Here is a 115,343-nt window from a genome sequence, read left to right on the forward strand (position 1 = left end):
CAGACACCCCTCTGCCAGGACGACTAGAAGGGAGCGGTCGGCTATAAAGACTGCAAAGCCTTCAGACATCTATGGCTAGGGCAAAAGTACCAAATGCTTGTCCTATCTTTTAATTGACTGTAATTAATGCTATAATATAGATGATTTTTAAATATAATTGATATTGAGGTTTTTACAATGGCAAAATTATACGGCAGTGTTGAAGCAGGCGGCACAAAATTTGTCTGCGCAGTAGGCGATGCTGATTTTCAGATTGTTGAAAAGGTGCAGTTTCCGACCACAACTCCCTATGAAACAATTGAAAAAACAGTCGCTTTCTTTAAAAAGTTTGAAGCCGATCTGGCAGGGATTGCTATCGGTTCTTTCGGCCCTATTGATATTGATGAAAATTCACAGACCTACGGTTTTATTACCACAACCCCTAAACCGAATTGGGCTGATGTGGATTTAGTGGGATTGATTTCCAAGGATTTCAAGGTTCCTTTCTATTTTACAACTGATGTGAACAGTTCTGCTTATGGCGAAGCCCTTGTGCGTAAAGGGGTTAACAGTCTGGTTTATTATACGATTGGAACCGGCATCGGGGCAGGTGCAATTCAAAATGGTGAATTTATCGGCGGTCTAGGCCATACTGAGGCTGGCCATGTTTATATGGCACTGCATCCTAAAGATGTTGCTGATGAATTTTCAGGGACCTGTCCTTTCCACAAGGGCTGCCTAGAGGGCTTAGCCGCAGGTCCCAGCTTAGAAGCACGGACGGGAATTCGCGGTGAGGAGATTGCTCAAAATGCTGATGTCTGGGAAATTCAGGCCTACTATATTGCTCAGGCGGCTATACAAGCTACGGTTCTCTACCGCCCGCAGGTTATTGTCTTTGGCGGCGGTGTTATGGCGCAAGAGCACATGATTAAACGAGTGCGCAGCAAATTTACAGCTCTTTTAAATGATTACCTGCCAGTGCCGGATGTTGAGAGCTATATTGTCACACCTGCTGTTGCTGAGAATGGCTCTGCAACACTTGGAAATTTTGCGCTTGCAAAGAAAGTTGCTGAACGCTAAATTTGCCAGCCGATCGGATTGGGAGAATGTGAGCCTGTCTGATTTTATCTGATAGACCTAATAAGGAGCAGAAAAGATTTGACAGTCATTTTCTCTGCTCTTTTTATAGTAAAAAGAGTTACTGCTGTTTTAAGAGAGGAGTTTATGAACTTTAAAGAACGTATTTCCATTCAGTTTACTAATTTGACTAAAACAGATAAAAAAATTACAAATATCCTCTTAAAACATCCGGAGTATTTAATTGAACACAGTGCCCAAGAGGCAGCTGAACTGATGGAAACCTCGCCGGCTGCACTGGTCAGATTAGCTAAGAAAATCGGGCATAAGGGGCTGGCAGATTTTAAGATATCGTTGGAAGACTATGCCAAACATGAACCAAGAGAAGATGTCTATTTAGAAAAACCGCTGCTAACCAAGGTTATTGATAATTATCGGAAAAACCTCCATTTATTAGAAATGCAGCTGGATGAGGAGCAGCTGGAGCGGATTGCAGAGATATTAGCTAAAGCACCGCAAATCAAAATTTTAGGAATCGGAAGTTCCGGCTTAGTTGCTGAGCACATGGTCTATTTTTTGCTTTATCAAGATAAGTATACGGAGAGTGTGACCAGTAAAACGAAAATGTACTACCTTTCCCGGAGTCTGACAGCAGAAGATGTCCTGCTGATTTATTCTGTTTCCGGCAATAAAGACTATGAAGAATTGTTTGCAGCGGTGAAAGAGGCAGGGGCGCAGCTTATTGTTGTAACAATGAATGACCATGCCGATATTAAAAAAATCGCAGCAGAATTTGTTTTACTGCCATCAAATTTGACTAATTTAGGGAGTTCGTCCGGGGAAATCTACCAGCTGGATAATCGGTCACTGTTTTTGGTTTTTTCGGAAATTTTAGCAGCCTATATCCACAAAAAATTAAAGTAAATATCATTTTACTAACAAAGAAGAACAGATCTTATTTGACCTGTTCTTCTTTTTTTATTTTGTGCCTACTTGCTGTTTGCAGGCTGGAGCGGATGTTTGTAAAATAAATTTTATTTATAAAAAATATATTGAAATTTATTTCAATAATGTTATAATAGGTTTGCGAGCAGTTTTCTGCTGCTTAAAATAACTATAAAACTAAAAGCTGGGAAGCGCCAATGGCAGACCGCACTTGAGAATGGGGAGTGAGGGGGCCTTGTAAACTGTGTCGTTGCTTAGTTACCATCAGCCGTAGCCGTCTGAAGGACGATTTTAAAAATAGGCCTTAATATTTGTTAAAGTGCTATGTGCAAGACGCTAGTCGTCTAGTGGCACTTTATTCGCTTTTTCAAAGCTTTAAAATGCCTACTAGGCTTTGCGGGGGCGGGACAACGAACTTTATGGTCTGGGGTACTGTCCCACTCCCTAGTCGTCTTGGCAGAGGTGCGTCTGCGAAATCAAAGATTTCGGACTTACCGCCAGCCGTAAACGTCTGAAAGCTTTGTCGCCTTAACAGTCGACCGCACCTTTCTAGTCGTTCTGGCAGAGGTGCGTCTGCGAAATCAAAGATTTCGGACTTACCGCCAGCCGTAAACGTCTGAAAGCTTTGTCGCCTTAACAGTCGACCGCACCTTTCTAGTCGTTCTGGCAGGGGTGCGCCTACAAAATCACAGATTTCTGGCTTACCGCCAGCCGTAAACGTCTGAAAGCTTTGTCGCCTTAACAGTCGACCGCACCTTTCTAGTCGTTCTGGCAGAGGTGCGTCTGCGAAATCAAAGATTTCGGACTTACCGTCTTTTGGCTTTGCTCTTTTAACGGGCTTTGTATCTTGTTAATTGAACACGGCCTAAGAGCTGTGCAAAAAAGACAGCCCTCCCTTGAGTCTTTAGTGACTCGGCGGTCAGGCTCCTATTTTTGCTTTGCTCTTTTAACGGCCTTTGTATCTTGTTAATTGAACACGGCCTAAGAGTTGTGCAAAAAAGACAGCCCTCCCTTGAGTCTTTAGTGACTCGGCGGTCAGGCTCCTATTTTTGCTTTGCTCTTTTAACGGCCTTTGTATCTTTATTAAAGGAGAATGTCATGAATAAATTTATGGACATGCTGAGTCAGAAAATTTTGCCGTTGGCTACAGCTCTGGGAAACAATAAGTATCTTTTGGTTTTGCGTGATGCCTTCATGCTGTCTTTTCCCCTGACGATGTTTGGCTCACTAATTGTGGTTTTTAATAATCTGCCATTTTGGCCTGATAGTTTAAAAACTCAGTTTGCTGATCTTTTTGGCAATGGGCAAAGTGCTACTATGTCAATTATGACTGTATTTGTATCGCTTGGAATCGGTTATTATATGGCTAAAGCGGAAGAGCTTGAAGAAGGGCTTTTCAGCGCTGTGGTTTCCCTAGCTGCATTCCTTATTCTAACGCCCTTTTTCTTTGACGTGTTAAATGATGACGGAGAAATGCTAGCTACAGCAACAGGTGCATTGAGTTTGGACCGGCTGGGTGCTAAGGGGATGTTTTTAGGTATCCTGACTTCTTTTTTTGCGGCTAAACTGTTTGTTTATTTAACTAAAAAAGGTTTTACCATAAAAATGCCTGACAGTGTTCCTCCGGCAGTTTCTAAATCTTTTTCTGCTTTGATTCCTGCTATTGGGACACTGATGCTTTTTCTACTTCTTAATGCCGGAATGGCGGCTGTTTTTAAGACGAATTTGCATGATGTCATTTACGATATTATCCAAAAACCGCTTACCGGCTTAGGTACCAGCTTACCGGCAACGCTATTGGCTGTTTTTCTGGTGCAGTTTCTCTGGTTTTTCGGCCTGCATGGGCAGGTTATCATCAACTCTGTATTTGAGCCTTTTTGGCAAGCTAATATGCTGGATAATGCCCGCCTGACTCAGCAGGGAGCAGAACTGTTGGCTCAGCAGGGGCATATTGTGACCAAATCATTTATGGATACCTTTACTGTCGGTTTAGGCGGATCCGGTTCAACATTAATTGTTGTCGTGATGATGGCCTTTATGATGAAACAAAAGCAATATCGAGAGGTCGGCCGCTTTGCTTTGGGACCAGGGATTTTCAATGTTAATGAACCGGTCATCTTTGGTCTGCCTATGGTGATGAATGCCAGTATCTTTATCCCTTGGCTCTTAGCGCCGATTGTGTCAGCAGCCATTGCTTATCTTGGTTTTGCAAGTGGTTTGGTGCCTTTGACAACAGGGGCTCAGGTTCCGTGGACCATGCCGATTTTTATTTCCGGATTTTTGGCAACCAATTCCATTATGGGATCCTTGCTACAGCTGGTTCAGGTTCTTGTCATTGCGCTGATTTGGTTCCCATTTTTGAAATTAATTGACCGCGCACAGATTGCGGAATAATGGGAAAACCAAAAGTCAGAGCCGGAAAAAACCATTCCGGCTTTTTCTTGGTAGGGAGAAATAATCAAAGAACGATTATTCATTGTGTTTAATTTTAAGAAAGGTGCTAGTATTTAAGTTTTTACTCAATGGACATCCCTATTGCTGTTAAACTGCGATACATTCTTAAGTTTGCAGTTTGAAATGAGAGGAGAAAATAATATGAAAAAGTTGGTATTTCCAGAGCATTTTTGGTGGGGGGCAGCGACCAGCGGCCCTCAGTCAGAAGGAAATTTTAAAAAAAAGCATCAAAATGTGATGGATTATTGGTATGCAAAAGCGCCTGAGGATTTTTACAATCAGCTGGGACCGGACACAGCCTCAGATTTCTACCACGATTTTCAGGAAGATATTAAACTGATGAAAGCCTGCGGCCTAAATACAGTCAGGACATCTATTCAGTGGTCGCGTTTGATTGATAATCTTGAAAAAAATACCGTTGATACAGAGGCGGCAGCTTTTTATAATGCAGTGATTGATGCCTTTATAGCAAATGAGATTCAGCCTTTTATAACCCTGCATCATTTTGATCTGCCTGCAGAACTCCTCCATAAGTATGGCGGCTGGGAAAGCAAATATGTGGTTGATCTGTTTGCTGGCTTTGCTGAGCAGTGTTTTGAGCTGTTCGGTGATCGTGTAAAACACTGGTTCACTCATAATGAGCCGCTTGTTGTAGTCGAAGGGGGGTACTTAGAGCAGTTTCATTATCCTAAAAAAGTCGATGGGAAAGCGGCTGTTCAGGTTGCTTATAATCTGCAGCTGGCCAGCAGCAAGGCTATTGCCAAGTACAGGCAGCTTAAGCAAGATGGGCAAATTGGGATTATTTTAAATCTCACACCTGCCTATCCGGCCAGCCAGGATAAAGAAGATTTGGCGGCCAGTCAAAAAGCGGATCTATGGTATAACCGTCTTTTTATGGATGCCAGCAGTAAGGGAGAATTTCCCCCTGCCCTAGTCAGACTTTTAGAAGAAGAAGGAGTCCTTTGGCAGACTGACGAGAACGAGCTGGCTTTAATTGGGGAAAATACAATTGATTTGCTGGGGGTCAATTTTTACCACCCCAATCGTGTTCAAAGACCTAGATATTCCCCCAACAGTTTAGCTGTGGATTTTCTGCCGGATAAGTATTGGCAGAGATATGATCTGCCTATGGCGCGGATGAATATTGACAAAGGCTGGGAAATTTATCCTCAAGCAGTTTATGATATCGCTAAAGATATTCAAGAAAACTATGGCAACCTGCCTTGGTATATCAGCGAAAATGGCATGGGAGTGTCGAGGGAGGAGCGTTATCTGAACGCTGAAGGCATCGTTGAAGATGACTACCGTATTCAATTTATAAAAGAACATTTGTACTGGCTGCATAAAGGCATGAGTGAAGGGAGCAACTGTCTGGGCTATCACCTTTGGACACCGATTGACTGCTGGAGCTGGTCTAATGCTTACCGCAATCGTTACGGACTAATTGCCAACGATATTCACACACAGACAAAAAAATTGAAAAAATCCGCCCACTGGCTGAGGAAAACCGCGGAGAGCGGACAGTTTGAAATAGAAAGTGCTATAATAAAAGAGTAAATAAAATTGCAAAGGAGCTGGTCAAATGGCAGAACCATTGTTTTTAGAGTCTGTGATGCAGGACAAAATCTGGGGAGGCACCAAGCTTAGGGATGAATTCGGCTACAGCATCCCGACAGAAACAACCGGTGAATATTGGGCGGTTTCTGCCCATCCTAATGGCGTATCCACAATCAAAAACGGTTTGTACAGCGGACAGAAATTAGACCTTCTTTACCGTGAGCGGCCTGATTTATTCGGTTATCCTAAAGATAAAGTCTTCCCGCTGCTGACAAAGATTTTAGATGCCAATGACTGGCTCAGCGTTCAGGTGCACCCAGATGACTCCTATGCTTTGGAGCATGAAGGAGAGTTAGGCAAAACGGAATGCTGGTATGTTATCGCCGCAGATCCAGGCGCCGAAATTATTTATGGACACCAGGCAAAATCAAAAGAAGAACTGGCAGAGATGATTAAGGATGAAAAATGGGAAGAACTACTGACCAGAGTTCCAGTCAAATCCGGTGATTTTTTCTATGTTCCCAGCGGCACGATGCATGCTATCGGCAAAGGAATTATGATTCTTGAAACACAGCAGTCAAGTGACACGACTTACCGTGTCTATGATTTTGACCGTAAGGATGCTGGCGGCCATCAGAGAGAACTCCACATTGCTCAGTCACTGGATGTTCTGACAATAGGAAAGCCTGCAAATTCAACCCCCGCCGGCCTGCAGGTCGATGACTTGCTGACAACGGTTTTGGTAGCCAATCCCTTCTTTACAGTTTATCATTGGCAGCTTTCAGGCAGGACTGATATGAAGCGGCCCGGTCCCTATCTGCTTGTCAGTGTCTTGCAAGGACAAGGGAAACTGACTTTAGGTGAACACAAGAGTTATCGTTTACAGAAAGGCGATCACCTGATACTGCCGCACGATATTAACCAATGGACTGTTGAGGGAGACTTGGATATTATTGCCAGCCACCCTCATGCCAACTAGCTTTTCATAATGACTGTTAAGGGCTGCCTTAACAGTTTTTTAGTACGATGGGTATGTCGTACTAAAAAGATAAACCGTCTTAAACTTAAAAATTTTGTCTACGACCTATAACATTTTATAAATATTATTTTATAAATATTTCTAAAACATTGATTAATTTTAAGTGGAATAATACAATTTAAAAATAGTATACATAGTAGATGTGAAGGAAAAAGAAAAAAGTTGATTTTTTCTTTTTGACATAATTGAAATCTGAATTTACTTTACCACAATGTCTCCAGTTCTTACTCGAATAATTAAATGATTTTTTTCAGAAGTATTTTTTATATATGGTTTGATGACAGAATCTCCAAATTTTGAAGAAGTAGTCAACTTAATATCTTTTGCGGCTTCTTCTGATAAAGTAATATTTAAATCACCCAAATTAGCATAGAACTGAACATTTTCTAAAATGTTTAGTGATGTCGCTTCCCAATCTCCAGTATTAATATTGATTTTGAAATTTGAAAGTTTTGTATTTTTTGTTATAAGATCACCAATCTTTGTTCTTATTTCACCATGCATGCAATTTGAATTTAAAATTGTAATATCTCCTGTATCTTGAATAATTTTTATACTTGATAGCTTCTGATCTTTAATTGATATATTACTGATATAACTATCAATGGTAATATCATTTATAATAGATGATTTTGGAATTTGGATAGTTACATAATTAGAGTTGCTTGTATTAGCAAAGAAATTGGAATATTTTTTTGATGATTCTTTAACTAATAGTTGGTTATTTGAAATTTTATAATCAAATTTCTCATTTGTTTTTTTATCAAAAAGCAAGTGAGCGCTATTATCAGGACTAGTTTCTATATTGATATTTTTGAATTGTGTGATGATTTTAATTGAATTAAAATCAGGTAAAACCACACTTTTGTTATTATTAGTTGAAATTTTAGAGTTTGATAAATTATATAATAAGCTTAGAGTATATATAATTACTACTACTATACCGCCAATAATGATAGATAAAATAAACTTTTTTATTTCGTCTCCTCAAAAAAAGTTGATTATTCTAATTATCTGTCAGTTTAATTAAAATTAAATTGACAGATAATAGAAAAAATAGTAAAATACAACTGTGTTTTAGTATAGAGAGGAGAAAAATCAATACAAAAGGAAGTAACACAGCTTCTTGATGAATTAGAATTGGATTTGCAATTCTCAGTTGTTGAACTTGAAGATGTTACAGCATTACCTGAGACAGCCGCTTCTAGTGGTTCAACATCATGTTCAGCATCATCAACATGTGGTTCAAGCTCTTGTTCTACATGTACATAGGATGTATTATTAAGAGCTGGTATTATCCCATTGAGCTTTCCATATTGATTGAGTGGAAAGCTCATTTTGTTGATTTTTTATAAATATGTTTTTAGAAGTATCAAATGTGAGTAAATTTATAGCTGGAAAGAAAATTATTGACAATGTCTCTTTCGAGTTAAAAGAGAATGAAATCTTAGGAATAGTAGGCCGTAATGGTTCAGGAAAAACAACTTTATTTAAAATTCTACTGTCTATGTGGGATTTTGATGAAGGTGATGTAGTATACTATTGTGAACCAAATTTAAATTTTAAACAAGATATTGGCTATTTACCAGAACAAAGGGGGCTGTTTAACAGAGAAAAAGTAATTAATCAATTGAAATTATTTGCTCAACTAAAAGGATTGAATAAACAAACTGCTTCAGAGAAAATCACTTTTTGGTTAGATTTTTTTGAATTAGGAGAATTAGCTGATTATCCTATAAATCAACTTTCAAAGGGAAACCAGCAGAAAGTACAATTTATTTTGAGTGTTTTAAACGAACCACGATTATTAATTCTTGATGAACCTTTTAGTGGTTTAGATCCTTTAAATAGATTATATTTTGAAAATGCGATAAAACTTTTAAAAAAAAGTGGAACGACTATTTTGTTTTCGAGTCATGATTTAAAAAACGTAAACAATCTATCAGACAGAATCTTAATGCTAAAAAATGGTGTTATTGCTGAACAAGGTAGAGTTGAAGATATTTTGAAATATTATACAAAATTTGTGACGATAAATTTAGAATATCAAAAATTAATTCCTGACTTACAGATTCAGCTAGAAGAAAAAAATATAAGGTACTCCATTCTAGCTACGGATATGACGATTAATTTATCAAAAGACATTGATCAGCAAATTTTTGAACAAATTTTTACTACTAAAAATCTAAAAATGAATTTTTTCACCCCAAACTTTGAAGATGTTTTTAAATTTATCAATTTGGAGGAGAGAATATGAGGAGATATTTTTCGTTTCTGAAAACATCTATGCTAACTATTTTGAATATGAAAACTAGTTTATTGGGATTAATCTTTAATTGTTTGTTAGCGACAGCTTTAGTAGTTATATCAAAGATTTTTAATATTAATATTTTTGATTATTTTGTTAGAAATATTTCTCTAGAAATTATTATTAAAGTTGTATTTTTTATTATAGCATTATTACTATTTGCGGGAGTTTCTGCACTAATGCAATCAATCATAGTAGATAGAGATAGCAAAGTATTTGAAGTAATTTCTGTTAATATGTCTGAAAATCACTATATAATAGGGAAAATCATCTCAGCAGTTTTATTGGTGTTTGTATCGTTTGTAAATCAAATTTTATCACTAGTATATATGTGGGGATTAAATGCGATTTTATATGGTAACTCTGTTACATTAAAAATTGACTTCAATGTTTCAGTATGGAGCTTATTGAGTTCAATATTGTTAATTATATTGAGTGTGATACTATCATCGTTCTTGGTGTTATCAATATCAATTAAAGTCAATAACATAAATGAAGCCTCAGGAACTGCGCTTGTTGTTTTAACTCCATACATTGTCTCTTTAATCGTTATTTTATTTTTACCAAATAACATTGAAGAGCTGTCTCGAGTAAGTGAATTGCTTCTATGCATACCGCTAATAACTCCAATATTTTTGTTATTAAATATTTTCGTTAATGGATTCAGTATAATACAAATAGTTGCTATTTTTTACATTATACTACAGATAGTTGCTATGTATTTTATAACACACAAAATATATAGAACTGCCTATTATAACAATAATAGTTATAAACTATTGGAGTTATTTAATTTAATTTTTGTAAAGGAAAAAAAATATGCTAGAAATAAGTAAAGTAAGTAAATCAATACAAGAAGGAAAGTCTAGAGAAATTTTGAAGAATGTTGATTTGAAAATGTACCTTTGTCAATGATGTGAGACTAACAATTCTCATTTGAAGCTATCCCTTTGTTAAGCTTTACTAGGAGCTAGCTCCTAGTAAAGCTTTTCTGATGTCGATAGGAGATTGCCACCCTAATGTTTGCATGGGGAGCCTATTGGAACGGTAGAGGTAGGCGCTCATCTGTTTGATGAGGTCGTCATAGGAGTAGAATTGTAAGTGCTGGTAGAAACGTCTGTTGTCGTTTCGGTGGCTCCTTTCCACCTTTCCATTGTGTCTAGGTGTTCTGGGTCTGATACACTTGTGCTGGATTCCTAATTCTTCACAGAGCAGGTCAAGCGGGTGTCTTCTCTTGGTTTCCCTAAAATGCGTAAACTCAAAGCCATTGTCAGTTTGCAGGATTTGAGGCTTGTAGCCAAAGTACTGGATGGCCATTTTGAGAAACTGGACGGTAGAATGGGACGACTGCTCCTTGAAGGGGTAGATAAAGCGTTCCCTTGAAGCCTCATCGATGACGGTGTACTGGTAGAAACGATCAGGAAGTTTTCCTGTGTAGCAGTGTTTAGGGACGAACTTAACATCCATCTGCCACTTGATGCCCAAGTCAGTCGGTGTGTCATAGGGTTTAGGGGTATAGGTTTTCTTCTTCGTTTTAGGGGATTTGAAGACCCCCAATTTGCGCAAGACACGAAAGAGAGAGCAGGGGTGTCTGTTGTATCCCTTGTTTGTCTTGAGTTTGTAGAAGATTTCGATGAGGGTGGCTCTTGGATTTCTTTTGATACTGTTTTTTATCCAGGAGATTTCTTGTTCGGTATGAGCCAATGGATGTGGAGTCAGAGGCCGATGGGACTTGTCTTTCAGCGATTCTTTAGTGCCATCAAACCTCTTGTTCCAGCGCATGAGCGAGGCTTTTGAGACTTTGTAGCGGCGGCAGATGAAGGCGACAGAGGCGCCCTTTCGATAGGTTTTAACCGCATGGTAGCGAGTGTCAAGTGTGTGTGGTAAATAGCGAAGATTTTGTGGTATACTAGTCATGAGAAGATTCCTTTTTGGTGAGTGTTGTGGTACTCTTATCATATCAAGGAATCTTCTTTTTTGAACCTGATGGTCTCACATCTATTGTAACGTTACAATATGTAAAAAGCATTGCCATTCTTGAATTGGCTTCTGTTTTGTGATAAAATAAAACGATAAGATTTTCGAAAGGAAACAGGATGGCAAATATTCTACGTAAGGTCATTGAAAATGACAAAGGCGAATTAAGAAGATTAGAAAAAATAGCAAAGAAAGTAGAAGCTTATGCAGATGAAATGGCTGCTATGCCGGACGAAGAACTGCAGGCAAAAACACCGGAATTTAAAGAACGGTATCAAAAAGGGGAAAGCCTGGAAAGTCTTTTGCCCGAAGCTTTTGCCGTTGTCCGTGAGGCTGCTAAGCGCGTGCTGGGGCTTTATCCTTATCATGTGCAGATTCTTGGAGGGATAGTCCTGCATAATGGCGATGTGTCTGAAATGCGCACCGGTGAGGGGAAAACGCTGACCGCTACTATGCCGGTCTACCTCAATGCACTGGCCGGCCAAGGGGTTCACGTCATCACCGTCAATGAATACCTGTCAACCCGTGATGCCACTGAAATGGGTGAAATTTACAGCTGGCTGGGGCTGTCTGTCGGTATTAATCTGGCGGCTAAATCAGCTGCTGAAAAGCGTGAAGCCTACAATTGTGATATCACTTACTCAACCAACTCTGAGGTTGGTTTTGACTATCTCCGCGATAATATGGTGGTCCGTCAGGAAGATATGGTGCAGCGTTCTCTGAATTTTGCGCTTGTCGATGAGGTTGACTCTGTGCTGATTGATGAAGCCAGAACGCCTTTAATTGTTTCCGGTGCTGTCAGTTCGGAAACCAACCAGCTCTACATTCGTGCAGACCGCTTTGTCAAAACTTTGGCTGAGACTGACTATGTGATTGATGTTCCGACTAAAACAATCGGCTTAACCGATTCTGGAATAGATAAGGCTGAAAAGTACTTCCATTTAGAGAATCTTTATGATCTTGACAATGTTGCACTGACCCATTTTATTGACAATGCTTTGCGGGCCAATTACATTATGCTTTTGGATATTGACTATGTCGTCAGCGAGGCACAGGAAATTCTCATCGTTGACCAGTTTACCGGACGGACAATGGAAGGCCGCCGTTTTTCTGATGGTCTTCACCAAGCCATTGAGGCCAAGGAAAATGTCAAAATCCAAGAAGAATCGAAGACAAGTGCCTCGATTACCTATCAGAATATGTTCCGCATGTATAAGAAACTGGCTGGGATGACCGGGACTGCTAAGACGGAAGAGGAAGAATTCCGGGAAGTTTACAATATGCGTATTATTCCTATTCCGACCAACCGTCCGATTGCCCGTCTCGATAATGCGGATTTGCTTTACCCTACTCTGACAGCCAAATTTAAGGCTGTGGTTGCTGATGTTAAAGCCCGTTATGAAAAGGGGCAGCCGGTTCTTTTGGGGACAGTAGCTGTTGAAACCTCGGAGCTGATTTCAAAAATGCTGGTTCAGGCTGGGGTGCCTCATGAGGTGCTTAATGCTAAAAACCACTTTAAAGAAGCCCAGATTATTATGAATGCCGGTCAGCGCGGTGCGGTAACAATCGCCACCAATATGGCCGGACGTGGAACAGATATCAAATTGGGTGAGGGTGTCCGGGAACTCGGAGGACTGTGTGTTATCGGGACTGAGCGCCATGAAAGCCGCCGGATTGACAACCAGCTGCGCGGGCGTTCGGGCCGTCAGGGAGATCCGGGCGAGTCACAGTTTTACCTGTCGCTTGAAGATGATTTGATGCGGCGTTTTGGTTCAGACCGTATCAAGGTTTTTCTTGAGCGCTTGAATATGGATGATGAAGAGACGGTTATCAAGTCAGGGATGCTGACCCGTCAAGTTGAATCAGCTCAAAAGCGTGTTGAAGGCAATAACTACGATACCCGTAAACAGGTTCTGCAGTATGATGATGTGATGCGGGAACAGCGGGAAATTATTTATGCTGAACGCCGTGATGTGATTACCGCTTCCAGAGATTTAGGTCCGGAAATTAAAGCTATGGTGAAACGGACCATTGAACGAACAGTAGACTCTCACAGCCGTAACACCAACCGAGATGAAGCGCTGGAAGCTATTTTAAACTTTGCCAAAACCAATCTTCTGCCCGAAGATTCTATTAAATTATCTGAATTAGAAAATCAAAAAGACAGTGAACTGAAAGAAGATCTCTATCAGCGGGCTCTGAAGGTCTATGATCAGCAGATTGCCAAGCTCCGCGATAAGGAAGCTGTTATTGAATTTCAAAAGGTTCTGATTTTAATGGTAGTTGATAATAAGTGGACCGATCATATTGATGCACTTGATCAACTGCGCAATGCTGTCGGCCTTCGCGGCTATGCTCAAAATAATCCTGTTGTTGAATATCAGTCTGAAGGTTTCAGAATGTTCCAAGATATGATTGGGGCTATTGAGTTTGATGTAACACGGACGATGATGAAAGCACAGATTCATGAGCAGGAACGTGAACGGGCAGCCCGTCCGTCCAGTACAACTGCTGCCAGAAATATCAGTGCCCGTCAGGTCACAGGTCAGCAAACTGAAGGTCTTGATTTTTCTAAAGTTAAGCGCAATGATCCTTGTCCGTGCGGTTCCGGCAAGAAATTTAAAAACTGTCATGGCCGCAGGCGGCTGTCATAAGAGCAGTTGAATCTCAGGAGAAAGCATGTCATTCAAATCAACGAGCGAAAAAATTAATATTGAAGAAATAAAAAACAGCACTACCTTAGACGGTGCTGCTCTGTCTAAAAAAAGAGAGCGCGACCAACAGCTGACGGCCATTATCAAGGGTGAAGATGAGCGGCTGTTACTTGTTGTCGGCCCTTGTTCATCTGATGATGAAAAAGCCGTACTAGAATATGCCCGCCGTTTGGCTCAATTGCAAGAGGCTGTTAAAGATCGGCTCTTTCTTGTCATGCGGGTATATACAGCTAAACCGCGGACAAACGGCGATGGCTATAAAGGCTTGGTTCATCAGCCCAATGCCAAGGCGACACCTCATTTAATCAATGGGATAAAGGCTGTACGCAGGCTCCACTACCGCGTTATTGAAGAAACTGGCATGACGACCGCAGATGAAATGCTTTATCCGGAAAATCTCCCCTTGGTCGACGATCTCGTCTCTTATATTGCTGTCGGGGCGCGGTCGGTTGAAAATCAGCAGCACCGTTTTGTGGCTTCTGGCATCGATGTGCCGACAGGAATGAAAAATCCGACTTCCGGCAATCTGACCGTCATGTTTAACGGTATTTATGCGGCTCAGGCTCGGCAAAATTTTCTTTTTAACGGGGAGGAAGTTGAGACATCGGGCAATACATTGGCGCATGTGATTTTGCGAGGGGGGACCAATGAGTATGGCAAAAATATCCCCAATTACTACTACGACAATCTTTTAGAAACTATTGATCAATATGAAAAAATGGCACTTGAGAATCCTTTTATCATCATTGACACCAATCATGACAATTCAGGGAAAAATTATCTTGAGCAGATTCGTATTGTTCGGCAGACACTTATCAATCGCGACTGGAGTGAAAAGATAAAACAGTATGTCCGCGGCTTCATGATTGAGTCTTATCTGGAAGACGGCAGGCAGGACAAGCCCGAAGTTTACGGCAAGTCCATTACGGATCCTTGTCTTGGCTGGGAGAAGACCGAGGAGCTGGTTCGCGAAATCTATCAGACATTAGGAATGTAAAATGGGAATTCATCAGAAAAGTGCGGCTCTTGATATCGCACAAATCAAAGCGCTGTCTAAGCTGGAAGGTCGCTTTCTTGACCGTAAACTGGCCAGAGATCAAGAACTGGCTGCTATCATCCGGGGGGAAGACGAGCGTCTGCTTTTAGTTATTGGCCCGTGTTCTTCAGACGATGAGAGGGCCGTGCTTGATTATGCCCACCGTTTGGCTGAACTTCAGGAAGCGGTTAAGGATAAAATTTTTATGGTCATGCGTGTCTATACGTCCAAACCGCGGACAAACGGCGATGGCTATAAAGGGATGATTCATCAGCCTGATACTAGATCGGCGCCCAGCTTGATTGACGGGATAGCTGCTGTGAGGCGGCTGCACAGCCGTATTATCACTGAGACCGGGCTGACGACCGCTGATGAAATGCTTTACCCTTCTAATCTGTCATTTTTGGACGATTTAGTTTCTTATCATGCGATTGGCGCCCGTTCTGTTGAGGACCAAGAACACCGCTTTGTGGCTTCCGGCCTGGATGTACCGACAGGAATGAAGAATCCGACTTCCGGCAATCTGACTGTCATGTTCAATGCCATCTATGCAGCACAAAATAGGCAGAGTTTCATCTTTCATGATGCAGAAGTTGAGACAGACGGCAATCCTTTGGCGCATGCTATTCTTCGCGGGGGAGCTGCTTCTTCGGGTGAAAATCAGCCTAACTATGCTTATGAAGATTTGCTTAAAGCCATCAGTCAGTATGAAAAAATGGGCTTAAAAAATCCTTTTTTGCTGATTGATGCTAATCATGACAATTCAGGGAAAAACTACCTTGAACAGATTCGAATTGTTCGGCAGACGCTTATCAACCGCGACTGGAATGAGAAAATCAAACGCTGTGTCCGTGGCTTCATGATTGAATCTTATTTGGAAGACGGCAGGCAGGATAAGCCCGAAATTTATGGTAAGTCCATCACGGATCCCTGTCTTGGCTGGGAGAAGACTGAAAAGCTTGTCCGTGAGATTTATACCTTTTTAGGCATTGGTTCTTACGAAGAACTGATTTTCAAATCATAGTGCGGAAAAAGAGAGATTGGCCTCCTCTTTTTTCTGTCTGCTCTTATCTTTTAAAGGAGAATTCATGATAGTAGGACATGGCATTGATTTACAGGCCATAGATGCGATTGCGGCGGCTTATAAGAAAAATAATTCATTTGCCCGGCGAATTTTAACAGATGAAGAATTAGCTGTTTTTCAGTCTTTATCTGCTCCTAAGCGGCAGATGGAATATCTGGCCGGCCGATGGGCCGCCAAAGAAGCTTTTTCTAAAGCTTTGGGGACCGGTATCGGTCCTGTCGGTTTTCGGGATATAGAAGTCCTGACTAACGACAAGGGAGCTCCTGTGATTACCCACTCGCCTTTTTCCGGGAAAAGTTTTATTTCCCTGAGTCACAGCGGAAACTTTGTTCAGGCCAGCGTTATTTTGGAGGCAGAAAAATGATTCCTGGTTTACATCGGCCAACTAAAGCCATTATTAATTTACAGGCTATTGCTGATAATATTAAAACTATCCAAAGCCATATCCCCCAGGGGACGAAAACCTATGCTGTTGTTAAAGCGGATGCTTACGGCCACGGAGCTGTAAAAGTAGCTCATTTTATCCAGGGGATTGTAGATGCTTTTGCCGTTTCTAATCTGGATGAAGCGATTGAATTGCGGCAGTCCGGTATTACCAATGATATCCTAGTTTTGGGACCAATCGTTCCGGCTGATATCAAGCTGGCTAAAGCCTTTGCGCTGACCTTAACGGTAAGCAGTCTAGAATGGCTGGATGTGGCCCGGTCACAGGGATCTGATTTCCGTGATTTGACGGTCCATATCAAAGTGGATTCCGGTATGGGGCGCATTGGTATCAGAACCGCCGAAGAAGCTAATTATTTACTATCAGAATTAAAAGAGGCCGGCAGTACAGTTGAGGGAATTTTTACGCATTTTGCAACGGCTGATGAGGTCGACGATCAAAAACTGCAGGAGCAGCTGGCCTTCTTTAAAAAAATTCTAGCTCAGTTAGACGAACAGCCTGAGCTGGTCCATGCCAGTAATTCGGCAGCCAGTCTGTGGCATAAGGAAACTATTTTTAGTGCCGTACGGCTGGGACTGGCCATCTATGGTTTAAATCCGAGCGGCAGCACGCTAAGCCTACCTTATCCCTTGAAACCAGCTCTGTCTCTGGAGTCTGCCCTGATTCAGATGAAAAAAATAGACGAAGGGGATAATGTGGGCTATGGTGCTACTTACACTGCCTCTTCAGCACAGTATATCGGGACGGTTCCTATCGGCTACGCTGACGGATGGACACGCGATTTGCAAGGTTTTTCGGTACTTGTTGATGGACAGGAATGTGAGATTGTCGGCCGGATTTCAATGGACCAGCTGACAGTCCGCCTGCCGCAGGCTTATCCTTTAGGGACAAAAGTGACTTTAATTGGCACAGAAAAGGGCCAGAGGATTTCGGCAACTGATCTGGCCCGGAAACGCGGGACAATAAACTATGAGATCCTCTGCTTACTCAGCAGCCGTATACCTAGGCAGTACCTGTAAGCCTAACTCCCAAGAGACAAGTGAAAGCATCCTGCTTCTACTGACCGGAACCTTAAAATTTCTGAACAATGCAGCCTTGGCGCATTTGGCAAAAAGAGGGCAGTGCTCGATTCTTCAGTGATATGCTAGCTTTTAGTCCAGTTGCCAAAAGCAATGTTTTTCGGTCAGTCGGAATCTGTCAGAGCCGTTATGGGGGATAAGCTTATTTTCCTTTGTTATAATAAGGGTGCTGTGCACTCTTTACATGAGGCGAAACTTTGTATGAAAATGTTAGAGTCCGGTCTTACTGCAAGGCTGCTATAATGAGTTAAAAAGTTAAATGGTCTTGTCTGTTGATTAGTTGGTGGAGAATATATGGATTTACAATCATCTATTGCAGTTTTGAAAGGTTTAGGGCCCAAATCTGCTGAAAAATTTCAGAAATTAAATATTTACACCATAGAAGATCTCTTGCTTTACTATCCATTTCGTTATGAAGATTTTAAGGATAAGTCGGTTTTTGAGCTGGCTGATGGCGAAAAGGCCGTTATCAGCGGGACAGTAGTGACGCCTGCCAATGTTCAGTATTATGGACATAAGCGCAATCGTCTTTCCTTTAAAATGAAACAAGGAGAAGCTGTCATAAGCGTCAGTTTTTTTAATCAGCCTTACTTACAGGAGAAGGTGACAGTCGGCAGCAGGCTGGCCGTATTTGGGAAGTGGGATGCCCTGAAGTCGGCTGTTACAGGGATGAAAATCCTCGTTCAAGCGAGTGATGATTTGCAGCCTGTTTATCGATTAGGACAGGGTGTGACGCAAAATGCTTTGGTAAAGGCTGTTAAGGCAGCTTTTGCAGTCGGAGCCCATCAGTGGCTCCCCGAAAATCTTCCTCAGGTTTTGTTGGATAAATACCGGCTTTTAGGGCGCAGTCAGGCAACTGCAGCTATGCATTTCCCAAAGGATTTATCCCAGTACAGGCAGGCCCTGCGCCGCATTAAATTTGAAGAACTTTTCTATTTTCAAATGCAGCTGCAGCTCCTCAAAGCAGCCAATAAAACAGAAAAAAGCGGTCTGGCCGTCAACTATAATCAAGAAGCTGTCCGGCAGAAAATTTCTCAACTGCCGTTTTCTTTGACAGCTTCTCAAAAAAACAGCCTCAATGATATTTTAACTGATATGCGATCAGGCAGACATATGAACCGGCTCCTGCAGGGAGATGTCGGCTCCGGCAAGACGATTATTGCCAGTCTGGCCATGTATGCAACCTATACAGCAGGCTTTCAGTCAGCTTTAATGGTTCCGACAGAAATATTAGCAGAACAGCACTATGAAAGCTTATCTGCCCTGTTCCCCGATTTATCTATTGCGATTTTGACTTCAGGTATGAAAGCTCCGGTCAGGCGGACGGTTTTATCGGCTATAGCTTCCGGTTCAGTCAATATGATTGTTGGAACGCATGCCCTGATTCAGGAGGGTGTTGATTATCACCGTTTAGGTTTGGTTATTACAGATGAGCAGCACCGCTTCGGGGTTAGGCAGCGGAGGCTTTTTCGAGAAAAGGGGAGTAATCCGGATGTGCTCATGATGACCGCTACTCCCATTCCTCGGACGCTGGCGATTACGACTTTTGGTGAAATGGATGTTTCAACGATTACTGAACTGCCTGCCGGACGCAGACCTATTCTGACCCGCTGGATAAAGCATGAAGAGCTTGAGAACGTTTTTTCCTGGATGAAATCAGAATTAAAAAAAGGCGCTCAGGCTTATGTCATCTCACCGCTGATCGAGGAGTCTGAAAGTCTGGATTTGAAAAACGCCACAGACTTGTATGAGGAGCTTTCAGCCTATTTTGCAGCGGAAGCCAAGGTGGCTCTTTTGCACGGCCGTCTAAAAAATGAAGAAAAAGAAGCTATTATGCAGGATTTTAAAAGCAAGCGGCTTCAGATATTGGTTGCTACAACAGTCGTTGAAGTCGGGGTTAATGTGCCTGACGCCACTATTATGCTGATTATGGATGCTGATCGATTTGGTCTAAGCCAGCTGCACCAGCTGCGCGGACGTGTAGGCCGCGGCAGCAAACAGTCCTATGCTGTCTTGGTAGCTAATCCAAAGACAGAATCGGGCAAAGAGCGAATGAAAGCAATGACTCAGACAACCGATGGTTTTCTGCTGGCAGAAGCGGATTTAAAACTGCGAGGGTCAGGTGAAATTTTTGGCACGCGCCAGTCAGGCCTGCCTGAGTTTCAAGTAGCAGATGTGATTGAAGATTTTAATATTTTAGAAGAAGCCAGACGGGTCGCTGCCCTGATTGTTTCTGACAGCCACTGGCAGCAGGACGAGCGCTGGCAGGTAATTGTGCCCAACTTGAATCAAAATGACAGCTTTGATTAGACTGCTTTTTGATATGAGGCGTCAAAACAGCCGCAAATCCCAATAAACTTAAAGCCTGAAAAATCAGGCGGTCTCAGCAATGCTTAAGAAATTTGAAGAAAATAAAAGTCTTTGCCTTACCGTCAGCTGGCAAGGGCAGTTCTCGTAGCTGAGAGACCTGTCCAAAAATTTTTACTGATAGGCTAAATTTTATAATAATGCTTGCAAACAGGGCTTTTTACTGAAATGTGTTACAATAAAGCTACGACAAAAACAAAGGAGTTATCTATGTCACAAAAAATCGGCCCTACTCAAGTTCAGACTGCGCCTATCGCTTTAGGCTGTATGCGAATGGGGGCCTTGGAAATCAGCAAAGCAGAGCAGGTCTTGACCGCTGCTTTAGAGCATGGTATCAATTTTTTTGACCATGCTGATATTTATGGTGCCGGTGAATCCGAGCGCCGTTTTGGACAGGCCGTCCGCAATCTGGGGGTAGAGCGTGAAAAGCTGCTGCTTCAGTCAAAATGCGGTATCCGTCAGGGGTATTACGATTTTTCCAAAGACTATATTATTCAGACAGTTGAAGCGAGTCTTGAGAGGCTGGGGACTGATTATCTGGATTTTTTCCTGCTTCATCGTCCTGATGTTCTGATGGAGCCGGAAGAAATAGCTGAGGCCTTCAGTCAGCTTCATAAAGCAGGGAAAGTGAAGTATTTCGGTGTCAGCAACCAGAATCGCTACCAGATGGAGCTGCTTCAGGCTTATCTGGAACAGCCGCTTGTCATCAATCAGCTGCAGCTCTCTCCCGCTCATACTGTCCTGTTTGATGCCGGCCTGAACGTTAATATGACCAATCAGGCTGCAATTGACCGTGAAAATGGGATTGTGGAGTACTGCCGCTTAAACCATGTAACCATTCAGGTTTGGTCTCCATTTCAAATTGATTTAGAGCAGGGGCTCTTTATGACTGATAAACGTTATAAAGCTTTAGCTCAGACTATTGAGAAATACGCTGAGCGTTACCATGTCTCAGCAGAGGCTATCATCATTGCCTGGATTTTACGCCACCCTGCTCGAATGCAGGCTGTTATCGGTTCGATGAACCCAGACCGGATTGACCGGATTATGCAGGCTCAGCATATTTCCTTAACGCGTGCTGAATGGTATGATATTTACCAAAGCGCAGGGAACAAACTGCCATAGCAATTAAGCCTGTTTTTATGAGGGTCTAAAAACAGGTTTTGCTTTTTTAGAAATCTGATGAGCGTGTTTCACATTACTGGCTGACCGCTGCTACCTGTTCTGAATTTGGCAGTCACTCTATTGGATTATTAAAAAGGTACTTGTAAAAATTTAGAGGACTTTCCTGTGAGTGCAGGGCTGTCGGAAAGTCAGAAATTTATGATTTCGCAGGCGTGCCCCTGCCAGGATGACTAGGAGGGTGCGGTCTGCCTGGATATTTAAAAATGTGTTATTGTCTATTTCAGTATAAAGAGGAGAAAATGTGGTAGTTAAGGCAGTATTTTTTGATATTGACGGGACGCTTTTAAATGACCGTAAAAATGTCCAACACTCAACCGAAAAAGCCATTCAGAGTCTAAAGGAACAGGGTGTTTTTGTAGGGCTGGCGACTGGCCGCGGTCCTGCTTTTGTGCAGCCTTATATGGAAAATTTAGGCCTTGATTTTGCGGTTACTTATAATGGTCAGTATATCTATACGCTTGATAAAATCCTGTATCAAAATCAGCTGCCAAAATCCTTGATCTACAAAGTTATCCGCTACGCAGGCGAAAAACGGCGGGAAATATCGCTGGGATTGGCTTCCGGTTTAGTCGGTTCCAATATTATTAATATGGGGACCAGCAGATTTGGCCAGGTTGTCAGCAGCATTGTCCCTAAAAGGATGGCAAAAACCCTTGAGCAAAGTTTTAAACACTTAATCCGCCGGTTTAAACCGCAAAACATGGAAACCTTAGTAACAATCATGCGGGAACCGGTCTACCAAATTGTTATGGTAGCGACTGCCGGAGAAACGGCAAAGATTCGGGAAAAATTCCCCCACATTACGATTACCCGCAGCAGTCCTTACTCAGCAGACCTGATTTCGGAAGGACAGTCTAAGATTGAAGGGATTAAACGTGTCGGCCGTCTATTTGACTTTAGTTTGACTGAAGTAATGGCTTTTGGAGATTCTGAGAATGATATTGAGATGCTTTCAGGTGTAGGGATAGGCGTGGCAATGGGGAATGCTTCTGAGACTGTCAAAGCAGAGTCCCATTATACAACAGCAAGTAATAATAATGACGGAATTTCAAAAGCGCTGGCGCATTATGGTCTGATTCATTTTGACACAGAACAAAGCTTTAAGAGTAAGGATGAGAATTTCAATAAGGTGAAAGATTTTCATCAGCTTATGGATGGAGATACGCTGGAAACGCCAAGGGTTTATAGCCTTAAAGAAGCAGGAAACCGCGCAGATTTTAAGGCTGAAGAAATTGTGGAGTTTTTATATGCTGCCAGCCAGGGAGATCAAGATCAGTTTAAAAATGCGGTACTAGATTTACATTATGCTATTGATAAGGCCAGAGAAAAAGTTCAGTCTAAAGAACACACAGAGACACCTTTGGTTGGTCAGGCTGATGCCTTGACGGATTTATTGTATTTTACTTACGGTTCCTTTGTTTTGATGGGGGTGGATCCCAAACCTTTATTTGACACAGTTCATGAAGCCAATATGGGGAAAATCTTCCCTGACGGTAAAGCGCACTTTGATCCTGTGACACATAAGATATTAAAACCAGACGACTGGGAGGCACGCTTTGCTCCGGAAACCGCTATAAAAGCAGAGCTGGATAGGCAAATCCAAAAATCTTTACATAAAAAATAAAGCCATTTCATTCAAGTCAGAACGAAATGGCTTTTTGAGCTAAGGACTGCTGTAATTAAGAGAGAAATCTATTGTTTGACAGCTAAGGAAAGGAAGGCATTATCAGAAGACTTTTTGACTATCTCGGACAACCAGCAAATCCACTTTGGCATGGCGAAGGATGTATTCAGAAGAGGAGCCGATCAGCAGACGTTCAAAAGTATTGAGACCTGTCGCTCCGACCATAATCAAATCAGCTTTTTCTTTATCAGGAATATCTCTTGCTAAAAGCGATTTAGGATTACCAAATTCGATAATTTGCTTGACTTTAGTCAGTCCGGCATCGCGAGCTTGTTTTTCATAGTCAGAAAGAACATCCTTTGCTTCCTGCTCTAGTTTTTCATATATATAAGTATCAAAGGTTGCAACACTTTGAAGTGCCCGCGTGTCAATGACATGTGTCAGGAGGAGTTCGGCATCATTACGCAGAGCCACATTCACCCCTTTTTGAAAAGCCAGTTCTGACTCATAAGAGCCATCAATAGCAACTAGAATTCGTTCATATTTTTGTGACATATCCTGCGCCTCCTTTAATGAATAATCTCAAAGCAACAAAGGCAATAAGTAGCTTGCACTTAAAGAAAAAATTTGCTATCAGTCAGTTTCCCCTTCTGCCTATACCCCTATTATACTCCTTTAGACACGAAAGTGAAAGCGTTTCAAAAGAATTTTTGGCTATTCTGCCCGAGCAGATTTGCCATCTCAGGGGCTATGACGGCAGTTCCTATGTCATCGCTGCTACAATTTTATACTTAAGGCAGCAGGGATTTTTATGTATTTTACACCCCAAACTAACAGTTATATATGGCAAAATTTGTGATAAGTCGCACTATTTTAGCAGAGGGAGGTCTGCGAAATCAGAGATTTCTGGCTTACCGCCAGCCGTAGACGTCTGAAAGACGATTTTAAAAATAGGCCTTAATATTTGTTATAGTGCTATGTGCAAGACGCTAGTCGTCTAGTGGCACTTTATTCACTTTTTCAAAGCTTTAAATTGCCTACTAGGATTTGCGGGGGTGGGACAAGGAACTTTGTGGTCTGGGGTTCTGTCCCACTCCCTAGTCGTTCTGGCAGGGGTGCGTCTGCGAAATCAGAGATTTCTGGCTTACCGTCATTTTTGCTTTTGCGTTTTTCACGGGTTTTGTATCTTGGTGAATCAAACACGCCCTAAGAGCTGTGCAAAAAAGACAGGGTTAAGTTGAAAATCGATTTTAAGTTAGCTAGCCGTAGACGTCTGAAAGCTTTGTCGCCTTAACAGTCGACCGCACCTTTCTAGTCGTCTTGGCAGAGGTGCGCCTACGAAATCAGAGATTTCTGGCTTACCGTCATTTTTGCTTTGCTCTTTTGACGGGCTTTGTATCTTGTCAATTGAACACGCCCTAAGAGCTGTGCAAAAAAGATAAAATCTCCTAGAGTCTTAGCGACTCTTCGTCAATTTTCCTATTTTTGCTTTGCTCTTTTGACGGGCTTTGTATCTTGTCAATTGAACACGCCCTAAGAGCTGTGCAAAAAAGATAAAATCTCCTAGAGTCTTAGCGACTCTTCGTCAATTTTCCTATTTTTGCTTTGCTCTTTTGACGGGCTTTGTATCTTGGTGAAAAAAGGATTTTCTAATGTTTGGTATTTTGGTAAAATAAAAGGGATAATGATTAAGGAGTTTTTATGTTACAGACAGTCAAAGACGTTTTAAGAGACCTTTATTGGTATAAGTATACTTATATTTTGCGCGCTGCGATTTTACAGTTCCTGCTGACTACAGCTGGAGCTTATCTGCTTTCTTTGCTTTTTAGGGTTATTCTGATTAACAGCGGTCTACCCGGACTGACGGCTGACAATATTTTTACTTTTTTTACTAATCCCCTGACCTTGATTTTAATGCCTGTCTACCTTCTTATGCTGGCTTTTCTCATCTATGTGGAATTTTCTGTGTTAGCTGAGATTATTGCTGTCAAAGGAGGGAAGTTCCGACAGGTTTTTGTCGGGATAAAAGAAAAGGCTCGCTCTTTTTTCCGGATTGTATCAGGCTGGAATTTTCTGGCTTTTGTGCTGTATTTGCTGCTGTCTCTTCCTATTTTGAGTTTTTTCTATTCGTCGTTTCTGCTGGAGAACCTTTATATTCCCAAATTTATTTCCGGAGAGCTGTTTAAGACAAGCGGCGGGACTTACCTGTATTATGCAGTCAATACGCTGTTTATTTATTTGTATTTTCGGTTTATTTATACCTTGCCATTAACGGTTACGCATAACCATCAAAGCTTCATTCAAAATATGAAAACAAGCTGGCAGCTGACTAAAATCAGTCATATAAAGAATCTGGGCGGCTTAGTTTTAGTCAATCTTGCCCTGACCGGAAGCTTGATTTTGTTATCACTTCTGGGGATTGGGATGGCTGCCATGCTTGACCGCAGTCAGGGGAATCTCGTGATTGAAAGCCTGTTTTTGACTTTTGTTTGGGGCTTCTTGTTTACAGGCAGTCTTTTTATGAAAGTAGGCTCACTTGACTATCTTTTAAATAGCCTGAATCCGGGGATGACTAGCAATGCCCGTCCTCCTCTAAAAAGACAGTCGCTCTTCCTTTTTCTTTTAATAATTGCTATCGGCTGCCTTGTTTACGTATACAATGCTGGCCAAATAGCAGATGCTGATCCTAACAAGATTCAAATTCTGGCTCATAGAGGCTATGTAAGCGAAGGTGTAGAAAATTCGCTGGAAGCTTTGAGAGCAGCAGCAAAAGCCGGTGCTGATTATGTTGAAATGGATATCATTATGACCAAGGATAAAGAGTTTATAGTCAGTCATGACGATAATCTTAAACGCCTAACCGGGGAAAACCTCACTATCAGTGAATCTAAGGCAGCTGATCTTGTCGGCCTGCCAATTAAACAAAATGGCTTTAGCAGTCATTTAGTCACTTTTTCGACCTACGTTGAAGAAGCGAAGAAATTAGGCGTCAAACTATTGGTAGAATTAAAGCCTAGCGGAAAAGAACCTGCTGATTATGAAGAAATTTTTCTTGCCCGTATGAAGGAATTGGGAGTCAGTCAAGACTATAAAGTGATGTCAATGAGTTTATCAACCATGGAGCGTATTGAGTCTCTAAATCCTGCTGTTGAAACTGGCTATGTTATTCCACTGCAACTCGGGCAATTTACTACGCACGCTGTTGACTTTTATGCCTTGGAAGAATTTTCTTACCGTGAGGCTTCCGCCAGAGCGGCTAAAAAGCAGGGAAAAGAAATCTATGTCTGGACGATTAACAGTGAAAACGAAATTGATAAATATCTGCAGTCCGGTGTTACTGGGATTATCACAGATTATCCTGAACTCGTCAAGGAAGAAAAAAAGATGATTGCTACTGAAGATTCTTATGTGACTTACTTCTTGCGTCTGCTAAATCTGTCATAGGCCTTTTTAAGCATTCATTGTTATTAGGATAAATTTGTTACTGAGGGAGAAGAAGAATGAAAACTGTTGAGAAATCATCAAAATTAGAACATGTCGCTTACGATATCCGGGGACCGGTTTTAGATGAGGCCAACCGCATGATGGCTAATGGTGAACAGATTCTGCGTCTTAATACCGGCAATCCCGCTGAATTTGGTTTTACAGCACCGGATGAAGTCATTCGTGACCTCATTTTAAATGCCCGCAACAGTGAAGGCTATTCAGACAGCAAAGGGATTTTTTCTGCCCGCAAAGCTATTATGCAGTACTGCCAGATTAAGGGATTTCCAAAAGTCGATGTTGATGATATCTATATCGGCAACGGTGTCTCAGAATTAATTACCATGAGTATGCAGGGGCTGCTTGATGATGGCGATGAGGTACTGATTCCCATGCCTGATTATCCGCTGTGGACTGCTGCGGTCAGTCTGGCAGGCGGACATGCTGTTCACTATCTTTGTGACGAGAAAGCAGAATGGTACCCCGATATTGCTGACATAAAGGCAAAAATAAGCTCTAATACTAAAGCTATCGTTGTTATCAACCCCAATAATCCAACAGGCGCCCTATATCCTAAGGATATTCTAGAAGAAATTGTTGATATTGCCCGACAGAATGATCTGCTGATTTTTGCCGATGAAATCTATGACCGGCTGGTCATGGACGAACTGCAGCACACAGCTATTGCCAGCCTAGCACCAGATGTCTTTTGTGTTTCGATGAATGGCCTATCGAAGTCTCACCGTATTGCAGGTTTCCGCGTCGGCTGGATGGTCTTGTCCGGACCGAAAAAACATGTCAAAGACTATATTGAGGGGCTGAACATGCTGGCTAATATGCGTCTGTGCTCCAATGTTTTATCCCAGCAGGTTGTGCAGACTTCTTTGGGCGGGCATCAGTCAGTAGATGAACTTTTGCTGCCGGGCGGCCGGATTTATGAGCAGCGGAATTTTATCTATCAGGCTATTAACGATATTCCTGGTCTGTCAGCCGTCAAACCAAAAGCAGGCTTGTATATTTTCCCAAAAATTGATCAAACTATGTACCGCATTGATGATGACGAACAGTTTGTTCTGCGCCTGCTGCAAAAAGAAAAAGTCATGCTTGTGCATGGCCGCGGCTTTAATTGGAAAGATCCCGACCATTTCCGCATTGTCTATCTGCCGAGAGTAGAAGAACTGGCATCCGTTCAAGAAAAAATCTCACGGGTCCTGCACCACTTCCGCCGGTAACACCAAGATACAAAGGCCGTTTAAAAATCCGTATGAAAATAGGGAAGGACTAGCGATGACCTGCATCACGACGGACTTCATCTTTTTCACTAGGATTTTAGGCTGTGTTCAATTGACAAGATACAAAGGCCGTTTAAAAATCCGTATGAAAATGGCGGTAAGCCAGAAATCTTTGATTTCGTAGGCGCACCCCTGCCAGAACGACTAGAAAGGTGCGGTCGACTGTTAAGGCGACAAAGCTTTCAGATGTTTACGGCTGGCGGTAAGCCAGAAATCTTTGATTTCGTCTGCGCACCCCTGCTAGAACGACTAGGGAGTGGGACAGTACCCCAGACCATAAAGTTCCTTGTCCCGCCCCCGCAAAGCCTAGTAGGCATTTTAAAGCTTTGAAAAAGCGAATAAAGTGCCACTAGACGACTAGCGTCTTGCACGTAGCACTTTAACAAATATTAAGGCCTATTTTTAAAATAGTCCTTCAGACGACTACGGCTGACAGATAGTCCGAGAGACTTTTTCTTAGAAAAGAAGCTCCGGCTTTATTTTTTTGAATTTAAGTCAGGAGGTAGTACTAATAGAAGATGGCGCTTACAAAATAATTGTCTGAATTGCCCGTAATTTTCAGACAATTATTTGCAATTTATATTGGGCTCTGCTATAATGAAGTTGTAAAATTATAAAAGGAATAGGACAATGGCTAATTTATTACAAAAAACAAGAAAAATCACATCGATTTTACAGCGTTCGGTGGACAGCCTGGAAACTGATTTGCCTTACAACACGATGGCTGCCCAGCTGGCAGACATTATTGATTGCAATGCCTGTATTATGAATGGCGGCGGTACTCTTTTGGGCTATGCAATGAAATATAAAACAAATACTGACCGTGTTGAAGAGTTCTTTGCGGCCAAACAGCTTCCGGAGGATTATGTCAAAGCGGCCAGCCGTGTCTATGATACAGAAGCCAATCTGCCGATAGACAGTGACTTGACAATTTTTCCTGTAGAATCAAAAGATATTTATCCTGACGGACTGACAACAATCGCTCCGATATACGGAGGGGGGATGCGCTTAGGATCCTTGGTTATCTGGCGGAATGACAAAGAATTCTCTGAAGATGACTTAATTTTGGCAGAGATTGCTTCAACAGTAGTGGGAATCCAGCTGCTCAATCTTCAGACTGAAAATCTGGAAGAGACGATCCGCAGGCAGACAGCGGTTAATATGGCAATCAATACCCTTTCTTATTCTGAGATGAAGGCTGTGGCTGCTATTCTCGGTGAATTAGATGGCAGTGAGGGCCGGCTGACAGCTTCTGTTATTGCCGACCGCATCGGTATCACGCGCTCTGTTATCGTCAATGCTCTTCGTAAATTAGAAAGTGCGGGCATTATAGAAAGCCGTTCGCTGGGAATGAAGGGAACCTATCTCAAGGTGATTAATGAAGGTATTTTTGATAAATTAAAGGATTTTTAAGACGATGAAAGCTTTAATCTCAATTGACTATACCTATGACTTTGTTGCTGACGACGGTAAACTGACTGCCGGCAAACCGGCTCAGGCTATTGAAGAAGCTGTCGCTGCTAAAACACAGCAGGCTTATGAAGCAGGAGACTATATCTTCTTTGCTATTGACGGTCATGATGAAGGAGATGCTTTTCACCCTGAAAGCCGCCTCTTTCCGCCGCATAATATCAATGGTACTGCCGGTCGTGCTTTATACGGACGGTTAGGTCAGGTTTATGAGCAGATAAAGCAGGACGCGAAGGTCTTTTGGCTGGATAAAAGACACTATTCAGCCTTTGCCGGAACGGACCTCGACATTCGTTTGCGTGAACGCCATGTGACAAATCTGGTTTTAACGGGTGTGCTGACAGATATCTGCGTTTTACACACAGCTATTGACGCCTATAATCTGGGCTACAGTCTTGAAATACCAAAAGACTGTGTAGCCAGTCTGACACCGGAAAATAATCAATGGGCGCTTAATCATTTGCAAAATGTTTTAGGGGCGGTCATTAAATAAAAATCAGCTGATAAAAAAGCGGAGTAAAATCGGTTTTTTATGTTTACCGATTTTATTCTGCTTTTTTTGATTTATCCGGAAAAATGTATGAAAAACGCCAGCAGATGCAGCAGCCAGAACTGCAGGGGATAAAAAATATAGAAAATCCATTTATGAATCGGTTTTTTACTTCCTTTTTGGCCATTGTATAAAAAGATAAATGGCAAAAAGAGAAAGGTTAGGCTGTCGCTGTTATAGCAAAAATTAGCAAACCAGGCAGCAAAAGACGGTGCCTGACTGATATTAAAATCAGGCCCCATTAAAGCAAGGAGTAAGAGGTTCCACAACAAAAAAACAAACACTTGTTTCTGCCGATTGCCATAAAAGGCCCAAAAAATCAGCATTGTAAAGAGAACTTGAATACCGCCTTCAACACCAAAACTGTAGCTGCCAATTATGACAGGCAGAACCGAAAAAATTAAGCCGATAATAAACAGGAGCAGCCCCGCCAAATAAAATAGAAAACGATAGGCTGATTTGGATTTGCCTGTTTCAAAAAGAAAAATGACACTATAACCTAAAGCCAGTGTTAAGAAGATATTATCAGTAATTTGGTATAGAGGGCCTAATAAAAGATAGGACAGAAAATTTCCCAGCTGCATGAGGCCGGCAGCCAGCCAAAGCCGCTTTAAATGTTTTTTGCGGTTACTGCTGTGAAAAAAACCTTCAACGGTAAAAAAAGCAAACAAAGGAGCGACAAAGCGGGTGATCAGGTGTATCCAAGCAGGAAAGACACCCGGAAAACTAAAGAATAACGAATCCAGAAACATAAAAACAAGCGCCAAATACTTCAGCTGATTAGTATTAAAGCCTTTAAATTTTTTCATCATACCCCTCCACAAGATACAAAGGCCGTCTAAAGCTCACAGCAAAAATGATGGTAAGCCAGAAATCTGTGATTTCGTAGGCGCACCTCTGCCAGAACGACTAGAAAGGTGCGGTCGACTGTTAAGGCGACAAAGCTTTCAGTCGTTTACGGCTGACCAATTTGAAATCAAGTCTAAACTTAACCATATTTTTTGCACAGAGCTTAGGCCGTGTTCAATTAACAAGATACAAAGGCTGTTAAGAACGCAAAGTAAAAATAGGAAAATTGACGAAGAGTCGCTAAAGACTCTAGGAAATTTTATCTTTTTTACGCAGCGTTTAGGCCGTGTTCAATTCAGTAAGATACAAAGCCCGCTAAAAGAGTAAAGCAAAAATGACGGTAAGTCCGAAATCTTTGATTTCGCAGACGCACCTCTGCCAAGACGACTAGAAGGGTGCGGTCGGCCGCAGGACGACAAAGCCTTCAGACGGCTATGGCTGAAGGTAAGCCAAAAATCTATGATTTCGCAGGCGCTCTCTTGCTAGGTTTTATTTTGTTGATGAAATTGGTTTGCTATCATTTCTACCATTTTTGAGGCACTAGGGCTCAAATCGGAAAAATCCGTAGCAACTATTCCGAATTCAATTTCAATCTTAGGGCTAATATCAATTTTATGAATACTTTTTTGAGAGATAGAAGATAGAACAAACTCAGAAATAATTCCTATGCCATAGTTTTCTTCAACAAACTTTACTGCAGTTTCTGGTTGCTTGACAATAAAACTTCTGTCGAAGCTAATATTATATGAATGAAGAATTTCCATGGCAGTCTCTTGACCGGCTTGGCAAAAAATCAAATTTTCAGCAGCCTGATTATAAAGATTAATTTCATTTGATAATTTTTGGCTGCTAATGGCGCACATTTTATCAGTTAGTAGAAACTTTGTTTCTAAATCTTGAAAAGGTGATGTTGAAAGTCCAAAGTCAACATGGTGGTTTAATACAGCCTCTCTAACTTCGAATGCAGTACCTTCGATTAATTCAATGTTGACTAAAGGATATTTTTCTTTAAAAATTTTGAAAATGGGAACCAATATCATAGTTGTGATGATTGGAAGAGCAGCGACCCTTATTTGCCCACTTAATAGATTATTTTCTAAATAGGTTGCCTGATAGATTTTATTTTCAAGATTTTCCATTTGTCGGGCATAGAGCAAAATTTCTTTACCTACATTGGTTAAGTTCAGTCCTTTTCTTTTGTCGCGCTGAAATAACTTAACTTGTAACTCTTCTTCAAGATTTTTTATGGCCTTACTGACGGCGGGCTGAGAGACAAAAAGTTCTTTAGCGGTTTTTGTAAAACTTTTATTTTTAGCGACTGTAATAAAAGTTTTTAAATTATCGTGTATAACCATTTGGTTATCACCTCATTCAAAAATATGTATTTGACTTATGATAAATTATAACATATACTTCTTTTAGTGACAAGAAATAAAAAGAGCAAGGGGGCGATAAAAATGAATGATAATGCTAAGAAAATGGCAGAAAAACCAATTGAAACTAATGCTTTTTTAATTTCTACACAGTTAAAAAATGTAGAAATAAGTCCAGAAATTTTAGAAAAAGAGTATGAAGTATCAAATAGATGGCATGAGGAAGGATTGATTGAAAATCTATTTGCCCGTGTTGAAAATGACGCATTAGGAGGCGGTATATTGGTAATGAGAGTAAAAACACTTGAGGAGGCTGAAGCTAGAATGTCAGAACTACCATTAGCGCCATATTTTGAAAAAATTGATTATGAAGCGATTGATAAAATTTATTGATACTGTCAAATAAATTGATAACTGTGAGGATACGAAGCTTTTGAACGATTTTATCAGATGGTTAATTGTTTTTATCACAGTTCGTTTTACAAAAAAATACAGATAAAGTTAGATAAGGAAAGGGGATAAATATGAAAAAAGTTAGCTTTTTCAACTATAACGGTCAAGGAATTACAATGTCTGCAAACCTGTATTTTCCGCCAGAATTTGATGATGCAAAGACCTATCCGGCTATTATTGTTACCCATCCTGCTGGAGGTGTAAAAGAACAGACTAGCGGTCTTTATGCTCAACATTTAGCGAAAGCTAATTTTATTACGATTGCTTTTGATGCCAGTTATCAAGGTGAGAGTTCTGGACTTCCAAGGCAGTTAGAAAATCCCTATATTCGTGTTGAAGACATCAGTGGAGTTGCCGATTATTTAACAACACTGCGCTATGTTGATTCTAATCGAATTGGTGCACTTGGTATTTGTGCAGGCGGTGGCTATACCGTTAATGCGGCTATAAATGACAGACGACTAAAAGCTGTAGCTACTGTTAGTGCAGCTAATTTTGGTGCCATGATGCGCAACGGATGGACGAATAACCAAAGTGATGCAGAAGCCTTACCATTATTAGAAGCAGCATCAAATGCACGAACAGAGGATTGCTTGAAAAACACTAATCAAACGATTCCTTTGATTCCGTTAAAAGAAGAAGACGCTCCCAGCGAAGAAATGCGCCAATCTTGGGAATACTACTGTACACCTCGCGGGGGCCATCCCAATGCAGTTGGATATGCAACGTTTAGGAGCTTTACTCAAGTATTAACCTATGATGCCTTCTTTAAAGCCGATGTGTTTTTAACTCAACCATTACTCGCTATTGTTGGAAGTGCAGCCGATAGTAAGTGGGTTAGCGATACATTAATCGAAAAAGCGGCTTCAACTGATAAAAAATTAGTTGTTATTGACGGAGCAAATCATATGGAGCTTTACGACATACCGGAATATGTCAGTCAAGCAGTAGAAGCGCTGAGTAAGTTCTTTACTGAAAGACTATGATAGTCAAGCGATAAGAAGGTTTCCTATGAAAAATGAATTGTTTGAATTAACAAGACGAAGACGAGCAGTAAGAAGGTATCAATCCACTAAAATCGATGATGATATTATTGATGAGATTATTAAAGTTGGTCTCACAGCTCCTACAGCATTTAAGAAAAAGACAGTAAAATTTATAGTTGTTAGAGATAAGGCGACAATCTTAAAAATTGGTGCATGTAAGATATATGGCGGTTCTCAGATTAATGGTGCAGATACTGTTATTGTAGTTATGGTTGATAATTCGTCAGAGTTTTGGATCGAAGATGGAGCAATTGCCTCCTCTTATCTTTGGCTAGCGGCAGAGCAGTTTAATATAGGTGCCTGCTGGGTGCATATTCGAAATCGAAATGGTAAAACCAAAACTTCAGACGAAGAAATACGGGCTCTCCTTAATGTTTCTGGTGACTATACCGTCTTAAATGTGATGGCGTTAGGTGAAAAGGCAGAATTGAAAAAATCATACACTGAAAACGATTTAGATTACTCTAAAGTTGAAAAAATCCTATAAGTGAACCATGATAATAAACTGCCCTTAAAAAGCCGAACAAAACAACTGAAGGATCTAGTTCTCTGCTGTACAGAACTAGGTCCTTTTAATTTTATGCCTCGGCTCCTGTTTTTTGCTTAATGACTAAAGCCGTTGAAAATATCAGCTTATCTAAAAGATTATCATATCTATTGTTACAGATGAAAATATGGTATAATTTTTAGGACTAGGTAAACTAAGAAAAGCCAAGCCTTAAAATAAGAAATATCTGCCAGCCCTGCTGCTTTAACGGGCTGCTTTGTATCTTATTGGAACTGAACACGGGCTCAGCTCTGTGCAAAAAATATGGTTAAGTTTAGACTTGATTTCAAATTGGTCAGCCGTAAACGTCTGAAGGCTTTGTCGCCTTAACAGTCGACCGCACCCTTCTAGTCGTTCTGGCAGAGGTGCGTCTGCGAAATCACAGATTTCGGACTTACCGTCTTTTTGCTGAGAGCTTGAACGGGCTTTGTATCTTGTGTAATTGAACACGCCCTAAGAGCTGTGCAAAAAAGATAAAATCTCCTAGAGTCTTAGGGACTCTTCGTCAATTTTCCTATTTTTGCTTTGCTCTTTTAACGGGCTTTGTATCTTGTTAATTGAACACGGGCTAAACGCTGTGGGAAAAAGATAGCCTGACCTCGAATCTTTCTGGATTCATCAGTCAGTCTCCTATTTTCCTTTTGCGTTTTTCACGGGCTTTGTATCTTGTTAATTGAACACGCCCTAAGAGCTGTGCAAAAAAGACAGCCCTCCCTTGAGTCTTTAGTGACTCATCGGTCTGGCTTCTATTTTTGCTTTGCTCTTTTAACGGGCTTTGTATCTTGTTAATTGAACACGCCCTAAGAGCTGTGCAAAAAAGACAGCCCTCCCTTGAGTCTTTAGTGACTCATCGGTCTGGCTTCTATTTTTGCTTTGCTCTTTTAACGGGCTTTGTATCTTGTTGAATTGAACACGGGCTAAACGCTGTGGGAAAAAGATAGCCTGACCTCGAATCTTTCTGGATTCATCGGTCAGTCTCCTATTTTCCTTTTGCGTTCTTAACGCCCTTTGTATCTTACATTAAAGGAGAAATGAATGAAAATTTCTGAAGAAGAAGTACGTCATGTGGCTAAGCTGTCCAAATTGTCCTTTTCTGAAGAAGAGACAGCTGAATTTGCAGATACCCTGACAAAAATTGTTGATATGGTAGAGCTGCTAAACGAAGTAGATACAGACGGTATCCCAGTGACAACAACGATGGCAGAAAGTAAGACAGTGATGCGTGAAGATGTGGCTCAGAAGGGAGATGACCGGGATGCTCTCTTTAAAAATGTACCGCAGTCTGACAATTACTACATTAAAGTGCCGGCTATTCTGGAAGATGGAGGAGATGCTTAATGTCTTTTAATCATAAAACGGCTGATGAGCTGCATCAGCTTCTCGTCAAAAAAGAAATTTCCGCAACAGAATTAACAAAGGCGACACTGGAAGATATTAAGAAGCGCGAGGAGACGGTTGCCTCTTTTATTACGATTTCAGAAGATGCTGCTCTAGCACAGGCTGCTAAGCTTGATAAACAAGGGATTGATGCGGATAAGCCCTTGGCCGGTATTCCTGTAGCCGTTAAGGACAATATTTCAACAAAAGGTATCTTGACAACGGCTGCGTCAAAAATGCTTTACAATTATGAGCCCATCTTTGATGCCACAGCCGTTGAAAAGCTTTATAGAAAAGATATGGTTGTCATTGGCAAAACTAATATGGATGAGTTTGCTATGGGCGGTTCTACCGAAACCTCTTATTTTAAGAAAACAAAGAATGCCTGGAATCAGGCCAAAGTCCCCGGCGGTTCCTCGGGCGGATCTGCTGCAGCTGTTGCTGCCGGGCAGGTGCGTCTGTCACTAGGGTCAGATACCGGCGGTTCTATTCGCCAGCCGGCTTCATTTAACGGTATTGTCGGCCTCAAACCCACTTACGGTACCGTCTCACGGTTTGGTCTGATTGCCTTTGGCAGCTCACTGGATCAAATTGGTCCGCTGTCGCAAACAGTTAAAGAAAATGCACAGCTTCTTAATGTTATCGCAGGATATGATGTTAAAGATTCTACTTCATCTAAGCATCAAGAAGAGGATTTTACTGCTAAGATTGGGCAGGATATCAAGGGAATGCGAATGGCTCTGCCTAAAGAATACCTTGGTGAAGGAATTGCGCCGGAGGTAAAAGAAACCATTCTCAACGCTGCTAAGCACTTTGAAAAACTGGGGGCAGCAGTAGAGGAAGTGACACTGCCGCACAGTCCATACGGCGTGGCGGTCTACTATATCATTGCTTCGTCAGAAGCTTCTTCGAATTTACAGCGTTTTGACGGTATTCGCTATGGCTACCGTACTGAAAAAGCGGGCAGTCTTGATGACATTTATGTCAATACGCGCAGCGAAGGCTTTGGCGATGAAGTCAAGCGCCGTATCATGCTGGGGACCTTCAGCCTGTCATCGGGCTATTATGATGCTTACTTTAAGAAAGCCGGACAGGTTCGGACCCTTATCATTCGCGACTTTGAAAAAGTGTTTGCGGATTATGACTTAATTTTAGGGCCGACAGCGCCGACAGCTGCTTTTGATTTAGAAACACTCAACCATGACCCTGTTGCTATGTATCTGGCTGATATACTGACAATACCTGTGAATTTAGCTGGTCTGCCGGGGATTTCTATCCCTGCCGGCTTTAGCGGCGGCCTTCCGGTCGGTTTGCAGCTGATCGGACCTAAATATTCAGAACCGGTCATTTATCAGGCGGCAGCAGCTTTTGAAGCTACGACTGACTACCACCAACAGCAGCCTTTAATTTTTGGAGGTGAAGCCTAATGAACTTTGAAACAATTATCGGACTTGAAGTTCACGTTGAATTGAATACCAATTCTAAGATTTTCTCACCGACGCCTGCCCATTTTGGACAAGAACAGAATGCCAACACCAATGTTATCGACTGGTCCTTTCCAGGCGTGCTTCCTGTAATGAATAAAGGTGTCATTGACGCCGGAATCAAGGCTGCGCTGGCACTCAATATGGCCATCCATCAAAACATGCACTTTGACCGCAAGAATTATTTTTACCCCGATAATCCAAAAGCCTATCAAATTTCCCAATTTGATGAGCCTATCGGTTATGATGGCTGGATTGCTATTGAACTTGAAGATGGTTCCAGCAAAAAAATCCGCATTGAACGGGCTCACTTGGAGGAAGATGCTGGTAAAAATACTCACGGAAGCGATGGTTATTCTTATGTTGACCTCAACCGTCAGGGTGTTCCCTTGATTGAAATTGTCTCCGAAGCAGATATGCGATCGCCTGAAGAAGCTTACGCTTATCTGACAGCTCTTAAAGAACTTATCCAGTATACCGGCATTTCTGATGTGAAAATGGAAGAAGGTTCTATGCGTGTGGATGCCAATATCTCTCTGCGTCCTTACGGTCAGGAGGCGTTTGGAACCAAGACTGAACTGAAAAACTTGAATTCTTTCAGCAATGTCCGTAAAGGTTTAGAATTTGAGGCGGAGCGTCAGGCCAAAATTCTGCGTTCCGGCGGACAAATCCGGCAGGAAACCCGTCGTTATGATGAAGCCAGTAAGACAACTGTCCTGATGCGTGTCAAGGAGGGATCGGCAGATTACCGCTATTTCCCGGAACCTGATCTGCCGCTTTTTGAAATTTCTGACAGCTGGATTGCAGACATGCGCAGGAGTCTTCCAGAATTTCCTAAGGAACGCCGTGCCCGCTATGTTGCAGAACTTGGCTTGACAAGCTATGATGCCGGCCAGCTGACAGCCAGCAAGACAACTTCTGACTTTTTTGAGAAAGCTGTGGCGCTTGGCGGCGATGCCAAGCAAGTTGCCAACTGGCTGCAAGGGGAAGTTGCCCAGTTCCTAAACAGCGAAAACAAGACACTGGAACAAATTCAGCTGACACCTGACAATTTAGTTGAGATGCTGACGCTTATTCAAGACGCGACTATCTCGTCGAAAATAGCCAAAAAAGTTTTCACACATTTGGCGAAAAAGGGCGGTTCAGCGCGTGAATATGTTGAAAAAGCAGGCTTGGTTCAAATTTCAGACCCTGATGCTTTGCTTCCTATTATACATCAAGTTTTTGCAGATAACCAAGGAGCAGTTGCTGACTTTAAATCGGGCAAACGCAATGCTGATAAGGCTTTCACTGGTTTTCTCATGAAAGCCACCAAAGGCCAGGCCAACCCTCAGGTTGCTCAAAAACTGCTTAAAGAAGAATTAGCCAAACTGCTGGAGTGAGAAGAAAGAGGCAAAAAGTCTCTGCCTGTCGTAAAAAGATAGCTGAGATACTGGAACGGTCCGGCTGTCTCTTTGAATTTCTAAACTGTCAACTTTTGTTGGCGGTTTTTTGTTTTATGAAAGCCGCCAGATATTATTTTCTATAAATGAAGACTTATCTTTTAAGGCTAAAATATGTTACAATGATAAAATGGAGTCTGGGCAGGCAGAGGAGAGAATCAAAGGCAGAGTGCTGTTTCTGAAAGTGATTTCATCATTTGCTCTGCGGAGGCTCATCTGCTGTGGAGAAGCAAGGCGAAAGGCCTCTTTTTTACAGCAGAATCTAATCATAAACAAAAAAGATATGCTTAAGTTTAGAATTGATTTCAAATTAGCTAGCCGTAGCCGTCTGAAGGCAGACAAAAATCCTAGCCTCCTAATTCATTGCTTGTAGTATAAACAAGACGCTAGTCGTCTAGCGGTATTTTAGTCGCTTTTTCAAAGCTTTAAAATGTCTGCTAGGCTTTGCGGGGGCGAGACATCGAACTTTACGGTCTGGGGTTCTGTCTCGCTCCCTAGTCGTCTTGGCAGAGGTGCGTCTGCGAAATCGCAGATTTCGGACTTACCGTCATTTTTGCTTTGCTCTTTTAACGGGCTTTGTATCTTGTTGAATTGAATACGCCTAAACGCTGGGGAAAAAGATGTCCGGACTTAGAATCTGGCGATTCGTCAGTCAGTCCCCTATTTTCCTATTGCTCTTTTAACGGGCTTTGTATCTTGTTGAATTGAACACGGCCTAAAATCCTAGTGAAAAAGATGCCTGCCTCGTGATGCCAGCATCACTTGTCAGTCCCTATTTTCATACGGATTTTTATACGGCCTTTGTATCTTAATATAAGGGGGTTTTTGATGTCACAGAGTGGGTTATCAAAGAAGCTGATTGCTGCTATTTTGGCAACAGGTTTGCTGTCATTTAGCGGTGTTTTGGTTGAGACGGCAATGAATATTACTTTTCCGACTTTGATGAGAGAATTTGGCATCGGGACAGCAACTGTTCAGTGGATGACAACGGTTTATCTTTTGGTTGTTGCTATTATTGTTCCGATTTCGGCCTATCTTAAGCGCTCTTTTAAAATGAAGCCGCTGTTTCTGACAGCCAATCTTCTCTTTTTGGCGGGTCTTTTAATTGATATTTTGGCTCCAACGTTTGGCCTGCTTTTGTTGGGGCGTGTAGTCCAGGGGATAGGTGTCGGAATTGCCCTGCCCTTGATGTTTAATATTATTTTAGAGCAGGTGCCGATGAATAAAATCGGTCTGATGATGGGGGTCGGAACCCTGATTACCGCTGTGGCACCGGCTATCGGCCCCACATTTGGCGGTTTGACCGCTTCTGTGTTGGGCTGGCGTTATATTTTTGTCCTTTTAGTGCCTCTGCTGCTCTTATCGCTTTTTTTAGGAATGACCAGTATTGAGCAAAAGTCAGAAGTAGCAGCGGAGCGGTTTGACTTTCTAAGTTTTCTGGCCATCATGGTTTTATTTATCGGTCTGATTTTGGGGATTGAAGGGCTCAGTTCTCACCCTTTTTTCAGTCTTAATGTTTTAGGGACCTTGATTTTAGGCATTTTAGGGCTTGTTTTCCTGCTCATTCGTTTAGGTCGGCTGGAGCAGCCGATTGTTAATCTTGCTATTTTGAAAAATCCTATCTTTGCTGGTCATGTTGCGGCTTTTTTCCTCTTTCAGATCGTCAACCTAGGCTTGTCTTTTTTGATTCCTAATTATGTTCAGCTGGTTAATGGTGCCGATGCAACAGCGGCAGGTTTGATAGTACTTCCGGGGGCCTTGCTGGGGGCGTGCTTTTCTCCGTTCGGCGGCACTATTTTAGATAGATTTGGAGCTCGAAAACCGATTTGGCTGGGCGCGGGTCTCGTTCTTGCTGCTTTGCTGCTCTATGCAGTGTTTGGTCTGCATCTGTCTAACGGGGCTATCTGCTTAATCTATTTCTTCAACATGGTAGGAACAGGTATGGCTTTTGGCAATATTATGACCAATGGGCAAAAGCAGCTGACCTTTCAAGAGCGCTCAGATGCCAATGCTATTTTTAACACATTGCAGCAGTTTGCCGGAGCTCTTGGAACAACTGTAGCCGCTTTGATTGTCGCTATGAGCCAGACAAGCTCTGAATCGGCATACAGCAGAGCCACTGCTGTTGGTTCCCGGCACGCTTTTATCGTCTTTTTGGTTTTAGCTGTGATTCAGCTCGGCCTTCTTGTTTTAGTTGTCAAAAAAGAAGATTAGCCCTTTTTATGGCCTTTATGTTTTGGTTTTTTCAATTCCTAAATTTTATGCTATAATGAGGGGAAAATATAATTGTGGAGAGAAGCTTGAGTATAGATGATTATCGTCCGACCTTTGCGGTTGGAGCAGTTTATGATCTAAAGGCTGAAGACCTGCTGCGTCAGGGGATTCATGCGATATTGGTTGACTTAGATAATACGCTGATTGCCTGGAATAATCCGGATGGCACTCAAGAAGTGAGAGCCTGGCTGGATGAGATGACGATGGCGGACATTTCAGTTGTTGTGATTTCCAATAACAGCCATTCACGTGTTGAGCGTGCCGTGGCTCATTTTGGTGTGGATTTTGTCAGCAGGGCTATGAAGCCCTTTGCCCGCGGGATTAACGCTGCTATTGAGCGTTACGGTTTTAACCGCGATGAGGTGGTGATGGTCGGCGATCAGCTGATGACAGATATCAGAGCCAGCCATCGGGCTGGTATCCGATCTGTTTTGGTTAAACCTTTAGTCAGGACAGATGCCTGGAATACCCAATTTAACCGCTGGCGGGAACGGCGGGTTTGGGCCAAACTGGAAGAAAAATACGGAAAGATTGAATACCAAAAAGGAATTTAAGTGGAAAAAATATTTTGCATAGGCTGCGGAGCTGAAATTCAAACAGAAGATAAAAACCGAGCGGGCTATACGCCAGCTGCAGCTTTGAAAAAAAGTCTTGAGACAGAGACTGTTTACTGTCAGCGCTGTTTTCGCTTACGCCATTATAATGAGATTGAAGATGTCAGCATATCAGATGATGATTTTCTGAAGCTTTTGCATGAGGTTGGTGACAGTAAAGCTTTAGTTGTTAATGTAGTGGATATTTTTGATTTTAATGGGTCAGTTATTCCGGGCCTGCAGCGCTTTGTCGCAGGCAATGATATTCTGCTGGTGGGCAACAAAAAAGATGTTCTGCCCAAGTCCGTCAAAGAAAGCAAGGTTCGCCACTGGCTGAGAGAACGTGCCTATGAAGAGGGCCTGCGTCCGCTTGATGTTATCCTGACTAGTGCACAGAAACATCAGTCGATTAAAGAGCTGATAGCTGCAATTGAGCGTCTGCGCCAGGGGCGTGATGTTTATGTTGTAGGTGTAACCAATGTTGGCAAGTCAACACTAATCAATGCTATTATCCAAGAGCTGACCGGTGAAAAGTCACTCATTACCACCAGTCGTTTTCCGGGGACAACCTTGGATAAAATTGAAATTCCTTTGGAAGATGGTTCTTATATTTTTGACAGCCCAGGCATTGTTCACCGCCAGCAAATGGCGCACTATTTAACTGCTAAAAGTCTGAAATATGTCAGTCCGAAAAAGGAAATAAAACCTAAAACCTATCAGCTTCTTCCAAAACAGACCCTGTTTTTGGGCGGCTTAGCACGGTTTGATTTTATATCCGGTCCTAAGCAAGGGATGACGGCTTATTTTGACAATAATTTATCGCTCCACAGGACGAAGCTGGCAGGAGCAGATGACTTTTATAAAAAACATTTGGGAGGTCTTCTGCAGCCCCCAGCAGCCCAAGAAGCAGAAAGCTTTCCGGAGCTGGTCCGTCACGAGTGGTCTGTCACGGATCGTCTGGATATTGTCTATTCTGGTTTGGGCTGGATTCGCGTGCAAGGCAGCGAGGGAACCCCTCTTCAGATTGCAGCCTGGGCTCCTAAAGGAGTTGCCGTATTGCTGCGTCAGGCCTTAATTTAAGGTGAATGCTGAGTGATATTGAAAGAAAGGAAGCAAAAATACAAATAAAAACAGCTATGCTCTTGTTTTTAGTCAGGAATTTTTGCGCAGGAAATAATGTTAACAAGCAAACAGCGTGCTTTTCTTAAAGGACAGGCACAGCCAATGAAGGCCATCATTCAGATTGGGAAAAATGGCCTCAATAGTCATATCAAGACCAGTATCCGTCAGGCTTTAGATGCCAGAGAGCTAATCAAGGTCTCTCTTTTGCAGAATACAGATGAAGACCTTCATGAGGTTGCCGAAATTTTAGAAAATGAAATCGGCTGCGAGACTGTTCTGAAAATCGGTCGGACACTGATCTTATATAAGGAATCGGCTAAGAAAGAGAACCGCAAATTATCCCCTAAAGTAAAAATGATTTGATTCTGTAAAGCGACAGCTTTTTAGACCGATATAAACAGTAAAGCTGTCTAAAGAAGCAGGCAGGGGGACTGACAGATAAGCGGGCTTTTGAACTGGGCAGTAGGTCGTCAAGCTGTAGGAATCTTGCTTTTATTGAATAGTCAATAATCGGAGGCTGGGATTTTTATCCCAGCCTTCTCTGCTGCCAAAGTTAAATCGGCAGTTCCGGTCCGATAGCAGCAGGCAGGCAGTTCTCCTATGTGGCAAAAATGAGAAGATTCTATGTTCCCATCAGGCTGGGACCTGCCTTTTTGTCCACTGGCCCAGCTTTTTCTTTCCCAGCTTTTGTGTTATAATGAAGGACGACTACAGACGAGGAGACTGACTATGGCTTTAGAGCTATTAACTCCGTTCACGAAAGTTGAACTTGAAACTGAAGTAAAAGATAAGAACCGTAAACAAATCGGTATTTTAGGCGGAAATTTCAACCCAGTTCACAATGCGCATTTGCTTATTGCTGATCAGGTCCGCCAGCGTCTGGGGCTGGATCAGGTTTTGCTCATGCCGGAGTACCAACCGCCCCATGTTGACCGAAAAACAACGATTTCAGAAAAACACCGGCTGAAAATGCTGGAATTAGCCATTGAAGGTGTTGCAGGCTTAGCGATTGAAACGATTGAATTGGACCGTAAAGGCGTCAGCTACACTTACGATACCATGAAACTTTTAATAGAACAGCATCCTGAAGTGGATTATTATTTTATTATCGGCGCTGACATGGTTGATTACCTGCCCAAGTGGTACAGAATTGCAGAACTGGTTCAAATGGTTCAGTTTGTCGGGATTCAGCGGCCCAAATATAAAGCAGGGACGTCTTATCCTCTCATTTGGGTAGATGTTCCGCTTATGGATATCTCTTCCAGTATGATTCGCGATTTTATTAAAAATGGCTGCCGGCCTAATTATCTTTTACCTCAGTCTGTTCTTGACTATATTGAAGAAAAAGGACTTTACAGATGACTTATGAGCACTATATCGGATTAGAGCGTTCGGAGCTTTTGCCAAAAATACAAGCGAAGATGAGTGCAAAACGTTTCCGCCATGTTCTCGGTGTCGAGCAGGCAGCGAGGTCTTTGGCTGAGCGTTATCATTATGACACAGAAAAAGCCGGACTGGCCGGCCTCCTTCATGATTATGCTAAGGAACTACCTGATGTCGATTTTTTAGCTCTTATTGACAGCTACCAATTAGACCCCGAGCTAAAAAAATGGGGGAATAATGTTTGGCATGGTATGGTTGGTATTTATAAAATTCAAGAAGACTTAGGCCTGAGAGATCAGGAAATCCTGCGCAGTATTGAAATCCATACGGTAGGGGCAGCCCAAATGTCCCTTTTAGATAAAATCATTTATGTTGCCGATTATATTGAGCCTAACCGTACCCTGACCTTAACTGAGGAGGCGCGCAGGATAGCAGAGCAGTCACTGGATAAGGCGGTGGCTTTTGAGACTGTTCACACGGTTGCTCATCTCGCTCAGCGGGCGCAGCCGATTTATCCTCAAACCATTGCAACCTACAATGCTTTTGTAAAGTACTTTTGAAGCGGAAATCCCAAACAGAGGAGAAATAAGAATTTGAACGATAAAGAATTATTAAAACTGATTGTTAAGGCAGCTGATGCCAAACGGGCTGAAGATATTGTTGTTTTGGATGTCAGCGGTCTGACCAGCGTGACCGATTATTTTGTGATTGCCAGTTCAGTCAATACTAGACAGCTGACAGCTGTCACAGACAATATTCGCGAAAAAATAAAAGAAGCCGGAGGAGATGCCAGCCGTGTGGAAGGCACAGGTGAGACAGGCTGGGTCCTCTTGGACTTTGGTGATGTTGTTGTCCATATCTTTTCAGAAGATGAACGGCAGCGCTATAATCTTGAAAAACTGTGGCATGAGGCGCCGCTCGTAGATACAGCAGAACTCTTAGCTTAATATCGGATGGATCTTATGTTCCGGTGTTTTCGTTAATGGAAGGACAAAGTTTTAGCGGGGCGACTGCTGCCTATTTTTACTGCAGGGACTTCCCTATCTCTGGCGGCTCTTCCTGTTCTGGAGCCAGATTTTTTGTTGACTGGCCAGCAAGTTTTTGGGATATCGGTCAAGGCTGAACGAGTTTTTCTTTTATCATGACTGGTTTTTATGTTGCAGAAATTTAAAGTATTTGCGATGGTATTGACCTTTTTGTTTTTATGCTGGCTCTTTATTATATTTTATTAGATTCTGGCGTCAAAGTTGGTTGCTGATAGCTTGCCGGCCTGCTTCTGATTATGACATCAGAAAGATAGATGAGGCTGGAACCAAAGTCCTGCCTCATTTCACTTTTTTAGACATATGCGTTTGACGCAGCCGCTAATGGAAGTTCTTATCCCTTGTTAAAAGGGATAGCGGCCAACTGAACAAAATAAAAAACGTCATTTTATGACGATTTACCAATTTTTATCCCACTCTCTAGGTGACATTAAGGAGAAAAGATGGCAGCTTATGAAATGTTTGCTAAGGTCTATGATAGTATCATGGATCAAACACTGTATGATAAATGGACAGACTTCTCGCTCCGCCATTTGCCCAAAACGGCAGAGCGCAGAAAGTTATTAGAACTGGCCTGCGGGACAGGCATTCAGTCACTGCGTTTTGCAGAAGCCGGTTTTGATGTGACCGGCCTAGATTTGAGCGCCGAAATGCTCAAAGTTGCTGAAAAACGCGCTGCAGCTGCAAAAGCAGATCTTGTCTTCAAACAAGGAGATATGCTGGATTTATCCCAGCTAGGGAAGTATGATTTTGTAACCTGCTATGCCGATTCTATCTGCTATATGCAGGATGAGGCAGAGGTGGGAGATGTTTTCAGTGAGGTTTACAAGGTGCTTTGTGAGGACGGTGTTTTTATATTTGATGTGCATTCGACCTATCAGACTGATAAGCATTATCCGGGTTTTTCCTATCATGAAAATGCAGACGATTTTGCTATGGTCTGGGATACTTATGCCGATCAAGCTCCGCATTCTATTGTCCATGAGCTGACTTTTTTTATGCAGGACAGCGATGGACGCTTTACGCGCTATGACGAAGTTCATGAGGAGCGCACCTACGATATCCTGACCTACGATATTTTATTAGAGCAGGCTGGTTTCCGCTCTTTCCGCCTTTACGCTGATTTCAAAGACCAAAAACCAAAAGCAGACAGTCTGCGCTGGTTTTTTGTAGCAAAGAAATAAGACTGCTTGCTTGAGGAGGCTGTTTGAAGCTGACAGTTTATCCTTGGTTTTGCACTTACTGGTAATCTGCCTTAACCTTTTGTTTAGCTGTAGATTATCAGCAGTCCAAAGGAGTTTGTATGACAGTGACAGGTATTATCGCAGAATTTAATCCTTTTCATAACGGTCACCGCTACCTGCTTTCGCAGGCAGACGGCATCAAAATCATTGCTATGTCAGGGAACTTTGTTCAGCGCGGAGAACCGGCGCTCATTGATAAATGGACAAGAGCGCAGCTGGCACTTGAAAATGGGGCAGACCTTGTGGTTGAGCTCCCTTTTCTTGTTGCAGTTCAGTCTGCTGATTATTTTGCAGAGGGTGCCGTATCCATCCTGAAGCGGCTAGGCGTAGACACCTTGACTTTCGGAACAGAAGAACCGCTTGATTATCAAAAACTCTCGGCACTTTACGGTAAGCATAAGGCGGAGATGGAGACCTTTCTCGCAGAGCTTCCTGAGGAACTCAGCTATCCCCAAAAAACTCAGAAAATGTGGGAGCGTTTTGCGGGCATAGCTTTTTCAGGCAGCACTCCCAACCATATTTTGGGTTTATCCTATGCAAAGGCCAGTGCGGGAAAAGAGTTATGTTTACAGCCTATTAAGCGTTTGGGAGCCGGTTTTCACTCAAAGGATAAGGATCAGACAATTGCTTCTGCAACAGCTATTCGCAGCCACATTGCAGACAGTAATTTTATCACTCAGTCGGTGCCAAATCCAGCCCTCCTTTTGTCAGCTCCACAGGTGACTTGGGACGATTATTTCAGCTTGCTGAAATATCAGATTTTGACCAACTCCAGCCTGCCCTCTGTTTTTCAGCTTAATGAAGAGTTAGCCAGCCGTATCCGCACAGCTGTTCGGACTGCAGAGACAGCAGAAGAGCTGGTTGAAAAAGTTGCGACCAAACGCTATACTAAGGCGCGTGTACGAAGGATTCTCACTTATATTCTTGTCAATGCACGCGACAGTAATCTGCCGCAGGCCGTTCATGTTCTGGGCTTTACTGCAAAAGGCAGGGCTCACCTCAAAGCTGTTAAAAGCTCTGTCCGACTGATTACACGAATCGGAAGCCAGCCTTGGGATCAAATGACCCAGCAGGCTGACACTGTCTACCAACTGGGAAAGGCCAGCATTGCTGAGCAGACTTGGGGACGTGTGCCGCTTAAGATTTGAGATGTTTTAAAAACAGCAGATGACAAAAGGTTCATTAAATTCCTCAGACACCAAAAATCTGCATCAATAAAAAGACCATGTTATAATAAACCTATCAAATAAATGACAATGGGGGGAATGATGACAACAATTGCAATTACAGGAGTAACAGGACAGTTAGGCGGTTTTGTTGCCCGCCGGATTTCTGAGGCCGGTTTGCCGGCCCGTCATCTAGCACGGCGCCCTGAAAGGGCTCCTAAACTGGCTGGAGCCAGTCTTTTTAAAGCTAGCTATGAACATTCACAGGAGGCCGTAGCCGCATTATCCGGAGTTGATGTTCTCTTTATGGTATCTGCTAGAGAACATCCGGAACGTCTACGGCAGCATAAAGAGTTTATAGCAGCTGCTCGAGAGGCGGGAGTCAGACATATCGTCTATACTTCCTTTTATAATGCCAGCCCGGATTCGACCTTTACTTTGGCGCGTGATCATGCTGCGACTGAAAAATATATCAAGCAGCAAGGACTGACCTATACCTTTTTGAGAGATAATTTTTATTTGGATTTCTTTGTAGATTTGGCAAAGGAATACGGAGAAATCAAGGGGCCGGCTGGTCAAGGGACAGTATCCGCTGTTTTACGAAGCGATGTTGCTGAAGTAGCTGCAGCGGTTTTGAAAAATCCGCAAAAATGGGAAAATCAAATCTTAGACATGACCGGACCGGAAGATTTGAGTCTGGCTGCTATTGCCCAACAGTGCAGTCACGTGCTGGGAAAGCAAGTCGTTTACACAGAAGAAACGGTTTCGGATGCTTATGCCTCCCGCAAAGCTTGGCCGGCTCAGCAGTGGGAATATGATTCGTGGGTATCAACCTACACCGCTATCGCAGCAGGGGAGCAGTCCGGCCTTTCTAAAGACATCGAACATGTTCTGGGCAGACGACCAACCAGTTTGAAAGAGTATTTGCAGACACTTGCTGCTGAGAATCAGTGATATGTAAATGACAATTTAAAATCAGCTTGTAATAAGTGTTGAAAAAACGAGGGGAGGGAACATTTATGCCTGACTTTCGCTATCGCTACCGCAAAACAGCTATGATTTGGCAAGCTGTTATCGGTTTCTTCTTTTTAGGCTTTGTTCTATTTTGGCTGAGAGCAGCTCCTTTTATCTTAGACAGTATGACGACTATTCCTGGGCGTTCTGACAGTTCTCTTTTTGCTACCGTCGGGCTTAATATCTTTGTCCTTATGACTATGATTGCCGCCGGTTTATGTCTCGTTATTTCGGCTTTGCTTAAGCTGTTTATTCCCATAAAGGTGATTTCCGGAGACGAACAAGGGCTTACTGTCAGAGGCCCTTGGCTGAGGAGCTATCATCTGTCATGGGGTGAGATTGATTATTTGAGATATGAGCAGCGTCTGATCTATCATCGTCCATCAAAAAAGCTGCGTACGAATTTTGAAACCTCTACGAGTGAGATTCTTCTGATTAAACCTTTGCAGGGGAAAACGGTTCAAGTTAATATCACTCATCTGGATGGCCGTATTGATGACATTGTCGCTGACATTCGATCTTATCTTCCAAATGTCAAAATAATCGGTTTAGAGATTTAATCAGCGGTTTTACTAACCTCTTTCAAAGTGTTATAATACTAGCAGACTAGTATACTTAAATTAAATAAAGGAGAATAACCAGTGGGACGTAAATGGGCTAATATTGTTGCCAAAAAAACAGCTAAAGACGGAGCTAACTCAAAAATTTATGCTAAATTCGGTGTTGAAATTTATGTAGCGGCTAAGCAAGGCGAGCCGGATCCAGAATCGAATTCGGCCCTTAAATTTGTACTGGAACGTGCTAAGCAGGCACAGGTTCCCAAACATGTCATCGATAAAGCAATCGATAAAGCAAAGGGCAATACCGATGAAACCTTTGTTGAAGGGCGTTATGAAGGGTTTGGTCCTAATGGGTCCATGATTATTGTGGACACACTGACTTCAAATGTCAATCGAACTGCTGCCAATGTCCGCAGTGCATATGGCAAAAACGGTGGGAATATGGGTGCTGCCGGTTCAGTATCTTATCTGTTTGACAACAAAGGGGTCATTGTTTTTGCTGGTCAAGATGCAGACAGCATTTTTGAACTGCTTTTGGAAGAAGATGTTGATGTTGATGATGTTGAAGCTGAGGAAGGGACTATTACGGTCTACACAGCTCCTTCAGATTTGCATAAAGCAATCGAAGTCCTGCGAGCTAATGGTGTTGAAGACTTTCAAGTCACTGAGCTGGAAATGATTCCTCAGTCAGAAGTTGAGCTGACAGGTGAAGACCTTGCAACTTTTACAAAATTAATCGATGCGCTTGAAGCGGACGATGATGTCCAAAAGGTTTATCACAATGTCGCCGACTTCGAAGCCTAATACAGGCTCTTATCTGCAAAAAAAGATGCTGCCGTTTCGGCTGTTAACCGAAACGGCAGGTCTTTTTCATTAAGACACAAAGCCCGTTTAAAACACAAAAGGAAAATGACGGTAAGTCCGAAATCTTTGATTTCGCAGACGCGCCCCTGCCAGAACGACTAGAAGGGTGCTGTCGACCGCTAGGACGATAAAGCCTTCAGACGTTTACGGCTGACGGTAAGTCCGAAATCTCTGATTTCGCAGACGCACCCCTGCCAGAACGACTAGAAGGGTGCTGTCGACCGCTAGGACGATAAAGCCTTCAGACGTTTACGGCTGACGGTAAGTCCGAAATCTTTGATTTCGCAGACGCCTCTCTGCCAGAACGACTAGAAGGGTGCGGTCGACCGCTAGGACGACAAAGCCTTCAGACGTTTACGGCTGCCTAACTGTGAAATCAGTTCTATATTTGATCATGCTTTTTCCCGCAGCGTTTAGGGCGTGTTCAATTCATTAGAAAACTGTTTTTAAACAAACAGCGTTTTTTAGCTGAGAGATCTGACTGTGAACAGATTTTGTCCGATTTCTCATTAAGCTTTCATCTGTAGCCAATATCATGCTTTGGCAGAAAAGCATTTTCCGTTCCCCCTGTCAGCTGCGGCTGTCTCGATAGTTTGTTTCTATAGCTGTGATAAAAAATATATATTAGCCATTCCGGCAGATTTAGGATAAACTAATTTTATTAAAAACAGCTAATTTTTTTAGCAAATGAAAAGGAGGGAAGGCTAATGGGAACAGTTATTGTCGGAATTACGGGGAATGAAAAGGAAATGCCGGCAATGTCCGGACTGCGGTTTGATGCGGTATCACGGCATCTGTCAGACGGTGTAAAGGCTGCCGGCGGCCTTCCTGTCATAATTCCAATCGGAACAGCAGCGCTTGCCAAAAGCTATGTCGCTATGATTGATAAATTGGTTTTGTCCGGCGGACAAAATGTTGATCCCCGTTTTTATGGTGAAGAGCGAACAGGTGATAGTGATGATTATTCGCTAGCCCGTGATGAGTTTGAATTTGCCTTGGTTAAAGAAGCTATCCGTCAAAAAAAGCCGATTTTTGCAGTCTGTCGCGGGATGCAGCTGCTAAATGTCGCCTTAGGCGGTACGCTTAATCAAAGTGTTGCTCATCATTGGCAGGAGAGCTATTTTGGGACATCACACGAAGTTGATGTCTTGCCTAACAGCCGTGTGAGCCATTTACTTGAGCCGGGAAGCTGGATTAATTCTATCCACCGCCAAAGTGTCAGAGAACTGGCTCCAGGCTTGATAGCAACAGCGCGGGATCCAAGGGATGGGACCATTGAAGCTTATGAAAGTAAGCATGGTTTCCCGATTTTAGGCCTTCAGTGGCATCCCGAACTTCTTACAGAAGAAAGCCACCGTCAGCTGGTCTTTGACTATTTGGTGCAGACATTATAGGAGCTGTCGACTAGAAGGACCTTGCTGCTGTAGTTTTGACTGCTTTGGGTGATAAAAAATAGTTATCACGGTGATAGTTTTTAAATATTAGTTCAGAACAAATGAAGATGGTAAGATATTATCATGAGGCTTAAAATGAGGATAGCCAAGGCTTCCTTCTTAAATTTTTAGGCCTGAATAGAATAATGGTGAAAAGGCCTGACTTGAAGATTTATCTATTAATTATATAGGGCAGGTTTTTTTAGTTCAAAATAAGGAGAGTAAAAAATGAAATTGAGAAAATTTCTCGGAATCGCTGGTTTGACTTTGGCTTCAGGACTTGTTCTGGCTGCCTGCAGTTCAAACTCTGATTCCGATGCTGCAGACAGCACAGGCAAAGAAAAAGTGGTCTTTGCGACAGTCGGAACGACAGCACCGTTTTCCTATGAAGAAGATGGCGAATTGACAGGTTTTGATGTTGAGCTCGCCAGAGCTGTCTTTGAAGATTCGGATCAATATGAAGTCAGCTTTAAGAAAACAGCATGGTCCTCTGTCTTTACCGGTTTGGATTCTGATAAGTACCAAATGGCCGGCAATAACCTGTCCTTTACAGAAGAACGTGCAGCTAAGTATCTGTATTCCTATCCTTTAGGAGCAACACCGTCTGTTTTGACAGTAACAAAAGACAGTGACATTAAATCTTATGAAGATATTGGCGGACATTCTACTCAAGTTGTTCAGGGCAATACAACAGTTACTCAGTTGGAAGAATATAATGAAGAACACCCTAACAACGAAGTGGAGCTCAATTACACAGATGAAAACATTACTCAGATTCTGACTAATCTCAATGAGGGGAAGTATGACTTCAAAATTTTTGATGCCCCAACTGTAAATGCCATCATCAAAAATCAGAATTTGGATAAGCTGAAAACGATTGAACTGGATTCATCAGAACAGCCTTTTATCTATTTTATTTTCGGTCAAGACCAGGAAGAACTGCAGGAATTTGTCAATGGCCGGATTGAAGAGCTGTTAGAAGACGGTACGATAGCACAGTTGGCAGAAGAATATCTCGGCAGTGCTGATTATGTTCCAGCTGCTTCTGATTTAGAAGTGCCATCTCTTGACTAAAAAATATGGGAAAAACAAGCTGCTTGCCTGTTAGTTTGTCTTGTGAACTTGTGGGCAGCAGGCTGTGTTTTTCTTTTTTTATTACAGAGCTATAGTTTTAAACTATATAAAAACCCTAAAAATAACAATTTGCTAGCTATAGTGATGTATGAGAGAATAAAAACATTAGAAAAAAGAAAAGAGGATACCAATATGACATTTAAAAAAATTCTTGGGCTTGCAGGCCTTGTTTTAGCGTCAGCTTTGTTTTTAACAGCTTGCGGCAGTACAAATGATGACAGCAATACTCTGACAGTCGGTGTCATGACTATGTCTGATTCAGATAAGGCTCGCTGGGATAAGATTGAAGACTTATTGGAAGAAGAAGACATTGACTTGGAATTTAAAGAGTTTACTGACTACTCACAGCCTAATAAAGCACTGGCTAACGGTGAAGTTGATATCAATGCGTTCCAGCACTACAATTTTTTGGATAATTGGAACAAAGAAAACAAGGAAGATTTAGCCGTTGTGGCTGAGACCTATATCAGCCCGATTCATCTTTTCTCAGGAACAGAAAACGGTAAGGCTAAGTACACAGATTTGAAGGAACTGCCAGACGGTGCCCAAATCGCTGTTCCTAATGATGCAACCAATGAAAGCCGGGCACTTTATGTGCTTCAGGATGCTGGATTGATTAAACTGGATGTTTCCGGTCAAGAACTAGCAACGATTGCCAACATTTCAGAAAACAAGAAAAACTTAGATATTAAAGAATTGGATGCCAGCCAAACGGCCCGTGCTCTGTCTTCAGCAGATGCTGCTATCGTTAACAACAGTTATGCTGTAGAAGCCGGTGTAGACTATGATACCTCACTTTATACTGAGGAAGTCAATGATGCCTCAGAACAATGGATCAATGTCATTGCAGCACAGTCTGACTGGAAAGATTCTGATAAGGCTGAGATTATCAATAAATTAATAAAGGTTTATCACACTGATGAAGTCAAAAAAGTGATTGATGAAACATCCGAAGGTATTGATCAGCCAGTTTGGTAAAATAGCTCTCAGCCTATGGCGGAAAAGACAATAGGGAGAATCAGGCAGGTTATGCGGTAGCTTACCCTTGTTCTCCGATTTTCTTGGCGGCTTTAGTTTTTTGAGCCACTGTTTTTCTGCCTCTGTGCAGCTGCCTGCAGCTTTTAAAATTTAGTCAAGCAAAGAAGTCTGGAACATTTGTCCCAGACTCTTCGGCTGTCTGTAAAAACACCAGCTGCTCAGATTTGATAAGGCCTTTGTATCTTGTTAATTGAACACGGCCTAAACGCTGCGGGAAAAAGATGGCCTGACTTAGAATCTGGCGATCCGTCAGTCAGTCCCCTATTTTCCTTTTGCGTTTTTAACGGCCTTTGTATCTTGTTAATTGAACACGGCCTAAACGCTGTGTAAAAAAGATAGACTTCCCTTGAGTTTTTGATGACTCAGCGGTCAGTCTCCTATTTTTACTTTGCGTTCTAAACGGCCTTTGTATCTTGTTAATTGAACACGGCCTAAACGCTGCGGGAAAAAGATGGCCTGACTTAGAATCTGGCGATCCGTCAGTCAGTCCCCTATTTTCCTTTTGCGTTTTTAACGGCCTTTGTATCTTATGAATTGAACACGGGCTAAGCTCTGTGCAAAAAAGACATGGTTAAGTTTAGCATTGATTTCAAGTTAGCTAGCCGTAAACGTCTGAAGGCTTTATCGTCCTAGCGGTCGACCGCACCCTTCTAGTCGTCTTGGCAGGGGTGCGTCTGCGAAATCAGAGCTTTCGGACTTACGCCATTTTTACTTTGCGTTTTAAACGGGCTTTATATCTTGTGTGAGGAGAGGGAATGATTTTTTCTAGATCTGAAGAACAAGTGGAAAAATTTAGGCAGGATGAGGTTGCTCAGCACTATTTTGAGGTGCTCAGAACGTTGATTGCCAAGAAATCTATTTTTGCTCAGCAGATTGGTCTGCAGGATGTTGCCGCTTATCTGGGAGAAGTTTTCTCCAGTGTCGGCGCTGAGGTTACGATTGATGAAACCTACCCTGCACCATTTATTATTGCTGAATTTAAGAGTCCGCGGCCTGATGCTGCCACCATCATTTTTTACAATCATTATGATACTGTACCGGCAGATGATGATCAGGTCTGGACGGATGATCCTTTTAAGCTGACTGTTCGCAAAGGCTACATGTACGGCCGGGGTGTAGACGATGACAAGGGGCATATCACAGCACGGCTGACGGCAGTCAGAAAATACGTCCGGCAGTTTGGTTCTCTGCCTGTTAATATCATTTTTATGATGGAGGGAGCGGAAGAGTCTGCTTCAAAAGATTTAGAAAAATACTTGGAAAAATACCGCGACCGCCTGCTGCCAGCCGATCTTTTGATTTGGGAGCAGGGCAGCAAAAATGTTTTGGGGCAGCTGGAAATCACTGGCGGCAACAAAGGTATTGTGACCTTTGACTTATCAGTGACCAGTGCTGAAGTGGATATTCATTCTAGGTACGGAGCTGTCCTTGAGTCGTCTGCTTGGTACTTGCTGCGGGCCATTTCCAGTATGCGGGATAACGACGGCCGGATTCTTATCGAAGGTCTGTATGACCATGTGCTTGAGCCCAGTGAACGAGAGTTGGACTTGGTTGATCGCTATGCTATTGAAAACAGTGAAGATCTGCGCAAGCTGTACGGTTTGCGTCTCCCTGCTTTACAGCCGGAACGGCGGGCGTTCTTAAAGACCTACTATTTTGAACCATCACTCAGCATTGAGGGCTTGTCATCCGGTTATCAGGGGCAGGGGGTCAAAACCATACTGCCAGCAGAGGCCAGCGCAAAAATGGAGATACGGCTGGTTCCGGGCTTATCTCCTAAACTGGTTTTTGATTTACTGCAGAAACATTTATGGCGGCATGGTTTTGATCGTGTCAAATTGACTTATACGCTTGGGGAAGAAAGTTACCGCAGTGATATGAGCCATCCGGCTGTTCTAAAGGTTATTGACTTAGCCAAGGGGTTGTATAAAGAAGGCGTTTCTATCCTGCCAACGACTGCCGGAACAGGGCCTATGCATACTGTATATGATATTTTGGCTCTTCCTATGCTGGCTTTTGGCATCGGTAATGCAAACAGCCGCGATCACGGCGGTGATGAAAATGTTGCTATCGCTGATTATTATACCCATATTGAATTAATTGAGGAGCTGATTAAGACTTATGAGCCATGAGATGATAAAATTAGACCATATTTCGATTGCTTTCCGTCAGAAAAAGCAGACAGTCGAAGCTGTAAAAGAAGTTACTATCGGTATCAATCAGGGTGATATTTATGGGGTTGTCGGCTATTCGGGTGCTGGGAAATCGACCCTTGTCCGGACAATCAATCTTTTGCAGAAACCTTCTTCAGGAACTGTAACGGTTGATGGCGATCTGCTTTTTGCAGATGGGAAGAATCAGTTGTCTGCTGCTGAGCTGCGTGAAAAACGGCGGGATATCGGCATGATTTTTCAGCATTTTAATTTAATGGCCCGTATGACAGCCCGCGAAAATGTCGCTTTTGCTCTGAAGCACTCTAAACTGACTAAGGCCGAAAAAAAAGCCAAGGTTGATAAGCTTTTAGAACTTGTGGGCCTGTCTGACCGGGCAGATAATTATCCAGCGCAGCTATCCGGCGGTCAGAAGCAGCGAGTGGCTATTGCCAGAGCTTTAGCAAATGATCCTAAGATTTTGATTTCAGATGAAGCGACTTCAGCCTTGGACCCTAAAACGACCAAGCAGATTTTAAACCTTTTGCAGGAATTAAATCAGACTCTGGGTTTAACGATTGTACTGATTACGCATGAAATGCAGATTGTTAAAGATATTGCCAACCGTGTGGCTGTTATGCAAAACGGCCGTTTGATAGAAGAAGGATCGGTTCTGGCTATTTTTTCCAATCCTAAAGAAGAGCTGACACGCGACTTTATTGAAACGGCGACCGGCAGCCAGGAAGCCTTAGCTAAAATCGAGCGGCAGGATATTGTTGCTAATCTTCCGCATAATGCCCTGCTGGTACAGCTGAAATATGCTGGAACATCAACAGATGAGCCGATTTTAAATGATATCTATAAGCGTTACGGTGTATCGGCCAATATCCTCTATGCCAATATTGAGATACTGGCTGATACGCCTGTCGGTGAGCTTATTGTGGTGCTGACCGGTTCGAAAGACAAACTCGAACAGGCTCAGGCAGCGCTGACTGCTTCTGATATCACTGTGAAAATTTTAAAAAGAGGTGCTTAGATGGCTGATTTGATACAAACCTATTTACCAAATGTTTATGATATGGGCTGGACGGGTGATGCAGGCTGGTGGACTGCGATTGTTAACACCCTCTTTATGACTTTCGTTTCTTTTGCCATCGGCGGTTTTTTAGGATTGATCGGCGGTCTTTTCTTAGTTCTGACAGCTCCTGGCGGAGTGATTGAAAACGCTTTTGTTTTTCAGGTTTTAGACAAAGTTGTCTCTGTTTTTCGGGCGATTCCCTTTATCATTCTTTTGGCTGTTCTCAGTCCTTTAACTTATCTGATTGTCGGTACAAACTTAGGGGCAACAGCAGCGCTTGTACCGCTGTCGGCGGCTACTTTTCCTTTCTTTGCCCGGCAGGTTCAAGTGGTTCTGTCAGAATTAGACAGAGGTGTTATTGAAGCCGCTCAGGCTTCCGGAGCAACTTTTTGGGATATTGTCAGTATTTATCTTAATGAAGGCCTGCCTGATATCATTCGGGTGATGACAGTGACGCTCATTTCCTTAGTCAGTGAAACAGCTATGGCTGGCGCTATTGGTGCCGGCGGCCTGGGCTATGTGGCGATTTACTACGGCTATAACCGCTATAACCAAGATATTGTCTGGCTGGCAACGGTTTTGATTGTTGTTTTGATTTTCGCCCTGCAGTTTTTGGGTGATTTTGTCACGCGAAAATTAGGCCGTAAGTAAGTTTTTCTGACCAGTAAAAAAGTTATTTTTTAGAAATGAAAGACAGGACTTGAGCCTTGTGATACAATAAAGGCAAAAGCTAAAAAGTGACTGTGAAAAGCTATACAGGCATAGATTTGGTTTGTGGTTTGTTTCTGCTGCTTTTTTAGGTTGAAACAGCAGAGAAGAAAGGTATCATGTATGACTAATCATTTATTGGTGTTACAGTCTGATTTTGGTTTGGTGGATGGAGCAGTGTCTGCTATGGTTGGTGTTGCGCTGCAAGAGGAGGCCACTCTGGGAGTTCATCACCTGACGCACGACATTACGCCCTACAATATTTTTGAAGCTTCTTACCGTCTTTTTCAGACGATTGAGTATTGGCCGCAGGGGACAACCTTTGTATCAGTCGTTGACCCCGGTGTAGGGTCTAAACGAAAAAGCGTTGTAGCTTTGACAGAGTCAAATCAGTATATTGTAACACCTGATAACGGGACGCTGTCCTATATTAAAAAACATGTCGGTATTAAAGCCGTCCGTGAGATATCTGAGCTGTCCAACCGGCGCAGGAATACAGAGCTGTCTTATACCTTTCATGGTCGCGATGTTTACGCTTATACTGGCGCTAAGCTGGCCAGCGGGCACATCTCTTTTGCCGAGGTGGGACCAGAACTGCCTGTTGACGCCATTATTGAGCTGCCGGTTGTTGAGACAGTATTCACCGAAAACAGTGTCAGCGGTGCAGTTGATATTCTGGATGTGCGCTTTGGATCGCTGTGGACATCGATTACTTATGATGAATTTCATCGTTTGGCACCTGAATTCGGCGACCGTTTCGAAGTAACGATTTACAATAATGATATGCTGGTTTATCAAAATCAAGTGACTTACGGCAAATCTTTTGCTGATGTTCGAATCGGTCAGCCGCTGATTTACATCAATTCGCTCTACCGTGTCGGCTTGGCCATTAACCAAGGCTCCTTTGCCAAGGCTTATAATGTCGGTGTTGGTTCAAACTGGCGCCTGGAAATTAAAACCATTGCTTAAAAAAAGCAGAGCCTGCAGTGAAATTTTACGGAGAGAATGGGACAACACAATTGATTGGGAAATATAAAAACATAATTTGAGGAAACAAGATGAAAAATAATTCTATAAAAACAGTTGTAGCAACAGGAATCGGAGCAGCACTTTTTGTTATCATCGGACTGTTTGTCAACATTCCGCTGTTTTCAAATACCAGCATTTCCTTGCAGTATGCTGTTCAGGCGCTTTTTGCTGTCATTTTTGGACCGATTGCCGGTTTCTTTATCGGTTTTATCGGTCATATGGTTAAGGACATGTTTGCCGGCTACGGTATCTGGTGGTCCTGGGTTCTGCCAAGTGCCCTTGTCGGCTTTGGCATCGGTCTTTTAAAGAATCGCCTGCAGGTTGAAAAAGGTATTTTCGGGAAAAAAGATATTATCATTTTTAATGTCTTTCAAGTATTGGTCAATATCCTTGCTTGGGCTCTTGTAGCTCCAATCGGTGACATTTTAATTTACAGTGAGCCGGCAAATAAAGTGTTTACGCAGGGTTTTATCGCTGCGCTGTCAAATTCTTTGACAATAGGTGTCGGCGCTACAATTCTTCTAGCTGTTTATGCTAAAACGAGAACGCAGTCTGGCAGTCTTACTAAAGATTAAAAACGGCGGCTGAGTTTTAAGGAGTTGCTTGTGATGCGTCCATTTATTGAATTCAAGGATTTTACCTTTAAATACGATGTTCAGGCAGAGCCGACCTTAAGAGGTGTTGATTTAGCCATTGAAAAAGGCGAGAAGGTTCTCATTTTGGGGCCTTCAGGGAGCGGGAAGTCGACTTTGGGCCACTGTCTCAATGGGATTATTCCCAATATTCATCATGGCGAGCGAAGCGGATCCCTCTTAATTGACGGCCAGGATGTCTTTGATTTGTCGATTTATGAGAAATCCCATCTGATTTCAACTGTTTTGCAGGATCCTGACGGCCAGTTCATCGGTTTAAGCGTAGCAGAAGATATTGCTTTTGCTCTGGAAAATGACTGTCTTGATCAGCAGTCTATGAATGAAAAAATTGCTGTCTGGGCAGAAAGGCTGAACTTACAGGATCTGCTTGAGAAAAGACCGCAGGATTTATCAGGCGGTCAAAAACAGCGTGTCAGTTTAGCGGGGGTCCTGATTGATGAGAGCCCTATTTTGCTTTTTGATGAGCCTCTAGCCAATCTTGACCCAAAATCTGGCCAGGACACCATTGCCTTGATCGATCGGATTCACAAAGAAGAAGAAGGAACCACAACTATTATTATTGAACATCGTCTGGAGGATGTTCTCTATGCTCCCGTTGACAGAGTTGTCTTGATAAATGACGGTCAGATTTTATTTAACGGCCGGGCAGATGACTTGCTTAAGACAGAGCTGCTGAGAGAAAATGGGATTCGTGAGCCGCTTTATGTGACGGTCTTGCGGGATTTAGGGCTGGATTTGCAAAAGACAGAGCATCTGGCACACCTAGCTGACTTGGACCTTTCTGGGATTCGTTTTGCCCAGCCTTCAGAAACCGTTTCTGATGTCAAAAGAGAAGAGCTGCTTGAGCTCACGGATCTTCATTTTGCCTATGACCATCAGGATTTACTTTTAAAAGATATTAACCTGACTGTTCGAAAAGGAGAACGCATTTCTCTTGTGGGCAGAAATGGTGCCGGTAAATCAACTCTGGCCAAGGTTCTCTGCCGGTTTGTACCGACAGACAGTCCGGTTTTCTATCAAGGCCGTGATATTTCAGATGATTCTATCAAGGAGAGGGCGGACCGAATAGGCTATGTGCTGCAGAATCCCAATCAGATGATCAGCCAAACTATGATTTTTGATGAGGTCGCTCAAGGCCTGCGATTGCGAGGCAAGCCTGAAGAGGAGGTCGAACAGGAAGTCCTGTCTACCCTAAAGATTTGCGGCTTGTATGAATTTCGCAATTGGCCGATTTCTGCCCTTTCCTTCGGCCAGAAGAAGAGAGTAACCATCGCTTCTATTTTGGTGCTCAATCCAGAGGTGATTCTTCTGGATGAACCGACTGCGGGCCAAGATAAGAGAAATTATACAGAGATTATGAATTTTCTCAATGAGCTCAACGCCTTAGGGCATACGATTATCATGATTACCCATGACATGCAGCTGATGCTGGAGTACTCTGATCGGACTCTGGTTATTCATGACGGGCGCATTGTAGCTGACTGCCGGCCGGTGGAAATTTTTACCGATACAGATTTGCTGGCAAGAGCCAGTCTTAAGAAAACAAGCCTATTTGATTTAGCCCTGAAACTGCAGGCAGATCCTATTGCTTTAACCAATTTTTATATCGCCAATCAAGGAGGCCGTCATGACTAATCGTTTAATTGGCTATTACGGCGGTGATGGCTTTCTCTACCGCCTTTCAGGAGCCAGCAAACTGCTTTTTCTTCTTCTGGCTTCTATTGCCTGTATGACCACCTATGATACACGCTTGATTCTTTTTATCGGCATTTTATCGCTCATTCTTTTTAGAATGGCCCATGTACGCTGGCAGGATATCTCTTTTGTGATTAAATTTATCAGCTTTTTTGCTCTGCTCAATGTCATTGTCGTTTATCTTTTTGCTCCTGCCTACGGTGAGCAGATTTACGGAGCCAAGACGGTTTTATTTGAGGGCTGGGGACGATTTTATCTGACCAGTCAGGAACTGTTCTACCTTTTCAATTTATCGCTGAAATACTTTTCAACTGTCCCTTTGGCTCTGCTTTTTTTACTGACAACCCATCCCAGCCAGTTTGCCTCAAGTCTCAATCAGATTGGGGTGCCCTATAAAGTGGCCTATGCAGTCAGTCTGACACTGCGCTATATTCCCGACGTGCAGGAAGAATTTTATATGATTCGCATGTCGCAGGAGGCCCGCGGCCTAGAACTGTCAGCTAAGGCTAAGCTCCTCGATCGGATCAAAGGCAATCTGCAGATTGTTTTGCCCTTGATTTTCAGTTCACTTGAACGGATTGACACAGTATCGACAGCTATGGAGCTGCGGCGTTTTGGAAAAAATAAAAAGCGCACTTGGTATACCTACAAGAAATTCTCGACTTACGACTTGTTGGCTATTGCCCTAGCCTGCCTGCTTTTTACAGCCAGTCTGCTGCTCTTTCTTTTGAATCATGGCAGATTTTATAATCCTTGGGCATAAGAAGATAAAATCTTCATCAGTTTATGGCTGCTGAGCTGACTTTGTATACAAAATAGGGTGTTGTTTTTGCGTACAATTTTTGAAGGTGGGAAACTCAAAAAACAAGACGGGAACCCAACATTAGCTACCGTCTTAAAAATAATTGACATCTAAAGTCTTGATATACTTGATAAATGGTAGAAAAAAGTCCCTATTCAGAATCAAAGAATAAGGACATTTTTATTTCTATCAGATGAGTCATCTCCTCAGTGAAAATCCAAGACAAAAGAGAGCCTTAGATACAGCCTGACTTTGTCCGACAGGCTGAAGTTTATTTTAGATAACCTAAGTAGTCAAATTTTTCAAAGGTTCGTTTGCTGGCTACAGCCTCAACAATCAGTTCCTTTGTCAGAATATGATCTGGATTAAAGTCCGTATCTAAAGGGGCCGTTTTGGACGTTCGAAAACCAATAACATTCAAATCATATTTTTTACGGACATCTAACTGCGTCAGTGATTTTCCCAACCATGATTCAGGCAGAGTGAATTCGATAAAGGAAATATCGTCTTCGATGTGGATAATATTGGCAATAGAGTGGCGCAGAAGACGTGACGTTAAATTCTTTGCCGTACTGCGTTCAGGTGAAATCACATGCTTGGCACCGAGTCCATACAGAACATCTTCATAATTTTCACCTCGGGCTTTAGCAATAATATTTGTCACCCCCAGCTTTTGACAATGGATAAGTGCAAGGGCAGAGGCTTCCAAGTTGTTGCCGGTTGCGATTATGACAATATCGCACTGGTCGATGCCGGCGGCTTTTAAAAACTCAAAATCAGTAATATCACCAACAGCGCCTTTAGTAACATAGTCGGCGACATCCTGCACATGCTTTTCCTGATTGTCCAGAGCGATAACCTCCTGTTCAAAACTAGACAATTCGCAAGCAAGGGTTTTGCCGAAAATACCTAAACCAAGGATGCCAAAAATTTTACGAGTCATAATGTTTCCTTTCTATAAATTAACCAAGAGAAATATCAGTCGGGGTATAGTGGACAGCTTTTTCTTTTTTCTGCAGAAAGCTCAATAAAACAGTAATCGGGCCAACACGGCCTGTAAACATAAGCAGTATAATGATACAGCGCCCGACTGATGACAGGGCCGGTGTCACATCCATTGAAACACCGACTGTAGCTATTGCTGATATGACTTCAAAAAGAAGAGCGGTTGGCGATAAATGTCTTTCAGACAGGAGCAACAGAAAATAGCCGCTGGCTGCTAAAACAAAGAAAAAAATCAGAATGGTTAAGGTTTGCTTAATTGTTTTATTGTGGATCACACGATGCCTGAAGGTGACATCTGACTGGCCGGCTAATTCAGATTTAAACAGTAAAAAAATGATAGCGGCAGTTGTTACCTTAATACCGCCAGCTGTCCCTCCCGGAGCTCCTCCGACAGCCATCTGCAGCATATAAAGAAAATTGGTTGCTGCTTCAGTGTCCAAAAAACTCAAAGTTGAGAAGCCAGCCGTCCGCATAGTTACAGTCTGAAAAAAACTGATCATAAACTGCTGAAAAGCATTATAGCCAGCTAATGTATTAGGATTCCTTAATTCTGTCAGCCAGGACAGGAGCGTTCCTGCGGAAAGAAAGATAGCTGTTGTATAGAGAATCAGCCGGCTTTGATTGCTCAACAGGCGAAAAGAGGCTTTTAAGCGTCGGGGCTTCTCTTTTACAAAATCGTTAAAAATTTGAAAGAGATCAAACCAGACAGAAAAACCCAAGCCGCCAGAAATAATAGCAAAGGCTACAGTGAAATTAATCAGCGGATTCAGCATAAAGTCTTTAAGGCTACTGGTGCCAAGATTATCAAAACCAGCATTACAAAAAGCAGAGACGGCCAGAAAAAGGCTGTTGAAAATACCAGACTGAACTCCAAACCTTGGAATGAAGTCAAACATCAAAATAAGGGCGGTCATTCCCTCAATAACCAGTGAAATTTTATAGACATTAAACAAGTATTGCTGTAAGTCTGTATTGTCCGGCCGGCTCAGCGCAGACTGCAGCAAGCTTCGTGCTGACAGGCCGAGTCTTTGATGCAGCACGAACATGCTGATAGCGATTAAGGTCACAATACCCAGACCGCCAATCTGCATTAAGATCATAGCGATAAACTGCCCCAGACTGTTATAGACCTCACTTATTGGAAATACTGATAAACCAGTAACACAGACCATAGAAACAGTTGTAAAAAGATGGTCAAAATAAGTGGTTGTCGGTGCATTTGCGGAATGAGAGAAAGGAAGCGATAAGAGCAGGCTGCCAACTAAAATGACAGTTAAAAAACTAACTGTCAGTTTTTGTGTCACTGATCCTGCTGAGAACTTATTAAAAGGAAACATGATATGATTTCTCCATTATAAAGGTTTCTTATTGGGAATGCCAGCCTTGCGGGGGTATTTCTTAGGAGTCTCTTTTTTCTTTTCAAGACTAATTAAAGTTCGGCCGTCCCCGTTAGGAAGCTTATAGCTGTCACTTTGCAGGAGCTGTGTAAACAGCAAGTGTAGAGCGTTTTGAGACTGGGCAATCTCTTTTTCTGCTGCCGATGCCTTAAGAGCAAGAAGGCGGCCCTTAATTTTTAAAAAGGGCAGGGTCAGTTCTGCCAAGACCGGCAGAACTGCAACAGCTCTGGCGGTTACTATATCAAATTGTTCCCGAAACTCTTTGCGGCGGGCAAAATCTTCGGCTCTGCCATGGTAAAAATGGACGTTTTCAAGTTTCAAAGTTTCAGCCAGTAAATTTAAAAAGTGAATCCGTTTATTGAGGGAGTCAATAATGGTGACATCAATTTTTGGATAAATAATTTTTATAGGAAGACTGGGAAAGCCCGCTCCGGCCCCGACATCCAAGAGTCTGATTCTGTCATCCTTGATGGCCCCACGCAAAATAGGTGCCAGTGAATCGTAGAAATGTTTGAGATAGACGTCCCTTTCTTCTGTGATAGCAGTAAGATTGACCTTTTGATTCCATTGAGTAAGCAGTTTAAAATAGAGATCAAACTGCTGTTTCTGCCAATCGGATAGTGTGATGCCGGCCTGTGACAGCTCTGCATAGAATTCTTCTGGTGTCATATCTTCTCCCTTAGAGTGTTTTCTCTTATTCTACCATAAAACAGATAAGGAAATCATGAAAAAAATGGAAAGAAGGTATTTGCTTTCCTAAAATTAGGGAAATTGCTATAATAATAGAATAAGGCAGATAAAAAGAAAAAGTTAGCAGTTTACTGTTTTGCTTATATTTTTCTGCTTGCTGTTTTTGTAAAGACAGATGACTTATTTTTCAGGGGAGAGAGGATTGCTTGTTTTATAACTCTAAACAAACTGCCCCTTATTTTTAGATATCAGAGGAGAATGTGAGATGGTACTGGTTCTTGTTTTAATTGCTGTTCTACTTTTGCTTGTTGTTTGGGTAACCGCTGCTTACAATGGCTTAGTTAGAGGCCGTATGCATACCAAAGAGGCTTGGAGCCAGATTGATGTGCAGCTGAAACGCCGAAACGATTTAATTCCAAATTTGCTGGAAACGGTTAAGGGTTATGCTGCCTACGAAGAAAAAGTTTTTTCACAGGTAACAGAACTGCGTGCTCAAGTTGCAAAGGCCCACACACCAAATGAAGCAATGCAGGCGTCCGATGCTCTGTCAAAGCAGCTTTCCGGCATTTTTGCTGTAGCGGAGAATTATCCTGATTTGCAGGCTAATAAGAGTTTCGTTAAACTGCAGGAAGAATTGGCTAATACGGAAAATAAAATTTCTTATTCCCGTCAGCTGTTCAATTCGACCACTGCTAATTATAATACCAAATTGGAAGTCTTTCCGACCAATCTTGTTGGGTCACTGTTTGGCTTTAAGCCAAGTCAGTTCTTAGAAGTTCCTGAGGAAGAAAAAGAGACGCCGCAAGTCAAGTTTGACTTTTAACTTTTATCCGAATAAGAAAAAACGGATAAGTCCTAAAAGTTCGAAAAAGATGTCCTTTCCTTGTGTTTTGCAACTCATGGACTAGGCTCAGTTTTTTGGCTACTCTTTTAACGGGCTTTGTGGCTTGGTATCTTGTTTGAATTGAACACGCCCTAAACGCTGCGGGAAAAAGACATGGTTAAGTTTAGAATTGATTTCAAGTTAGCTAGCCGTAAACGTCTGAAAGCTTTGTCGCCTTAACAGTCGACCGCACCTTTCTAGTCGTTCTGGCAGGGGTGCGTCTGCGAAATCAGAGATTTCGGACTTACCGTCAGCCGTAGACGTCTGAAGGCTTTGTCGTCCTGCGGCCGACCGCACCCTTCTAGTCGTCTTGGCAGAGGTGCGTCTGCGAAATCGAAGATTTCGGACTTACCGTCATTTTTGCTTTGCTTTTTTTACGGGCTTTGTATCTTGTTGGAGGAGGGATTATGCTTTATCAGCAAATTTCCAGTAATAAGAGACGGACAGTTGTTTTGCTGCTGGTCTTTTTTGTGCTCCTTGCTTCTATTGGGGGAGCTGCTGGCTTTTTATTATTGGACAGCTTGGAATTAGGCGTCACTCTGGCTCTGATTATCGGTGCTATCTATGCTGTCAGTATGATTTTTCAGTCAACTAATGTTGTTATGTCTATGAATAATGCGCGTGAAGTAACAGAGGAAGAGGCGCCTGAATATTATCATATTGTTGAGGATATGGCGATGGTTGCGCAAGTTCCCATGCCGCGGGTCTTTATTATTGAAGATAACTCATTAAATGCCTTTGCGACAGGTTCCAGTCCGGAGAATGCAGCTGTAGCGGCTACAACAGGTCTTTTAGCGGTTATGAACCGAGAAGAGTTAGAAGGTGTTATCGGGCATGAAATCAGCCATATCAGAAATTATGATATTCGAATCTCTACAATAGCTGTTGCTTTGGCCAGTGCTGTTACACTGATTTCAAGCCTTGGCGGACGGATGATGTGGTTTGGCGGCGGACGCCGACGCAGCAACAGCCGAGACAGTGGCGGTTTGGGTATTTTGCTGCTTATTTTTTCCTTGATTGCATTGATTCTTGCTCCTTTGGCGGCCAGTTTAGTGCAATTGGCTATTTCCCGTCAGCGGGAGTATTTGGCTGATGCGAGCTCAGTGGAGCTGACCCGCAATCCGCAGGGGATGATTAATGCTCTGCAAAAACTGGAACAGTCTCAGCCTATGGCTCACCATGTTGATGAGGCCAGCAGCGCTCTTTATATCAATGATCCGCAGAAAAGAGAAGGTGTTAGGTCTCTCTTTTATACTCATCCTTCTATTGCTGACAGGATTGAGCGCTTGCGTCAGATGTAAACCAGCAGGAAAGTGTCCTGTTTTTTAATAAAAAATAAGAAAAAGTTCTGAGGAACTTTTTAATTTTCTCCTTTTAGGACTAAAGGAAGAAGCAGGAGAAAAGCCGTAACAATAGCGTTTGTAATAAAGTTGACATCTATCTTCTAAAGAGATGACATTTTATTATTGTATAATATAGAAATTAAGAGTGATTTATTAGAAGGGTAAAAGCTGATGTTTTCCATAGCTGAGCTGAAAAAAAGACCGGAAGGAATCGATTTTGACCAGAGTTTATCTGTTAGTGATGAGCTGATTGCACGTAATCCTGATATTTTAGATGTCAAGGATGTTCGGGCAAAGGGGAATGTCTCTTACGATGATGGGCTGTTTTTATTAAACTATGAACTGACTTATCTCTTGGAACTTCCTTCAAGCCGTTCGCTTCAGCCGGTTGTTTTGAAGCAAAAGCAGACGGTAGCTGAGGTTTTTGCTGAACAGTCGGAACTGACTTCTAAAAGAGAGTTTGCTGATCAGGACTTGCTGCTGCTTGTTGATGGGCCGAATATTGATTTAGCAGAAAGTGTTATTGACAATATTCTGCTGTCAGTCCCTCTGCAGGTGCTGACCGACGATGAGCAAACTGCCGCTGATTTACCGGCTGGGGAGAGCTGGGCAGTATTGACCGAAGAGCAGTATCAGTCCCTGAAAGCAGAAAAGAGAGAAGCTTCAAGTCCTTTTGCTGCTCTGGACGGTTTACTTGATGAGTGAAGCCGTTTTCTTTAAAAATTATGAGAATTCCAGTTGTGAAAGCTGAAATTCTTTGCTATAATTTTTTTACCAAATGCTCATACGTGCATTAAATCATTGAGAAGTGAGGATTTTGTTCACTCTTCTTTTCTGGCGGGTATAACATGAAAAAGATTTAAGTTTGTAGGGGTTTGTTTTTCAATTTGGACTTAGCACCTATTAACTCAAAATCACAAAGAAAAAGGGAAGGTGTAAAGTGATTAAGAAAATTTTGATTATTGAAGATGAAAAAAATTTGGCGCGATTTGTTTCCTTGGAACTGCAGCATGAAGGCTATGAAGTTCAGATTGAATCAAATGGGAGAAAAGGGCTGGATTTAGCTCTCGAAAAAGATTTTGATTTGGTTCTTTTGGATTTGATGCTGCCGGAGATGGATGGATTTGAAATTACACGCAGACTTCAGGCTGAGAAAAATACCTATATCATGATGATGACAGCCAGAGATTCTGTTTTGGACATTGTGGCGGGCTTGGACCGCGGTGCTGACGACTATATTGTTAAACCGTTTGCTATTGAAGAATTGCTGGCACGGGTTCGTGCTATTTTCCGCCGGCAAAATATGGAATCCAATAAAAAGGCACATGCAGCGCAAGGTTCTTATCGGGACTTGACAATGAATCCTCAGAACCGTTCTGTTCTTAGAGGGGATGATGAAATTTCACTGACCAAACGTGAATATGACCTGCTGAATATTTTGATGATAAATATGAATCGCGTTATGACACGGGAAGAGCTGCTGGCAAATGTGTGGAAGTATGAAGAAGCAGCCGAAACAAATGTTGTTGATGTTTATATTCGTTATTTGCGCGGGAAAATTGATGTTCCCGGCAAGGAGTCATATATTCAGACCGTCCGCGGTATGGGCTATATGATTCGTGAAAAGTAAGAATGCTCAAAAAAACAGCCAATGACTTTATGGCTGTTGTTTTTTCTCTATCTAAACGGCAGAAACAGTGAAGTACTTTTTGAGATTTAGGGAATAACATGTCTGTTCTTTAGTAGATGAGCCCGGGCGCCCTCAGACTCTAAGCTTTAAAATATGAGGGCTTTTTCTATGCTGTCTGCTGGCTTTTGTTAATAAAGAAAATATGATAAAATAAGGGTTAAACAATACTAATAGAAATGAGGTGTCTGTATGCGTTGTCCAAAATGTCATTATAATAAATCCAGTGTTGTTGACAGCCGTCAGGCTGAGGACGGCAATACCATCAGACGCCGGCGGGAATGCGAAAATTGCCGGACACGGTTTACAACTTTTGAGCGTGTTGAAGAGCTCCCGCTTTTGGTAGTCAAGAAAGATGGGACACGGGAACAGTTTTCCCGTGATAAAATTTTAAACGGTATTATTCAAAGTGCGCAAAAACGGCCGGTATCCAGCAGCGATATTGAAGCAGTCATTTCACGCATTGAACAAAAGGTTCGCAGTGAATACGAAAATGAAGTGTCCAGTGTCGTGATTGGCAACCTTGTTATGGATGAATTGGCAGAACTGGATGAAATTACCTACGTTCGCTTTGCCAGTGTTTATAAAAGTTTTAAAGATGTCGATGAGATAGAAAAACTTCTGCAGGAAATAACAAGCCGTGTGCCCAATAAAAAGAAAAGCAGTGAAAAAAATGAAACCGATTGATGATTTTTTCTATATCAAGGGGAATGCCGTTTCTTATGATTCACTGAATCTTATTCAGCTCTATCTTCCCATTATTGGGCAAGACGCCATGTCGCTCTACGACTATTTAGCCCATTTTTTTGATGAGGGTCAGAAGCGGCACAAATTATCAGAAATTCTTAATCACCTGCAATTTGGAATGAAACGTTTGGAAGAAGCGGCGTCAGTTCTGGAAGCAATGGAGCTGCTCGAGCTGTATGAAAGCAGCGGAGTCTATTATTTCAGGCTTAAGCAGCCTTTAACAAGGGATTTCTTCTTAGCTCATCCGGCTTACCGCCGTCTGCTGGCCAATAGAATCGGAGATGTTGCCGTGCAGGAATTAGCTTTGCAGCTTCCAAAAAACGCCCGCAATATCTCGAAAAAGTTCTCTGATGTTTTTGATCATCTGGAGACAGACAAAGCTTCTGTTCAGACCAGACCTGCTCCGCGTCTTGATTTGGATAATTTCCAGCGCCTGATGCAGCGGGACGGCCTTCAGTTTAAGGATGAAAAAAAGGACATTATTGCTCTTTACAGTTTGGCTGAAAAATATGACTTAAACTGGTTTGCGCTTTATAATTTAGCTAAAGAGACAGCTATTAACCATTTTATTTCGCCCCAGCGTATGACGGTTAAAAAACAGCAGATGGCAAAAGCGCAGCGGCAGAAACAGCAAGATGAGATTTTTAGCAAAGAAGAGCAAGTGATTTTACGGGAGACTAAGTCGGCAGAAGCAGAGCTTTTTTTGGCTAAAATTAAGAAGGTTAGACGGGCGCGGGTCACTTCAGATGAGAAAAAAATATTGGAAGACCTGGCTCAGATGTCTTTTCTGGATGAAGTGATTAATGTTATGGTGCTCTATACCTTCAGTAAAACGAAATCGGCCAATTTGAACAAGGCCTATATTATGAAAATTGCCAATGATTTTTCCTATCAGCGGATTGTCAGTGCTGAAGAAGCTGTTCTAAAAATGCGCAGCTTTTCGGAACGTAAAACTGATGTCAAATCAAAACAATCAAAAGCAGCCAAAACGAATGTTCCTGAATGGAGCAATCCTGATTACAAAAATGAAACAACGGCAGAAGAACTGGAGGAACTGGCAGAGTTCAAGAAAAGAACTTTGGCACAATTGCGAAAGGATGGTGAATAGATGGAAAAAGTTGCTCAGGCTATAAAGCACAGCAATAAAGCTCATTTATCACAAATCAACACTGATGAACTTAAGCAAGCTATTTTAGCTGATACAAAAGTTGCGGATTTCATTGCAACTCACCGGCTGTCAAACCGGGAAATCGAACTCAGTCTCTCAAAGTTTAATCAGTTTCGTATAGAACGAGAGAAATTTTTAGCCGGCGATGAAACTTATCTCGCTAAAGGCTACGAACCGATTTTGGTGATGAATGAAGGCTATGCAGATGTTACTTACCGTGAAACAAAGGCCTTGAAGCTTGCTCAGGCTAAACAGGCTATTACCGAACGTGTCAGCCTTGTCAATCTGCCTAAGTCTTATAAAAATCTTACTTTTGATGATATCAGTCTGGATGATAAACGCAGACAGCCTCTGTTTACAGAGTTGGCTAAGTTTGTTGCTGATTATCCCAGTGCTGACCAAAAAGGTCTGTACTTATATGGCGATATGGGGGTTGGGAAATCCTTTATGCTGGCTGCCATGGCCCATGAATTATCCAAAGCAAAAGGGGCCTCAACAGTACTGCTTCATTTTCCTAGTTTTGCTATAGATGTCAAAAATGCTATCAATACCGGAACTGTCAAAGATGAAATCGATGCTGTTAAAAAAGCTGAGATTCTGATTCTTGACGATATCGGTGCCGAGCAGGCTACTTCCTGGGTGCGCGATGAAGTGCTGCAAGTCATTCTACAGTACCGTATGCTGGAGGATTTGCCAACTTTTTTCACCTCCAATTACAGTTTTAAAGATTTGGAGAAAAAGCTGGCCAATATTAAAGGGACAGATGAGACTTGGCAGGCCAAACGTGTTATGGAGCGTATCCGCTATCTTGCTAAAGAATTCTACTTGGCAGGAGATAATCGCAGGAACTGACTTTGGATAAAAAGATTATTTGTGCAGTTTGGATTTAATAGCCGGCTTGCTTATGGCAGCTGGTGACAGATATAAGCTGTTTCAGTCAGGCTTCTGCCCTGATTGTTGAAATCTTTTTGTCTTGCTGGATGTTCAGTCTGATGCTAGCGTTTTTCAAGGACTAAACTATTTAATGAGGAGGAAAGATGGCTCTACCTACAGTTGCAATTGTCGGCCGGCCCAATGTTGGGAAATCGACATTATTTAACCGTATCGCCGGAGAACGCATTTCTATTGTTGAAGATGTAGAAGGCGTGACACGTGATCGGATTTATGCCGTTGGAGGGTGGCTTAACCGCAGGTTCTCTCTGATAGACACCGGCGGTATTGATGACATTGAAGCGCCCTTTATGGAGCAAATCAAGCACCAAGCTGAGATTGCTATTGCTGAGGCTGATGTCATCGTTCTGGTTGTTTCCGGAAAAGAAGGGATAACAAATGCCGATGAATATGTTGCTAAGATACTCTATCGGGCGCAAAAGCCAGTCATTTTAGCTGTTAATAAAGTTGATAATCCGGAAATGCGAAGCACTGTCTATGACTTTTATGCTCTTGGTTTGGGGGATCCTTATCCGGTGTCATCTGTTCATGGGCTTGGGACAGGAGACCTTCTGGATGCTGTTATTTCTGAGCTTCCGTCCGAGGCAGAAGAGGAAGAGGCAGATGTTATTAAATTCAGTCTCATCGGCCGCCCTAATGTAGGGAAGTCCAGCATTATTAATGCTCTCCTTGGTGAAGAACGTGTCATTGCCAGCCCAGTATCCGGAACAACTCGTGATGCTGTCGATACACCGTTCACTGATTCAGCTGGTCAGCAGTACATCATGATTGATACGGCAGGTATGCGTAAATCGGGCAAGGTCTATGAAAAGACCGAAAAATATTCGGTCATGCGGGCCATGCGGGCCATTGACCGTTCCGATATTGTTTTGATGGTTATCAATGCTGAAGAAGGCATCCGAGAGTACGACAAACGGATTGCCGGTTTTGCGCATGATGCAGGAAAAGGTCTGATTATAGTTGTCAATAAATGGGATAGGCTAGAAAAGGATAACCACACCATGCATCAGTGGGAAAGGGATATTCGTGATCATTTTCAGTATATTCCCTATGCTCCGATTGTTTTTGTGTCGGCACTGACTAAGCAGCGTCTGCACAAGCTGCCGGAGATGATTAAAGAAATCAGTCAAAATCAGAATAAGCGTATTGCTTCAGCGGTGCTTAATGACCTTATTATGGACGCTGCTGCTCTTAATCCGACACCGACCGATAAAGGAAAACGCCTGAAAATCTTTTATGCTTCTCAGGTTGCTGTCAAACCGCCGACCTTTGTCATTTTTGTTAATGAGGAAGAACTGATGCATTTCTCTTATCTCCGTTTTCTGGAAAATCAGATTCGTGAGGCCTTTGCTTTCAAAGGAACGCCGATCAAGCTGTTAACCCGGAAACGCAAATAAAATCACCCTATCATAAGTAAAAAAAGCAAACCGCCCTGGCAGTATTTTAGTCAGAGCGGTTTTTTACTAAGATACAAAGCCCGTTTAAAGCTCATAGCAAAAATAGGAAAACTGACGAAGAAACTCCGGTTTCTAGGAAGTTTTATCTTTTTTGCAAAGAGCTTAGGGCGTGTTCAATTAAAACAAGATACAAAACCCGTGAAAAAATCCGTATGAAAATGACGGTAAGTCCGAAATCTTTGATTTCGCAGACGCACCTCTGCCAGGACGACTAGAAAGCTGCGGTCGGCTATTAAGACGACAAAGCTTTCAGACGGCTACGGCTAGCTAACTTGAAATCGATTCTCAACTTAGCCATCTTTTTCACTAGGATTTGAGGGCGTGTTCAATTACTAAGATACAAAGCCCGTGAAAAACGCAAAAGGAAAATAGGGGACTGACTGACGAATCGATAGATTCTAAGTCAGGCCATCTTTTTCCCGCAGCGTTTAGGGCGTGTTCAATTTATTTTTTGTTGCAATATGTTAACAAAACAATGAAAATCCCCGTTTTTTTCAGAAAAAAGCTGATTGTTTTGCTATAATAAGGAGATAAGGTAAAGGTGGTATAGTATGAGTAGAATGATTCCGGGCCGTGTCCGCAATCAAGGTATCGCATTATATGAACAGGGGCTCCTTAAGATTATCAGCCATCGTGATCGGCTTTTGCAGGCTGATGTCGATGGCTATTCTGTCCAGTATGCTCTTGAGGATGAAGACATCTCCTGCCAGTGCAGTTTATTTGCCCAAAAGCAGTATTGTGAGCATTTGGCCGCTTTAGAATATTATTTAAAAAATGATTCAGAAGGAAAGGAAGCCGCAGAGCTCCTGTCTTTCCGAAACGATGATTATCAAAAAAAGCAAAAAAGGCTGTCTTTTGGCAGTGTTTTTCTTGATGGTTTATCTGTTAATGAAGATAGGGCAACCCAGTACCGTTTGGCTGTTTCTGCCGACCAAAATCCTTATTCATCTGACTTTTGGTGGACTTTGAAAATTAACCGTCTGCCGGACGCACGTGCCTATGTGATACGCGACATTAGAGCTTTCTTGCAAATTATCAAAAAAGAGGATTATTACCAGATTGGCAAGAATTACTATGAACCGCTTTCGTTTCTGCAGTTTGATACAGCCAGCCAAGAGCTTATTCGTTTTTTGTGGCGAATTATTCCCGACAAGGCCTCTGACGGCACCTACATTCTTCCAAACCATGGACGGCATCTCACTTTGCCCGGCGGATTTTTTGAAGAAGGGCTCAGCTTGTTCAAAAACCTTTACGATTTTTCCTTTACTGTAAATCAGCAGCATTATGCTGATATTGTTTTTAAAGATCTCGATGGTTCAGAAGGACTTTATCAGTTTGAAGTACTGGTACACCGCCAATTAATTGAACTGATTGTCAAAGAAAAAGATATCCAGTCTTTCTTTGATGATACTTATCTTTTTTACCAAGGGACCTTCTATCGGCTTAATCTTAAACAAAGTAAAATTGCAGCAGCCTTGAAAACCCTGCCTTTAGAATCTGATTTGGCTAAGCATGTCCACTTTGATTTAGACGATCAGGCTAAGCTGGCTGCCAGCCTGCTGGATTTTCGCTGTTTAGGTACAGTTCAGGCTCCGAAGAGTTTCGAAATCAGGGATTTTTCTCCGCTTTTTTATTTTGATTTGGAAGAGAATAAAGCAATCCGCCTATCCTTGGTTTTTGATTACGGAACAGTTAAGGTGAGGAGTAAAAAAGAACTGGGGGAGCTTTCCTTTGCCAGTCATTTTAAACATGAACAGCGTGTTTTTAAACTGCTGGAAACCGCCGGTTTCAGTAAATCTTTCTCCAGTTATCATGAACCTCTACAGGCAGAAGAACTGTATTCTTTCTTCAGCCAAACCCTGCCTGACTTTTCCAGTCTGGGGAAGGTCTTTCTATCTGCAGAAATGGAAGCTCTGCGTTTTACAGAGAAACCGCAGCTTGCCATTAGTTCTTCCGGCAGTCTGCTGGATATTTCCTTTGATTTTTCTACGATACTCGAAAATGATATTGATGAAGCCTTGGCAGCGCTTTTTACTAATCAGCCTTACTTTGTCAATCAGTCAGGCCAATTAGTTGTTTTTGATGAGCAAACGCAAAAAATAGGCAGTGAGCTTAAGAAATTTCAGCCTAAGCGCTTAGGAAATGGCCATTTACAGCTTTCAGCCCTGTCTGCCTTTCAACTATCAGATGTTTTACAGGATAAGGACAGTATCCATCTGACGCGCTCTTTTGTAGAACTGGTGCAGGACCTCCAGCAGCCTGAGCAGTTTGAACTGCCTGATTTTAAGGTTAAAGCCGATTTGCGTGATTATCAGCTGACAGGAGTCCGCTGGCTGTCGATGCTTGATAAATACGGTTTTGGCGGTATTTTAGCAGATGATATGGGCTTAGGGAAAACCCTGCAGACAATTGCTTTTTTGACCGGCAAACTCAAACAAGAGAAGAGGGTTTTAGTTTTATCGCCATCAAGCCTTATTTATAACTGGCAGGATGAATTTAAAAAATTTGCTCCGGAATTGGATTTTACTGTTGTTTATGGCTCCAAATCTGTTAGGGATGACCTGATTAAAGAGGATCATCAGATTGTCATTACCAGCTACAGCTCCTTTCGTCAGGATTTTGCCAATTATAATCAGCTTCATTTTGATTACTTAATTTTGGATGAAGCTCAGGTTATGAAAAATACGCAGACAAAGATTGCACAGTACTTACGGTCCTTTGAAGTCGATAATTGTTTTGCTTTGACTGGGACACCGATAGAAAATAGGCTGCTGGAAATCTGGTCTATTTTTCAGATTGTTCTGCCAGGCCTTCTGCCGGAAAAGAAGGTCTTTGCGAAAATGTCAGCAGAGCAGGTTGCCCGCTATATCAAGCCCTTCATTATGCGGCGCAAAAAAGAAGACGTTCTGCCGGAACTGCCGGAACTGCTGGAAATCAATTATCACAATGAGCTTGCCGACAGTCAAAAAGCGATTTACTTAGCACAGCTCCGACAAATGCAAGACAGTATCCGCGGTTCATCAGATGCGGTGATTAATCGAAAAAAAATTGAAATCCTCTCAGGCATTACCCGCCTGCGGCAGATTTGCGACAGCCCCAGTCTGTTTATGGATTATAAAGGCGGCAGTGGGAAGTTAGACAGTCTGCGGGACCTCCTTTATCAAATTAAAGAAAGTGGACACCGCGCCTTAGTTTTTTCCCAGTTTCGCGGGATGTTGGATATTGCGGAAGAAGAACTGCATCATCTTGGACTGACGGCATATAAGATGACCGGTTCAACCCCAGCTGCTGAGCGGCAGGAAATGACACGGGCTTTTAACAGCGGTGCAAAGGATATTTTCCTGATTTCGCTGAAAGCCGGAGGAGTCGGTCTCAATTTAACCGGCGCCGATACCGTTGTTTTGATTGACTTATGGTGGAATCCGGCAGTAGAACTGCAGGCTATCAGCCGGGCACACCGAATCGGTCAGGAGAAGAGTGTTGATGTTTACCGTCTGATAACAAGGGGGACTATCGAAGAAAAGATTTTAGATTTGCAGGAAACCAAACGCCATTTAGTGACAACTGTTCTAGACGGCAACGAAACACGAGCCAGCATGTCAGTTGAAGAAATTAAAGAAATCTTGGGACTTGCAGACTGACAACAACAAAAGCTATTTTGTCCCCCTCTGCACAGTTGATGAGGGGGCCTACAATCCCTTGCTTGCTAAGTGATAAAAACTTTCAATCACTGCATCAAGTGCATATGTCTAAAAAAATGAAATGAGGCAGACTTTTGTTCAAGCCTCTTTTTCTTATACCGATTTCGCTCTTTTCAGATTTAATTTAAGAACATTTTGAAAAAATAGTAGTTTTAGTTTATAATAGGAGTACTGTATAAAGGCTGCTGGCAGTTTTTTGATATCAGAAAATCGGCTGCTGCTTTCACCGCAGGTAATAGTTATAGTTCAAGATTAAAAGGAAGCGAGTCTTGATATGATGAGAAAAAAATTCCCTCTGGTTGCAGATGGGGAGCAAATTATGCAAGAGCCGATAAACATGCGGCTTTACAATAATGAAGACCTGATTAATAATATTCACGGGCCCTATCAAGATAAAGATTTCAGCGATGTTACTCAAGACTTCAATTTTGTTGACCAAACACCTGATGTTAAAAATAAAGCCCCTGAGCGTCTTCAGACCCTAAATGAAGGGAAGTCTTATGCACAAAAAGCCAGAGAAGAGGCAAGACGGGATATTAGGGAAAAGCGTCAGGCTTTTCTGGCCAATGAAGTTAAAATGCAGGCAAAGCCGTCTTTTCAGCGCCAGCCTTCTCAGCCGGCCTCAGCTCAATCCAAATCGAGCAGTCAGGGCAGTGAGCTGAGCCGTTTTTCGAAAAAACTTCATCAGGAATCCTATATTTTGGCAGAAATACCGCAGGTTTATACGGAACCTAGGAATTCTGTGCGGCCCAAACCTAAAAAAAATAATTACGATTTTCTTAAACGCAGTCAGATATACAATAATCAGGAGTTTGAAACACAAAAAGAACACCGTCTTACTCAAGAGCTGAATCTGACCCGTTTTGCAGAAACTGATTAAAAAATTGAGAGTGGGGCAAAAATCGGCAAATTGTCGTAAAATAACGATTTCGATTTTGTTGCCCCACCTCCTCTGTCTAAACAAGTGAGCTGAGGCAGGACTTTGCCCTAACCTCAAAGTTTTAAAAAAACTTTGTATCATTTGGTAATAAAAGCCCTAAAAAAGAGAACTGCGGTTTTTCACGGGCTTTGTATCTTGTTAATTGAACACGCCCTAAAATCCTAGTGAAAAAGATATGGCTAAGTTTAGAATTGATTTCAAGTTAGCTAACCGTAGACGTCTGAAAGCTTTATCGTCTTAATAGCCGACCGCAGCTTTCTAGTCGTCCTGGCAGAGGTGCGTCTGCGAAATCAAAGATTTCGGACTTACCGTCATTTTTGCTGTGAGCTTTAAACGGGCTTTGTATCTTGTTTTAATTGAACACGCCCTAAAATCCTAGTGAAAAAGATGGCTGTCAGCGTGATGCCAGCATCACTTGCCATCCCCTATTTTCATACGGATTTTTTCACGGGCTTTGTATCTTGTTGTAAGGAGTGGATATGTCGAAAGTTTTTCATTTTATCGGAATTAAGGGGTCAGGTATGAGTGCTCTTGCCCTTATGCTTCAGCAAATGGGGTATAAGGTTCAGGGGAGCGATGTGGAAAAGTATTATTTCACACAGCGGGGGCTCGAACAGGCTGGTATTGCTGTCCTTCCCTTCTCTGAAGCTAATATTACACCTGATTTGGAACTGATTGCCGGTAATGCTTTTCGCGAAGATAATAATATCGAAGTGGCTTATGCGCTTAAAAACGGTTTCAGCTTTAAGCGTTACCACGAATTTCTCGGCGACTTTATGACACAGTTTACAAGTTTTGGGGTTGCTGGTGCCCACGGCAAAACATCTACTACCGGACTTTTGTCGCATGTTCTTAAAAATATTACGGATACCTCCTATCTTATTGGCGATGGTACTGGCCGGGGGCTGGCTAACAGTAAATATTTTGTTTTCGAATCAGATGAATACGAGCGCCATTTTATGCCCTATCACCCTGAGTATTCCATCATTACCAATATTGATTTTGACCATCCGGATTATTTCACTAGTGTTGATGATGTTTTTCGTGCTTTCAGCGACTATGCTCAGCAGGTTCAAAAAGGTCTTTTTGTATATGGGGAAGATCCCTACCTCAGACGTCTAAAAACAAAAGCCCCGATTTATTATTATGGGTTTGCTCAAGATGATGATTTTGTAGCTCATGATATTATTCGTACAACAAATGGTTCTGATTTCAAGGTCAGCTATAAGGGAGAAGTGCTTGGCGAATTTCATGTTCCGGCTTATGGGCGTCACAATATTCTCAATGCAACAGCTGTTATCGGCAACCTTTATATTGCCGGCTTTGATATGGCTTTGGTTGCTGAACATTTGAAGACTTTCAAGGGAGTTAAGCGCCGCTTCTCTGAGAAAGTCATTACCGATACTGTTATTATTGATGACTTTGCTCATCATCCGACTGAGATTATTGCGACTCTTGATGCAGCGAGGCAAAAATATCCCAGCAAGGAAATTGTCGCCATTTTTCAGCCGCACACCTTTACCAGGACAATTGCTCTGTTAGATGAGTTTGCAGAGGCTCTTAATGAAGCAGACAGTGTTTACTTGGCGCAGATTTACGGTTCGGCCCGTGAGGTGGACAAGGGAGATGTCAAAGTGGAAGACTTGGCTCAAAAAATCAGTAAACCTGCTGAAGTTGTAACTGTTGAGAATGTGTCACCTCTGCTTGATCATGACAATGCTGTTTACGTCTTTATGGGAGCTGGGGATATCCAGCTCTATGAGCGGTCTTTTGAAGAACTTTTGGCCAATCTGACCAAGAATAGACAATAGAAAGATTCTGGCGGGGAGTAGACCTGTGCGGTCAGAAGAAGTTTCTATGGTTACAGTATTGTTATAATTGACTAAGGACACGCTCTATTGGCAATAAGCCTGCCTAGCGGTGAGGATTAGAGCAGATTTTATGGACTGGACTGTCTTGCTCTTTTACGGTCTAATGGCTGTGGAAAAGAGATGCCCTGTAGGAAGATACGCAAGTTATAACTTGTCTGTTTTGAAAGATGAGCCTGTCTTAAAGTCAGGTTCATAATTTTTTGCGAATTAGGGCAAACGTTTGATATCTATTCTGCTGCTAAAAAAGAAAAAAAGCTGCTTTGGCAAGCGAAAAGGGAAAATTTAAGTCATGAAAAAGTTTGTTAAGAATGCTATGCTGCAATTGATGGTATAGCTCATGCGGGAAGTTCTTTTTACAGGAGCACAAATAGGTGCTGTTATAGGTTCAGCTATTCCAATACCTGTTGTTGGTACGGTTGTGGGGGCAGCAATAGGCAGTATAGCTGGTTCTGCAGTGTTTGATGGGACCAATAATATTTGGGACAATGTTTCTCATAGGAAATGGTAGTGAATCGAAAGATTGTGATTTTAAATCGCGGCCCTCTTGTAAACCAAAAAAGGAAAGACTTTTACATATCAGACCAATCCAAAGTTAGATTGACAAAACGTTTGACATCTGTTATACTTTTAAAAACGAAAAAGCAACTTTAGTAAGTGAAAAGGGAAACTTTTAACCATGAAAATCGATATGACAGAGGTCAATGACAATAAGACGACTTTAACGACCTCTATTGATAATTTGAACAGTCAATTGGAAACTGCTAAGACTTCCTTTACGAATCTACTTAATACCGACAGTCTTCAAGGGGAGGTCAAGACAGCCATAGACGGTAAGATTAATAACTATCAGATTCCGCTTCTGACCAACTTTTCCAATAGTTTATCGACTTTATCGGCCCAGTATGATAAGGCAATAGAGGCGTTTCAAACGACGGTTGAGGAGACCTCAGCTACGGCGATTATCGATACGGATTATCTGCAGGGATTAGAGGAAGGTTATAGTACGATAGAGAGCAGTATAGCGACGATAGACAGTGAGACGTCCAAGATTTACAGTTCGATATCTGATATCATCAGTTTGAGCAATCCCAGCAGTTCAGATATTACGACACCGTTGAGTGAAGCCAAGAAGGTATTGACGGATACCAAGAGCAACATGGAGACTTTTAACGGCTGGACACAGGGGACAGAATTCAGTGAGCTGTTAGCCAGTCAGGGGACGGTTTTAGCTTCTTTATCCGATTTGACAGGTGTGTCCTATGTTGATAAAGAGGCTTCGGCATTTTATTCGGATGCCAGTTTTGCGGACGGTGTCCAGACGACCTCTCGCAACATAGCTTCCACCTCTACCCCTCTAGAACTACTTGAAATAGTTGCTAAGTCTCTAAATTCTATTGCCGAAACATCAGGCTCATGGTGGTCAGGCTTTTCTGACATTTGGCAGACCTATGTCCAATCGGTAGCGGATGATTCGAATTATAAGCGGATGAAGAGCGGTGTGGGCTTAGTCAGGGATTATTTAAAAATCTTTAATAATAAGAGCCATAGTGCCGCTAATCTAGGCCGTCAGGCTTTTGAAGGGCTCAGCAAATCCTGGGATATGGTCAGCAAGTCTGGCAAGGACTTGTGGGCGGTTATGCGTCAGGTCAAGAACACCAAAGCTTGGAGTGCCCTGAGCAAGGTAGGCAGCAGCAAGGGCTGGAAGCTGGCGGAGAAGGGCTATAAAGGGGCGACGAAGTTTTTCGATACGGTCAAGAATCCGCTGAAGTCAGGTGCAAAGAGTTTAGGGAAGGTCGCACAGGTAGGCGGCTGGACGATGGTGGCAATGGAGGCAGGTGTTTACGGCTATCAGGGTTATACCGATGAGGACAGCCGGACCTATCACAGTGTTGGCAAATCCGCCATTCATGCTGGGGTGGAGACCATTAAGAACGCCGGCCCGCTGGAATTTACGGCAGCGGGTGCGCAAATTGGCTCAATGGTCCCTTTTGTAGGAACAGCAGCTGGCGCAGCAGTTGGATTTGCGTTTGGGACAGTTAATTCTGTTTTTGGTATGTTTAATCCCGAGGCTAAAGATAAGTTTTATGATAGCATAGAAAACGGTCTCTTTGATGCCTATGACGGGGCGGCCAAGGCAGTTAAGGAAGTCGGTCAGACTGTTTCTGATAAGGCGAAGTCTGTCGGTCAGTCCCTGTCTCAGGGTTGGAACAGTGTGACCTCAGCTTTTGGTTTTTAGGAAGGAGTGATCTGTTAGATGAAGAAGTCCATCTTTAAAGCCAGCTTTGAGGAAAGCAAAAGGATTATTAATTCTCAAAAGTTTATTGATAGTCTGAAAGAAAACAATCCTATGAACCGGTCGCTTCTCAACCGCCTCTTTACTTTTTTCATAGCTGGCGGTATGATTTTCTCAGTAGCAGCGTCTTTGCTATTTGGAATGCCTTCTGTTTTGAGTGCAGATGCAGAAAATATTCGCTATTTGTCTCCTGCCTCTGCTTATCTAATGGGAATTATTGGCCGAAAGCTCTTTCTTCCTAATGTTATAGCCTTCGGTGTATCAGCTGTTTTTTCCTTTTTTACTGCTCTTTTTCCGCGGTCTAATCTTGCTAAGCAATCATTTATTGGTTTTCCTTTTTTTGTAGGACTGATTTACTGCGCCTTGGTTGTCTCCTCTTACTTATCCAGTGCCATAGCTTTTGACCGTTATGGGACAGCGGGGCTTTTATTGCAGGTGGTTATTGGTATTTTTTTGATGTTGGTCATTCTTTACCAAGGTTATCGCAAGACCAAGTCAATCTTATATAGTGAAGAGTACGAGCCGCTGCTTTCAGCCAAGAGGCTTTTGCTTATAGTCGGTGGGGTCAGTCTCTTTCTTTTGCTTCTGAGCGGCAGTGTTTTTCAGGGGTTGGAGACAGACTTGAATCGCCATTGGTATAGTTACCCCTTAGGTCTGGTTCAGCTCCTTGCCTTTGTTGTTTTTGGTTATGGGTTTTGGTTCATTACGGATTTCTTTCTGTTTCAGAGTTATTACTTGGTCAAATACAGTCGGGAGTACCAGTCTTACTTAGAGATACCAGATGAGGAGTGGTATCGCAATGGGCGTAAGAAAAAGCGGAAAGAGGAGAAGCGCCGAAAGAAGGCTGACAAGATAGGTAGAAAGAGTTCTTGACCAGACTTTTTTCTATGATTATAGACACTAATCCTTTTATCTGGACTAGCAGGTGTGTCCTATGTTGATAAAGAGGCTTCGGCATTTTATTCGGATGCCAGTTTTGCGGACGGTGTCAAGACGACCTCTCGCAACATAGCTTCCACCTCTACCCCTCTAGAACTACTTGAAATAGTTGCTAAGTCTCTAAATTCTATTGCCGAAACGTCAGGCTCATGGTGGTCAGGCTTTTCTGACATTTGGCAGACCTATGTCCAATCGGTAGCGGATGATTCGAATTATAAGCGGATGAAGAGCGGTGTGGGCTTAGTCAGGGATTATTTAAAAATCTTTAATAATAAGAGCCATAGTGCCGCTAATCTAGGCCGTCAGGCTTTTGAAGGGCTCAGCAAATCCTGGGATATGGTCAGCAAGTCTGGCAAGGACTTGTGGGCGGTTATGCGTCAGGTCAAGAACACCAAAGCTTGGAGTGCCCTGAGCAAGGTAGGCAGCAGCAAGGGCTGGAATCTGGCGGAGAAGGGCTATAAAGGGGCGACGAAGTTTTTCGATACGGTCAAGAATCCGCTGAAGTCAGGTGCAAAGAGTTTAGGGAAGGTCGCACAGGTAGGCGGCTGGACGATGGTGGCAATGGAGGCAGGTGTTTACGGCTATCAGGGCTATACCGATGAGGACAGCCGGACCTATCACAGCGTAGGCAAATCCGCCATTCATGCTGGGGTAGAGACCATTAAGAACGCCGGCCCGCTGGAAGCAACGGCAGCTTTCTCTAGTCTTGGAGCGGGCGGTGCAGTTGTTGGTTTTGCATTTGGAACAGCTAACTCGATTTTAGGGATGGTAAGTCCTGAACTAAAAGACAAGTTTTATGATAGCATAGAGAACGGTCTCTTTGATGCTTATGACGGGGCGGCCAAGGTAGTTAAGGATGTCGGTCAGACTGTTTCTGATAAGGCGAAGTCTGTCGGTCAGTCCCTGTCTCAGGGTTGGAACAGTGTGACCTCAGCTTTTGGTTTTTAGGAAGGAGTGATCTGCTAGATGAAGAAGTCCATCTTTAAAGCCAGCTTTGAGGAAAGCCAAGGCCTGGTGACCCAAGGGAAGTTTGTCCTAACGGCTGGAATGACCAGAAATAATAATCCTGTTCATATGGGTATTTTTAACAGGCTCTTCACGCTTGTGATTGTTGGCTACTTTTTCTTTGGCATTATGGCGTATGGTCTATTATTTGCTATGCCAGAACAGATTGGAAGAGTTGGGGAGGTTAGGCTGATTTCAGTGAATGCGGTAGAATTGATTCATCAGATAGGGACTTTCCTCATTCCGTCTTCTGCTTTCTTTTATGCCCTAACATTCATTTTTATAACTCTATTCTGTTTGCCTAAAAAGAATTTGAAGATTCAGTCTTATTTTTATTTTTCTTTCTACTTTCCTTTTCTTACCTGTGCTGTCATCGCTTTGTTTTATTTTCTCAGTGCTTTTACTTTTGACCGTTTTGGGTTTTCAGGTTTTCTGCTTCAGCTGGTACTTGGTTTAGGGTTTATCATAGCCATTCTCTATCAGGGCTATCGCGATGCCAGAAGGCGCTTGTATAATGAACCGCGTTGGCTGGGGGGGCTTGTGAAACTTATGGGTTATACGGTGTTAGCGGTCAGTGCAGTGCTTTTGGTCTTGAGCGGGACAGTGTTTAAAGGGCTGGCTAGTGATTTAAATGAGATGTGGTACAGCTATCCTTTGGGGCTTCTATTGTTGCCTGCTTTGATTATTGTTGGCTATGCCTGGCGTTTGTTGATTGATTTGTTTATTTATCAGGCTTATTATATCTGGAAGTATCCGGAGGAGTATAAGGCTTATCTGAAGATTTCCGATAAGGAGTGGTATAGCAAGCGGGAGTTAAGGAGACGGGAGAAAGCAGCAAAAAAGAACAGCCGGAGCTCATGATTGCCTCAACTCAATTATCCTGTTTAAAATAGTCCTTGTCCCAAGGCTGGAACAATGTGACCTCAGCTACGGCGATTATCGATACGGATTATCTGCAGGGATTAGAGGATGGCTATAGTACGATAGAGAGCAGTATAGCGACGATAGACAGTGAGACGTCCAAGATTTACAGTTCGATATCTGATATCATCAGTTTGAGCAATCCCAGCAGTTCAGATATTACGACACCGTTGAGTGAAGCCAAGAAGGTATTGACGGATACCAAGAGCAACATGGAGACTTTTAACGGCTGGACACAGGGGACAGAATTCAGTGAACTGTTAGCCAGTCAGGGGACGGTTTTAGCTTCTTTATCCGATTTGACAGGTGTGTCCTATGTTGATAAAGAGGCTTCGGCATTTTATTCGGATGCCAGTTTTGCGGACGGTGTCCAGACGACCTCTCGCAACATAGCTTCCACCTCTACCCCTCTAGAACTACTTGAAATAGTTGCTAAGTCTCTAAATTCTATTGCCGAAACATCAGGCTCATGGTGGTCAGGCTTTTCTGACATTTGGCAGACCTATGTCCAATCGGTAGCGGATGATTCGAATTATAAGCGGATGAAGAGCGGTGTGGGCTTAGTCAGGGATTATTTAAAAATCTTTAATAATAAGAGCCATAGTGCCGCTAATCTAGGCCGTCAGGCTTTTGAAGGGCTCAGCAAATCCTGGGATATGGTCAGCAAGTCTGGCAAGGACTTGTGGGCGGTTATGCGCCAGGTCAAGAACACCAAAGCTTGGAGTGCCCTGAGCAAGGTAGGCAGCAGCAAGGGCTGGAATCTGGCGGAGAAGGGCTATAAAGGGGCGACGAAGTTTTTCGATACGGTCAAGAATCCGCTGAAGTCAGGTGCAAAGAGTTTAGGGAAGGTCGCACAGGTAGGCGGCTGGACGATGGTGGCAATGGAGGCAGGTGTTTACGGCTATCAGGGCTATACCGATGAGGACAGCCGGACCTATCACAGCGTAGGCAAATCCGCCATTCATGCTGGGGTAGAGACCATTAAGAACGCCGGCCCGCTGGAAGCAACGGCAGCTTTCTCTAGTCTTGGAGCGGGCGGTGCAGTTGTTGGTTTTGCATTTGGAACAGCTAACTCGATTTTAGGGATGGTAAGTCCTGAACTAAAAGACAAGTTTTATGATAGCATAGAGAACGGTCTCTTTGATGCTTATGACGGGGCGGCCAAGGTAGTTAAGGATGTCGGTCAGACTGTTTCTGATAAGGCGAAGTCTGTCGGTCAGTCCCTGTCTCAGGGTTGGAACAGTGTGACCTCAGCTTTTGGTTTTTAGGAAGGAGTGATCTGCTAGATGAAGAAGTCCATCTTTAAAGCCAGCTTTGAGGAAAGCCAAGGCCTGGTGACCCAAGGGAAGTTTGTCCTAACGGCTGGAATGACCAGAAATAATAATCCTGTTCATATGGGTATTTTTAACAGGCTCTTCACGCTTGTGATTATAGGCTATTTTGCTTTTGGTCTTGTTTTGTATGGTTTGTTATTTGCCATGCCACCGTCCCTTTTTACCGATGTTGACCGGGGGCACTCACTGTTTGAAGCGGTTCACTTTATGTATCAGGTTTATCTTTTCTTACGACCGGCAGCCCTTTTATTCTATGTGTCCTTTTTTATCGTTATGACTCTATTCTATTTGCCTAAAAAGAATTTGAAGGTTCAGTCTTATTTTTACTTTTCTTTCTACTTTCCTTTTCTTACCTGTGCTGTCATCGCTTTGTTTTATTTTCTCAGTGCTTTTGCTTTTAACCGCTTTGGGTTTTCAGGCTTTCTGCTTCAGCTGGTAGCTGGTTTAGGGTTTATCATAGCCATTCTCTATCAGGGCTATCGCGATGCCAGAAGGCGCTTGTATAATGAACCGCGTTGGCTGGGGGGGCTTGTGAAACTTATGGGTTATACGGTGTTAGCGGTCAGTGCAGTGCTTTTGGTCTTGAGCGGGACAGTGTTTAAAGGGCTGGCTAGTGATTTAAATGAGATGTGGTACAGCTATCTTTTGGGGCTTCTATTGTTGCCTGCTTTGATTATTGTTGGCTATGCTTGGCGTTTGTTGGTGAATCAGTTTATTTATCAGGCTTATTATATCTGGAAGTATCCGGAGGAGTATAAGGTTTATCTGAAGATTTCTGATAAGGAGTGGTATAGTAAACGTGAGTTAAGGAGACGGGAGAAAGCAGCAAAAAAGAACAGCCGGAGCTCATGATTGTCTAAACTCAATTATCCTGCTTTAAATAGTCCCTGTCTCAGGGTTGGAATAATGTGACCTCAGCCTTTGGTTTTTAGGAAGGAGTGATCTGCTAGATGAAGAAGTCCATCTTTAAAGCCAGCTTTGAGGAAAGCAAGAGAATCATTAAACCTGACGTTCTAATCGGAAATCTTAAAGAGAACAATTCCATGAACTGGTCACTGCTCAATCGGCTTTTCACTTTTTTTGTGGCAGGATCTATAATGATTTTAGGCATGGCGGGGCTGTTGTTTGGGATGCCATTGGGCATTGGCGAGCATCCGGAAACTATCCGTTATCTATCCCCAGCCTCTGGTCGTCTGATGGGAGCCCTTGGGCAGGTGTTTCTTCTCCCCAATGCTGTAGCTCTCAGTATAATATTCCTCATCTTTTTCTTTACAGCTCTTTTTCCTCGGTCTGATTTGGCAAAACAACGTTTGATTGGTTTGCCATTTTTAGCAGGATTGATTTACTGCACTTTGATTATAACCACTTACTTATCCAGTGCCATAGCTTTCGACCGTTATGGGACGGCGGGGCTTTTGCTTCAGGTTACAGTCGGTCTTGTCTTAATGGTGGTGATTCTCTATCAAGGCTGGCGGAGGACTAAGGCGGTCTTATATAGTGAAGAGTACGAGCCGCTGCTTTCAGCTAAGAGGCTTTTGCTTATAGTCGGTGCGATCAGTCTCTTTCTTTTGCTTCTGAGCGGCAGTGTTTTTCAGGGGTTGGAGACAGATTTGAATCGCCATTGGTACAGTTACCCCTTAGGTCTGGTTCAGCTCCTTGCCTTTGTTGTTTTTGGTTATGGGTTTTGGTTCATTACGGATTTCTTTCTGTTTCAGAGTTATTACTTGGTCAAATACAGTCGGGAATATCAGTCTTACTTGGAGATACCAGATGAGGAGTGGTATCGCAATGGGCGTAAGAAAAAGCGGAGAGAGGAGAGACGTCAGAAGAAAGCAGCAGGCAGCGACAAGAGTTAACTTGTCGTTTGGAATAACATTTGGCATTTGAAAAGGTTCAGCAAGATCCGTGCTCTACCTTTTTGTTTATAAAATCTTTCTATTTTCTTGCATTCTTTGCTTGTCTGTGTTATACTGTCATTAAATATTAAAAGAGAAAGGGGGCGAAGTAAGGACTTCGCCTCTTATCTGTGTCAGAAGAAGGACTGTTAATATAAAAGGAGGAAGCCTTATCGCAAACCATATTGTTGAACGTGTTACCGAACGGATTGCCCCTGTAATTGAAGATCCATTTGTATTGGTTGATGTTGAATATGAAAAAAAGGGGGGCGATTATATATTAAGTATTTTAGTAGATAAACCTGGTGGTATTACTGTAGATGATACAGCAGAGCTGACAGATATCATCAGCCCTCTGCTGGATACCATCGAGCCTGATCCCTTTCCTGAACGGTATTTGCTGGAAGTTTCCAGTCCGGGTTTGGAGCGTCCTTTGAAAACCGCCGCCAGTTTAGCTGAGGCTGTTGGAAGCTATATCAATGTCAGCCTGTATAAGCCCATCGATAAGGTGAAGCATTTTGAAGGCGATTTGCTGGCTTTTGACGGACAAGTGCTAACGCTTATGTTTATGGACAAAGGGCAAGAAAAAACAGTGGATATCCCTTATCAGACGGTTGCTAAAGCCCGTCTGGCAGTTAAATTTTAAGAAAGGATTGTGCTTTTTCCTGTTACGCTAGCTAAAAGAACAGAAAAAAAGAGTGATAGAATTATGAGCAAAGAGATGTTAGAAGCCTTCCGTATTTTGGAAGAAGAAAAACATATTGACAAAAAAGACATTATCGAAGCGGTTGAAGAATCTTTAAAATCTGCCTATAAGCGCCGCTATGGTCAGGCTGAGTCCTGTGTGGTCGAATTTGATGAAAAAACAGGCGATTTTCAGGTTTATACTGTCCGTGAGGTAGTTGAAGAAGTTTTTGACAGTCGACTGGAAATCAGTCTTGAAGATGCTTTGGCCATCAGTTCTGCCTATGAAATAGGCGATAAGATTCGTTTTGCTGAATCAGTGGCAGAATTTGGCCGTGTGGCAGCACAGTCGGCTAAACAGACCATTATGGAAAAAATGCGGCGTCAGATGCGGGAAGTCACCTTTAATGAATACAAAGAACGTGAAGGTGAAATCATGACAGGAACGGTTGAGCGTTTCGATCAGCGCTTTATTTACGTGAATTTAGGAACTTTGGAGGCTCAGCTGTCCCATCAGGACCAGATTCCGGGAGAAACCTTTAAATCGCACGACCGTATTGAAGTTTATGTTTATAAAGTTGAAAACAACCCTAAAGGGGTCAATGTTTTTGTCAGCCGCAGCCATCCTCAGTTTATCAAACGGATTATGGAGCAGGAAATTCCCGAGGTGTTTGACGGAACAGTCGAGATAATGAGCGTTTCCCGGGAAGCCGGTGATCGGACAAAGATTGCGGTACGCAGCCACAATCCCAATGTTGATGCAATCGGGACCATAGTCGGCCGCGGCGGCAGCAATATTAAAAAAGTAACCAGCAAATTTCATCCTAAGCGGATTGATCCTAAAACAGGTGCAGCTTTGCCGATGGAAGAAAACATTGATGTCATCCAGTGGGTTGATGATCCGGCAGAGTTCATCTACAATGCTATTGCTCCTGCAGAAGTTGATATGGTGCTTTTTGATGATGAGGATCCTAAACGGGCGACCGTTGTTGTGCCGGACAGCAAATTGTCTCTGGCTATTGGCCGGCGCGGACAGAATGTCCGCTTAGCGGCTCATCTGACCGGCTATCGCATCGATATCAAGTCGGCAAGTGAGTATGATGAAATGGAAGCTCAGAGAGAAGAATTCCTGGCTGCAGAAGCTAAAAATGCTGAAAGTGAACCGTCAGAACCTGTTCTTGACGGAACGGAATAAAAACAGAAAAAGAGTTTTTAAATGCCAAAAACAAGAAAGATTCCTTTAAGAAAATCAGTCGTCTCAGGTGAAGTTATCGATAAGCGCGATCTTCTTAGAATCGTCAAAAATAAGGAAGGTGACATTTTTATTGATCCGACCGGCAAACAAAACGGCCGCGGCGCTTATATTAAACTGGATAATACCGAAGCATTGACTGCCAAGAAAAAAAAGGTTTTTGACCGTACTTTCGCTATGACAGTACCGGAAAGTTTTTATGACGACTTGATTGCTTATGTTGAACATAAAGTGAAAAGAAAAGAGCTGGGCCTTGAATAATTCAGAAAAAATCTCACAGCTTATCGGTCTTGCTTATCGCGCAGGCCGTGTCATTTCGGGTGAGGAACTGACTGTCAAAGCGATTCAGACCGGACAAGCTAAACTTATCTTTCTGGCTAGTGATGCCAGTCCTAATCTAAGTAAAAAGATAAAAGATAAAAGCAACTATTACAATGTAGAAGTCTCCACAGCGTTTTCTACGCTGGAATTAAGTGCTGCACTAGGTAAGCCCCGAAAAGTGCTGGCTATTGCAGATGCTGGATTTTCAAAGAAAATGAGGACTCTTATGGGATAGATGAATAGGAGGACACAAATTGTCAAAGAAAAGATTGCACGAAATTGCAAAAGAAATCGGAAAAAGCAGTAAGGAAGTTGTCGAACGGGCGCAGTCGCTTGGTTTTGCCGTAAAAAGCCATGCTTCTAGTGTTGAAGAAGAAGATGCAGGCCGCATTATTGCAAGCTTTACCGCTGCAGCAAAGGAAGGAGCCGTATCGAAACAAGAACCGAGCAAAGAACAGACGCAGCCAGCTCCTAAAGCTGCAGATCCGGAGCCGCATCCAAAAGAGCAGCCGCAAAAAACGGCACCTGCGCCTAAAGCTGTTCAGAACACTGAACCATCAGCTTCCAAACCGCCGCTCAACCGTCCAAAAAGCCGCAACTTTAAAGCAGAGCGTGAAGCAAGGGCCAAGGCCGAAGCCCAACGCCGCCAGGCAGAGCAGCAGCAAAGAAAAGACCGCAAAGGGTCTTATCAAAAAGACGGCCGTCGGTCTGATAATGACAGGCAAAATAGAAACCGTGATCAGCGCTATCATTCTAATAACCGCCGCAATAACGACCGCCGTTATGACCGCACAGCACAGCCCAATCAGCAGACAGCTCAGCCGGCTAAGGGGAAGGGGCGGATTGATTTTAAAGCGCGTGCAGCTGCTTTAAAAGCAGAGCAGAACGCCGAATATTCTCGTCAAAGCGAGACACGTTTCCGTGAAGCACAGGAGGCAAAAGCCAGAGCTGTGCGTGAACAGGAAGCTGCAAGACAAGCTCAAATAAAAGCTCAAGAAGCAGCCCAGCAGCAGCTTGAGGAGCAGGCAGCTCTCTCGGCAGCTCCGGAACTTCAAGCAGCTCCTCCTTTAGCAGACGCTGTTCCGAAGGCACAGGACAGCCGCCGTAAAAAGCAAGCCCGTCCTGAAAAAAGTCGTGACTTTACTCATGAAAATGAAGATGGTCCAAAACAAGCAAAAAATAAGAAAAACTGGAATAATCAAAACCGCGTGAGAAATCAAAGAAATAGCAACTGGAATAATACCAAAAAGAACAAAAAAGGCCGGAATAACCGCAATAGTCAGGCACCTAAACCTGTTACTGAGCGTAAGTTTCATGAACTGCCAAAAGAATTTGAGTACACTGCAGGCATGACTGTCGCAGAAATTGCTAAGCGCATAAAGCGTGAACCGGCTGAAATCGTCAAAAAACTGTTTATGATGGGAGTCATGGCAACACAAAATCAATCGCTTGATGCTGATACAATTGAGCTGCTGATGGTTGATTATGGTATCGAAGCCAAGGCCAAAGTACAGGTAGATACAGCTGATATTGACCGCTTCTTTGTTGATGAGGATTATCTTAATCCTGAAGAGATGGTTGAGCGTGCCCCTGTTGTCACAATCATGGGACATGTCGACCACGGGAAGACAACGCTGCTGGACACACTGCGCAACTCTCGTGTCGTCACAGGAGAAGCTGGAGGAATTACTCAGCATATTGGTGCTTATCAAATTGAGACAGACGGTAAAAGAATTACTTTCCTTGATACACCTGGACATGCTGCGTTTACCAGCATGCGGGCTCGCGGTGCTTCAGTAACAGATATCACTATTTTGATTGTAGCTGCTGATGACGGTGTGATGCCGCAAACAATTGAAGCCATCAACCATTCTAAAGCGGCTGATGTCCCGATCATCGTGGCTATAAATAAGATTGATAAACCGGACGCTAATCCTGAACGGGTCATCGGCGAGCTGGCAGAATATGGTGTTGTTTCTACAGCCTGGGGAGGAGACTCAGAGTTTGTTGAAATCTCTGCTAAATTTGGCAAAAATATCGACGAACTGCTGGAAACAGTCCTCCTAGTCGCTGAAATCCAAGAGCTTAAAGCTGATCCAACAGTTCGGGCTATCGGAACTGTTATTGAGGCCCGCCTTGATAAAGGGAAAGGGGCAATCGCCACTCTTCTTGTTCAGCAGGGAACCTTAAATGTGCAGGATCCGATTGTCGTCGGGAACACTTTCGGCCGTGTCCGCGCGATGACTAATGACTTGGGCCGCCGTGTGAAAGCAGCGCCTCCTTCAACACCAGTATCCATTACAGGACTGAATGAGGCACCTATGGCCGGAGATCATTTTGCCGTCTATGAAGATGAAAAAGCAGCCCGGGCGGCTGGTGAAGAACGTGCTAAGCGTGCTCTTCTTAAGCAGCGGCAGACTACTCATCGGGTCAGCCTTGAAAATCTGTTTGACACTCTTAAAGCCGGTGAAGTGAAGTCAGTTAATGTGATTATCAAAGCAGATGTTCAAGGCTCTGTCGAAGCATTGGCAGCTTCTTTGCTTAAGATAGATGTTGAAGGCGTCAAGGTCAATGTCGTGCACTCTGCTGTCGGCGCTATTAATGAATCAGATGTTACCTTGGCTGAAGCCAGCAATGCAGTCATTATCGGTTTTAATGTCCGTCCGACACCGCAAGCCCGCCAGCAAGCCGAAGCAGATGAGGTTGAAATTCGCCTTCATTCGATTATTTATAAGGTGATTGAAGAAGTTGAAGATGCCATGAAAGGCATGCTTGATCCGGAATATGAAGAAAAAATTATCGGAGAAGCTGTTATTCGTGAGACCTTTAAAGTTTCTAAAATGGGAACAATCGGCGGCTTCATGGTTCTCAGCGGCAAAGTGACCCGCGATTCAAATGTTCGTGTTATCCGTGACGGTGTTGTTGTCTTTGATGGGAAATTGGCCAGTTTAAAACACTATAAAGATGATGTCAAGGAAGTCGGCAATGCACAGGAAGGCGGACTGATGATTGAAAATTACAACGATCTAAAGATTGATGACAACATTGAAGCCTATATTATGGAAGAGATTGCTCGTTAAAGCACCTGCAAAACTTCAGTGAATCGGCTATAGACAAATGAAAACAGCGGGCTTTGTATCTTGTTAATTGAACACGGCCTAAAATCCTAGTGAAAAAGATGGCTGTCAGCATGATGCAAGCATCACTTGCCATCCCCTATTTTCATTCGGATTTCTTAACGGCCTTTGTATCTTGTTAATTGAACCCGCCCTAAAATCCTAGTGAAAAAGATGGCTGCCAGTGTGATGCTTAGGCATCACTTGCCATCCCCTATTTTCATACGGATTTTTAAACGGGCTTTGTATCTTGTTAATCGAACACGCCCTAAGAGCTGTGCAAAAAAGACAGCCCTCCCTTGAGTCTTTAGTGACTCATCGGTCAGGCTCCTATTTTTGCTTTGCTCTTTAAACGGGCTTTGTATCTTGTGTAGAAGGGGAGTTATGGGACATTCGTTTCGTGTTGATCGTGTAGGTATGGAGATTAAGCGTGAGGTCAATGATATTTTGCAAAAGAAAGTGCGTGATCCGCGTGTCAAAGGGGTAACGATAACTGATGTTCAGATGCTTGGTGATCTATCCCTTGCCAAGGTTTATTATACAGTTATGAGTGATTTGGCGTCTGAGCAGCAAAAAGCTCAGATAGGGCTGGAAAAAGCGACTGGAACAATTAAGCGTGAACTCGGCCATTATTTGACGATGTATAAGATACCTGACCTGCAGTTTATCAAAGACGAGTCAATTGCTTATGGCAATAAAATTGACCAAATGCTGCGCGATTTAGAAAATAAGAAATAAAGGCCGGCCAAACTCTGCTTCTTTGTAAAAAACTTGCAGTTGCGATGCGGAGCGTCATTTGTCTGCCTTTTATCTCTATGATTCTGACAGTTAAAATAAGAAAAAAGGGGCTGCCCCTTTTTTCTTATTTTTATATACTCTTTTGATATGGTTGAGGACATGCTGCCAGCTGTTTTTAATAAGCATTTTAGTTGACAACTGTCGTCAAACATCTTATAATGGTGACAAACATAGACGAATGAGGTTGATTTTCTATGATAATTGCCAATGCAGAATGGGAAGTTATGCGTGTGGTTTGGGCTAAAGGACAGACAACAAGTGGTGAAATTTTAGAAATTTTAAAGCAGAAAATGCAGTGGAGCCCTTCTACTGTCAAAACCCTGCTCAAACGTCTTGTGGCTAAGGGATGCCTGCAGGCAGAAAAAAAGGGGAAACGGTTTATTTATTCAGCGAAGATTGATGAAAAATCCAGCATGGATAGGCAGACTGATGACCTTTTGAATAAGTTTTGTCAGCGTCAGCATCCTGCTTTACTGGAGCATCTTTTGCATACCAGCTCTTTAACTTTGACGGATATTGAGCATTTGCAAAATGTGCTGACTCACAAAAAAAAGCATGCAGCCGCGGAGATTCACTGCAATTGTATACCTGGTCAATGCCGCTGTAAAGAAAATATGGAGGTTTTCTAATGCAAGAAGATATTTTTCTTATTGATGGTATGACTTGTGCAAGCTGTGCTTCAACTGTTGAAAATGCTGTTCAAAAAATGGCTGCTGTTGATACTGCTGCTGTCAATTTAGCAACGGAGAAAATGAAGGTAACTTACGACTCTCAAAAAACGTCTCCGGCAGATATTGAAAAGACAGTAGCTGCCAGTGGCTACGCTGCCAGCTTATATAATCCGGCCGAGGCTAAAAGTCAGGCAGAAAGGCAGGAAGAAACCAGTCAAAAAATGTGGCAGCAATTTTTGCTGTCAGCTGTTTTTAGTCTGCTGCTCCTTTATATTTCCATGGGAAGTATGATGGGCTTATGGCTCCCTGAAGTCATCAGACCGAACAGCCAGCCCTTAGTTTTTGCTTTGCTGCAGCTTTTTCTGACACTGCCAGTCATGTATTTGGGCCGCCGTTTTTATCGCAATGGCTTTCGCGCCCTCTGGCAGAGACATCCCAATATGGATTCCTTAGTCGCTCTGGCAACAGCTGCCGCTTTTGCTTACAGCCTCTACGGGCTCTATCATATTTTCTGGGGGCACAGCCATTATGTGCATGACCTTTATTTTGAATCTGTAGCCGTTATTCTGACTTTGATTACCTTGGGGAAATATTTTGAGAACCGCTCAAAAGGCCGCACCTCAGAAGCAATCGAACGCTTACTGACTTTGTCTGCTAAAGAAGCCAGAGTAATCCGAGACGGACAAGAACTGATGCTGCCTGTTGAAGAAGTAGTTCTCTCTGATACCCTGCTTGTCAAACCCGGAGAAAAAATTCCTGTAGACGGCCGAGTGGTTGCCGGCCACTCCTCTGTTGATGAATCAATGCTGACAGGTGAAAGTATTCCTGCCGAAAAACAGGCGGATGATTTGGTTTATGGAGCTACCATTAATGGGCAGGGAGTTTTGACTATAGAAGCTGAAAAAATCGGTAATGATACTCTTTTGGCACAGATTATCAGCTTAGTTGAAGATGCCCAGCAGACAAAAGCTCCGATTGCTAAGATAGCCGATCAAGTATCAGGAGTTTTTGTGCCGATAGTTATCGGTTTGGCTTTATTAACCGGACTGTTTTGGTATTTTATAATGGGGCAGAGTTTTGTCTTTGCTATGCAGACTGCTGTTGCCGTGCTTGTGATTGCCTGTCCCTGTGCCTTGGGTCTGGCTACGCCGACCGCTATTATGGTAGGAACAGGCTGGGCAGCTGAAAACGGGATTCTCTATAAACGAGGAGATATTCTTGAGAAATTCCATCAGGCAGACACGATTGTTTTTGATAAAACAGGGACAGTAACACAAGGGAAACCAGAAGTCGCTGGACTGACTGCTTATGCAATCAGTGAACACGATTTACTGCAGCTGGCGGCTTCGGTTGAAAAATTATCCGAACACCCCTTAAGTCAGGCCATTGTTGCCAAAGCTGAAGCAGAAGATATCGCTTTGCTGCCTGTCACTGACTTCACTGCCTTAACCGGACTGGGGCTGCAGGCAGAGATTAATGGGGAGACTGTCTATGTCGGGAATCAACGGCTTATGCAAGAGCAGGGCATTGATATAACAGCGGCAGCACAGACAGCTGCTGCGGCAACTGAGAATGGGGAGACACCGATTTATCTGGCCCGCAGTAAAGAGCTTGTAGGTCTGATGACAGTTGCTGATTTGGTTAAAGCAGACAGCCGGCAGACAGTTGCCGATCTGCAAAAAGCTGGATTTTCTGTTATCATGCTGACAGGGGACAATCAAAGAACTGCCCAGGCTATTGCTAAGCAGGTAGGAATCAAAGAGACAATCAGTGAGGTTCTTCCTGACCAAAAAGCGCAGGCTATTGAAGACCTGCAAAACCAAGGCCGGCTGGTTGCTATGGTCGGCGACGGGATTAACGATGCTCCGGCTCTTGCCAAGGCCGATATCGGGTTGGCTCTTGGTTCAGGAACAGATATTGCCATTGAATCAGCAGATATCATCTTAATGCGCCCCGAACTTTCAGACGTTTTTAAAAGCCTGACCATTAGCCGGCTGACAATAAAGGTTATTAAAGAAAACCTGTTTTGGGCTTTTATCTACAATATCCTTGCTATTCCGGTCGCTATGGGAGTGCTTTATCTGTTCGGCGGTCCTCTGCTCAATCCGATGATTGCAGGACTGGCAATGGGTTTTAGCTCAGTTTCAGTTGTCTTAAATGCTCTGCGTTTGAAACGAATGGTTTAAACAAGGGATTGATCTATTAATTTATGCAGGAAAAGAGGTTTCTATGGAAAAAACTTATGAAATTACAGGTATGAAATGTCAAGGCTGTGCTCAGACGGTAGCAGAAAAACTGAGTTCAGTCCGAGGCGTAACGGATGTTCATGTCGATTTGGAGAAAAAACAAGCCACTGTTACGGGCCATCCCTTTAAATTTTCTTTGAAAAAAGCACTTAAAGGCAGCCATTATGCCTTAGGTAAAGAAATCTAGAAGCTCAGGAAATAAAAAATAGGCTAGGAAAATTTGAACTGTGGATATAATGGTCTGGCTGCGCTTATTTTAACACTTAAATAATGAAAGAAGTAAAAAAAGCTAAGTCTCAACGAGACTTGGCTTTTTTTGTGCCTATCTAACGGCCTTTGTATCTTGTTTAGTGTGTGAAGCCGTAGTTTTTGATTTCTTTTTTCTCATGGAAAAGGATATGGGCTCGGTCGAGATCTGCTATAGCTGCCTTCATATCTTCTATATAGTCATGCGCCATGCCCATACCAAAGTCAGCACGCACAACCAGACGCTGTACTTCAGTTTGGTCCAAATCAGCAGGTAAAGGATAAGCCGGAACTTGCCAACCCTTCATAGCCAGACGGTCGGCCAAATCATAAAGTGTCCATTCCTGCTGTTTAGCATCTTTTTGTTTGTAGCAGATAATAGGCAGGTGCGCCCCATCATTAACCATCTCGAAACAATCTAAGGCCTTTATTTCTTTTGCCAGGTAGAGAGCGACGTCGTGGGTCCGTTGATGAATTGCGCGGTAGCCGTCATAGCCGTAACGAATAAAATTATAATACTGGCCGATGATTTGTGAGGCACTGCGGGAAAAATTAATGGCCATTGTCGGGATTTCTCCTCCCAAATAACTCACCCTAAAGATTAATTCTTCCGGCAGAAAAGCTTTATCACGCCAAAGAATCCAGCCGATTCCCGGATAAACAAGTCCGTATTTATGACCGGAAGTGTTAATAGAGATGACATTTTTTAGGCGAAAATCCCAAGCGATTTCCGGTTCCATAAAAGGCGCATAAAAACCGCCGGACGCCGCATCAACATGGATATAAACCTTAAAATCTGTGTGGCTGTTATAGGCTTCCACCAGGTCATTGAGCTGCTTAATATTGTCATAACGGCCTGTATAGGTGATACCCATAATGCCGACAATACCAATTGTGTAAGGGTCAACATAGTCCATGACCGTTTCCATATTTAGTGACTGGTGTTCCTTATCCATAGGAACAGTCCGCAGTTCAATGTCCCAGTAGGTGCAAAATTTCTCCCAACAGACTTGATAGCCGGTTGAAATAACTAAGTTTGGCTTTTGAGCACTGGTGTCCAGACCGAGACTTTCGGCCCGTTTACGCCAGGCAAATTTCATAGCCAATCCACCCAGCATACAAGCTTCAGAAGAACCGACAGTTGATGTGCCCAAAAATTCTTCTTCGGGCTGAGCGTGCCATAAATCAGCCATCATATTGACACAGCGGTTTTCAATTTCTGCTGTACGCGGATATTCTGATTTATCAATAGCATTTTTTTCCAGCGTCTCGCTCATCAGCTGTATCGCTTCAGGTTCCATATAGGTCTGGCAAAAAGTAGCCAAATTCAGACGAGCATTCCCTTCATCAAGCAGCTGATCCTTGATAACCTGATAAGCGATTCTCGGCTCAACAGGCGTTTGGTTGAGCTTATATTTTGGTAAATCGTGATCCTCACTGACAGATCCAAAGATGGGACTGAGGACATCATGTTTTTCCTGATTATGTTTACCGTAGAGTGCCATTAGATATCCGCCTCCTTATATAAGATACAAAGCCCGTTAAAGAGCAAAGCAAAAATAGGAGTCTGACCGATGAGTCATTAAAGACTCAAGGGAGGGCTGTCTTTTTTGCACAGCTCTTAGGGCGTGTTCAATTAACAAGATACAAAGCCCGTTAAAGAGCAAAGCAAAAATGACGGTAAGTCCGAAATCTCTGATTTCGCAGACGCACCTCTGCCAAGACGACTAGAAGGGTGCGGTCGGCCGCAGGACGACAAAGCCTTCAGACGTCTACGGCTAGCTAACTTGAAATCAATTCTCAACTTAGCCATATCTTTTTTCCGCAGTGTATAGGGCGTGCTCATTGTCATTAAATAAGAATGAAAAGGTTTACACTTTTATTATACTACAAATCGAATAAAAGAGATTGTTAAATTGTTTTGAAAAAAATCACGGTTCCTGTATAGAACCGTGATTTTGATGTCTGAGAGAATAAGATTAGGCTTCCTTGGATTGTGGGGATGGTTTTAGAATATGCGTCAGCTGGCTGTATTTTGCCAAATCTTCTTTGCGCACCGATGAATCAGTGATTAGGGCTGTGATATCAGTCAGTTGATAAAACACACAGAAATCATAGGTGTCGAATTTTTGACTGTCCATTAAAAGAAATTTTTCTATAGAGTTATCGAAGGCTAGTTTTTGAATATTGCCTTCTGCTTCGCTGTAAGTTGCAATATCATTGTTATAAATCCCATTACAGCTGATAAAAGCCTTGGCAAATTTCAGAGAGGCGACATTGCTCTTAGTCAGCGAACCTGTGAAAGCTCCAGTAATAGAACGGTATTCACCGCCAATCAGAAGCAAATCGACAGTTGTACTTTTGGATAAGATATTAAAAACCGGAAGGCTGTTAGTGACAATACGGATATTTCTGCTGCTCAGCTCCTTAGCAAGAAATTCCAGAGTTGTTCCCGGACCGATAAAAATAGTTTCGCCATCGCTAATGAGACTTGCCGCCGATTTAGCAATCTCCTGCTTTTCTTTAGTCTGAACAGTCAGCTTTTCCCTATTAGATTTTTCTTGTTTCTGCAGGAAAGAAATACTCTGAGCGCCCCCATGTATTCGGCTGAGCAGCCCTTTCTTTTCCAGCTCATCCAGATCCCTTCTGACAGTCATATCAGAAACTCCGAGCTCTTGGATAATATCATTAACAGTGACAACTCCTTTTTGGTTGACCTTATCAACGATACGCTGCAGCCTTTCTCTTTTTAACATTATTTTACCTAATTTCATTTCTGATTATCTATTCAATATAGCACAATTTTATTAATTTTTCAAGCTATATAAACAAAAATAAACAAAAAAAGAACACGATATGGTTTGACTGATCCTAAACGAAAACCAAATAATAAGTTAAAAAAACAGTTTATTTAAAACAAAATTACAATAATGTTCTAAAATAAACATAAAAACGTTGACACTTGTTTTATTACATGTTATTATTAGAAAGGTAAACAAACAAAAATAAACATTATCTGTCTTTGATAAAGGCAGCAGTCAATAAAAGGAGGCTTGAAATGGCGATTGTTATTGGTGCAGATGCCCAAGGGAAGAGGCTTAAAGATGTTTTAAAGGCTCATCTTTTGGCAGCAGGCTATGAGGTGATAGATGTCGGCGATGATACAAAAGATTTCATTGACAATACACTGACCGTAGCAGCTCAGCTGGGCAAGGATACAGAAAATCTGGGTATCATGATAGATGCTTACGGCGCTGGCAGTTTCATGGTAGCCACTAAAATAAAAGGTATGATTGCCGCAGAGGTCTCAGATGAGCGTTCAGCTTATATGACACGGGGTCATAATAATGCCCGCATGATTACAATAGGAGCAGAGATTGTCGGTGATCAGCTGGCCAAAAATATAGCGACAGCTTTTGCAGGAGGACGCTATGACGGGGGGCGTCACCAAATTCGTGTCGATATGCTAAATAAGATGTGCTAGAAATGAGGAGAAAAAATGAAAATCGCTCTTGGATGTGACCACATTGTAACAGATGAGAAAATTGCTGTCTCAGATTTTTTAAAAACTAAAGGTTATGAGGTCCTTGACTGCGGGACTTACGATCATACGCGGACTCATTATCCGATTTTTGGTAAAAAAGTGGGGGAAGCTGTAGTAAAAGGAGAGGCTGATTTAGGTGTTTGTATCTGCGGGACTGGTGTCGGTATTACGAACGCTGTTAACAAGGTTCCCGGTGTCCGGGCAGCCTTAGTTCGTGACATGACAACAGCTCTTTATGCTAAAGAAGAGCTGAATGCTAATGTTATTGGTTTTGGCGGAAAAATTACCGGTGAGCTTTTGATGTGCGATATTATCGCTGCTTTTATTGAAGCTAAATATAAAGAAAAACCAGAAAATAAAAAATGGATTGAAAAAATCGCTCAGCTGGAAAGTCTGAATGCTGACCAGCAAAATCCTCATTTTTTTGATGAGTTTTTAGAAAAATGGGATCGCGGCGAATATCACGATTGAAAAGGAAGGAAAAAATGGTTCTAACTGTAACGATGAATCCTGCTATCGATATTTCTTATTCCCTGCCCCGCTTGTCGCTTGATACTGTCAACAGAGCAGCTGAAGTAACTAAAACTCCGGGAGGGAAAGGCCTGAATGTTACCCGTGTACTGGCCGAACTCGGCGAAGATGTTATGGCAACTGGCCTGATTGGCGGGAAAACCGGTCTCTATCTGCAGGAAAAATTATCAGACGCGGCTATCCATCACCATTTTTTCCCTATCCGCGGGGAAACCAGAAATTGTATTGCTATCCTGCATAAAGGGCAGCAAACTGAAATTTTAGAGAAGGGGCCAAAAATCACCCCTGCCGAGGCTGAAAGCTTCCTTTCGCATTTTGAACGTCTGATTCGGCCTTTTGAAGTGATTGCTATTTCGGGAAGTCTGCCGGATGGGCTCGCTTCTGATTATTATGCAGAGCTGATTCGTCTGGCTGATGCTTATCAGAAGAAAATTATTTTGGACTGTTCAGGCGATCCATTGCTGGAAGTGCTGAAAAATTCAGCTAAGCCTTTTGTTATTAAACCTAATTTAGAAGAGTTAAGTCAGCTTACGGGGGAATCTGCTGCAGCTGATAATCAGTCCCTGAAAGCCTTACTTTCTCAGCCTATGTTTGAAGGCATCAGCTGGGTGATTGTTTCTCTGGGAGCCGAAGGTGCCTTTGCCAAACATAATGAGACCTTTTACCGTGTCAGAATCCCTGAAATTAAGGTTGCTAATCCGGTAGGCTCAGGGGATTCAACGGTGGCAGGCATTGCATCAAGTCTTTTGCACGGACTTTCTGATACGGAGCTCTTAAAAAAAGCCAATGTCTTAGGAATGCTGAATGCACAGGAAAAAATGACAGGCCATGTTAATCTGGCTGACTATGAGAAATTATTTAAACAAGTTCATGTAGAAGAGGTATAAAAATGGGATTTACAGAACAAAAACGACAATCATTAGAAAAACTCAGCCGTAAAGGCATTATTTCTGCCTTGGCTTTTGATCAGCGCGGCGCTTTGCGTAAAATGATGGCCCAGTTTCAAGAAGAAGTACCGCAAAGGCAGCAGATGGAAGAGCTGAAATCTTTGGTTTCAGAAGAATTAACGCCCTATGCTTCTTCGATTTTGTTGGATCCTGAATACGGTCTTGAGGCAAGTCAGCTGCGCGACCGGCAGGCTGGCCTTCTCCTTGCTTATGAAAAAACAGGTTATGATGCCAGTACGACAAGCCGTCTGCCGGATTGTCTGCCTGAATGGTCAGCAAAGCGTTTAAAAGAAGCAGGGGCGGATGCAGTGAAATTCTTGCTCTACTATGATACTGACGGGGATTCTGATATCAACCAGCAGAAACAGGCTTATATTGAGCGAATCGGTTCAGAATGCTTAGCAGAGGACATTCCATTCTTTTTGGAGATTCTGACCTATGATGAAAAAATTGCTGATAACAGCAGTGCCGCATTTGCCAAAGTGAAGCCGAAAAAAGTCATTGAAGCGATGAAAGTCTTTTCGAAAGGACGCTTCAATGTTGATGTTCTCAAGGTTGAAGTACCAGTCAATATGGCTTATGTTGAAGGCTTTGCAGAAGGCGAAACTGTTTACAGTCAGGAACAGGCAGCAGCTTATTTTAGAGAACAAGAGGCTGCGACACATCTGCCTTATATCTATCTAAGTGCCGGTGTCAGTAGTAAACTGTTCCAAGAAACACTGATTTTTGCACAAAAAGCCGGGGCTCGGTTTAACGGCGTTCTTTGCGGAAGAGCGACATGGGCCGGTTCGGTTCCTGTTTATATTGAAAAAGGAGCAGAAGCAGCGAGGGAGTGGCTGCGGACGACAGGTTTTAAACAGATTGATGAATTAAACAGCGTTCTGTCACAGACAGCAGTGCCTTGGACTGATAAGCTCTGAAGCAGCGGAGGAAAGATAATGAACAGAGAAGAGACAACATTATTAGGTTTTGAAATTGTGGCTTATGCCGGAGATGCCCGATCCAAACTGTTAGAGGCACTGACAAAGGCAGAAAACAAGGAGTTTGAGGCAGCTCAAGAACTGATTGAGCAGGCCAATCAGTGTATTGTCGATGCTCATAAGGCCCAGACAGAACTTTTAACCAAGGAAGCTCAAGGTTCGGATATTGAACTCAGTGTTACCTTGATGCATGGGCAGGATCATTTAATGACAACGGTCTTATTGAAAGATTTGATGGAACATTTCATTGCATTATATAAAAGAGGGAGTTAATCATGAATGCTTTAATTGCTCAAATTGAAAAAGGAAAGCCGTTTTTCGAAAAAATTTCACGCAATATTTACTTAAGGGCTATTCGTGATGGCTTTATCTCTGCCATGCCGGTCATTTTATTTTCCAGTATTTTCCTTTTAATTGCCTATGTTCCTAACATTTTTGGCTTTACGTGGTCATCAGACATGGAAAGTCTTTTAATGACGCCTTATAATTACACGATGGGAATTATCGGTTTTTTAGTTGCCGGTACAACAGCAAAATCCCTGACCGACTCCGTCAATCGAACGATGGAATCGACCAATCAAATCAACTATTTATCAACTATGTTAGCCTCTATGGCTGGTTTCCTGCTTATGGCGGCTGATCCGGCTGAGGAAGGCGGCTTTTTGAGCTCATTTATGGGGACCAAGGGACTTTTGACAGCCTTTATCGCAGCTTTTATTACTGTCAATGTTTACCGTTTCTGTGTCAAAAATAATGTGACAATTCCTATGCCAAGTGAGGTGCCGCCTAATATCTCCCAAGTTTTTAAAGATATTTTTCCCTTTGCCTTTTCCATTATTATTCTCTATGGAATCCAGCTCATAGTTCAAAAGCTTGTCGGCGTTAATGTAGCTGAGTCGATTGGGACCTTGCTGGCTCCTTTATTCTCAGCTGCAGACGGCTATTTAGGGATTACGCTTATTTTTGGTGCTTATGCTCTGTTTTGGTTCGTCGGGATTCATGGGCCGTCAATTGTTGAGCCGGCAATTGCTGCCATCACATATTCCAATGTGGAGCTCAATATGCAGCTGGTACAGGCCGGTCAGCATGCCGATAAGGTCATCACATCAGGCACACAGATGTTTATAGTCACCATGGGAGGAACAGGTGCAACCTTGGTCGTTCCCTTTATGTTTATGTGGCTCTGCAAGTCCAAACGCAACAGAGCAATCGGACGCGCTTCCGTTGTACCGACTTTCTTTGGGGTTAATGAACCGATTCTGTTTGGAGCGCCTATTGTCCTGAATCCGGTCTTTTTCATTCCTTTCATTGCTGCACCGATTGTCAATGTTTGGATTTTTAAATTCTTTGTGGATACGCTGGGAATGAACAGCTTCTTTGCCAATCTCCCTTGGACCACGCCAGGACCTTTAGGGATTGTCATGGGAACAGGTTTTGCAGGTTTATCGTTTGTTCTAGCTGCTTTACTGATTGTAGTGGATCTGATTATTTACTATCCTTTTGTTAAGGTCTATGATGAAGAAATTTTGGCAGAAGAAGCGGCGGGGACAGATGCAGCTGCACAGCTTAAGGAAAAAGTTGCTGCGAATTTTGATACACAAAAGGCAGAAAATCTGCTGGAAAAAGCTGGTGTCAGTGAAGAAAAGATAGATTCAAGCAGCCAGATTGCAAAGCAAACCAATGTTTTAGTATTATGTGCCGGCGGCGGCACCAGCGGCCTTTTAGCCAATGCTCTGAATAAGGCTGCAGCTGAACATGGTGTTCCCCTTAAGGCAGCCGCAGGAAGTTATGGCGCCCACCGGGAAATTCTGCCGGAATACCAGCTGGTAATTTTAGCACCGCAGGTTGCCTCTAACTATGAAGATATGAAACTTGAGACAGACAAACTCGGTATTAAATTAGCGAAAACACAAGGAGCTCAGTATATCAGCCTGACTCGTGATGGGCAGGGGGCACTGGCTTTTGTGGAAGAACAGTTCAAGAACTAGGCTATTGGAGTGAGGTCATTGCAAATGAAAAGATTACCGGAAGACTTTATTTTTGGCGGAGCAACAGCAGCTTATCAGGCAGAAGGGGCTACTCATGAAGATGGGAAAGGCCGTGTCGCCTGGGATACTTTCTTAGAAGAAAATTACTGGTATACGGCTGAACCTGCCAGTGATTTTTACCATAAGTATCCGCTCGATCTGCAGCTGGCTCAGGAATTTGGCGTCAACGGCATTCGCATATCCATTGCCTGGTCGCGCATTTTCCCGACTGGCTTTGGTGAAGTTAATCAAAAAGGAGTGGATTTTTACCATAAGCTTTTTGCGGAATGCCATAAACGACATGTTGAACCTTTTGTTACTTTGCATCATTTTGATACACCGGAAAGTCTGCATTCAAAAGGAGATTTTCTAAATAGGGAAAATATTGACCATTTTGTCGATTATGCAGCCTTTTGTTTCAAGGAATTTTCTGAAGTTAATTATTGGACGACTTTCAATGAAATCGGACCTATTGGTGATGGACAGTATCTTGTGGGGAAATTTCCGCCGGGGATTCAGTATGATTTTGCCAAACTCTTTCAGTCTCATCATAATATGATGGTCGCTCATGCCCGTGCGGTCAAATTATTCAAAGACAGCGGTTATTCTGGTGAGATCGGTGTTGTCCATGCTCTGCCGACAAAATACCCTTACAATCCAGCTGATCCAGCTGATGTCAGGGCAGCTGAACTGGAAGATATTATCCACAATAAATTTATCTTAGATGCGACTTATCTGGGCGATTACTCTAAAAAAACGATAGAAGGTGTTCTTCATATCCTATCAGTTAATGGCGGCAAACTGGACTTACAGGACGAAGATTTTGCAGTACTTAAGGCTGCTAAAGATCTGAATGATTTTTTGGGCATCAACTACTATATGAGTGATTGGATGCGGGCCTTTGACGGCGAAACTGAGATTACGCACAATGCGACCGGGGACAAAGGCGGTTCAAAATATCAGATTAAAGGTGTCGGCCGGCGGGAGTTTGATGTTGACATTCCGCGGACTGACTGGGACTGGCTGATTTACCCGCAGGGCCTGTATGACCAAATTATGCGGATAAAGCAGGATTATCCAAATTATAAGAAAATTTACATTACAGAAAATGGGCTGGGCTATAAAGATGAGTTTGTCAACGGCACCGTTTATGATGACGCCCGCATCGATTATGTCAAACAGCATTTGTCAGCTGTTAGCGATGCTATACATGACGGTGCCAACGTGAAGGGCTACTTTATTTGGTCGCTGATGGATGTTTTCTCGTGGTCAAACGGTTACGAAAAACGTTACGGCCTTTTCTATGTTGATTTCGAAACACAAGAACGCTACCCCAAAAAGAGTGCCTACTGGTACAGGGATTTGGCACAGAGGCGCGTGATTGAATAGACTGACTGCCATGTAGAAAACTGTTTTGAGAAAAGGGAACAGGACTGCCTCAAATAGATGTTTTCTCAGCAGCCGGCACTCTTGGGGAGCTCTTTGTTATTTACAGCCTGTGATCTGCTGCCAAAGAGGCGGAAAAATAAAAGTTTTTGAAGCCCTTCCTTTATCAGTCACCCGGTTTTGCAGTCATAACAGGGCATCACACTCTGATACTTGAAAAATATGGTCAGACCTCCTAAATTTTTAGCCATGAATCTCCAATATTTATAAGTAGAGTTGTCTTGAATGACTAAAGAAATATAAAACCGGTTGGTTATTCTTTTCCATCTTTCCTGTCCTTCACTAAAAACAGTTATGATTTTATTTTTACTGGTAGTTTTTTAACTCTCTAAGCAGGCGGTACTGATAAAGGAAAAAAGCAGCAGTACAGGCTGTTTTACTTAAAAAGCATCTAAGGATGGCGGCCTTAGATGCTTTCTTTTAGCAAAAAGAAGACTGAGGGCTTAAGCCTAACTGAATTTTTAGCTTATCAGCCAAACTGATAAAGATAAAAGCCCTCTAGCAGGATATTTGATTTCTCAGTCACTTTTTCTTTGCACTGATATGTGCTATAATACGAAAAGTGAGAACAAAAAAATTGGCAGCAAACCAAACTGCCGGAAGGCTGCAGAGGAAATAACGTTTATGGTGGGAGAAAATGATTAAACTGATTGCAATTGATATGGACGGTACCCTGCTGGATTCTAACAGAGAGCTGCCTGCTGAGAATATTTTGGCTCTTCAAAGAGCAGCTCAGGCGGGGGTTAAGATTGTCTTGTGTACCGGCCGGCCTAAATCAGGGGTTGAGCCTTATTTTAATAAACTGGGACTGTCGGATAATGAGTATGTTATCATGAACAATGGCTGTTCTGTCTATCAAACTAAAAATTGGGATTTGATCGATTATGCTGCTCTGTCTTATCAAGAGCTGAATACTTTGAGTCAGGCCGTTCAGGATTTTCCTGAAGTCTGCCTGACTTTGACCGGTCAGCAAAACTACTATGCTGTCGGAGAAACAGTACCTGAGCTTGTACAGTACGATGCCGGTTTGGTCTTTGCTACAGCACAGGCAGCCAGTTTAGATAAGGTTAAAAAGAGCTCTGAAATCATTTTTCAGGCCATGTATATGGGAGAAAAAAGACAGCTAGATGCATTTCAAAGAGCAGAAGCTCAAAAACTGAGCCGCTTATTTAGTGCTGTGCGCAGTCAGGATTATATCTTTGAAGCCATGCCTATGGGCGTTACAAAAGGGAAAGCACTTCGGAAACTGAGCCAAAATTTGGGCTTCCGTCCTGAAGAAGTCATGGCGCTTGGCGATGCCCCTAACGATTTAGAAATGCTGCGCTTTGCCGGAGTCAGTGTCGCTATGGACAATGCCAGCAGGCTGGTTAAAGAGCACAGCCGCTATCTAACTGACAGCAATGATAAGGCTGGGGTGGCAAAAGCCATCTTTAAGCATGTTTTGTCGTAATTATTAAAAATCTCTTGCCTCTTTCCTGACAGGAAGAATACAAGAGATTTTTTAATGATAGGCCTTATACCTCTTTAAGGAAGAAAAGGCAAGTTAACAGCTGCTAAATCTTCTTCAGAGACGGTCATATTGTCTGCAATCCAGTGTTTGAGAACAGAGATAATAGCACTGCTCCAAAAAGAAATCGTATAAGCTACAAAAGGACCGGTTCGTTTAAACCGTTGGTAGCCCTTAAGGCGTTTGGCTACAATTTTACTCAGAAGTTCTTCGCAGCCCTGTTTAAAAATCAGCCCCAGAATATGAGCCTCTTTTTTGGCTTCCTGAAGCAGAAAAAGCCAGACCTGATGCCCCTGCGTTTTAAGGTCAAATGCCTTAAGACCGCGCGCTGCCCTGCGGACTACCTGCACTAGGATGTCTTCAAGAATATCTTCCTTAGACTTGTAATTGCGGTAAAAGGCATTGCGGGAAACTCCTGCTTTTTTCACCAATTCTGAAACAGTAATCTGAGACAGCTCCTTGGTTTCCATAAAAAATAAAAGGGCGGTTTCAATAGCTTCACGCGTCAAATATCTGTTTTCCTGATTGAACTGACTGAGATTTTTTAAGGAATTAGCTGAGATTTTACGTTCAGTCATGACAAAACCTTTCTAACTGTTACAGCTGACAGTATTTTTAATCATTATGAACTAGTCGATGATATAATTTTATGTAAAGGAGCTCTTTTTGTCAAATAAAAAGAGATAAAAATTAAAAAATCAGTAAAAGGAGCATGCTTATGTCTTGGAAAATTGTAGCTGACTCTGGCTGTGATTTTAAAACTATTGATCAACTGGCAGCGGATACTGAGTTTGAGTGCGTACCGCTGACTATTCAAATTGGCTCAGAAGTGTTTAAAGATGATGAAGGACTGAATATTGATGAGATGATGGCAAAGATGTATGCCACACCAAGTTCTGCTACTTCTTCCTGTCCCAGCCCCGATGCTTTCCTGCAGGCTTATTCCGGAGCAGACAATGTGATTGCGATTACGATTACGGGCTCTCTGTCCGGCAGTCAAAACAGTGCCCAGCTGGCCAAGGAACTTCTTTTAGAACAGAATCCTCAGGCCAATATCCATGTGATTGACTCGCTTTCAGCCGGAGGAGAGATGGATTTAATCATCTTAGAGTTGAACCGTCTGATTAATCAAGGGCTTTCTTTTGACGAAGTTGTTGAACAAATTACCGCCTATCAGGTTAGAACCCGTCTAATCTTTGTCTTAGCCAAAGTGGATAACTTAGTGAAAAATGGCCGTCTGAATAAGCTGGTCGGCAAAGTCATCGGTTTTCTCAATATTCGGATGGTTGGCAGAGCCAGCGAAGAAGGCAAGCTTGAACTTCTGCAGAAGGCCAGAGGCCAGAAAAAATCAGCTGAGGCTGTTGTTGAAGAAATGCTGAAATCCGGCTATGATGGCGGGCGGGTTCTGATTGCCCATGCCCGTAATGAGAAAATCTGCCGTCAGATCAGTGAAAAAATCCACAGCCGCTTTCCCGAGGCTGAGCTGCAGAGCCAGCCGGCATCCGGCCTGTGCAGCTTCTATGCTGAAGAAGGAGGAATTCTGGTCGGCTATGAAACCGCTCCGTCATAAGGCTGTTCTGCTGACAATAAAACCAGACCCTGCCCGTAAGTAAAATGCTTACGGGCAGGGTCTGGTTTTTCTATTGATTCTTTGCAGCAGCCATCAATTCAGACCAATAGCCGCAAGAGCAGCAGAGACAGCTTCGATACGTTTTTGCAGGGCGGCTTTCCGCTCAGGATTGGAGACAATATTGACAGCATCCTGTGCAGCGTGCAGATTTTCCAGGGTCTGGTTGGCTTCAGCTGCCGCAACAGCCTTTTCAGCTCCTTCCTGAGCACTGAGTTCGGTCTCAACCGCCTCAATGCGTTTCTGCAGTGAAGCCTTTGTTTTTTCTTCCTCAACCTTGTCTACCGCTTTCTGAGCAGCTTCCAAATCTTCCTGAGTTTGTTTATCTTCGAGCCGGCTGACCAGTTTTTCCGCCTTTTTTTCTGCTGCCATTTTTGTATCTTGACTGGTAAAATTCGCCTGATTGGTGCTGCTGTTATTGCCAAAAACAAGGTAGATCCCCCCTGCTAAAGCAATCGTAATGATACTCAGAATCAAATAAATCACTTCGCTTTTATTATTTTTCATGTGGCTTCCTTTAATCTTAAATGAAATAGCTAGTTTCATTATAACGTGAAAGGCGAAAAAATAAAACCATTTTAGGCCTAAAATGCGATAAAATCATGGGAAATTACAGAGATTCTAAAATAATGTTAACCAGTCACGATTATAAAAAGACACTTTAAAACAATAATGACGCTGTCTTTGTATATTAGAAAATTTTTAATGAATGCTGAAACTTTGGGGCTGTTTGTATTGCCCGCTTACAATTTACTATAGCCGGCTATACCAAGAGAATGGGTCCGGGACAGTAGATGCCGTGTTTTAAAACAAAACGGTTTATGCTATAATGTAAGGCAATAACAGATGTTGCCTTGCATTGCAGCATCAATCGAATACGGTCTAAAATCCTACTTTCCTGTTTCATACAGATTTTTAAACGGCCTTTGTATCTTTGTTAAAGGAGGCAGATAAATGCCTAGGAAAAAGAAAATTAAGCGGCTGCTGATTGGTATTGCTGTCCTTATCGGCATAGGACTAGGAGGTTTTGCTGTGCACCAGCAGCAAGAAAAGCAAAAGATGATTGAGATAGCAACCAGCAAGGAAGCCAGAAAGGTTTATGAGGATTATTTAAAAAATGAAGATCCGCAAGCATTTACTGCTAAAGGTTTTATATACTCCTATAAGGTGGATAAAGAGTCTTTAGATTATAATCCAATGGGAGGTTTAATGGTTACAGTAATTATCAATGGAGATGAAGAAATGGATGTGGGGTTTAATTTGATGGATAATGGAGATGGTACTTATAGTTCGGCATACTATACAAGTTCGCCAAAGTTTTGGCAGACGCAAGAAAAATATTACGGAAAGAGTGATTAAAGTTGGCAACAAAGTATATAAATGAAGAAAAACTTCAAATAACTATGAAGGAGGCCGATTTATGCCCAGGAAAAAGAAAGTTAAGCGCCTACTGTTCAGTATCGCGGCTCTTATCGGTATAGGATTAGGAGGTTTTGCTGTGTATCAGCAGCAAGAAAAACAAAAAATGATTGAAATAGCAACCAGTAAGGAAGCTCGCAAAGTTTATGAAGATTATCTAAAAAATAAAGACCAAGCTGCTTTTACTTCTAAAGGAATAATACAATCTTATGAGATTGATGAGAGTAGTTTAGAATATAATCCCATGGGTGGATTGATGGTAAGAATTGTTTTGAATAAAAAACAGAGTTTAAATGTTGATTTTAATTTGATAGATAATGGGGATGGTAGTTACCATTCAGCATTCTACACTTACTCACCCGAGCTTAATGATTTATTAGAAGAGAATAACTAGTGGCAGCAAAATATGTTAATGAAAAAAGATTTTTTCATACGGATTTCTTAACGGGCTTTGTATCTTGGTTAAAGGGGGGAGATAATGCCTAGGAAAAAGAAAATTAAGCGGCTGCTGATTGGTATTGCTGTCCTTATCGGCATAGGCCTAGGAGGTTTTGCTGTGCACCAGCAGCAAGAAAAACAAAAAATGATTGAAATAGCGACCAGTGAGGAAGCTAGGAAGGTTTATGAGAAGCATATGAAAGCTAATGACCCCAATGCGCTGACTGAAGACGGCATTATTAAGTCTTATGAAATTGATACCAAAACACTCGAATACAATCCAATGGGAGGTTTGATGGTCAGAATTTATTTTAATAATGATAAAGAGTTAGATTTTCATTTTGGATTAGTAAAGAATGATGATGGTAGCTACAGTTCTTACGGTTATACACTTTCCCCTAAGCTTTCTTCATTACTAGAAGAGCAGGTGAATGACTAAAAAACGTTAGAAAAATTTTAAACAGCTATGAAGGAGGCCAGCTTATGGCTAGGAGAGAGAAGCTAAAGCGGCTGCTGACTGGTATCGCTGTCCTTATCGGCATAGGCCTAGGAGGTTTTGCTGTGCACCAGCAGCAAGAAAAACAAAAAATGATTGAAATAGCGACCAGTGAGGAAGCTAGGAAGGTTTATGTAGCTAAGTTTAGGAGAGAAGATCCTTTCGCCTTTAAAAGCGATGGCATCATACAATCTTATGAAATTGATGAGGACAGCTTAGCTTACAATCCTATGGGCGGCTTGATGGTCAGAGTAACTGTCAATCATGATAAAGCAGCCTACATTAACTTTAATTTAATGGATAATGGAGATGGTACCTACCACTCGGCTTATTTTGGGATATCTTCAAAACTGGGAGATTTACTTGGGTATTAGGAGAATAAAAAATGGCGGAAGAGGAACAGGTTAATGAAGAAAAGCTTCAAACAGCTATGAAGGAGGCTGGTTTATGCCTAGGAAAAAGAAATTAAAGCGGCTGCTGGTTGGTATAGCTGTCCTTATCGGTATAGGCCTAGGAGCTTTTGATGTGTATCAGCAGCAAGAAAAGCAAAAGATGATTGAAATAGCGACCAGTGAAGAGGCCAAAAAAGTTTATGAAGATTATCTAAAATATTTAGACGAAAAGGCTTTGACAGCTAAAAGTTTTATTAGCTCTTATCAAATTAGTAAAGAAAGTCTGCAGTATAATCCCATGGGTGGCTTGATGGTGAAAATTATTATTAACAATGATGAAAATCTATTTATCAATTTTAATCTGATAGAGAATGAAGACGGGACTTATAGTTCAGCCTATTATGTTGATTCTCCCAGTTTGGTAGACAAGACAGAGGGAAAATAAGTGGTAAAAAAATACATCAATGAAGAAAGCTTGCAGATAGCAATGACAGAGTATGAAGATTTGAAAGAAGGTAGAATAGCTTGGAGACCAGATGGAAAGGCTCTGGGCTATGTCTCCAAAGTTTATGACAATGAAAATAGTGCTGGAAATCCGATACGGTGTTTTAAAACAGAACAGTTTATGCTATAATGTAAGGGAATAACAGAAGTTGCTTTACCTGATAGCATAAAGTGAACACGGCCTAAGCGCTGCGGGACAAAGATAAGCCGTCTAAAGTTTGGCAACCTAGCGCCGGCTTCCTATTTTCTCTTTGCGTTTTTCACGGCCTTTGTATCTTTGTTAAAGGAGGCAGATAATGCCTAGGAAAAAGAAAATTAAGCGCATACTGTTCAGTATCGCAGCTCTTATCGGTATAGGATTAGGAGGTTTTGCTGTGCACCAGCACCAAGAAAAACAAAAAATGATTGAGATAGCGACTAGCAAGGAAGCCAGAAAGGTTTATGTAGCTAAGTTTAGGAGGGAAGATCCTTCCGCCTTTAAAAGCGATGGAATCATACAATCTTATGAAATTGATGAAGACAGTTTAGATTACAATCCAATGGGCGGCTTGATGGTCAGAGTAACTGTCAATCAGAATAAGTCTGCCTTTATTAGCTTTAATTTAATGGATAATGGAGATGGTACTTACCACTCGGCTTATTATATTGTGTCCGCCAAGTTAGATGATATGCTGGAAGAAAATAGGTGATTTATGGCTAAAAAATACGTTAACGAAGAGAATCTGCAGACAGCAATGACGGAATATAATGAAGATTTGTTACTTGGAGGTAGGGTTGAGGATCAATACGACAGAACTGTCGGCTTTGTCTCTAAAATCTATGACAATGAAAATGGTGCTGGAGAGCAGATTTATGCGGTAGTGCCGACCAAGGCAGAGGTGACCGGCAATCCGGAAGAGGTTGAAGAGGTGACGGTGCTCTTCCGCGGTTCTACTTCACCGGACAAGGTTTTCATGCAGGGGGCTGATGTCTGGAATGACTGGATTGAAAACGATGTTCTGATTGGCTTGCGTATCTGGGGCCAAAATCATCCCAACTATTCGGAAGACTATGATCATGCGACTGCCCAGCTTCAAACGGCGGCCAAGGATTTAAAGGAGCTGATGGCCCTCTATCCTAATGCCCAGTTCAAGCTATATGCGCATTCGCTGGGCTCTATGCAGGGCCAGTATGCGATAGCGGACCTGCCGGCAGCTTATCTCAGCCGGATTGAGGGAGCCTATCTCTATAATGCTCCCAATATTTACGGTCTGATGACCAAGCAGCAGAAAAACAATGTGGATCAGATCAAGGGACGGATTCAGAATTATGTCGATCCCAGGGACTGGATCAGTATGGTGGGCCGCCGGATTGACAAGGGGAGTGCCGAGGCAGTCGGTCAGGTCTTTTATGTGGATAGCCGTAAGGCAGAGGGGATGGCAGCCCAGCACATGACTTACGGCTATGAGCTAACAGAAGACGGAACGATAAAAACTCTGAATGCCGAACAAGCCATGGTGCTTGTTCAGGTTGACCAGCTGATGACGGGTTACTACCAGCTGAAAAAGCGTCTGATGGCTAGCGGCGGCGGTCTGGACAGTCAGGAGACCTTCTTTTTGGACAGTGAGCAGTCCATGATTATCACCTCAGGAATCCATCAGGCTGCCAGCCTGGCGGCAGAAGATGTTAAAGCCTACCGTGATGAGGCGTCTTCTAAGGCTGAGGAGCTTTATCAAAAAGTCAAAGAAATCCCTTGGTTTGTAACCGAGCTGACAGCTGACGAGGTGCAGGCGGCCTATGAGGAGGCCGGGGTGACCTATGAGTCGATGGTCGGCAAGACCGAGAGGCATTTTGACAAGAAGGTCAAAAACATGGAGACAGCAGAAACAGTCTTTAGCGATTTAGAGGCAGATGTTCAGGCCGGAACAGAAGCAGCACTGGAGGCGGACAGCAGTTTAGCAGGAGAGATAGCATCATGGCAAAAGTAGATAAAGAAAAACAAAAAGAAACAGACGCCAAAGCAGCAGTTCTGCAGGCAGAGCTTTTGAAAGAGGATCAGGCTTTGCTGGATATGGAGCAGCAGCACAAGAAAGATCAGACCGCACTGGATGAGCGGATTAATGATTTAGAAGAACGGCACTTTAAATTACGGACCTTGTATGAGGAGTTTGGAGGCTTAGCCTACAGCCCGTCCTATCCGGACGGTGAGGGGGTTCAGGAATTTCGTCGCCTGCTTGAGGAATATGCCGGGGTTACAGCCAATGAATATCTTTACCAGCGGCAGATTTTGGGGGATGAAGAAGTTGATCTGACAGACAGCTATCAAAAGGAACACCGCAAGCAGGAGGATAAGATCGAGTCCCTTTATGCTCAGAAAATCGCTTTGTACCGTGAAGAAGAGGAGGAGAATTAGAAGATGGATGTTGTCAGTGCTGTAACGAGTGCCTTGACAGGCAAGAGTGAAGAGGAGATTAAGGCCATTCGCAAGGCTTTAGAATGGGAAGCGGTTAAGTCTTTGCTGGCACCGTCTTTAAAGAGTGAGCGGCGCAGTTTGGTCAGCGATTATGATGAGAAGATAAGTGCGCGGGCGCTGCAGGCCAAGAGTGAGATAGAGGCTTTAGGCGGTCAGCTGGACAAGGCGATAAAGGGAGCAGGGCGCAAGGCTATTGAAACTGTCCTGTCCGATCATTTAAATGATTATGATAAGATTTGAATGATTATTTTGT

The 115,343-nt window shown here is 42.7% G+C and carries 107 protein-coding genes; 94 read left to right on the top strand and 13 right to left on the bottom strand.

Features of this window, described 5'->3' with window-relative positions; all coding sequences use genetic code 11:
• Window positions 1–177: 177 nt before the first annotated feature.
• From scrK to manA, 5 genes are all read left to right on the top strand, one after another.
• Entirely contained in the window at window positions 178–1,059 is an 882-nt protein-coding gene (gene scrK / locus A0O21_RS00850; protein ID WP_067060112.1) for a fructokinase ScrK, read from the top strand.
• A gap of 144 nt (window positions 1,060–1,203) precedes the next feature.
• Window positions 1,204–1,980 carry a MurR/RpiR family transcriptional regulator gene (locus A0O21_RS00855; RefSeq protein ID WP_067064998.1) on the top strand — a complete coding sequence of 259 codons (777 nt, stop codon included), beginning with the start codon at window positions 1,204–1,206 and terminating at the stop codon, window positions 1,978–1,980.
• Between the two features lie 1,119 nt (window positions 1,981–3,099).
• On the top strand, window positions 3,100–4,395 hold the full coding sequence (gene celB / locus A0O21_RS00860; RefSeq protein WP_067060114.1) for a PTS cellobiose transporter subunit IIC: 1,296 nt from the start codon (window positions 3,100–3,102) through the stop codon (window positions 4,393–4,395).
• A 201-nt stretch (window positions 4,396–4,596) separates the two neighbouring features.
• Window positions 4,597–6,012, top strand: a complete 1,416-nt coding sequence (locus A0O21_RS00865) for a glycoside hydrolase family 1 protein (RefSeq protein ID WP_067060116.1) — start codon at window positions 4,597–4,599, stop codon at window positions 6,010–6,012.
• A 25-nt stretch (window positions 6,013–6,037) separates the two neighbouring features.
• Window positions 6,038–6,991 carry a mannose-6-phosphate isomerase, class I gene (gene manA / locus A0O21_RS00870; protein WP_067060119.1) on the top strand — a complete coding sequence of 318 codons (954 nt, stop codon included), beginning with the start codon at window positions 6,038–6,040 and terminating at the stop codon, window positions 6,989–6,991.
• A gap of 258 nt (window positions 6,992–7,249) precedes the next feature.
• Here manA and A0O21_RS00875 read toward each other — a convergent pair whose 3' ends face one another.
• Complete coding sequence (locus A0O21_RS00875; RefSeq protein ID WP_067060121.1) at window positions 7,250–7,912, bottom strand: DUF4097 family beta strand repeat-containing protein; 663 nt, start codon at window positions 7,910–7,912, stop codon at window positions 7,250–7,252.
• A 161-nt stretch (window positions 7,913–8,073) separates the two neighbouring features.
• Window positions 8,074–8,388, bottom strand: a complete 315-nt coding sequence (locus A0O21_RS11185) for a hypothetical protein (protein WP_447462747.1) — start codon at window positions 8,386–8,388, stop codon at window positions 8,074–8,076.
• A 20-nt stretch (window positions 8,389–8,408) separates the two neighbouring features.
• Between A0O21_RS11185 and A0O21_RS00880 the strand changes: the two genes are divergently transcribed.
• Window positions 8,409–9,308: an ABC transporter ATP-binding protein gene (locus A0O21_RS00880; protein WP_067060123.1), complete on the top strand. Its 900-nt coding sequence runs from the start codon at window positions 8,409–8,411 to the stop codon at window positions 9,306–9,308.
• A gap of 47 nt (window positions 9,309–9,355) precedes the next feature.
• The gene (locus A0O21_RS00885) at window positions 9,356–10,195 is read left to right on the top strand and encodes an ABC transporter permease family protein (protein ID WP_158511682.1); all 840 of its coding nucleotides are present in this window, start codon (window positions 9,356–9,358) and stop codon (window positions 10,193–10,195) included.
• A 127-nt stretch (window positions 10,196–10,322) separates the two neighbouring features.
• Here the strand turns inward: A0O21_RS00885 and A0O21_RS00890 are convergent, their stop codons facing one another.
• Entirely contained in the window at window positions 10,323–11,276 is a 954-nt protein-coding gene (locus tag A0O21_RS00890) for a DDE-type integrase/transposase/recombinase (protein WP_067060127.1), read from the bottom strand.
• Between the two features lie 179 nt (window positions 11,277–11,455).
• On the opposite strand from A0O21_RS00890, the gene secA reads away from it, so the two are divergent.
• The 8 genes from secA (at window position 11,456) to A0O21_RS00930 (ending at window position 22,870) form a co-directional block, all read left to right on the top strand.
• Window positions 11,456–13,990: a preprotein translocase subunit SecA gene (gene secA / locus A0O21_RS00895; RefSeq protein WP_067060129.1), complete on the top strand. Its 2,535-nt coding sequence runs from the start codon at window positions 11,456–11,458 to the stop codon at window positions 13,988–13,990.
• A gap of 25 nt (window positions 13,991–14,015) precedes the next feature.
• Entirely contained in the window at window positions 14,016–15,047 is a 1,032-nt protein-coding gene (locus A0O21_RS00900) for a 3-deoxy-7-phosphoheptulonate synthase (RefSeq protein ID WP_067060131.1), read from the top strand.
• Window position 15,048: 1 nt separating this feature from the next.
• Window positions 15,049–16,110 (top strand): 3-deoxy-7-phosphoheptulonate synthase, encoded by a 1,062-nt coding sequence (locus A0O21_RS00905; RefSeq protein ID WP_067060133.1) that lies wholly within the window; start codon window positions 15,049–15,051, stop codon window positions 16,108–16,110.
• 64 nt (window positions 16,111–16,174) lie between these two features.
• The gene (gene acpS / locus A0O21_RS00910; protein WP_067060135.1) at window positions 16,175–16,534 is read left to right on the top strand and encodes a holo-ACP synthase; all 360 of its coding nucleotides are present in this window, start codon (window positions 16,175–16,177) and stop codon (window positions 16,532–16,534) included.
• Complete coding sequence (alr, locus tag A0O21_RS00915) at window positions 16,531–17,634, top strand: alanine racemase (protein ID WP_067060137.1); 1,104 nt, start codon at window positions 16,531–16,533, stop codon at window positions 17,632–17,634. Before acpS ends, alr begins: the two co-directional genes overlap by 4 nt.
• Window positions 17,635–17,988: 354 nt before the next feature.
• Entirely contained in the window at window positions 17,989–20,004 is a 2,016-nt protein-coding gene (recG, locus tag A0O21_RS00920; RefSeq protein WP_067060139.1) for an ATP-dependent DNA helicase RecG, read from the top strand.
• A 267-nt stretch (window positions 20,005–20,271) separates the two neighbouring features.
• Window positions 20,272–21,186, top strand: coding sequence for an aldo/keto reductase (locus A0O21_RS00925; protein ID WP_067060141.1), 915 nt, complete (start codon window positions 20,272–20,274; stop codon window positions 21,184–21,186).
• Window positions 21,187–21,487: 301 nt separating this feature from the next.
• Window positions 21,488–22,870: a Cof-type HAD-IIB family hydrolase gene (locus A0O21_RS00930; RefSeq protein WP_067060143.1), complete on the top strand. Its 1,383-nt coding sequence runs from the start codon at window positions 21,488–21,490 to the stop codon at window positions 22,868–22,870.
• 102 nt (window positions 22,871–22,972) lie between these two features.
• Here the strand turns inward: A0O21_RS00930 and A0O21_RS00935 are convergent, their stop codons facing one another.
• Window positions 22,973–23,425: a universal stress protein gene (locus tag A0O21_RS00935; protein WP_067060146.1), complete on the bottom strand. Its 453-nt coding sequence runs from the start codon at window positions 23,423–23,425 to the stop codon at window positions 22,973–22,975.
• A 1,146-nt stretch (window positions 23,426–24,571) separates the two neighbouring features.
• On the opposite strand from A0O21_RS00935, the gene A0O21_RS00940 reads away from it, so the two are divergent.
• The 4 genes from A0O21_RS00940 (at window position 24,572) to A0O21_RS00955 (ending at window position 29,608) form a co-directional block, all read left to right on the top strand.
• Window positions 24,572–26,314 (top strand): glycerophosphodiester phosphodiesterase, encoded by a 1,743-nt coding sequence (locus A0O21_RS00940; RefSeq protein WP_067060148.1) that lies wholly within the window; start codon window positions 24,572–24,574, stop codon window positions 26,312–26,314.
• A gap of 56 nt (window positions 26,315–26,370) precedes the next feature.
• Entirely contained in the window at window positions 26,371–27,585 is a 1,215-nt protein-coding gene (locus tag A0O21_RS00945) for a pyridoxal phosphate-dependent aminotransferase (RefSeq protein WP_067060150.1), read from the top strand.
• Between the two features lie 690 nt (window positions 27,586–28,275).
• Window positions 28,276–29,058: a GTP-sensing pleiotropic transcriptional regulator CodY gene (gene codY, locus A0O21_RS00950; RefSeq protein WP_067060152.1), complete on the top strand. Its 783-nt coding sequence runs from the start codon at window positions 28,276–28,278 to the stop codon at window positions 29,056–29,058.
• Between the two features lie 4 nt (window positions 29,059–29,062).
• Entirely contained in the window at window positions 29,063–29,608 is a 546-nt protein-coding gene (locus A0O21_RS00955; protein ID WP_067060154.1) for a cysteine hydrolase family protein, read from the top strand.
• Window positions 29,609–29,679: 71 nt separating this feature from the next.
• Here the strand turns inward: A0O21_RS00955 and A0O21_RS00960 are convergent, their stop codons facing one another.
• Window positions 29,680–30,474: a TraX family protein gene (locus A0O21_RS00960; protein ID WP_067060156.1), complete on the bottom strand. Its 795-nt coding sequence runs from the start codon at window positions 30,472–30,474 to the stop codon at window positions 29,680–29,682.
• 522 nt (window positions 30,475–30,996) lie between these two features.
• Window positions 30,997–31,869, bottom strand: coding sequence for a LysR family transcriptional regulator (locus A0O21_RS00965; protein WP_067060158.1), 873 nt, complete (start codon window positions 31,867–31,869; stop codon window positions 30,997–30,999).
• A gap of 102 nt (window positions 31,870–31,971) precedes the next feature.
• Here A0O21_RS00965 and A0O21_RS00970 point away from each other — a divergent pair, with 102 nt between their 5' ends.
• The 28 genes from A0O21_RS00970 (at window position 31,972) to A0O21_RS01110 (ending at window position 61,180) form a co-directional block, all read left to right on the top strand.
• Entirely contained in the window at window positions 31,972–32,280 is a 309-nt protein-coding gene (locus tag A0O21_RS00970) for a hypothetical protein (RefSeq protein WP_067060160.1), read from the top strand.
• Window positions 32,281–32,411: 131 nt separating this feature from the next.
• Entirely contained in the window at window positions 32,412–33,326 is a 915-nt protein-coding gene (locus A0O21_RS00975) for an alpha/beta hydrolase (RefSeq protein ID WP_067060163.1), read from the top strand.
• Window positions 33,327–33,351: 25 nt separating this feature from the next.
• A complete protein-coding gene (locus A0O21_RS00980) occupies window positions 33,352–33,873 on the top strand; it encodes a nitroreductase family protein (RefSeq protein WP_067060165.1) in 522 nt (173 codons plus the stop codon).
• Window positions 33,874–34,968: 1,095 nt separating this feature from the next.
• On the top strand, window positions 34,969–35,271 hold the full coding sequence (gatC, locus tag A0O21_RS00985) for an Asp-tRNA(Asn)/Glu-tRNA(Gln) amidotransferase subunit GatC (RefSeq protein WP_067060168.1): 303 nt from the start codon (window positions 34,969–34,971) through the stop codon (window positions 35,269–35,271).
• Window positions 35,271–36,737 (top strand): Asp-tRNA(Asn)/Glu-tRNA(Gln) amidotransferase subunit GatA, encoded by a 1,467-nt coding sequence (gatA, locus tag A0O21_RS00990; protein ID WP_067060170.1) that lies wholly within the window; start codon window positions 35,271–35,273, stop codon window positions 36,735–36,737. Before gatC ends, gatA begins: the two co-directional genes overlap by 1 nt.
• Window positions 36,737–38,176 (top strand): Asp-tRNA(Asn)/Glu-tRNA(Gln) amidotransferase subunit GatB, encoded by a 1,440-nt coding sequence (gatB, locus tag A0O21_RS00995; RefSeq protein WP_067060172.1) that lies wholly within the window; start codon window positions 36,737–36,739, stop codon window positions 38,174–38,176. Before gatA ends, gatB begins: the two co-directional genes overlap by 1 nt.
• Window positions 38,177–39,064: 888 nt before the next feature.
• Window positions 39,065–40,450, top strand: a complete 1,386-nt coding sequence (locus tag A0O21_RS01005; RefSeq protein ID WP_067060175.1) for an MFS transporter — start codon at window positions 39,065–39,067, stop codon at window positions 40,448–40,450.
• Window positions 40,451–40,536: 86 nt separating this feature from the next.
• Window positions 40,537–41,064, top strand: coding sequence for a YqeG family HAD IIIA-type phosphatase (locus tag A0O21_RS01010; RefSeq protein ID WP_067060177.1), 528 nt, complete (start codon window positions 40,537–40,539; stop codon window positions 41,062–41,064).
• Window positions 41,065–42,183: a ribosome biogenesis GTPase YqeH gene (gene yqeH / locus A0O21_RS01015; protein WP_067060179.1), complete on the top strand. Its 1,119-nt coding sequence runs from the start codon at window positions 41,065–41,067 to the stop codon at window positions 42,181–42,183.
• A gap of 96 nt (window positions 42,184–42,279) precedes the next feature.
• On the top strand, window positions 42,280–42,588 hold the full coding sequence (yhbY, locus tag A0O21_RS01020) for a ribosome assembly RNA-binding protein YhbY (protein WP_082854380.1): 309 nt from the start codon (window positions 42,280–42,282) through the stop codon (window positions 42,586–42,588).
• 366 nt (window positions 42,589–42,954) lie between these two features.
• Window positions 42,955–43,587: a nicotinate-nucleotide adenylyltransferase gene (locus A0O21_RS01025; protein ID WP_067060183.1), complete on the top strand. Its 633-nt coding sequence runs from the start codon at window positions 42,955–42,957 to the stop codon at window positions 43,585–43,587.
• Complete coding sequence (yqeK, locus tag A0O21_RS01030) at window positions 43,584–44,168, top strand: bis(5'-nucleosyl)-tetraphosphatase (symmetrical) YqeK (RefSeq protein ID WP_067060185.1); 585 nt, start codon at window positions 43,584–43,586, stop codon at window positions 44,166–44,168. Before A0O21_RS01025 ends, yqeK begins: the two co-directional genes overlap by 4 nt.
• A 33-nt stretch (window positions 44,169–44,201) precedes the next feature.
• Complete coding sequence (rsfS, locus tag A0O21_RS01035; RefSeq protein WP_067060187.1) at window positions 44,202–44,555, top strand: ribosome silencing factor; 354 nt, start codon at window positions 44,202–44,204, stop codon at window positions 44,553–44,555.
• 539 nt (window positions 44,556–45,094) lie between these two features.
• Entirely contained in the window at window positions 45,095–45,835 is a 741-nt protein-coding gene (locus tag A0O21_RS01040) for a class I SAM-dependent DNA methyltransferase (RefSeq protein WP_067060189.1), read from the top strand.
• 119 nt (window positions 45,836–45,954) lie between these two features.
• Entirely contained in the window at window positions 45,955–47,043 is a 1,089-nt protein-coding gene (locus A0O21_RS01045; RefSeq protein ID WP_067060191.1) for a nucleotidyltransferase, read from the top strand.
• 120 nt (window positions 47,044–47,163) lie between these two features.
• Window positions 47,164–48,015 carry an SDR family oxidoreductase gene (locus tag A0O21_RS01050; protein WP_067060193.1) on the top strand — a complete coding sequence of 284 codons (852 nt, stop codon included), beginning with the start codon at window positions 47,164–47,166 and terminating at the stop codon, window positions 48,013–48,015.
• Between the two features lie 65 nt (window positions 48,016–48,080).
• Window positions 48,081–48,635, top strand: a complete 555-nt coding sequence (locus A0O21_RS01055; RefSeq protein WP_067060195.1) for a hypothetical protein — start codon at window positions 48,081–48,083, stop codon at window positions 48,633–48,635.
• 81 nt (window positions 48,636–48,716) lie between these two features.
• On the top strand, window positions 48,717–49,439 hold the full coding sequence (locus A0O21_RS01060) for a YebC/PmpR family DNA-binding transcriptional regulator (protein ID WP_067060197.1): 723 nt from the start codon (window positions 48,717–48,719) through the stop codon (window positions 49,437–49,439).
• A 767-nt stretch (window positions 49,440–50,206) separates the two neighbouring features.
• Window positions 50,207–50,893 (top strand): gamma-glutamyl-gamma-aminobutyrate hydrolase family protein, encoded by a 687-nt coding sequence (locus tag A0O21_RS01065; protein WP_067060199.1) that lies wholly within the window; start codon window positions 50,207–50,209, stop codon window positions 50,891–50,893.
• A gap of 267 nt (window positions 50,894–51,160) precedes the next feature.
• Window positions 51,161–52,006 carry an amino acid ABC transporter substrate-binding protein gene (locus tag A0O21_RS01070; RefSeq protein ID WP_067060201.1) on the top strand — a complete coding sequence of 282 codons (846 nt, stop codon included), beginning with the start codon at window positions 51,161–51,163 and terminating at the stop codon, window positions 52,004–52,006.
• A 192-nt stretch (window positions 52,007–52,198) separates the two neighbouring features.
• Complete coding sequence (locus A0O21_RS01075) at window positions 52,199–53,044, top strand: MetQ/NlpA family ABC transporter substrate-binding protein (protein WP_067060203.1); 846 nt, start codon at window positions 52,199–52,201, stop codon at window positions 53,042–53,044.
• A gap of 815 nt (window positions 53,045–53,859) precedes the next feature.
• Complete coding sequence (locus A0O21_RS01080) at window positions 53,860–55,236, top strand: M20/M25/M40 family metallo-hydrolase (RefSeq protein ID WP_067060205.1); 1,377 nt, start codon at window positions 53,860–53,862, stop codon at window positions 55,234–55,236.
• Entirely contained in the window at window positions 55,226–56,290 is a 1,065-nt protein-coding gene (locus tag A0O21_RS01085; protein WP_067060207.1) for a methionine ABC transporter ATP-binding protein, read from the top strand. Before A0O21_RS01080 ends, A0O21_RS01085 begins: the two co-directional genes overlap by 11 nt.
• Window positions 56,291–56,983 (top strand): methionine ABC transporter permease, encoded by a 693-nt coding sequence (locus A0O21_RS01090; protein WP_067060209.1) that lies wholly within the window; start codon window positions 56,291–56,293, stop codon window positions 56,981–56,983.
• A 180-nt stretch (window positions 56,984–57,163) separates the two neighbouring features.
• Window positions 57,164–58,009, top strand: coding sequence for an SAM hydrolase/SAM-dependent halogenase family protein (locus A0O21_RS01095; RefSeq protein WP_067060211.1), 846 nt, complete (start codon window positions 57,164–57,166; stop codon window positions 58,007–58,009).
• An 89-nt stretch (window positions 58,010–58,098) separates the two neighbouring features.
• Window positions 58,099–58,644, top strand: a complete 546-nt coding sequence (locus A0O21_RS01100) for an ECF-type riboflavin transporter substrate-binding protein (protein WP_067060213.1) — start codon at window positions 58,099–58,101, stop codon at window positions 58,642–58,644.
• A 33-nt stretch (window positions 58,645–58,677) separates the two neighbouring features.
• Complete coding sequence (locus tag A0O21_RS01105) at window positions 58,678–60,357, top strand: ABC transporter ATP-binding protein (protein ID WP_067060215.1); 1,680 nt, start codon at window positions 58,678–58,680, stop codon at window positions 60,355–60,357.
• Window positions 60,350–61,180 (top strand): energy-coupling factor transporter transmembrane component T family protein, encoded by an 831-nt coding sequence (locus tag A0O21_RS01110; protein ID WP_067060217.1) that lies wholly within the window; start codon window positions 60,350–60,352, stop codon window positions 61,178–61,180. The genes A0O21_RS01105 and A0O21_RS01110 overlap by 8 nt, the downstream gene beginning before the upstream one ends.
• 310 nt (window positions 61,181–61,490) lie before the next feature.
• On the opposite strand, the gene A0O21_RS01115 is transcribed toward A0O21_RS01110, so the two are convergent.
• The 3 genes from A0O21_RS01115 to rsmG are packed head-to-tail and all read right to left on the bottom strand — an operon-like array spanning window position 61,491 to window position 64,290.
• Complete coding sequence (locus A0O21_RS01115) at window positions 61,491–62,162, bottom strand: potassium channel family protein (protein ID WP_067060219.1); 672 nt, start codon at window positions 62,160–62,162, stop codon at window positions 61,491–61,493.
• A gap of 19 nt (window positions 62,163–62,181) precedes the next feature.
• Window positions 62,182–63,561, bottom strand: a complete 1,380-nt coding sequence (locus tag A0O21_RS01120; protein WP_067060221.1) for a TrkH family potassium uptake protein — start codon at window positions 63,559–63,561, stop codon at window positions 62,182–62,184.
• A 15-nt stretch (window positions 63,562–63,576) separates the two neighbouring features.
• Complete coding sequence (rsmG, locus tag A0O21_RS01125; protein ID WP_067060222.1) at window positions 63,577–64,290, bottom strand: 16S rRNA (guanine(527)-N(7))-methyltransferase RsmG; 714 nt, start codon at window positions 64,288–64,290, stop codon at window positions 63,577–63,579.
• Between the two features lie 286 nt (window positions 64,291–64,576).
• Between rsmG and A0O21_RS01130 the strand changes: the two genes are divergently transcribed.
• The 28 genes from A0O21_RS01130 (at window position 64,577) to A0O21_RS01260 (ending at window position 96,721) form a co-directional block, all read left to right on the top strand.
• Window positions 64,577–65,134: a LemA family protein gene (locus tag A0O21_RS01130; protein ID WP_067060224.1), complete on the top strand. Its 558-nt coding sequence runs from the start codon at window positions 64,577–64,579 to the stop codon at window positions 65,132–65,134.
• A gap of 467 nt (window positions 65,135–65,601) precedes the next feature.
• Window positions 65,602–66,495, top strand: a complete 894-nt coding sequence (gene htpX, locus A0O21_RS01135) for a zinc metalloprotease HtpX (protein ID WP_067060226.1) — start codon at window positions 65,602–65,604, stop codon at window positions 66,493–66,495.
• A 213-nt stretch (window positions 66,496–66,708) separates the two neighbouring features.
• Entirely contained in the window at window positions 66,709–67,242 is a 534-nt protein-coding gene (locus A0O21_RS01140; protein WP_067060228.1) for a YceD family protein, read from the top strand.
• 235 nt (window positions 67,243–67,477) lie between these two features.
• Window positions 67,478–68,167 (top strand): response regulator transcription factor, encoded by a 690-nt coding sequence (locus tag A0O21_RS01145; RefSeq protein WP_067060230.1) that lies wholly within the window; start codon window positions 67,478–67,480, stop codon window positions 68,165–68,167.
• A gap of 249 nt (window positions 68,168–68,416) precedes the next feature.
• The gene (nrdR, locus tag A0O21_RS01150; RefSeq protein ID WP_067060232.1) at window positions 68,417–68,911 is read left to right on the top strand and encodes a transcriptional regulator NrdR; all 495 of its coding nucleotides are present in this window, start codon (window positions 68,417–68,419) and stop codon (window positions 68,909–68,911) included.
• Entirely contained in the window at window positions 68,898–70,079 is a 1,182-nt protein-coding gene (locus A0O21_RS01155) for a DnaD domain protein (protein WP_067060234.1), read from the top strand. Before nrdR ends, A0O21_RS01155 begins: the two co-directional genes overlap by 14 nt.
• Window positions 70,080–70,991: a primosomal protein DnaI gene (dnaI, locus tag A0O21_RS01160; RefSeq protein ID WP_067060236.1), complete on the top strand. Its 912-nt coding sequence runs from the start codon at window positions 70,080–70,082 to the stop codon at window positions 70,989–70,991.
• A gap of 185 nt (window positions 70,992–71,176) precedes the next feature.
• Window positions 71,177–72,487 (top strand): ribosome biogenesis GTPase Der, encoded by a 1,311-nt coding sequence (gene der, locus A0O21_RS01165; protein ID WP_067060238.1) that lies wholly within the window; start codon window positions 71,177–71,179, stop codon window positions 72,485–72,487.
• A 611-nt stretch (window positions 72,488–73,098) separates the two neighbouring features.
• Entirely contained in the window at window positions 73,099–76,188 is a 3,090-nt protein-coding gene (locus tag A0O21_RS01170; protein ID WP_067060240.1) for a DEAD/DEAH box helicase, read from the top strand.
• 334 nt (window positions 76,189–76,522) lie between these two features.
• On the top strand, window positions 76,523–77,128 hold the full coding sequence (locus A0O21_RS01175) for a hypothetical protein (protein WP_067060242.1): 606 nt from the start codon (window positions 76,523–76,525) through the stop codon (window positions 77,126–77,128).
• A 539-nt stretch (window positions 77,129–77,667) separates the two neighbouring features.
• Window positions 77,668–78,999 (top strand): UDP-N-acetylmuramate--L-alanine ligase, encoded by a 1,332-nt coding sequence (gene murC / locus A0O21_RS01180; RefSeq protein WP_067060244.1) that lies wholly within the window; start codon window positions 77,668–77,670, stop codon window positions 78,997–78,999.
• 397 nt (window positions 79,000–79,396) lie between these two features.
• Window positions 79,397–79,567, top strand: coding sequence for a glycine zipper domain-containing protein (locus A0O21_RS10785; RefSeq protein WP_148660287.1), 171 nt, complete (start codon window positions 79,397–79,399; stop codon window positions 79,565–79,567).
• 168 nt (window positions 79,568–79,735) lie between these two features.
• Window positions 79,736–81,295 carry a T7SS effector LXG polymorphic toxin gene (locus A0O21_RS01185; protein ID WP_067060246.1) on the top strand — a complete coding sequence of 520 codons (1,560 nt, stop codon included), beginning with the start codon at window positions 79,736–79,738 and terminating at the stop codon, window positions 81,293–81,295.
• 18 nt (window positions 81,296–81,313) lie between these two features.
• Window positions 81,314–82,225: a hypothetical protein gene (locus tag A0O21_RS01190; RefSeq protein ID WP_067060248.1), complete on the top strand. Its 912-nt coding sequence runs from the start codon at window positions 81,314–81,316 to the stop codon at window positions 82,223–82,225.
• A gap of 54 nt (window positions 82,226–82,279) precedes the next feature.
• A complete protein-coding gene (locus A0O21_RS01195) occupies window positions 82,280–83,239 on the top strand; it encodes a hypothetical protein (protein ID WP_067060250.1) in 960 nt (319 codons plus the stop codon).
• Window positions 83,240–83,257: 18 nt separating this feature from the next.
• A complete protein-coding gene (locus A0O21_RS01200) occupies window positions 83,258–84,157 on the top strand; it encodes a hypothetical protein (protein ID WP_067060252.1) in 900 nt (299 codons plus the stop codon).
• Between the two features lie 35 nt (window positions 84,158–84,192).
• Window positions 84,193–85,485, top strand: a complete 1,293-nt coding sequence (locus A0O21_RS01205; protein WP_082854381.1) for a T7SS effector LXG polymorphic toxin — start codon at window positions 84,193–84,195, stop codon at window positions 85,483–85,485.
• 18 nt (window positions 85,486–85,503) lie between these two features.
• The gene (locus tag A0O21_RS01210; RefSeq protein WP_067060256.1) at window positions 85,504–86,403 is read left to right on the top strand and encodes a hypothetical protein; all 900 of its coding nucleotides are present in this window, start codon (window positions 85,504–85,506) and stop codon (window positions 86,401–86,403) included.
• A gap of 98 nt (window positions 86,404–86,501) precedes the next feature.
• A complete protein-coding gene (locus A0O21_RS01215) occupies window positions 86,502–87,407 on the top strand; it encodes a hypothetical protein (RefSeq protein WP_067060258.1) in 906 nt (301 codons plus the stop codon).
• Between the two features lie 211 nt (window positions 87,408–87,618).
• The gene (gene rimP / locus A0O21_RS01220) at window positions 87,619–88,092 is read left to right on the top strand and encodes a ribosome maturation factor RimP (RefSeq protein WP_067060260.1); all 474 of its coding nucleotides are present in this window, start codon (window positions 87,619–87,621) and stop codon (window positions 88,090–88,092) included.
• A gap of 63 nt (window positions 88,093–88,155) precedes the next feature.
• On the top strand, window positions 88,156–89,325 hold the full coding sequence (gene nusA, locus A0O21_RS01225) for a transcription termination factor NusA (protein ID WP_067060262.1): 1,170 nt from the start codon (window positions 88,156–88,158) through the stop codon (window positions 89,323–89,325).
• Between the two features lie 21 nt (window positions 89,326–89,346).
• A complete protein-coding gene (rnpM, locus tag A0O21_RS01230) occupies window positions 89,347–89,643 on the top strand; it encodes an RNase P modulator RnpM (RefSeq protein WP_067060264.1) in 297 nt (98 codons plus the stop codon).
• Window positions 89,636–89,938 (top strand): YlxQ-related RNA-binding protein, encoded by a 303-nt coding sequence (locus tag A0O21_RS01235; protein ID WP_067060266.1) that lies wholly within the window; start codon window positions 89,636–89,638, stop codon window positions 89,936–89,938. The genes rnpM and A0O21_RS01235 overlap by 8 nt, the downstream gene beginning before the upstream one ends.
• 19 nt (window positions 89,939–89,957) lie before the next feature.
• Complete coding sequence (gene infB / locus A0O21_RS01240) at window positions 89,958–92,783, top strand: translation initiation factor IF-2 (protein ID WP_067060268.1); 2,826 nt, start codon at window positions 89,958–89,960, stop codon at window positions 92,781–92,783.
• A 420-nt stretch (window positions 92,784–93,203) separates the two neighbouring features.
• Window positions 93,204–93,557, top strand: a complete 354-nt coding sequence (rbfA, locus tag A0O21_RS01245; protein WP_067060270.1) for a 30S ribosome-binding factor RbfA — start codon at window positions 93,204–93,206, stop codon at window positions 93,555–93,557.
• A gap of 254 nt (window positions 93,558–93,811) precedes the next feature.
• A complete protein-coding gene (locus A0O21_RS01250) occupies window positions 93,812–94,246 on the top strand; it encodes a CopY/TcrY family copper transport repressor (protein WP_067060272.1) in 435 nt (144 codons plus the stop codon).
• Window positions 94,246–96,474 carry a heavy metal translocating P-type ATPase gene (locus tag A0O21_RS01255; RefSeq protein WP_067060274.1) on the top strand — a complete coding sequence of 743 codons (2,229 nt, stop codon included), beginning with the start codon at window positions 94,246–94,248 and terminating at the stop codon, window positions 96,472–96,474. The genes A0O21_RS01250 and A0O21_RS01255 overlap by 1 nt, the downstream gene beginning before the upstream one ends.
• A 43-nt stretch (window positions 96,475–96,517) precedes the next feature.
• Window positions 96,518–96,721 carry a heavy-metal-associated domain-containing protein gene (locus A0O21_RS01260; RefSeq protein WP_067060276.1) on the top strand — a complete coding sequence of 68 codons (204 nt, stop codon included), beginning with the start codon at window positions 96,518–96,520 and terminating at the stop codon, window positions 96,719–96,721.
• A 160-nt stretch (window positions 96,722–96,881) separates the two neighbouring features.
• On the opposite strand, the gene A0O21_RS01265 is transcribed toward A0O21_RS01260, so the two are convergent.
• The gene (locus A0O21_RS01265) at window positions 96,882–98,285 is read right to left on the bottom strand and encodes a glutamate decarboxylase (RefSeq protein ID WP_067060278.1); all 1,404 of its coding nucleotides are present in this window, start codon (window positions 98,283–98,285) and stop codon (window positions 96,882–96,884) included.
• A 474-nt stretch (window positions 98,286–98,759) separates the two neighbouring features.
• Window positions 98,760–99,536 (bottom strand): DeoR/GlpR family DNA-binding transcription regulator, encoded by a 777-nt coding sequence (locus A0O21_RS01270; RefSeq protein ID WP_067060279.1) that lies wholly within the window; start codon window positions 99,534–99,536, stop codon window positions 98,760–98,762.
• A 302-nt stretch (window positions 99,537–99,838) separates the two neighbouring features.
• Here A0O21_RS01270 and lacA point away from each other — a divergent pair, with 302 nt between their 5' ends.
• From lacA to A0O21_RS01310, 8 genes are all read left to right on the top strand, one after another.
• The gene (lacA, locus tag A0O21_RS01275) at window positions 99,839–100,264 is read left to right on the top strand and encodes a galactose-6-phosphate isomerase subunit LacA (RefSeq protein ID WP_067060281.1); all 426 of its coding nucleotides are present in this window, start codon (window positions 99,839–99,841) and stop codon (window positions 100,262–100,264) included.
• Between the two features lie 15 nt (window positions 100,265–100,279).
• Window positions 100,280–100,795 carry a galactose-6-phosphate isomerase subunit LacB gene (gene lacB / locus A0O21_RS01280; protein ID WP_067060283.1) on the top strand — a complete coding sequence of 172 codons (516 nt, stop codon included), beginning with the start codon at window positions 100,280–100,282 and terminating at the stop codon, window positions 100,793–100,795.
• 14 nt (window positions 100,796–100,809) lie between these two features.
• Window positions 100,810–101,742 (top strand): tagatose-6-phosphate kinase, encoded by a 933-nt coding sequence (locus A0O21_RS01285; protein WP_067060285.1) that lies wholly within the window; start codon window positions 100,810–100,812, stop codon window positions 101,740–101,742.
• 2 nt (window positions 101,743–101,744) lie between these two features.
• The gene (gene lacD / locus A0O21_RS01290; protein ID WP_067060287.1) at window positions 101,745–102,722 is read left to right on the top strand and encodes a tagatose-bisphosphate aldolase; all 978 of its coding nucleotides are present in this window, start codon (window positions 101,745–101,747) and stop codon (window positions 102,720–102,722) included.
• An 18-nt stretch (window positions 102,723–102,740) separates the two neighbouring features.
• On the top strand, window positions 102,741–103,055 hold the full coding sequence (locus A0O21_RS01295) for a PTS lactose/cellobiose transporter subunit IIA (protein WP_067060288.1): 315 nt from the start codon (window positions 102,741–102,743) through the stop codon (window positions 103,053–103,055).
• A gap of 2 nt (window positions 103,056–103,057) precedes the next feature.
• Entirely contained in the window at window positions 103,058–104,770 is a 1,713-nt protein-coding gene (locus A0O21_RS01300) for a lactose-specific PTS transporter subunit EIIC (protein ID WP_067060289.1), read from the top strand.
• 24 nt (window positions 104,771–104,794) lie between these two features.
• On the top strand, window positions 104,795–106,198 hold the full coding sequence (gene lacG, locus A0O21_RS01305) for a 6-phospho-beta-galactosidase (RefSeq protein ID WP_067060291.1): 1,404 nt from the start codon (window positions 104,795–104,797) through the stop codon (window positions 106,196–106,198).
• A 694-nt stretch (window positions 106,199–106,892) separates the two neighbouring features.
• Window positions 106,893–107,705: a Cof-type HAD-IIB family hydrolase gene (locus A0O21_RS01310; protein ID WP_067060293.1), complete on the top strand. Its 813-nt coding sequence runs from the start codon at window positions 106,893–106,895 to the stop codon at window positions 107,703–107,705.
• Between the two features lie 74 nt (window positions 107,706–107,779).
• Here the strand turns inward: A0O21_RS01310 and A0O21_RS01315 are convergent, their stop codons facing one another.
• Complete coding sequence (locus A0O21_RS01315) at window positions 107,780–108,340, bottom strand: TetR/AcrR family transcriptional regulator (protein WP_067060295.1); 561 nt, start codon at window positions 108,338–108,340, stop codon at window positions 107,780–107,782.
• Between the two features lie 140 nt (window positions 108,341–108,480).
• On the opposite strand from A0O21_RS01315, the gene A0O21_RS01320 reads away from it, so the two are divergent.
• A complete protein-coding gene (locus A0O21_RS01320) occupies window positions 108,481–109,332 on the top strand; it encodes a DegV family protein (RefSeq protein ID WP_067060297.1) in 852 nt (283 codons plus the stop codon).
• A gap of 93 nt (window positions 109,333–109,425) precedes the next feature.
• Here the strand turns inward: A0O21_RS01320 and A0O21_RS01325 are convergent, their stop codons facing one another.
• Window positions 109,426–109,896, bottom strand: a complete 471-nt coding sequence (locus A0O21_RS01325) for a hypothetical protein (protein ID WP_067060298.1) — start codon at window positions 109,894–109,896, stop codon at window positions 109,426–109,428.
• 447 nt (window positions 109,897–110,343) lie between these two features.
• On the opposite strand from A0O21_RS01325, the gene A0O21_RS01330 reads away from it, so the two are divergent.
• From A0O21_RS01330 to A0O21_RS01375, 10 genes are all read left to right on the top strand, one after another.
• Window positions 110,344–110,748: a DUF1310 family protein gene (locus A0O21_RS01330; protein WP_067060301.1), complete on the top strand. Its 405-nt coding sequence runs from the start codon at window positions 110,344–110,346 to the stop codon at window positions 110,746–110,748.
• 61 nt (window positions 110,749–110,809) lie between these two features.
• On the top strand, window positions 110,810–111,202 hold the full coding sequence (locus tag A0O21_RS01335) for a DUF1310 family protein (RefSeq protein WP_067060303.1): 393 nt from the start codon (window positions 110,810–110,812) through the stop codon (window positions 111,200–111,202).
• An 84-nt stretch (window positions 111,203–111,286) separates the two neighbouring features.
• Window positions 111,287–111,685 carry a DUF1310 family protein gene (locus A0O21_RS01340; protein WP_067060305.1) on the top strand — a complete coding sequence of 133 codons (399 nt, stop codon included), beginning with the start codon at window positions 111,287–111,289 and terminating at the stop codon, window positions 111,683–111,685.
• A 44-nt stretch (window positions 111,686–111,729) separates the two neighbouring features.
• A complete protein-coding gene (locus A0O21_RS01345) occupies window positions 111,730–112,116 on the top strand; it encodes a DUF1310 family protein (RefSeq protein WP_067060307.1) in 387 nt (128 codons plus the stop codon).
• A 73-nt stretch (window positions 112,117–112,189) separates the two neighbouring features.
• Entirely contained in the window at window positions 112,190–112,579 is a 390-nt protein-coding gene (locus tag A0O21_RS01350; RefSeq protein WP_067060308.1) for a DUF1310 family protein, read from the top strand.
• Window positions 112,580–112,768, top strand: a complete 189-nt coding sequence (locus A0O21_RS01355) for a hypothetical protein (RefSeq protein WP_067060310.1) — start codon at window positions 112,580–112,582, stop codon at window positions 112,766–112,768. It abuts the gene before it with no gap.
• Window positions 112,769–112,934: 166 nt separating this feature from the next.
• Window positions 112,935–113,327, top strand: a complete 393-nt coding sequence (locus tag A0O21_RS01360) for a DUF1310 family protein (protein ID WP_067060312.1) — start codon at window positions 112,935–112,937, stop codon at window positions 113,325–113,327.
• 3 nt (window positions 113,328–113,330) lie between these two features.
• Complete coding sequence (locus tag A0O21_RS01365) at window positions 113,331–114,605, top strand: Mbeg1-like protein (RefSeq protein ID WP_067060314.1); 1,275 nt, start codon at window positions 113,331–113,333, stop codon at window positions 114,603–114,605.
• A complete protein-coding gene (locus A0O21_RS01370; RefSeq protein WP_067060316.1) occupies window positions 114,593–115,030 on the top strand; it encodes a hypothetical protein in 438 nt (145 codons plus the stop codon). The genes A0O21_RS01365 and A0O21_RS01370 overlap by 13 nt, the downstream gene beginning before the upstream one ends.
• Before the next feature lie 3 nt (window positions 115,031–115,033).
• Window positions 115,034–115,330: a hypothetical protein gene (locus A0O21_RS01375; protein WP_067060318.1), complete on the top strand. Its 297-nt coding sequence runs from the start codon at window positions 115,034–115,036 to the stop codon at window positions 115,328–115,330.
• The last annotated feature ends 13 nt before the right edge of the window (window positions 115,331–115,343 follow it).

This window comes from Streptococcus pantholopis (assembly GCF_001642085.1).
Lineage (GTDB): Bacteria > Bacillota > Bacilli > Lactobacillales > Streptococcaceae > Streptococcus > Streptococcus pantholopis.

Bases quoted from the DNA above. Each gene is read 5' to 3' on its own strand.
- scrK (WP_067060112.1), top strand. From the start codon at position 178: ATGGCAAAATTATACGGCAGTGTTGAAGCAGGCGGCACAAAATTTGTC.
- A0O21_RS00855 (WP_067064998.1), top strand. From the start codon at position 1,204: ATGAACTTTAAAGAACGTATTTCCATTCAGTTTACTAATTTGACTAAA.
- celB (WP_067060114.1), top strand. From the start codon at position 3,100: ATGAATAAATTTATGGACATGCTGAGTCAGAAAATTTTGCCGTTGGCT.
- A0O21_RS00865 (WP_067060116.1), top strand. From the start codon at position 4,597: ATGAAAAAGTTGGTATTTCCAGAGCATTTTTGGTGGGGGGCAGCGACC.
- manA (WP_067060119.1), top strand. From the start codon at position 6,038: ATGGCAGAACCATTGTTTTTAGAGTCTGTGATGCAGGACAAAATCTGG.
- A0O21_RS11185 (WP_447462747.1), bottom strand. From the start codon at position 8,388: ATGAGCTTTCCACTCAATCAATATGGAAAGCTCAATGGGATAATACCA.
- A0O21_RS00880 (WP_067060123.1), top strand. From the start codon at position 8,409: ATGTTTTTAGAAGTATCAAATGTGAGTAAATTTATAGCTGGAAAGAAA.
- A0O21_RS00885 (WP_158511682.1), top strand. From the start codon at position 9,356: ATGAAAACTAGTTTATTGGGATTAATCTTTAATTGTTTGTTAGCGACA.
- A0O21_RS00890 (WP_067060127.1), bottom strand. From the start codon at position 11,276: ATGACTAGTATACCACAAAATCTTCGCTATTTACCACACACACTTGAC.
- secA (WP_067060129.1), top strand. From the start codon at position 11,456: ATGGCAAATATTCTACGTAAGGTCATTGAAAATGACAAAGGCGAATTA.
- A0O21_RS00900 (WP_067060131.1), top strand. From the start codon at position 14,016: ATGTCATTCAAATCAACGAGCGAAAAAATTAATATTGAAGAAATAAAA.
- A0O21_RS00905 (WP_067060133.1), top strand. From the start codon at position 15,049: ATGGGAATTCATCAGAAAAGTGCGGCTCTTGATATCGCACAAATCAAA.
- acpS (WP_067060135.1), top strand. From the start codon at position 16,175: ATGATAGTAGGACATGGCATTGATTTACAGGCCATAGATGCGATTGCG.
- alr (WP_067060137.1), top strand. From the start codon at position 16,531: ATGATTCCTGGTTTACATCGGCCAACTAAAGCCATTATTAATTTACAG.
- recG (WP_067060139.1), top strand. From the start codon at position 17,989: ATGGATTTACAATCATCTATTGCAGTTTTGAAAGGTTTAGGGCCCAAA.
- A0O21_RS00925 (WP_067060141.1), top strand. From the start codon at position 20,272: ATGTCACAAAAAATCGGCCCTACTCAAGTTCAGACTGCGCCTATCGCT.
- A0O21_RS00935 (WP_067060146.1), bottom strand. From the start codon at position 23,425: ATGTCACAAAAATATGAACGAATTCTAGTTGCTATTGATGGCTCTTAT.
- A0O21_RS00940 (WP_067060148.1), top strand. From the start codon at position 24,572: ATGTTACAGACAGTCAAAGACGTTTTAAGAGACCTTTATTGGTATAAG.
- A0O21_RS00945 (WP_067060150.1), top strand. From the start codon at position 26,371: ATGAAAACTGTTGAGAAATCATCAAAATTAGAACATGTCGCTTACGAT.
- codY (WP_067060152.1), top strand. From the start codon at position 28,276: ATGGCTAATTTATTACAAAAAACAAGAAAAATCACATCGATTTTACAG.
- A0O21_RS00955 (WP_067060154.1), top strand. From the start codon at position 29,063: ATGAAAGCTTTAATCTCAATTGACTATACCTATGACTTTGTTGCTGAC.
- A0O21_RS00960 (WP_067060156.1), bottom strand. From the start codon at position 30,474: ATGAAAAAATTTAAAGGCTTTAATACTAATCAGCTGAAGTATTTGGCG.
- A0O21_RS00965 (WP_067060158.1), bottom strand. From the start codon at position 31,869: ATGGTTATACACGATAATTTAAAAACTTTTATTACAGTCGCTAAAAAT.
- A0O21_RS00970 (WP_067060160.1), top strand. From the start codon at position 31,972: ATGAATGATAATGCTAAGAAAATGGCAGAAAAACCAATTGAAACTAAT.
- A0O21_RS00975 (WP_067060163.1), top strand. From the start codon at position 32,412: ATGAAAAAAGTTAGCTTTTTCAACTATAACGGTCAAGGAATTACAATG.
- A0O21_RS00980 (WP_067060165.1), top strand. From the start codon at position 33,352: ATGAAAAATGAATTGTTTGAATTAACAAGACGAAGACGAGCAGTAAGA.
- gatC (WP_067060168.1), top strand. From the start codon at position 34,969: ATGAAAATTTCTGAAGAAGAAGTACGTCATGTGGCTAAGCTGTCCAAA.
- gatA (WP_067060170.1), top strand. From the start codon at position 35,271: ATGTCTTTTAATCATAAAACGGCTGATGAGCTGCATCAGCTTCTCGTC.
- gatB (WP_067060172.1), top strand. From the start codon at position 36,737: ATGAACTTTGAAACAATTATCGGACTTGAAGTTCACGTTGAATTGAAT.
- A0O21_RS01005 (WP_067060175.1), top strand. From the start codon at position 39,065: ATGTCACAGAGTGGGTTATCAAAGAAGCTGATTGCTGCTATTTTGGCA.
- yhbY (WP_082854380.1), top strand. From the start codon at position 42,280: ATGTTAACAAGCAAACAGCGTGCTTTTCTTAAAGGACAGGCACAGCCA.
- A0O21_RS01025 (WP_067060183.1), top strand. From the start codon at position 42,955: ATGGCTTTAGAGCTATTAACTCCGTTCACGAAAGTTGAACTTGAAACT.
- yqeK (WP_067060185.1), top strand. From the start codon at position 43,584: ATGACTTATGAGCACTATATCGGATTAGAGCGTTCGGAGCTTTTGCCA.
- A0O21_RS01040 (WP_067060189.1), top strand. From the start codon at position 45,095: ATGGCAGCTTATGAAATGTTTGCTAAGGTCTATGATAGTATCATGGAT.
- A0O21_RS01045 (WP_067060191.1), top strand. From the start codon at position 45,955: ATGACAGTGACAGGTATTATCGCAGAATTTAATCCTTTTCATAACGGT.
- A0O21_RS01050 (WP_067060193.1), top strand. From the start codon at position 47,164: ATGACAACAATTGCAATTACAGGAGTAACAGGACAGTTAGGCGGTTTT.
- A0O21_RS01055 (WP_067060195.1), top strand. From the start codon at position 48,081: ATGCCTGACTTTCGCTATCGCTACCGCAAAACAGCTATGATTTGGCAA.
- A0O21_RS01065 (WP_067060199.1), top strand. From the start codon at position 50,207: ATGGGAACAGTTATTGTCGGAATTACGGGGAATGAAAAGGAAATGCCG.
- A0O21_RS01070 (WP_067060201.1), top strand. From the start codon at position 51,161: ATGAAATTGAGAAAATTTCTCGGAATCGCTGGTTTGACTTTGGCTTCA.
- A0O21_RS01075 (WP_067060203.1), top strand. From the start codon at position 52,199: ATGACATTTAAAAAAATTCTTGGGCTTGCAGGCCTTGTTTTAGCGTCA.
- A0O21_RS01080 (WP_067060205.1), top strand. From the start codon at position 53,860: ATGATTTTTTCTAGATCTGAAGAACAAGTGGAAAAATTTAGGCAGGAT.
- A0O21_RS01085 (WP_067060207.1), top strand. From the start codon at position 55,226: ATGAGCCATGAGATGATAAAATTAGACCATATTTCGATTGCTTTCCGT.
- A0O21_RS01090 (WP_067060209.1), top strand. From the start codon at position 56,291: ATGGCTGATTTGATACAAACCTATTTACCAAATGTTTATGATATGGGC.
- A0O21_RS01095 (WP_067060211.1), top strand. From the start codon at position 57,164: ATGACTAATCATTTATTGGTGTTACAGTCTGATTTTGGTTTGGTGGAT.
- A0O21_RS01100 (WP_067060213.1), top strand. From the start codon at position 58,099: ATGAAAAATAATTCTATAAAAACAGTTGTAGCAACAGGAATCGGAGCA.
- A0O21_RS01105 (WP_067060215.1), top strand. From the start codon at position 58,678: ATGCGTCCATTTATTGAATTCAAGGATTTTACCTTTAAATACGATGTT.
- A0O21_RS01110 (WP_067060217.1), top strand. From the start codon at position 60,350: ATGACTAATCGTTTAATTGGCTATTACGGCGGTGATGGCTTTCTCTAC.
- A0O21_RS01115 (WP_067060219.1), bottom strand. From the start codon at position 62,162: ATGACTCGTAAAATTTTTGGCATCCTTGGTTTAGGTATTTTCGGCAAA.
- A0O21_RS01120 (WP_067060221.1), bottom strand. From the start codon at position 63,561: ATGTTTCCTTTTAATAAGTTCTCAGCAGGATCAGTGACACAAAAACTG.
- rsmG (WP_067060222.1), bottom strand. From the start codon at position 64,290: ATGACACCAGAAGAATTCTATGCAGAGCTGTCACAGGCCGGCATCACA.
- A0O21_RS01130 (WP_067060224.1), top strand. From the start codon at position 64,577: ATGGTACTGGTTCTTGTTTTAATTGCTGTTCTACTTTTGCTTGTTGTT.
- htpX (WP_067060226.1), top strand. From the start codon at position 65,602: ATGCTTTATCAGCAAATTTCCAGTAATAAGAGACGGACAGTTGTTTTG.
- A0O21_RS01140 (WP_067060228.1), top strand. From the start codon at position 66,709: ATGTTTTCCATAGCTGAGCTGAAAAAAAGACCGGAAGGAATCGATTTT.
- nrdR (WP_067060232.1), top strand. From the start codon at position 68,417: ATGCGTTGTCCAAAATGTCATTATAATAAATCCAGTGTTGTTGACAGC.
- A0O21_RS01155 (WP_067060234.1), top strand. From the start codon at position 68,898: ATGAAACCGATTGATGATTTTTTCTATATCAAGGGGAATGCCGTTTCT.
- dnaI (WP_067060236.1), top strand. From the start codon at position 70,080: ATGGAAAAAGTTGCTCAGGCTATAAAGCACAGCAATAAAGCTCATTTA.
- der (WP_067060238.1), top strand. From the start codon at position 71,177: ATGGCTCTACCTACAGTTGCAATTGTCGGCCGGCCCAATGTTGGGAAA.
- A0O21_RS01170 (WP_067060240.1), top strand. From the start codon at position 73,099: ATGAGTAGAATGATTCCGGGCCGTGTCCGCAATCAAGGTATCGCATTA.
- A0O21_RS01175 (WP_067060242.1), top strand. From the start codon at position 76,523: ATGATGAGAAAAAAATTCCCTCTGGTTGCAGATGGGGAGCAAATTATG.
- murC (WP_067060244.1), top strand. From the start codon at position 77,668: ATGTCGAAAGTTTTTCATTTTATCGGAATTAAGGGGTCAGGTATGAGT.
- A0O21_RS10785 (WP_148660287.1), top strand. From the start codon at position 79,397: ATGCGGGAAGTTCTTTTTACAGGAGCACAAATAGGTGCTGTTATAGGT.
- A0O21_RS01185 (WP_067060246.1), top strand. From the start codon at position 79,736: ATGAAAATCGATATGACAGAGGTCAATGACAATAAGACGACTTTAACG.
- A0O21_RS01190 (WP_067060248.1), top strand. From the start codon at position 81,314: ATGAAGAAGTCCATCTTTAAAGCCAGCTTTGAGGAAAGCAAAAGGATT.
- A0O21_RS01200 (WP_067060252.1), top strand. From the start codon at position 83,258: ATGAAGAAGTCCATCTTTAAAGCCAGCTTTGAGGAAAGCCAAGGCCTG.
- A0O21_RS01210 (WP_067060256.1), top strand. From the start codon at position 85,504: ATGAAGAAGTCCATCTTTAAAGCCAGCTTTGAGGAAAGCCAAGGCCTG.
- A0O21_RS01215 (WP_067060258.1), top strand. From the start codon at position 86,502: ATGAAGAAGTCCATCTTTAAAGCCAGCTTTGAGGAAAGCAAGAGAATC.
- nusA (WP_067060262.1), top strand. From the start codon at position 88,156: ATGAGCAAAGAGATGTTAGAAGCCTTCCGTATTTTGGAAGAAGAAAAA.
- rnpM (WP_067060264.1), top strand. From the start codon at position 89,347: ATGCCAAAAACAAGAAAGATTCCTTTAAGAAAATCAGTCGTCTCAGGT.
- rbfA (WP_067060270.1), top strand. From the start codon at position 93,204: ATGGGACATTCGTTTCGTGTTGATCGTGTAGGTATGGAGATTAAGCGT.
- A0O21_RS01250 (WP_067060272.1), top strand. From the start codon at position 93,812: ATGATAATTGCCAATGCAGAATGGGAAGTTATGCGTGTGGTTTGGGCT.
- A0O21_RS01255 (WP_067060274.1), top strand. From the start codon at position 94,246: ATGCAAGAAGATATTTTTCTTATTGATGGTATGACTTGTGCAAGCTGT.
- A0O21_RS01260 (WP_067060276.1), top strand. From the start codon at position 96,518: ATGGAAAAAACTTATGAAATTACAGGTATGAAATGTCAAGGCTGTGCT.
- A0O21_RS01265 (WP_067060278.1), bottom strand. From the start codon at position 98,285: ATGGCACTCTACGGTAAACATAATCAGGAAAAACATGATGTCCTCAGT.
- A0O21_RS01270 (WP_067060279.1), bottom strand. From the start codon at position 99,536: ATGTTAAAAAGAGAAAGGCTGCAGCGTATCGTTGATAAGGTCAACCAA.
- lacA (WP_067060281.1), top strand. From the start codon at position 99,839: ATGGCGATTGTTATTGGTGCAGATGCCCAAGGGAAGAGGCTTAAAGAT.
- lacB (WP_067060283.1), top strand. From the start codon at position 100,280: ATGAAAATCGCTCTTGGATGTGACCACATTGTAACAGATGAGAAAATT.
- A0O21_RS01285 (WP_067060285.1), top strand. From the start codon at position 100,810: ATGGTTCTAACTGTAACGATGAATCCTGCTATCGATATTTCTTATTCC.
- lacD (WP_067060287.1), top strand. From the start codon at position 101,745: ATGGGATTTACAGAACAAAAACGACAATCATTAGAAAAACTCAGCCGT.
- A0O21_RS01295 (WP_067060288.1), top strand. From the start codon at position 102,741: ATGAACAGAGAAGAGACAACATTATTAGGTTTTGAAATTGTGGCTTAT.
- A0O21_RS01300 (WP_067060289.1), top strand. From the start codon at position 103,058: ATGAATGCTTTAATTGCTCAAATTGAAAAAGGAAAGCCGTTTTTCGAA.
- lacG (WP_067060291.1), top strand. From the start codon at position 104,795: ATGAAAAGATTACCGGAAGACTTTATTTTTGGCGGAGCAACAGCAGCT.
- A0O21_RS01310 (WP_067060293.1), top strand. From the start codon at position 106,893: ATGATTAAACTGATTGCAATTGATATGGACGGTACCCTGCTGGATTCT.
- A0O21_RS01315 (WP_067060295.1), bottom strand. From the start codon at position 108,340: ATGACTGAACGTAAAATCTCAGCTAATTCCTTAAAAAATCTCAGTCAG.
- A0O21_RS01320 (WP_067060297.1), top strand. From the start codon at position 108,481: ATGTCTTGGAAAATTGTAGCTGACTCTGGCTGTGATTTTAAAACTATT.
- A0O21_RS01325 (WP_067060298.1), bottom strand. From the start codon at position 109,896: ATGAAAAATAATAAAAGCGAAGTGATTTATTTGATTCTGAGTATCATT.
- A0O21_RS01330 (WP_067060301.1), top strand. From the start codon at position 110,344: ATGCCTAGGAAAAAGAAAATTAAGCGGCTGCTGATTGGTATTGCTGTC.
- A0O21_RS01335 (WP_067060303.1), top strand. From the start codon at position 110,810: ATGCCCAGGAAAAAGAAAGTTAAGCGCCTACTGTTCAGTATCGCGGCT.
- A0O21_RS01340 (WP_067060305.1), top strand. From the start codon at position 111,287: ATGCCTAGGAAAAAGAAAATTAAGCGGCTGCTGATTGGTATTGCTGTC.
- A0O21_RS01345 (WP_067060307.1), top strand. From the start codon at position 111,730: ATGGCTAGGAGAGAGAAGCTAAAGCGGCTGCTGACTGGTATCGCTGTC.
- A0O21_RS01350 (WP_067060308.1), top strand. From the start codon at position 112,190: ATGCCTAGGAAAAAGAAATTAAAGCGGCTGCTGGTTGGTATAGCTGTC.
- A0O21_RS01360 (WP_067060312.1), top strand. From the start codon at position 112,935: ATGCCTAGGAAAAAGAAAATTAAGCGCATACTGTTCAGTATCGCAGCT.
- A0O21_RS01365 (WP_067060314.1), top strand. From the start codon at position 113,331: ATGGCTAAAAAATACGTTAACGAAGAGAATCTGCAGACAGCAATGACG.
- A0O21_RS01370 (WP_067060316.1), top strand. From the start codon at position 114,593: ATGGCAAAAGTAGATAAAGAAAAACAAAAAGAAACAGACGCCAAAGCA.
- A0O21_RS01375 (WP_067060318.1), top strand. From the start codon at position 115,034: ATGGATGTTGTCAGTGCTGTAACGAGTGCCTTGACAGGCAAGAGTGAA.